Origin of the sequence: Curtobacterium sp. NPDC092190 (genome assembly GCF_044755625.1) — a bacterium.
In the GTDB taxonomy this organism is placed as follows: domain Bacteria; phylum Actinomycetota; class Actinomycetes; order Actinomycetales; family Microbacteriaceae; genus Curtobacterium.
In genome coordinates, this window is sequence record NZ_JBIVRJ010000003.1 from 1 (window position 1) to 114,956 (window position 114,956).

The window sequence follows — 114,956 nt, forward strand, 5'->3', positions numbered from 1 at the left end:
GCGGGGGGCGCCCCCCGGGGGGGGGGGCCCCCCCCCGGGGGGGGGGGGGGGGGGGGGGGGGGGCGGGGGGGCGGGCGCCCGCCCCCCCCCCCCCCCCCCCCGGCCCCCCCCCGGGGGGGGGGGGGCCCCCCCCCGCTTCTCGTTGTGCGGGAGCACGTCGTGCCGCAACGCGACCGGAGCCGGCGCCGACAACCGGCACCGGGCGGCGGCCGCCGTCGCCGACTCCGCGAGCGACCGAGCGCACCCGGCGCTCAGCCCCCGAGCGCCTCCGTCAGCAGCGCCACCATCGCGTCGAGCTGGATGTCGCCCGAATCGGCGATCTCCTCGTCCGACCCGTCGAGCGCGCGGGCGGCCAGGGACGCCTTCGAGTCGATGAGCTCGGCGATCTTGGTGTCGATCGTCTGCGCCGCGATGATCCGCCACGCGGTGACGGGCTCTTCCTGTCCGATGCGGTGCACGCGGTCGATCGCCTGCGTCTGCTCCGCCGAGGTCCACGACAGCTCGGCGAGCACGACGTTCGACGACACCTGCAGGTTCAGGCCGACGCCGGCGGCGGTGAGCGAGCACACGATGACGGCGACGTCGGGGTCGTTCACGAACGCATCGATCTCGGCCGTGCGCTGTGCGGGCGTCTGGTCACCGCGGACGGTGGCGGTCTTCAGGTGCCGACGGGCGAAGACCTCCTCGGCCTGGTCCATCACGTCGAGGTGCTTCGCGAAGAAGACCACCTTGCCGACGTTCGAGGCGAGCTGCGCCGCGTAGTCCGCCGCCAGCTGCGCCTTGGCACGACCGATCCGCCGCACCATCGAGAACACGTTCTCGCCGGTCGACGAGGCGTCCTGGTCCTCGAGCTCCCACCGCGCGACCTGGCGGACGAGCTTGTGGTCGATGCCGACGACCGGGTCCTGCCCCGTGCGGGCGTCGAGCGCCTGGTGGTACCGACGGACCAGCTTCGCGGTGAGCTCGCGCTCGGCGTCGCGGATGGAGCGGCCCTCGTCGCCGTCGAGCTCGACCGGGATGTCGGCGATCCGTCGCGCGGGGATGTCGGCGGCGACGTCGACCTTGCGGCGGCGGACGATGCCCTGGTCGATGACGGCCTTGCGGGCCTCGACGAAGAAGCCGGGATCGGCCGGGGTGAGCCCGATGTCCTCGAGCTCGTTCATGAGCGTCGCGCGGGGCTTCTTGTCGTCGATCCAGCCGAGGAACTCCCAGATGGTGCGGAAGTCCTCGACCGAGTTGATCAGCGGGGTACCGGTCAGCGCCAGGAACAGCGGCGACGACACCCGCGCACGGATCTGCTCGGCGAGCTGCAGCACGAACCGGGAACGCTGCGACTCCTTGTTCTTGATGAAGTGGGCCTCGTCGACGACCATGCCCTTGAAGCCGAAGGCCCCGAGCCAGCCGGCGTGCCGGTCGAGGATCTCGTAGTTCACGATGACGATGTCGGCGAAGCCGTCCAGGTCGTCCCCGTCGCCGTGGATGACGGTGGCGGTGCGGTTCGGCACCCAGCGCTCGGCCTCGCGTGCCCAGTTGGTCTTCACGACGTTGGGCACGACCACGAGCAGCGGGAAGGCGTTCGCGGCGTCGGCGGCGAGCAGCGACTGCGCGGTCTTGCCGAGGCCGGGCTCGTCCGCGAGCAGGAACGTGCGGTGTCCCTGCGCCGCGGCGGCGACGAGCTCGGCCTGGTGCTTCATCAGCGTGGTGCCGGACCGCGAGTGCAGCGAGGTCGGCTCCGGCAACGGCATCGACGCCGCGCCACCGCCGGCGCCGTACTCGAACGACTTGAACAGCGGACCGAACAGCTCCCAGTTCGCCAGGCGACGCGGGTGGGCGACGGGCTGGTCGGCGAGGGCGAAGTCGGGCGCCAAGAAGGGGTTGGCCAGCTGGCGCTGCACGACCGCCTGCGGCACGACCGAGCGCACCGGGGCGTCGACCACCGGGGACGGCTCGGCCGCGATGACGAGGTCCTCGGGCTGCAGCTCCATGCCGCCGGCGATCATCATGTCGCGCTTGACCGTGCGGGTCGCCTCGCTCACCGAGGCCTCCTCGGTCAGCAGCTGGATCACGCTGGTGTCCCGCGCGGCGGTCTTCGCCAGGATCGTGGCGACACCGTCGAGACGCTTGAGCTGCTCGGCGCGCTGCGCGTCGGTGAGCTCCGGGTCGGCCTTGACCCGTGCGCGCTCCTCGCGCATCAGCAGCGCGACCGCCTGGAACTTCGACCGGTTGGACGCCTTCAGCGGTCCGCGCTGCGCCGCCGCCTCCACCTCGCGCACCGCGCGGGCGAGCACCGGGATGACGCCGTCGTTGTCCAGCGGGCGGGTACGGCGCGACGCGGTCCGCGTCCCGCCGGCTGCTCGCCGGGTGCCTGATCGAGCCAACGCTCCTCCTGTTCCGCCCGTTCTCCACGGGCGAGCCGCCGTCGTGGCGGGAAGTCCTCGACCGGCGTCTGGCACGACCCCGGTCCGCGGGCCACCCTGGCCCGCTCGTGCGCCGGTCCCGCCGTGGGACGTCCGGTGGACTCCCGCGGTCCGTGCGGCCGGCACCCCTCGGGTGCTCGACACGACGATCCGCGCCGGGACCCGGCGCCGTCGCACGCACGTGGTGCCCGTCGGACGCCCACGGATCCGGTCCCCACGTCGGTCAAGTGACCGACTGCCACGTCCGGAAACGACGCGGCACGCGACGACACGGTGCGTGCTGGGCTCAGTTTACTCCCGCACCCCCGACGGAGGCGACTCGACGGGACCCGCGCGCGTCGCGCCTCCCGTCCGGCCGCGCGGTGGACGGGACGCCACGACGGCCGGGAGGCGCTGCCCACCACCACCGCGCGGCCGGCGACCGTCCGACGGCCGGGTCAGACCTGCGGTGCCGACCGCGGACGGAGGGTGCCGGCCGACGGCACCGTCGGCGCCGCCTCGGCGAGCGCCGCACGCGTCGCCGCCAGCAGCTGCTGCGCCGTCCGGATGCCGTTCTCGGACCCGGTCGTCGCCTGCCCACCGGCGTGCGCGAGGAGCTGCGCGCCGATCGCCGGACCGATGCGGTCGGCCTCGGCCGGGTTCCGGGCGACCCAGTCGCGGGCGACCGCGTCGGCGAGCCGCTCCGCCGCTGCCCCGCGCTCGGCGTCCCCACGGGACCGGTGCCACAGGCCGGTGACGACCAGGTGCGCGACGACCGCACCCACGTCGCGGACCGGGAACCCCCAGCCCGCCGTGTCGATGTCGAGCAGGCCGGAGATGCGCCACGGCTCGTCCTCGTCGACGAAGACCTGCTCGAGGTGCAGGTCGCCGTGCACCACCTGCTTGGGGGCGGCCCCCCAACCGATGGACCGCCGCCCGATGCCGTCGTAGAGCTCGTCGATCTCGGCCGCGTCCTGCGGCAGGGCGGCGACGAGCGTGCGCCGGTGCCAGTCGGCGTGGTCCATCGCGTCCGCGCGGGCCTGCTGCGTCATCGGCACCGTCGCGATCCGGCCGGTCAGGGCGGCGAGGGAGGCGACGAACCGCGGGTCGTCGGCGATCTCGGTGATGCGGCTGCCCGCGGGCACCCCGCGGATGCGCTCGAGCACGAGCAGGCCGTCGCCCCGGCTCGACAGCACCCGCGGGACCGGCAGCCCGGCGGCGACGAACTGCTCGTGGGTCTCGACGATCGGCGCGACGCGGTGCGGGCGGACGATCTTCAGGAACAGCACGCGCTCCGGGGCGTCCACGCGCACGACCGCGCGCTTGCCCGGACGGTAGGCGGCGACCGACAGCGTCGGGGCGGTGACCGGCAGGCCGAGGCCGGCGAGGAGCTCGGCGACGGCGTCGCGGTACGTCACCTGCGGCAGCACCGGGAGGCCCGGGTCGTTCGGGTAGGCCCAGACCGAGACCGGCTCGCCCGTGGCGGGGTCGGTGACGACGGCGCTGTTCTGGTCGTGGGCGCCACCCGTGTCGACGTAGGTCAGGACGGTGGCGCGCTGACCGGCCCGGTCGACGGTGTCGACCTCGTAGCCGTACAGGTAGCCGTTGCCCGACGGCTCGACCGAGTGGGCGCGCGCGGCGACCACGGAGGTCCCGGAGCCGGCGAAGGCCTGCGGGATGATGCGCTCGTGGTTGGGCCACACGGGACCAGTCAACCGTGCCGCGGCGGTTTCGTCGCCATCGTGCACGGCTCGGCGTGCGGCTGGTGGCTACCGTGGTCGTCGTGAACCCGGTCGCGCGCCTCCGCAGTTCCAGCCGCACACCGTTCCTGCAGGTCGTGAAGACCGCGGTCGCGGTGGTCGCGGCGGTCCTGCTCTGCCGTGCGCTCATCGACGGGCCGTTCCCGACCTTCGCCGCGATCGCCGCGCTGCTCGTCGTGCAGCCGAGCATCAACCAGTCGTTCGTGAAGGGCCTCGAGCGCAGCGCCGGCGTGGTGCTCGGCGTCGTGCTGGCGACCGCCTTCCACCTGGTCTTCGGTGACGGCGTCTGGGTCGTGCTCGTCGTCATCGTGCTGGCGATCCTGCTGAGCTGGGCACTCCGTCTGACCCCAACGTCGGCGACCCAGGTGGGCATCAGCGGCATGCTCGTGCTCACCGCGGGGGTCGTCACGCCGAACTACTCGGCCGACCGGGTCCTCGAGACCGTCGTCGGCGCCGTCGTCGCACTCGCGGTGAACGCCGTGATCGTGCCGCCCGTGCTCCTCGAACCGGCGCACCTCGCGGTCGCCCGACTGGCCCGGGACACCGCCGCCGCGTTCGAGCGGATCGCGATCGGCCTCACCGAGGGCTGGGACGCCGAGCGGTGGGACGAGGCCCTGCGCCAGGCGCGGGCCCTCCGGCAGCAGCATGCCCGCGCCGAGGCCTCGCTCACCGCGGCGGGCGAGTCGCTGACGATGAACCCCCGTGGTGGCCGGCACCGCACGATCCTGCAGCGGGACACGACGGTCGCGGAGCACCTCCGCGTCCTGGTCACCCGGGTCACCGGGATGACCCGGGCGATCCGCGACAACACGGCGCCGGACCTCCGGTCGGACCCGGTGGTGGGGAGCATCGCGACCGAGGTCGCGCGGATCGGGGCGGACGTCCGAGCACTGAGCGCACGGGTCGAGGCGACGCGGCTGCACCACGCGGAGCGCGACGGCTTCACGGGCACCGCCGCCGACGACACGACGGCCGCGGAGCCCGCGCTGACGGCGCCGCTGGAGGTCGTCCGGCCGAACTCGCGGCACTGGGTGCTCATCGGCGCCCTGCTCGAGGACATCCGACGGGTGCGGGAGGAGCTGCTCGGCGAGGACGACTGAGGCCCGCGCGGCGCGCGGCGTCAGGCCGTGGCGCGGTGTGCGGCGTGACCGGACGCCGCCGGGTGTGCGGCGTCCGCGGCGGGAGCGAGCGTGGGCGATCCCCCGCCCACTGCTGCCGGCTCGGACGCGGCGGCCGGTTCGACGGCAGTCGACTCGACGGCAGTCCGTTCGACCTCGGTCGGCTCCACCGCGGCCGCTGCCTCGACGGCCGTGAGGACGAGTCGGTCCCACAGCGCCGTCCCCGACTCGTGCTCGTCGGAGCGGACCCCCTCGAAGCCCTGGATGGTCGCGACCGCGCGATCGGCGCCGGCCTCGTACGCCGCACGGCTCGCGACGTCCGGCACCGCGCTCAGCAGCTCCGCGACGACCCGCTCGCGGCGGGCGTCCTCCAGCTCGCCGAGCACGTCGATGCCGTGCCGTGCCGCCTCGAGCTCCGCGTGCAACCGGACGATGGCCGGGTGGACGCTGTCGTCCGGACGGTACGGACGGTTCTCCTGATCCTGCATGGTGCCCCCTCGGGACACTGCGTCGGGTACGCCGTGTCCGCTGCGGAGCCTAGCAACGCGCTGCTCGCGAGGCCGATACCCCCCTCTGCGGGACGGACCGTTCTGCCCTCGTCCGGGTGGCGTGGCGGGGTCACTGTGACGAGATTCAGCCTCTTCCCACCCGGAACCGCCCACGGACCGCCGTTCCCTGCCACGATGGGGGCCGAGGAGGTCGATCATGCGCCTGTTGGTGGTCGAGGACGACGACGAGATGCGCGCGCTCATGGAGCGTGGGCTCGCGGCAGAGGGGTACCGCGTCACGGCGGTCGAGAACGGTGTCGAGGCGCTCATCGCCCTCGGCGAGCAGGCCTTCGACCTCGCGGTCGTCGACGTCATGATGCCGGGCATGTCCGGCTTCGAGCTCGCCCGCCGGATCCGCGAGCGGGAGGACCCCGTGCGCATCCTGCTCGTCACCGCACGTGACGCCGTCGACGACCGGGTCTTCGGACTCGACGCGGGTGCGGACGACTACCTCACGAAGCCCTTCGCGTTCGCCGAGCTGACCGCCCGCCTCCGCGCGCTCGGTCGCCGCGAGTCGGCTGCCGGGCAGCGGGTCATCGAGGTCGGCGACGTCGCCATCGACTCCGAGGCCCGACGGGTGTCGATCAAGGGGCAGCGCGTCGCCGTCAGCCCGACCGAGTTCGCCCTGCTCCGGCTGCTCGCCCGGTCGGTCGGGACCGTCGTCGACCGCCCGAAGATCCTCGAGGAGGTCTGGGACGGCTCGCAGCACGTGGACCCGAACGTCGTCGAGCAGTACATCTCGTACCTCCGCAAGAAGCTGACCTCGCACGAGGCGACGGTCGCCATCGCGACGGTCCGGGGCCGCGGCTACCGGCTCGACCTGCTCGGGGCGTGACCGGGTCGGCACCCACGACCGGGACGGTCCGCGGCGGACGCGGCCTGCCCCGGCCGCTCCGGGTGCTCTCGCTCCGCGCCCGCATCACGATCGGCTCGACGGCGATCGCGGCGGTCGTGATCCTGCTGCTCGTGCTCGTCATGCGCTTCCAGGTCGTCAGCGTCGTCGCCAGCGCCACCCGCACCCTGCTCGACGCCGACGTCGACCCGTACGTGGCGACGCTGGAGGTCGACAGCGACCCGGACCTGTCCGCACCGGGCAACGCCCAGCTCGTCGCCGTCGTGGCCCCGTCGGGCCAGATCCGGCTGTCGACCATGCCGCCCCGGGTCGAGCGGGCGCTCGGCAGCCTGACGTCGACCGAGTCGGGCACGTCGCTCATCACCGTCTCCGGGTCCGAGTACCGCGTCGTCATCGAGCACCCGGTCAACGCCGCCGGACGCTGGACCGTCGTCGCCGCACGCAACTCGCAGGCCGAGGCGATCGTGGTCGACGACCTCACCACCACGCTGTCGCTCACCGGCCTCGCGATCCTCATCGCCTTCGGCATCGCGTCGTGGGCGCTCGCCACCGCGGCGCTCCGCCCGGTGAACCGGATGCGCCGCGAGGCCGAACGGCTCTCCGTCGCCCCCGAGCGCGCCGAGCTGCCGGTCGGTCCGGCGCAGGACGAACTGGCCTCGCTCGCCACCACGCTGAACGCCTTCCTCGCACGCACCCGCCAGGTGACCGAACGCGAGCGACAGATGGTCTCCGACGCCAGCCACGAGCTGCGCACGCCCCTCGCGATCCTCACCACCCAGCTCGACCTGGCGTCGCTCGACGGCGACGACGCTGCGGCGCTCGCGGCGCACATCGACCGCGCCAAGCGGAGCGTCGCCCGGCTCTCGCGGCTCGCGAACGACCTGCTCACGCTGTCGCGCATCGAGGACGCGGAGGAACGCGAGCAGGACGGCGCGCAGCCGACCACCGCCTGGAGCGACCTGGGCGACGAGGTCATGGCCGCCGTCGACCGGGTGCGCCTCATCGCCTCGGCGAAGGACATCACGGTGGACTTCGACCTCGAACGGACCCCGGACCCGGTCGGAGCGGCGGAACCACGCTTCCGCCTCGACACCGGTGGCATGGCGCAGCTCGTCACCAACACGGCGAGCAACGCGGTCGCCGCACTCCCCCGTGGTGGTGGCGTCTTCGTGTCGTGGCGGGTCGAGGGCGACGAGGGTGTCCTGCAGGTGACCGACGACGGACCCGGTGTCCCGGAGTCGTTCATCCCCGTCGCGTTCGACCGGTTCACCCGGCCGGACGAGGCTCGGACGTCGCGCCGCGACCCGGACCCGGCGACGGGCGGGGTGCCGGTGCCGGGCGGCTCGGGCCTCGGGCTCGCGATCGTGCGCGCGATCGCGGAACGGTCGGGAGGAACGGCTGCCCTCCGCAACGTCCGGTCCGGTGGTCTCGAGGTCACCGTGCGCATCCCCGTGGTGCGCGAGCAGACCGCGTCCTGACGGTCACTGGAAGTCCCGCGACCGGGTCCGCACCGCCAGCGGCAGGTGCTCGATCCGGTCCGCCACCAGGTTCACCACGCCGTCCGGCGACCGCTCGAGGATCCCCCGCACCACCACGGCCGGCGACTCCCGTGCCACCCGCCGGTACCGTCCCCACACGCCGACGCTGCAGATGACGTTCACCAGCCCGGTCTCGTCCTCGACGTTCAGGAACGTGATGCCCGACGCCGTCGCCGGGCGTTGCCGGTGCGTCACGATGCCGCCCACCTCGACCCGTCGTCCGGTCTCCGCCGTCGCGGTGTCCTGCACGCTGAGCACCCCGCGGGCGCGCAGTCGCGGGCGGACGTGGTGGACCGGGTGGTCGTCGGTCGACATGCCCGTCGACCACATGTCCGCGATCAGGACGTCCCCGCTCGTCATCTGCCCGAACAGCGGCGGCTGCACGGTGACCTGGGTGTCGGGCAGCTGGTCGGGTCGTTCCGCAGCCGCCTGCGCCGCCGACCACATGCCGCTGCGCCGGTCGATCCCGAGCCCGGCGAAGGCGTCCGCTGCGGCCAGGGCCTCGAGCTGCGCGGTCGTCAGCCGGACACGACGGGCCAGGTCGGACATGTCCGTGAAGGGCCCGTGCGCCGCCCGCTCCGCGACGATCGCCTCGGCGCTCCGCCGGCCGAGCGAGGCGACCTCGGCCAGGCCCAGGCGGACGGCGAAGGCCCCGTCGCGTCGGTGCTCCGCGGTGTCGTCGGGCAGCGAGCCGTCGAACGGCAGCACGGGCGGCTGCTCCCCGGCCAGGCAGGCGTCGGCCCCGGTCGCACCGCTCTCGGCGTCGGGCAGGGGCTCCAGCGTCGCGTCGACCGCCGAGCGCAGGATGTCCGGCCGCAGCACCCGCACCCCGTGCCGCCGGGCGTCGGCGACCAGGGTCTGCGGTGAGTAGAACCCCATCGGCTGTGCCCGGAGCAACGCCGCCAGGAACGCCCCCGGGTAGTGCAGCCGCATCCAGGCGCTGGCGTAGACGATGAGCGCGAAGCTGATCGAGTGGCTCTCCGCGAACCCGAAGTTCGCGAACGCCTGGATCTTGGCGTAGATCGTGTCGGCGTCCTCGCCGTGGATGTCGTTCGCCGCCATCCCCGCGTAGAGCTTCTCGCGCAGCCGCTCGATCTTCTCGAGGCCACGCTTCGAGCCCATCGCCCGGCGGAGCAGGTCCGCGTCGTCCCCGGAGCACCCGCCGACGGCGATGGCCATCTGCATGAGCTGCTCCTGGAAGAGCGGGACCCCGAGCGTCCGCTCGAGCACGGGTTCGAGCGACGGGTGGATGTACGTGATCGGTTCCTCGCCCGTCCGGCGCCGGATGTACGGGTGCACGGCACCGCCCTGGATCGGACCGGGACGCACGAGCGCGACCTCGATCACCAGGTCGTAGAACCGCCGGGGCAGCAGCCGCGGGAGGGTGCCCATCTGTGCGCGGGACTCCACCTGGAACACCCCGATCGTGTCCGCACGGCAGAGCTGGTCGTAGACGCCCTGCTCCTCCTTCGGGATCGAGTGCATGTCCCAGCGCTCCCCGCAGTGTTCGTCGGCCAGGTCGAACGAGTACTGCAGCGCCGCGAGCATCCCGAGCCCGAGCATGTCGAACTTCACGAGCCCCATGAAGGCGCAGTCGTCCTTGTCCCACTGCAGCACGGTCCGGCCGTCCATGCGGGCGTGCTCGATGGGCACGACCTCGCCGACGGGCCGGTCGGTGAGCACCATGCCCCCGGAGTGGATGCCGAGGTGCCGTGGGAACCCGAGCACCTGCTGGGCCATGTCGACCACGGTGTCCGGGATGTCGTGGTCCTGGCTCTCGGTGACCGACCCCCACCGTTCGACCTGCTTCGACCAGGCGTCCTGCTGCCCGGGGCTGTGCCCGAGCGCCTTCGCCATGTCCCGCACGGCGCCCTTCGGCCGGTAGGTGATGACGTTCGCGACCTGCGCCGCGTTGAACCGTCCGTACTTCTCGTAGACGTACTGGATCACCTCCTCGCGCCGGTCCGAGTCGAAGTCGACGTCGATGTCGGGCTCCTCGTCGCGCATCGCCGACAGGAACCGCTCGAACGGCAGTCCGTACCGGATGGAGTCGACCGCGGTGATCTCGAGCAGGTAGCAGACGGCCGAGTTCGCCGCCGAGCCGCGCCCCTGGCACAGGATGCCCCGCTGCCGGGCGTACTGCACCATGTCCCGCACGATCAGGAAGTACCCCGGGAAGTCCTTGTCCGCGATGACGGACAGCTCCCGCTCGATGCGTTCACGCTTCTGCGGGTCGACACCGTCGGCGCTGCCCGGGTAGAACCGACGGGCGCCCTGCCAGGTGAGCTCGCGCAGCCACGACATCGTCGTGTGCCCCTCGGGGACCTCGACGTCGGGCAGCCCGGGCTTGGCGGTCCGGAGCCGGAACCCGAGCTCGTCGGCCAAGGCGACGCTCGTCTCGACGGCGCCCGGCCAGCGCGCGAAGCGCGCGGCCATCTCGGCACCGGACCGCAGGTGGGCGGTCGGGGCCGCCGGCAACCAGCCGTCGATCTCGTCGAGGCTCCGCCGTGCCCGCACGGCCGCCAGCGCGGTCGCCACGGGGAAGCGGTCGGGGGTCGCGTAGTGCACGTTCCCGGTCGCCACGACGGGGAGTCCGTGCCGTGCCGCGAGCGTCGCGAGGACGTCGTTCCTGGCGGTGTCGAGCGGTTCCCCGTGGTCGGTCAGCTCGACGACCACCCCGGCCGTGCCGAACCGGTCGAGCAGCGCACGCAGGGCCTCGTCCGCCGCCGACTCGCCCCCGCGCTCGAGGGCCTGGCGGACGGTGCCCTTCCGGCAGCCCGTGAGGACCCGCCAGTGTCCGTCGGCCTGCGCCGCGAGCTCGTCGAGGTCGTACTGCGGCCGCCCCTTCTCGGCCCCTGCTGCCAGGTTCGCCCGCGTGACGGCCGCGGCGAGCCGGTGGTAGCCGTCCTGCCCGTCGGCGAGCAGCAGCAGGTGTGTGCCCTCCGGGTCGGGGACGCCGTTCTGCGGTTCGGTCAGCCCGAGGGACAGCTCGGTGCCGTACACGGTCGTCACGGTCGGGTACGCCTCGGCCACCTCGGCCATCCGGGCAGCGCCGTAGAACCCGTCGTGGTCCGTCAGCGCCAGGCCGTGCAGGTGCAGGCGTGCGGCCTCCTCCACCAGGTGCTCCGGACCGCTGGCGCCGTCGAGGAAGCTGAAGGTCGAGTGCGCGTGCAGCTCGGCGTACGGCACGACCGGGGCGTCGTCGTCGGCGGCGGGTGTCGGCGGGACGTACCGGGACCGCTTCCGCGACCAGGCCGGGCTGTCCCCGCCGTCGCCGGCGTGCGTACTGTCCGGCCGCTTGTCCGACAGGGCGCGTTCGAACTGCGACCACGGGATCGGTGGGTTGCTGTAGCCCATCAGGTCTCCTTCACGTCGCGACCGCCTCGGCCCACCACCGGTGGTCGGCGAGCACCAGGTACCAGGCCCGGCCGTCGTCGTCGACGACCTGCAGCCGGTGCAGTCGCCGCCCGCCGGCCTCCCACCAGCGCACGACGAGCGGCCACGGCCCCGCCCACGCGGTCACGGACGCGAACCGGCCGCCCCGCTCACCCTCGGCCCGGAACCGCTCCGGCACCGCGGTGAGTGCGCCGCGGTCGTCGACGTCGACGGTGTCACCCCCCGCAGCGACGACGTCCACCGGACGGGGTCGCTCGAGCACGGTCGCGGGTGGCGGCCCCGGGAGCCTGCCGGGCCACGGCCGGTCGCGGACGGTCGCCAACGCCCGCTCGCCGCCGACCGGGGCGTCGCCCCACGGCACGAGCACGACGCGCTCGGCCAGCGTGCGGCCCCCGCCGATCCGCGGGGTGACCACGCCCTCGTGTCCGACGAGCCCCTGCACCCGGGCGAGGGCGTGGTGCACCCGCTCGTCGGGTCCGGTCCCCCAGAGCCCACGCTCGTGGTTCGACGCGTCGTCGACCGCGACCGGCTCGAGCACCACCTGGACCACGGGCGCCTCGAGCCCGGAGGGGTCCACGCCGCCGGCGAGCTGCCAGCGCACGCGGTCGACGACGTCGGCGGCGTCGAACCAGCGCGGGTGCACCCAGGTCCGTTCGAGCAGGAGGTCGCGCTCGTCGACGATGCCCACCCGGATCGTGGTCGCGACGAGTCCGGCCGCGCGCAGCCGTGCGGCGAAGTCGTCGGCCGAACGGCGGAAGGCGAACGCCACCTGGTCGGCACGGTCGAGCGGTGGCTCGAAGGACGCCTCGACCCGAAGCTCCGGCGGGACCGCCCGCGCTGCGACCTCGCGCGGGTCGCGACCGCCCGCCAGCCGGTGCAGGAACGCCCCGGCGACACCGAACCGGTCGCGCACCTGCTCGTCGCCGAGCGCGGCGAAGTCGCCGAGCGTGGCGATGCCGAGCCGCCCGAGCACCATCGCCAGGTCCGGGTCGCCGAGCACGCCGAGCGGCAGGTCCGCCAGGAACGGGGCCGAACCGCCGACCGGCACGATGCGCACCCGCTCCCCCGGGCGCACGGGACGCGACCGCGCTGCCTGTTCCGCCGCGAACGGGGTGTCCGCCACCCCGGCACGCACACCGGGCGCACCGTGGTCGGCGGCGATCCCGGCCAGCGTCGCCGCGGCCGCCCGCTCGCCACCGTAGTAGCGCGCAGGCCCCCGGGAGCGCAGGGCGATCGTCCCCGGTCGCAGGACCTCGACCCCGGGGACCGCTTCCTCGATCGCACGGATGACGGGTTCGAACGCGCGGTGGTCGAGTGCGTCGTCGTAGGGCTCGACCACGAGTTCCGGGCAGCGCGCCTGGGCCTCGCGCACGCGGAGGCCCCGCACCACCCCCTGCTGCCGGGCACTGGCCGAGCTGGCGAACACCACCCCCTTCGCCACCAGGGCGAACGGGTGCTCGGGCGGCGACCCCGCGGCCCGGGCGGCGGCGATCACCGGCCAGTCCGGGCACCAGAGCACGATCGTGCGCGCAGGCGGTGGTTCCGGCAGGGCGCCGCCACGGGCCAGGGCATCGGCACGCACGGCCCCCGGCCCCGGCACCCCGGCGCCGGCGGTCCCCCTGGTCGTGCCGCGCGGCGAGGCGGCACGGGCCCGTCCCCGCGGGCTCACGACGCCACCGCGACCGGGCGGAGCACCCGGGAGTCCCCGGCACCGTCGGCGGCCGCGATGCCGACGCTGCCCGGAGCGCCCGTGTCCGTCCCACCGGCCCGGGCGACCAGGGGCGCGGCGGGTCGCACCGCACCGTCCGCCGCCGGGAGCAGCAGGTCGGCGCTGACGGGTCGACCTGCTCCCGCGCGGCCGGACGCCGTCACCGTGGCACGCCGCTCCGCCAGGTACCCGTGGCCGTCGCCGATGCCGGTCCACACCGAGCCGCTCACCCGCAGCGTGACGTCGGCGCCCGGCCAGGTGCCGAGGGCGACGAGCGCTCCACCGCGCTGCCGCAGCCGCGCGGACAGCCGCGAGACGTCGCCGGGCACGACCCGGCCGAGCGGTCGCGTCAGGACGATCTGCGCCACGTCGGCGAGGGCTGCGGTCACCGTGAGCCACTGGTCGCCCGGATCGGGCACGAGCACGAGTCGTTCGAGGTCGATGCCCATCGCCGCCGCCGCCTCGACCCCGAAGGACTGCACACCGACCACGGCGCACCAGGCCCCCTCGGCCGAGGCCGCCTGCAGCATGGTCATCGCGAGCAGCACGGACTCCTGCACGGCGTAGGAGCCACCGACCCGGATCGCGCCACCGGGCAGCAGCGACCGCAGGGCGTCGGCGGTGGGGAGCCCCTGGACGTCGACGCGGGGTGCTTCCATCTCGGACACTCGGGAGCGCAGCAACGTGATGCGTTCGAGCGCCGCCCGGGCGTCCCCCAGGTGGTCGACGCGCCGGGTCGGTCGGGACGCCCCGGAGCGGCCCCCGGGGCGAGCGGGACCGTCGGGCCCGGTCGCCCCCTCGGGCCCGGGCGACAGGAGTGCCGCCGCCGTCTGCATGCCCTCATATTCGAACATGTGTTCGATGATGTCAACCGGGTCCGACATCCGGTGGACAACGACTTCGAACACCCGTTCGACATGCCCGACCGGTGCCGGGACGCGGTCCCGACCCGCGCCCGGGCACCCTGCTCACCAGCGGGCCGAGACCCCCAGTGCTCCGAACACCGACCGGGTCTTCGTCTCGACCTCGTCCGCCTCGTCCGACGCGACCGACGACCACGTCACCGCGCCTCCGGCCCCGAACGTCCGGACGCGTTCCGCTCCCCGGTCGTCCAGCACCGTCACCAGTGTGCGGATGGCCACCGACAGGTCGACCGCACCGTCCGCGGAGAAGTAGCCAACGACCCCCGAGTACACGCCCCGCGGTGCCCCCTCGAGCCGGTCCGCGATCGCCATCGCGCTGATCTTCGGCGCCCCGGTCATCGATCCCGGCGGGAACGCAGCGCGCACGAGCGCTGCACGGGACGCCCCGGCCGGCAGCACGGCGGACACCGTCGACACGAGCTGGTGCACGGTCGCGTAGGTCTCGACGTCGCAGAGCCGCTCGACGTGCACCGACCCGGGCACCGCCGAGCGGAGCAGGTCGTTCCGCAGCAGGTCGACGATCATGACGTTCTCGGCGCGGTCCTTCGGGCTCGCCGCGAGCGCCGCGCGCGCCGTGGCGTCACGTCGCGGGTCCGGGTCACGCGGCCGCGTGCCCTTGATCGGCTCGGCGACGACCGTGCCGTCGGCACCGACCCGCAGGAACCGCTCCGGCGAGCGGCTCGCGACCCGCAGCGTGCCGAGTCGCAGGTAGGCACCGAACGGGACGGGGTCCGCCCGCCGCAGTCGCAGGTACTCGACCAGGTGCGGGTCCGTGGCGGGCGCGGGCAGGGCCTCCCGTCCGGATGCACCGACCGCGAAGGCGGTCGTGAGGCACACCTGGAACGCGTTCCCCTCACGGATCTCGGCGCGGCACGCCTCGACCGCTGCCTCGTACGCGTCGCGGGACACGCGCCCGTCCGCACCGGCCTGGAGGCCCGTGGTGCCGTCCGTCGCGTCGACGGACGGCCGCCCCGTGTGCGGCCCCGCGAGCCACGCCCGGTTCGCCGCACTGGCCGTCGGTTCGTCGTCGGTCACCAGGGCGAGCGCCCAGGCACGACCGTCGGCGTGCACGACGAGCGCGCGGTCCACGAAGCGCAGGTCGGCGTCCGCGTGTGCCGCGGCGCGGTCGGGGCCGCCGGACTCGCGACCGAGCTCGTACCCGAGGAACCCGACCCAGCCGAGCGCGAACCCGCAGCCCGGCACGGGGGCCTCGAGCGCCGGGGTCCGGGTCAGCAGGTCGTCGAGCACGGTGAAGGCGGCACGCGCCTCGGTGCGGGACGGCCCGAACCACCGCTGCGCAGCGGACGGGACCTCGAGCACCGCGTGTCGGTCCTCGTGCCGGAACCGCGTCGCGAACGGCCCGTCCGTGTGGGCGAGGACCGACCACCGGGCGCGTCCACGAGCGGCCTCCGGCGCACCCTCGGGCAGCCCGGAGTCGAGCCAGACGACGTCGGAGCCGGTGGCAGCCGCCAGCGCACCGAGGTCCGGGGCGACGTCGAGGCGACGCGCGAGGACCCGCGCTCGGGTCAGACCGCGGCGATCGTCCACGAGGCGGCGTGCGCGGCACCGGGTGCGAGCACGACGAGCCCGGACTCCTCGCCAGCGTTGAAGGCGTCCGGCGCGCAGGTCATCGGTTCGACCGCGAGGCCGACGCGGTGGTACTCCGGCACGACGTGGTCAGCGGTGTGCACCTGCGCCCAGCCGCACTCCGGCCCGAAGGACACCCGGACCCCGTGGCCGTCCGCCGCGGTGAGCACGATCGTCGCCAGCCCGTCGCCGTTCCGGTCGAACCCGGTGAACGCGTGGTCGATGAAACGGTCGCCGATCGCGGTCGCGGTGCGCAGGTCGAACTCGTCGTGCACGGGGGCGGTGCCGGTCGGCACGAGACGGTCCTCGGTGACCTCGAGCACCTCGGCGGCGGGCAGGGTGAGGGTCCAGTCGTCGACGCGACCGGCGCCGGCGACGAGGTACGGGTGCGGCCCGGTCCCCCACGGTGCCGCGTCCCCACCGGTGTTCGTCCCGGTGACGGTCGTGTGCAGCCCGTCGGCGTCGACGCGGTACTCGACGAGCACCTCGACGCGGTACGGGTACCCCTCCTGCGCGGGGACGGTCGTGGCGAGCACGGCACGGTCGGGCTCGTGGGCCACGATGCGGAAGTCGGTCCAGGCGACGAGGCCGTGCAGCGCGTGGTGCCGCTTCGGTTCGGTCAGGGCGAGCTCGTGGTCCTGTCCGCCGAAGGTGTACCGGCCGTCGACGACCCGGTTCGGCCACGGAGCCAGGACGGCGCCGCGGAAGGCCGGACGGACCTCGTCGGCGGCGAACGGGACGACCAGGTCGCGTCCGTCGGCGCGGAGTGTCCGGAGCGACGCCCCGACCGAGGCGATCTCGGCGGTGTACCCGCCGGCGGTGATCGTCAGGGCGGACCCGGACAGCGGGGATCCGGCCAGGTGAGGACCGGTCGGCTGGGAACCGGCCACGGGGGCGACGTTGCTCATGCGCAACAGCGTACTGGGGTGCGGCGGCCCGGAACGACGAAGCCCCGCCGGGGGTCCGGCGGGGCTTCGTCGTGTTCTTCGGTGGATCTGAGGGGACTCGAACCCCTGACCCCCTGCATGCCATGCAGGTGCGCTACCAGCTGCGCCACAGACCCAGATCGTGTTGCTCCGTGCCCCCGTTCCCGGCGGCACCATGAAATCGTACACCACGCGAACGCCGGGTGACGAAATCGTCTCCGCCACCCGGGCGCGTCGCGACTACGCCGTGTGGTCGACGGGCAGTTCGAGCGGGATCGTCGGGCAGTCCGACCAGAGGCGCTCGAGCGAGTAGTACTGACGGTCTTCCTCGTGGAAGACGTGCACGACGATGTCGCCGAAGTCGATGAGGACCCAGCGGCCCTCGGTCCGGCCCTCGCGTCGGAGCGGCTTGGCGCCGGCAGCGATCAGACGGTCCTCGACCTCGTCCGCGATGGCGAGCACGTTGCGCTCGTTCCGGCCGGTCGCGAGCAGGAACACGTCGGTGAGCTGCAGCGGCCCGGTCACGTCGAGGGCGACGAGGTCTTCGGCCTGCTTCGCGTCGGCCGCCTGGGCGGCGATCTGCACGAGTTCCAGTGCGCGTGAGGAGGCGGTCACGGAGTCCTTCCGGTCGTCGGCACCGCGCTCTGCGGGTCCGTGTGGTGGGTCCTGATCATAGGCCACCCCGCCGACAGCGGCCAGGCCGGTGGGCCGGGTCGGGCGACGGGGCGACGTTCGACGAGGGGTCGGCGGGCGGTCAGCCGCCGAGGTGGGTGGTGAGCAGGGCGACGATGATGACCCCGGCGGCCGCCAGACCGACGGCGCCGACGGTGACGCCGAGGATGACCGGGGTCCGGGACTCCTTCGGCTTCGCGGCGGCGAGCACGACCTGACGGGTGGACGTGTGGCTCGACACCGCACGGCTCGCCCGGACGGGGCTCGCGTCCGTCTCCGGCTGCTCGTCGTGCTGCTCGAGCAGACGGTCGACCTCGGACCCGTCGATCGGTCGGTGTGACCCGGTGGAGGACAGCGATGCGGGCAGGTCGATCGAACCGGTCAGGATGACCTCACCCGTGGCGTTCAGGGCCCCGGTCGGGTCGGCCAGCGCCGAGTTCGGCAGCACGATCGAGTTGGTGTCCTGCACCGCGACGCGGCGCGTGCCCGTCACGTCGTGCACCTCGGCGTCACCGGCGTCCCGCGCCTGCTGGGTCCAGTGACCGGCCGGCGGCTCGAAGGCCGTCGTGACCGGCTTCGGCTCGGGGCTCCGACGGAACGCGGCGGGGACGCGGGGGGCGTCACCGACGGCGTCGGCGCCGTCGTCGGGACGGGAATCCGTCGCCGGCGTCGGGCGCTGGATCGGGACCTCGTTCGTGTCGTCGTCGAGCGACAGCGGGAAGACGACGGGCGTCGAGGACGAGGGCATCCGCGCCGACGACGGTGCCACTCGGGCGGCATCGTCGTCCGCGGCACCGTCCGAGCGCCGTGCGTCGTCGGTCTGGCCGTCGTCGGTGGTCTGGCCGTCGTCGGTGGCCCGGGCGTCGCCGGTGGTCGGGGCGTCGTCGGTCTCCGGCGGCGCCCAGGTCGTGCGGTGGCGTCGGGGTTCCTCGGCGTGCGCCGCGGCCTCGCTCAGGGGCTCGATCGCGTCCGGGGAGCCGTCGGCCTCGGTCGCCTGGGCCACCGCAGCGGCGTCGAGCATCTCGGTCTCGGCGGCAGGCTCCTGACCGGGTGCGTCCGTGGCGTCGCCGGTCCGGTCCGTCGCCTCGGAGGCGTCGACGACCGGGGTCGGGGCGAGCGGGACCTGGGCGGACCGGACCGGGTCCTGCGCCGAGGTCGGACGATCCGCGGACGCCGGGACCGGACGCGGCGGGGTCGACGACCCGCGGTCTGCCGAGGCCGGACGCGGACGCTCGGTGTCCTGGTCGAGGTGACCGACCGACCCGATGACGTCCTGGACGGTGCGGTCGGAGGACTGCGGGGTCGGCGCGCGCAGCGGCACGGGCTGCACCGCCTGCCCCTCGGCCTCGCGCATCAGGCGGAGCTGACGACGGGTGAGGCCGCCGGTCCCCGGCACGATCTCCGTCGCCGAGGCCGGAGCCGGGGTGAGCGGGAACACCGCGCCGGCGGGCTGCGGGGCAGGAGCGGAGTCGCCGGAGGCGGGACGGGCTGCCGACTGCGCGGGGCCGCTCGGCGACGGCGCGACGTGCGAGCCCGGTCGCCGACGGGCCTCGGACTGGTCGGACGGTGCTGCGACGGTCGGCGGCGGGGTGACCGGCTGCCCGCCGGCTGCGGCGGCACGCTCCCGCTCGCGCGCCTCACGCCGCGAGAGAGGCGGCTGCGCGTCGGACGAACTCATGCAACGCTCCGATACAGGTGGTGCTTGGAGATGTACTGGACGACCCCGTCCGGGACCAAGTACCACACGGGGTGGCCGCGCCTGACCCGGTCGCGGCAATCCGTCGAGGATATCGCCAGTGCAGGGACTTCGAGCAAGCTCACGTCTCGTTCGGGGAGTCCGGTGATGCTCAGGTCGTGGCCCGGACGGGTGACCGCGACGAAGTGCGCGAGGTCCCAGAGGCCATCATGATCCTTCCAGTCGAGGATCTGCTGAACGGCGTCCGCGCCCGAGATGAAGACGAGCTGCGCATCCGGTCGCTGGTCACGCAGGTCGCGGAGCGTGTCGATCGTGTAGGTGGGCCCCGGACGGTCGATGTCGACCCGGCTGACCGTGAACATCGGGTTCGACGCCGTCGCGATGACCGTCATCAGGTACCGGTGTTCGGCGTCGGTGACGTCCGACTTCATGTACGGCTGACCGGTGGGGACGAAGACGACCTCGTCCAGGTCGAAGGCACGCGCGACCTCGGACGCCGCCACGAGGTGCCCGTGGTGGATCGGGTCGAACGTGCCGCCCATCACGCCGATGCGTGGGCGCCCCGTGCTCTCGAGCATCGAGCGGCGTGTCAGAGCTTGGTGTGACCGAACTCGTCGACACCCGTCTCGTGGTGGCGGGTGGCCTCGAACTTGTGCGAGTGACGGTACGCGACGTCGCGGAAGCTCCAGGTGACGAACCCGAGGAACGTGAAGAACAGCGCGCCGCACATCGGGAAGACGAACGCGGGCACCCCGGAGGCGTGCTCAGCAGCTTCTGCGAGGAAGGTCATCGGTCCGGTGCTCCGTTCGATCGGGTGGGAAGTCGCGGCCCAGTCTAGCCGCGGATCTGTCCGTGCCCGCGCACGATCCACTTGGTGCTGGTGAGCTCGGGCAGTCCCATCGGGCCGCGCGCGTGCAGCTTCTGCGTCGAGATGCCCACCTCGGCGCCGAAACCGAACTCGCCGCCGTCGGTGAAGCGCGTCGACGCGTTCGCCATCACCACCGCGGAGTCGACCTCGGCCAGGAAGCGCTCGGCCGTGTCGACGTCGTCGGTCACGATCGACTCCGTGTGGCGCGTCGACCACCGCGCGATGTGCGCCATCGCCGCGTCGACGTCGGGTACGACCCGGATCGACAGGTCCAGGTCCATCGACTCCGTCGCCCAGTCCGCATCGGTCGCGCGGAGCACGCCGGGGACGATGGTCCGGGTGGCGTCGTCGCCGCGCAGGGTCACGCCGGCGGCTCGGAGGCGGTCGGCCAGCACCGGCAGCAACCGCTCGGCAGCCGCCTCGTGCACGAGCAGCGTCTCGAGGGCGTTGCAGACACTCGGCCGCTGGACCTTGCTGTTCAGCACGATGTCGACCGAGCGCTCCAGCGGTGCCGACACATCGAGGTACACGTGCACCACGCCCGCACCGGTCTCGATCACGGGCACCTGCGACTCGGTCACGACGGTCTGGATGAGCGAGGCACTCCCCCGCGGCACCAGGACGTCCACGAGCCCGCGAGCACGCATCAGGTCGGTCGCCCCCTGGCGCCCGAACTCGTCGATCGTCTGCACGAGGTCCGCCGGCAGCCCCACCGAGGCCACCGCCCCGCGGATGCGCTCGACCAGTTCGGCGTTGGTGCGCTGCGCTGCCGATCCGCCACGGAGGACGACGGCGTTGCCGCTCTTCAGCGCGAGCGCGGCGATGTCGACGGTCACGTTCGGGCGCGCCTCGTAGATGGCCCCGACGACCCCGAACGGCACGCGGACCTGGGTGAGCTGGAGTCCGTTCGGCAACCGAGACCCGCGGACGAGGTCGCCGACCGGGTCCGGCAGTCCCACCACGTGCTCGACCGCCCCGGCGAGGGCGTCGATCCGTGCGGTGTCGAGGCGCAGGCGGTCGAGCAGACCGGAGGAGAGCCCGCCGTCCTCGCCCGCGACGAGGTCTCCGTGGTTCGCCGCGACGATGGCGTCCGTCCCGGCGCGCAGGGCGACCGCGACGGCGCGCAGTGCCTGGTCCTTGACCGCCGTGGTCGCCGTCGCGAGCGCCGTCGAGGCGGCACGCGCCGCGACCAGCTTGTCGGTGAGGGTGGGGGCGGTGACGATCGGCGACATGGTCCGATACTAGGTCGACCGCCGGGCTCGTGACGCTGGTGGGGTCGCAGCTGTGGGGACGGCCGGGAGGCGCCACTCGGGTGCAGGAATCCGCTCACGCCCGCGGGTGCCCGGTACCGCTCGCGATCGTGCCGCCAGGGCGGGGCGTGCCGCGGCGTCTCGACCGAACGCCGACGTCTCGACCGCAGGCCGACGTCGCGGGCCGGCACCGTGCCTCCCGGCCGACCGACCCCCGTCAGCGCCGCGGCGCCGCGTGGAACCAGGTGCCGACGTGCTCCCCGGCCAGTGCCCGGTCGACGAGCGCGGTCCCGGTGACGAGCACCGACGTCCCCGCCTCGGCCGCGAGCCGGGCCGCGGCGACCTTCGTGCCCGCTCCGCCGGTCCCGACGCCGGCCGCCCCGACCGACCCGAAGGTCACGCCGGCGAGCTCGTCACCGAACGGGACCTCGTCGATGGGCTCGGCCCCCGGGTGCTCCGGCGGACGGGTGTAGAGCGACGCGACGTCGGACAGCAGCACGAGCGCGTCGGCCCCGAGGAGCCGCGCGACGAGGGCCGCGAGCCGGTCGTTGTCCCCGAAGCGGATCTCGTGGGTGGCGACCGTGTCGTTCTCGTTGACGATGGGGAGCACCCGCAGCGCGAGCAACCGGTCGACCGCCCGCTGCGCGTTCACCCGGTGCGTCGGGTTCTGCATGTCCCCCGCGGTGAGGAGCACCTGTGCCGCGACGATGCCGTGCCGGTCGAGCTCCTTCTGGTACCGGAACATGAGCACGTTCTGCCCGGTCGCGGCCGCTGCCTGCTGGGTCGCCAGGTCCTCGGGGCGTCCCTCGAGCCCGAGGAACGGGAACCCGGTGGCGATGGCACCGGAGGACACGAGGACGACCTCGGTGCCACGCGCATGTGCCGCCGCCAGGGCGTCCACGAGCGCGGCGATCTGCCCGGTGTTGTCACCGCTGACCGACGACGACCCCACCTTGACGACGAGCCGGCGCGCACGCGGCACGTCCTGCCGCCGGCTGACGGGCCCGAGTTCGGTGCGTGCGCGCGCGTCGGTCATGCGTCGGTCAGTCCTGGTCGTCCCGGTCGTCGTCGGCCCACAGGCCGGACACGCGCTCCTGCTCGAGCTCGGCGCGCGCAGCCGCCTTGGCGTCCATGCGCTCGAAGTACTCCTCGCGGCGCTCGTTGCGCGTCGGGCGCGACGATCCGCCGACGCGGGCGTCCGTGCCGCGGGCGCTCGTGATGAGCTCGGCGGTCGACGTCAGCGTGGGCTCCCAGTCGAACACCATGCCGCCGTCCCCGCCGATGACGACGGTGGACCCGGCGACCGCTCCGGCCTTGAACAGGCCGTCCTCGACGCCGAGCTTCGCGAGCCGGTCGGCCAGGTAGCCGATCGCCTCTTCGTTCGTGAAGTCGGTCTGGGTGACCCAGCGCTCCGGCTTGTCGCCCCGGACGCGGTAGAAGCGGTGCTCCTCGCCGCCCTCGGCGCGCACGGTGAAGGGCTTCTCGTTGACGGCCTTCGGGCGGAGGACGATGCGCTCCTGCTCGGGCGCGGCGGGACGATCGGCACGCGCCTGCTCGACGACCTCGGCCAGGGCGAACGTCAGCTCGCGCAGACCCTTGCGGGACGCGGTCGAGATCGGGAACACGCGGTAGCCGCGCTCCTCGAGCTCGGCGGTGACGAAGTCGGCGAGCTCGGCTGCCTCGGGCACGTCGACCTTGTTGAGCGCGACGAGCTGCGGACGCTCGAGGAGCGGGGTCTGGCCCTCCGGCACCGGGTAGCGCTCCAGCTCGCCGAGGATGACGTCGAGGTCGGAGAGCGGGTCGCGGCCCGGGTCGAGCGTGGCGCAGTCGATGACGTGCAGGAGCGCCTCGCAGCGCTCGACGTGCCGGAGGAACTCGAGGCCGAGGCCCTTGCCCTCCGACGCGCCCTCGATCAGGCCCGGGACGTCGGCGACGGTGAAGCGGACCTCGCCCGACTCGACGACGCCGAGGTTCGGCGTCAGGGTCGTGAACGGGTAGTCGGCGATCTTCGGCTTCGCGGCGGAGATCGCGGCGATGAGCGAGGACTTGCCGGCGCTCGGGAACCCGACCAGGGCGACGTCGGCGATCGTCTTCAGCTCGAGGCTGACGTCGCCGGTCCACCCCGGGGTGCCGAGCAGCGCGAAGCCGGGGGCCTTGCGCTTCGTGGTCGCGAGCGCGGCGTTGCCGAGACCGCCCTGACCGCCGGGGGCCACGACGACGCGCATGCCGGGCTCGGTCATGTCGGCGAGGACCTCGCCGTCCTCGTCGTGCACCACGGTGCCGATCGGGACGGGGAGCTCGAGGGTCTCGCCGCTGACACCGCTGCGCATGTCGCCCATGCCCGGCTGGCCGTTCTTCGACGAGCGGTGCGGCGAGCGGTGGTAGCCGAGCAGGGTCGTCACCTGCGGATCGGCGACGAGGACGATGTCCCCGCCGTCACCGCCGTTGCCGCCGTCCGGGCCGGCGAGGGGCTTGAACTTCTCACGGCGGACCGACACGCAGCCGTTGCCGCCGTTCCCCGCGGTGAGGTGCAGGGTCACGCGGTCGACGAAGGTCGCCATGGGTCCACTCCTGGTTCTGGCTCGAGCGCGCGGACGGTACCGCGGCGCTCGAGGTCGTGCACGAAAGAACGGGAGGGGCGGGCACGTGGCCCGCCCCTCCCGCAGAGTCTGTCGTCGCTGGTGTTACGCGTTGACGATGTTGACGACCTTGCGGCCGCCCTTGGTGCCGAACTCGACCGAACCGGCCGAGAGGGCGAACAGCGTGTCGTCGCCACCGCGGCCGACGTTGGCGCCCGGGTGGAAGTGGGTGCCGCGCTGGCGGAGGATGATCTCGCCGGCGTTGACGACCTCGCCACCGAAGCGCTTCACGCCGAGGCGCTGTGCGTTCGAGTCACGACCGTTGCGAGTGGAGCTCGCACCCTTCTTGTGTGCCATCTTCTACTCCCGCCTTACGCGATCGAGGTGATCTTGACACGGGTGAGCTCAGCGCGGAAGCCCTGGCGCTTCTTGTACCCGGTCTTGTTCTTGAACTTCTGGATGACGACCTTCGGGCCGCGGAGGTCCTCGAGCACCTGGGCGGTGACGGTCACGTTCGCGAGCTCGGAAGCCGCCGACGTGATCTTGTCACCGTCCACGAGGAGCACCGGGGCGAGGTCGATGTTGCCCTTGTCGTCGGCCTTGGCACGGTCGATCGTGAGGATCGTGCCGACCTCGACCTTCTCCTGACGGCCGCCGGCGCGCACTACTGCGTAAACCACGTGGAATTCCTTACGTACTCTGCTTGAGGGAAGTCTCGGGTGCCCACTTCTGCACGAGCGGCTCCCGGAGGCCGGGCCCGATCGGCGACGCAGGCAGAACGGCCCGCTGACACCAGGGATCGAGAATACTCGATCCCCCCGGGTCCGGTCAAACGGCGACACACGTACGATGACTCGCGTGACCGTGCTGATCGACCCGCCGACGTGGCCCGCCCACGACACCGTCTGGTCGCACCTCGTCAGTGATGCATCCTACGACGAACTCCACGCCTTCGCCGAACGGGCCGGGATCCCCCGCCGCGCGTTCGACCACGACCACTACGACGTACCGCGTTCCCGCTACGACGAACTGGTGGCTGCGGGCGCGACGGCGGTGACCGGGCGCGAGCTGGTGCTCCGGCTCATCGCGAGCGGCCTGCGGGTGGCGCAGCGCGACAAGCGCGGTCGGGGCCGGCACGCGCACTGACCGTCCGCGCAGGCCGCGCGGACGGTCGGCGACGCGCTCCCTCCGTGGCGCGTCGCACGGGTCCGCGGCGCGACGGCCGGGAGGCGCGCCCCGCCGCCGCCACGCAGCGTCGCGCCCGGTGGACCACCCGGCAGGACGCGGGGTCGCCGCGGTCCCGTCGGCCCTGGCACGACGATCGATGCGACCCGCCGCAGCGTGCGGTCGGCGGCCGGCTGCCACAGCGGACGGCAGCAGCGGGAGGCCGGGCGCCGGACGCCGGACGCCGGCAGCCGCCGGTCGCCGGCAGCCGGCGGCCGGCGAGCGGCAGTGTGGCGGCGCTGTCGGCGTCCGCACGACGTCGAGCACGTCGAACCACGTGACGGCGTGGCGCGAGGTGCTTCCCGGTGGTCAGCAACAGCTCGCGCCGTGCGGTCGGCACGGTTCGGCGGTTCGGCGGTCCGGCGGTCCGGCGGTCCGGCAGTGCACGGGTGGCTGCGCGGGGTCGAGCGAGCCGACGACGGACGCCCGGAGCCGGGCTCCCGCCGGTGGCTGTGCCAGCGCACCGGCGGTGCCCGGCGACCGAGCGTGTCGGTGTCAGCGCGTCGGCGGCGTTCAACGGTCGTCGGGCCGCTGCACGGGCGGCTGGCCGGCGGCTTGCTGGGACCCGGACGGCTGATCGTACTGCTGCTGCTGCTGCTGCTGCGCACCGTAGGGCTGCACGGCGGGCTGCACGGTCGGCGCGGGCACGGCGTCCGCAGGACGGACCGTCCCCGGTCGTCCGCCCGTCGGCCCCTGCCCCGGGCGTCCTCCCCGTGGACGTCCCAGCCAGAGCCACGCCACGGTCGACGTCGCGAGGAGCATGAGGGTGAAGGGGATGCCGTTCTGCAGGGGCCCGGTGAGGACGTCGATGACGAGCCGGGCACCCGACCCCGTCCGGACCGCGGCGTAGGACCCGGTGAAGACCCCGACGAGCGCCAGGGCGACCGTCCCCACGGCGCCGGCGAGCACCGCACGGAGGAGCACCGTCGGCAGCGGACTCCGCCGCGCGATCGGCGTGAGGAACGCGAGGGCCGTGAACGCTCCCACGTAGAACGGGAACGGCGAGGCGAACACGCCCGACACGAAGCTGCCGAGCAGGCTCGCCCCGGTGCCGTACGTCGAGAAGGGGTGCACGACGAGGGACGCCCCGAGCAGCCCGAGGACGCCGGACACCACCTCGACGAGCACGACGGACACGACGGCGATGAGGGCCCCCGTGACGTTGGCGACCGACGCTCCGGGTGCGAACGCCCGGCGCGGATCCGCGGTCCGGGGCGGCCGTGACCGCACCCGGCCCTGCTGGCCGTACGGCTGTTGGCCGTCCTGCGGCTGGCCGTACGGCTGCTGACCGTACGGCTGCTGACCGTCCTGCGGGCGGCCGTACGGCGGCTGCTGCTGGCCGCCGGGTTGCTGGCCGACGTGCTGCTGGCCGGGCCACGCCGGGCCACCGGGCTGGCCGGCCGCGGGCGGTGCGGGCTGCGACCAGCCCGCACCGTAGTACCCGCGGTCCTGCTGCCGACCGTTCGGGTCGCCCGCGTGGGTCACGTCAGTTCCCCACGATCACGGCGCCGTCGTCCTGCCCGTCGTCGTCCGAGGACGCCGGTGCGCTGATGCTCGGCGACGACACACGGCGCGACCGCGATCGGCCCTGCCCCGGCTGCTTCGGCTCCGGGAGGGCCTGCAGCACGGAGTCGAGGAGCGACTCCGCGTCGTCCCGGACCGGACGCGGCTCACGCTTGGTCACGGCCACCGGGATGTCGAGGATCGCGACGGTGTTCTCGGTCGGGGTGACGGGAGCGCTCGAGCTCACGCGGCGACGGGTCGGCGCAGTCTTCGCCGGAGCGGCATCCTGCGCGGACGGCTCGGGAGCGGACCCCTGCAAAGGGGCCTCCTGTGCGCCAGCGGAACCCGCGCGGCCGGAACGGTGCTGGACGGCCTCGTCAGTGTCGCGCACGGCGGACCCGCGCTGCTCGCCGCCGTGCTGTTCGGCATCCTGCTCGTCGGTACCGCGCTGCTCGGGTGCAGCACTGCCGGCACCACGACCGCCACGACGGCGGCGTCGCTTCGACCCGGACGACTGCTCGCCGTCACGGTTGCCCGCACCACCGGCGTCCTCCGCGCCACGCTCCGGCGCGGACACCGGCGACGGACCGGACGCTGGTGCATCGGCCGAGGCGGAGACCGCGGCCTCGGGGTCCGGGGTCGCCGCGCCGCCGCGCGGCGACGCCACGCCGGTCACCGGTTCGCCGGACGACGCCTCGTCGTGGGGCAGGGTCGAGGCCGCGATGCGGGACAGCGCGTTCTTGACGTCCTCGGTGATCTGGTGCGCCTGCGACGACTGGCCGGTCGACCCGTTGCCGGAGCCCCCGTTGCCCGAGCCGCCGTTGCCACCGTGCCCGTTGCCTCCCTGGCCGTTGCCGTTGCCGTTGCCGTTGCCACCGGTCGAGCCGCCGTTGCCGCGGCCCTTGCGGCGCCCCTTCGAGGGCCCGGGGTCCGCGTTGTTGTCGTTGACCTTGGCGTTGACCTCGTCGAGCGACTCACGCAGCCCGACGCCGATCTTCTTGCGGGTCATCTGCACGAGGCCGAGCGAGGTGACCTCGGCCACCTGGTGCTTCGTGCGATCGCGGCTCAGGCACTCGACGAGACGACGCAGCACCAGGTCGCGGTTCGACTCGAGCACCATGTCGATGAAGTCGATGACGATGATGCCGCCGATGTCGCGCAGGCGGAGCTGTCGGACGATCTCCTCGGCCGCCTCGAGGTTGTTCTTGGTGACGGTCTCCTCGAGGTTGCCGCCGGAGCCGACGAACTTGCCGGTGTTGACGTCGACGACCGTCATGGCCTCGGTGCGGTCGATCACGAGCGAGCCACCCGAGGGCAGCCAGACCTTGCGGTCCAGGGCCTTCTCGATCTGCTCGTTGAGGCGGTACTCCTCGAACGAGTCCGGGCCGTCGTAGATCTCGACGCGGTCCTTGAGGTCGGGCGCCACGGCGTCGAGGTACTCCTCGATGGTGCCGCGCGCGGCCTCGCCGTCGATGATCAGCTTCGTGAAGTCCTCGTTGAAGACGTCACGCACGATCTTGACGAGCAGGTCCGGCTCCGAGTGCAGCATGACCGGGGCGTGCCCGTTCTGCACCTTCTTCTGGATCGCGTCCCACTGGCTGGTCAGGCGCTGCACGTCGCGCGTGAGCTGTTCCTCGGTCGCACCCTCGGCAGCGGTGCGGACGATGACGCCCGCGTGCTCCGGCAGGACCTCCTTGAGGATCTTCTTCAGGCGCGCGCGCTCGGTGTCCGGCAGCTTGCGCGAGATGCCGTTCATGGAGCCGTTCGGCACGTAGACCAGGTAGCGACCCGGCAGCGAGACCTGCGAGGTCAGACGGGCACCCTTGTGCCCGACCGGGTCCTTGGTGACCTGCACGAGGACCTTGTCCCCGGGCTTGAGCGCGGCCTCGATGCGTCGGCCGTGGTTGCCGGTGTCGACCGAGTTCCAGTCCACCTCGCCCGCGTAGAGCACGGCGTTCCGACCGCGGCCGATGTCGACGAAGGCCGCCTCCATCGAGGGCAGCACGTTCTGCACCTTGCCGAGGTAGACGTTCCCGATGAGCGAGACGTTGTGCGACTTGGTGACGTAGTGCTCCGCGAGGACGTTGTCCTCGAGCACGCCGATCTCGATCTTCGACGAGCTCGACCGGACGATCATCTGGCGGTCGACGCTCTCGCGGCGCGCGAGGAACTCGTCCTCGGTGATGACCGTCCGACGACGACCGGCGTCACGGCCGTCGCGGCGACGCTGCTTCTTCGCCTCGAGGCGGGTGGATCCCTTGATGCGCTGCGGCTCGGTGATGAGCTCCGGCTCGCGGCGGCGCGGCTCCTGGTGGTCGCGCGGCTCGCGGACGCCGCGCTCCTGGCGGTCGGCACTGCTCCCGCGACGACGCGAGCGACGGCGGCTGCCGCCCTGCTCGTCGTCCTCGTCGTCGTCCTCGTCACGCGCAGCGCGCGCCGGCAGGGCCGGCAGGTCCGGCAGGACCGGCGCGTGGAAGATCAGGCTGAGGGTGCTGGTCGCCTTCGGCACGAAGGGCTCGTCCGCCTCGGGAGCAGATGCGGGCTCCGGCCGGGAGGCACCGCCCACCTCGACCGCGTCGGTCGCCACCGCGGAGGACGCGTCGTCCGCCGTGGTCGCCCCGTCCGGGTCGGCTGCTGTGGTCGCAGCGGGTGCGTCCGCGACCGTGCTGCGCTCGATGCCGGCTGCACCGCCGTCCGACGACGCCTCGACGACGGGCTGGCTGCCCGTGACCGTCGAGACGTCCTGGGGCTCAGCCGCGGCGGCCGTGACGTGCTCGACCGCGACCTCGACGGCGTCGTCCGCCGTCGCCGTGTCCGTCGACGCAGGGGTCGTCGGCTCGGGGGTCGTCGGCGCGCTGCCCGTCGCTCCGGTGTCCATCGCTTCGGTGTCCGTCGCTTCGGCATCCGTCGCGGCACTGTCCGACGGCACGTTGTCCGGGGTGACCGGACCGTCGACCGCAGCGGTCTCGTCGGTCGGCGCGTCGTCGGTCACGGCGACCGTCTCGATGTCGCTGGTGTCGGTGTCGACGTCACCACGGGCCTCCTGGCCGGTGGACCGGGCGCGACGGCTGCCGAACAGGCGGCCACGGCGCTTCGGTGCGACTTCTTCGTTGTTCGGGTTGTCGGTGTTCTGCTCCACCATGGATCTGGTGCACTCCTCGGCCCCACTCGCGTCCTGACGGACGGCGGGAATTCTGTGGTTGTCACGGGTGGCGTCCACGCCCCCGTGTTCGTTCTCGTGACCGGTGTTCGTCGTCCCGGCGTGCGGTCCGGTGTCGTTCCGTGTCGGACACCCGGCCCGACCGGCTCGGCATCGGATGTGACGCGAGTCCCGGTCACGGCGCGCTCTCACCGCGCCTGATCGTCCGGGCTGCGCCCGGAAAGCTCTCTCGCCGCACGGATCGGCCGCGCGACTGCTGTCATTGTCGCACGAGGTGCCAGGAAAGGTCCGGAACGGACATGCGATGATGACGCCGTGAGCACGAGCGCAACCACGCCCCGCCGCCCGGTCGCGATGGCGGTCTTCCTCATCGTCACCGGAGCAGTCGGCCTCTTCGCCGCGTTCAACCTGGTGCTGGACGAGTTCGCGAAGTACGAGAACCCGTCGAAGGCACTCAGCTGCGACGTCAGCCCGTTCGTGAACTGCTCGCAGGTGATGACGAGCTGGCAGGGCTCCCTGTTCGGGTTCCCGAACCCGCTCCTCGGCGTGATGGGCTTCGTCGCCCCGATCGCCGTCGGGGTGATGCTGCTCGCCGGCATGCGGAACGGTCACCGCTGGTTCTGGGTGCTGTTCAACGCCGGAGTGTTCCTGGCGTGGGTGTTCGTCACCTGGCTCTTCACGCAGACCGTCTGGGTCATCGGCTACCTGTGCCCCTGGTGCCTGCTCGTGTGGACCGTGACGATCCCGATGTTCTGGATCTTCACGACCTGGAACGCGGCGCAGGGACGCTTCGGCGCCGGGCTCCAGCGGGTCGGGCGCTCGCTGCTGCCCTACTCGTGGGCGCTCGTGCTGGCGAACTACGCCGTGATCGTGGTCAGCATCCTCATCGTGTTCCCCCGCGTGCTCTCGACGCTCCCGTTCTGACGCCGCGCTCGTGACGGGCGTCCCGGCCCGCCTGACGCTGCCGCGTCGCTCCGGGTGAGCCCTTCCCGGCTCGCCGAGCGGGCCAGATCCGTCACGCTCGACGTTCTCCGGCGACGAGTCGTGCCCTCGCGCGGATCGCCAGCGGCGTGTCCTGCCCGCTCGGGAGGGCCGTCGGATCGGTCCTGATCGGCACAGCACGCTCGGATCGTCTCAATGGGCCGGGTTCCAAGGCTGCGACGCTCGGATCCGGGTACTGCCTGCGGTGCGACTACCAGGGACTCAGGACTCGCGAGCACTTCGTCCCATCACAGCTGCAATCGGATGACGATCCGCTCGTGGGAGGACGAAACGAACGACCTCCTACGCGCGGAACGACCTCCCACGCGCGGAACGGTCTTCCACGCGCGGAACGGTCCCCGTAGCGCGCCCCGGGCAGCCCGGGGACAGCGCTCGGCCCCGCGCTCCCGGATCGGGAGCGCGGGGCCGAGTGCGGCGGGGCCGACTACTTCGCGGCGGCCTCGATGGTCGGGACGACGTCGGTGAGGGTGCTCACACGCTGCCCGTTCACCAGGATCGTCGGCGTGCCGAAGCCCTGGGGACCGGCGACCGCCGGGTCCGAGGTGACCTGGTTCGTGATCTTCGTGACCCAGCCCTTGTACGTCTCGTTCGACAGGCACTCGGACACATCGGAGCCGGTGGCCCCGCCGGCCTTCACCAGGTCGGCGATCTCGGCGTTGGTCAGGCCCTTCGTGCCCTCCTCCGGCTGCTTCTCGAAGAACTGCGTCTGCACGTCGAGGAACTTGTCCGGCGCGTAGTTCGCGACGCACATCGCGGCGTTCGCGGCACGGCTGGCGTAGCGCGAGCCGAGGTAGCTGCGGTCGAGGATCGACACCGGGTGGATCTCGAGCGTCGCCTGGCCGTTCTCGACGAAGTCGGTGATCTGGTCGGCGTAGGCGCCCTCGAACTGCTTGCAGACCGGGCAGGCCCAGTCGACGTACTCGACGACCTTGACCTTGCCGTCGCTGTCGGCCGTGGCGACCGGGGACGGGGTGCCGTCCGCCGAGACCGCTCCGGTCGTGACGGGCGTGATCTTGCCGTCGCCGCCGGTGAACTGGATGCCACCGGTGACCATGTTCTTCGGGCCGGCGGCGGAGGTGGTGCCCCCGCTGTTCACGTTCACCACGACGATCGCGATGATCGCCGCGACGGCCACGATGCCCAGGCCGATGCCGCCCTGCAGGAACCACTTGTTGCGGCGCTTGCGGCGCTTCTCGGCGTCGGCCCGCTGGCGAGCGACCTCACGGGCGTGCTGGCGACGCTCGTTCTTCGTGGGACGGTCGTTGTTCGTCATCGCGTCTGTGCTCCGCTTCGGTCGATCAGGCGAACCAGAGGGCGAGCTCGCGGGCGGCCGACTCCGGGGAGTCCGAGCCGTGCACGAGGTTCTGCTGCACCTTGAGGCCCCAGTCGCGACCGAGGTCGCCACGGATGGTCCCCGGGGCGGCCGAGGTCGGGTCCGTGGTGCCGGCGAGCGAGCGGAAGCCCGCGACCACACCGTTGCCGGCGACGCGCACGGCGACGACCGGGCCGGACTGCATGAACTCGACGAGCGGCTCGAAGAACGGCTTGCCCTGGTGCTCCTCGTAGTGCTGGTCGAGGAGCTCACGCGACGCCGTGACCATCTTGAGGTCGACGATCTCGTAGCCCTTGGTCTCGATGCGACGGAGGACCTCTCCGGTGAGCTGGCGGGCGACGCCGTCGGGCTTGACGAGGACGAGGGTCTCTTCGAGATCGGACACGCAGTTCTCCTGTGGTTCGGTGGTGGTCAGTCCTCGGCCTGAGCGTCCCGGAACGCGGCGTTCTGCCGGTCGAGCTGACCGCCCTTGACGAAGCAGAACACCCACAGCGCCAGGAACACCGCGCCGACCGCGAACATGAACGGCTCGATGAAGCCGGTGGCGAGGATGGCCGCCTGCAGCAGCCACCCGAACCATACACCGGCGCGCTTGCCCGTCAGGCGTGAGGCAGCTGCGAGGACGATGATCGCCAGGATGCCGCCACCGAACGCCGCGAGCGGCGACAGCGTGCCCTTCCCGTAGACGACGAGCATCGGGAAGAAGAACATCACGGCCTCGAGTCCGAGGGTGATCGCGAGGAGGCTCTCGCGGGCACCGCGCTGCGGGCGCGGCTTCCGCACGCGCGGCTGTCGACCCGGCCGGGAGGCCCGAGGTGCGTCCGTCACTCCGCCTCGCCTCCCCCGGAACGCAGCCCTTCCGCGTGGACCAGGTCCATGACCTTCCCCACCATGACGATGGAGCCGGCGACGAGCACGAGGGCGTCCTCGACGTCCGCCTCCTCCGCCAGGTCGCGCGCTTCCTGCAGTGCCTGCTCGAGCGCGGGTTCGACGACCACCCGGTCCTCGCCCACCTCGGCCACGACGATGCGGGCGAACGCGTCCGCGTCGAGTGCACGGTCCCCCGGCGGCTGCGTGACGACGAAGGTCTGCACCGTGTCCTTGAGCGCCCGGACGAAGCCGCGGGCGTCCTTGTCGCCGAGGATCCCGACGACGCCGACGACGTGCTCGGACGGGAACGCGACCGGCAGCGCCTCGGCCAGGGCGCGCGCCCCGTGCGGGTTGTGCGCGGCGTCGACCACGACGGTGGGCTCCTGCGCGATCGGCTGCAGCCGGCCGGGGCTGGTCGCGTTCGCGAGGCCCTCGGACAGGACGTCCTCGTCGAGCGCCTGCGAGCCCCGCCCGAGGAACGACTCGACCGCGGCGATCGCGACGGCGGCGTTGTGCGCCTGGTGCTGGCCGAAGAGCGGGACGAACAGGTCGTCGTAGCGCCCGGCGATGCCTTGCACGGTGACGAGCTGTCCGCCGACGGCCGGGGTGTCGGACACGACGGAGAACCCGGTGCCCTCGACCGCGAGCGTCGACTCGGTGAGCTCCGCGGCCCGCTCGAGCTCCGCGAGGGCCTCGGGCGTTTGGGCACTGGAGACGACCGACGACGACGGCTTGATGATGCCGGACTTGGTGCGCGCGATCTCGGCGACGGTCGACCCGAGCTGCTTGGCGTGGTCGATCGCCACCGGGGTGATCACCTGCACCTGGCTCTGCACCACGTTGGTGGAGTCCCACTCGCCGCCCATGCCGACCTCGATGACGGCGACGTCCACCGGTGCCTCGGCGAAGCACGCCAAGGCCAGGACGGTCAGCGCCTCGAAGAAGGTCAGCGGCTGCTCGCCCTTGTCGGTGAGCTCCTGGTCCGTCATCGCCAGGATCGGGGTGATGTCGTCCCAGTTCTCCACGAACCGGTCGGCCGCGATCGGCTCGCCGTCGATGACGATGCGCTCCCGGATCGACACCAGGTGCGGACTCGTCATGAGGCCGGTGCGCAGCCCGTGGGCGCGGACGATGCTCTCGGCCATGCGCGCGGTCGATGTCTTGCCGTTCGTACCGGTGACGTGGATGACCGGGTACGCCAGGTGCGGGTCGCCGAGGAGCTCGACGGCCCGTCGGGTGGCGGTCAACCGACGTTCGGGTGCCTGCTCGCCGATCCGGGCGTACAGGGCGGCTTCGACGCGCTGCACCTCGTCGTCGTCGCCGCCGTACGGCAGCGCGTCCGTCGGGGCCTCCTCGCCGGACGGTCCGACCGGGATGCGGACCCCGGCCGTGTCGTCGAGCGGACCGAGGTCCTCGATGCCGTCGTGGTCGTCGTCGTACTGCTCGCTGTCGCTCATGCGCGTGCCACCTCCACGGACACCTTCGCACCGTCGCCGACGTCCGAGCCCTCGCCGGGAGCGAACGTCGTCGTGGTCACCTCGACGCTCGTCGCGAGGGTCTCCCCCGCGATGAGCTGCTCGTGCGTGCGGATCGCGTCCTCGGCGTCCTCGGAGACCCGGAGCGTCAGGACGATGCGGTCGCTGACGTCGAGGTCGGCGTCGCGGCGGGCCTGCTGCACGGCGCGGACGACGTCGCGGGCGAGCCCCTCGGCCTCGAGCTCGGGGGTCGTCACGGTGTCGAGCACCGCGAAGCCGCCGCCGTCGAGGAACGCCACCGCGACGGAGTCGTCCGCGACGGTGAGGTCGAGCGTGTACTCGCCCTCGACGAGGTCGACGCCGCCGACCGTCACGCCGGACTCGGTCGCGACCCAGTCACCCTTCTTTGCGGCCGGGATCACCTGCTGCACCTGCTTGCCGATCCGGGGGCCGGCGGCGCGGGCGTTGACGGTGAGCTTCCGCTCGATGCCGTAGCGGCCGAGCGAGGACTCCTCCTGCTGCTCGAGCACGACGCGCTTCACGTTGAGCTCGTCACGCAGGATGTCCGCGAACGGTTCGATCGCTGCCGGGTCCGGCACGACCAGCGTCAGGGTCGCGAGGGGCAGACGGACACGGCGGCCGGTCGCCTTGCGGAGCGCGAGCCCCTTCGACGCGACGTCGCGCACGCGGTCCATCGCGGCGACCAGGGCGTCGTCGGCCGGGAACTCGGCCGCGTCCGGGAAGTCCTCGAGGTGCACGCTGCGCCCGCCGGTCAGGCCCTTCCAGACCTCCTCCGTGACGAGCGGCGCGAGCGGGGCGGCGACGCGGGTGAGCGTCTCGAGCACGGTGTACAGCGTGTCGAACGCCGCGCGGGCCTCGGGTGAGGAGTCCGCACCGAGCCAGAACTTGTCGCGCGACCGACGGACGTACCAGTTGGTCAGCACGTCGGCGAAGTCCCGGACGGCCTGGGCCGCGAGCGGGGTGTCGAGCGCGTCGAGGTGCGTGGTCACGTCCGCCACGAGCACCCGGGTCTTCGCGAGCAGGTACCGGTCGAGCACGTCGGTGCTCGCCGTGCTGCGCGAGGCCTGGTAGCCGGTGTCGCCGGAGGCGTTCGCGTAGAGGGTGAAGAAGTAGTACGTCGACCAGAGCGGCAGCAGGAACTCGCGGACACCCTGGCGGATGCCCTCCTCGGTCACGACGAGGTTGCCGCCGCGGATGACCGACGACGACATGAGGAACCAGCGCATCGCGTCGGCGCCGTCGCGGTCGAACACCTCGGAGACGTCCGGGTAGTTCCGGAGCGACTTCGACATCTTCTGGCCGTCCGAGCCGAGCACGATGCCGTGGCTGATCACGTTCCGGAAGGCCGGGCGGTCGAACAGCGCTGTGGAGAGCGCGTGCATGACGTAGAACCAGCCGCGGGTCTGCCCGATGTACTCGACGATGAAGTCCGCGGGGCTGTGCTCCTCGAACCACTCGCGGTTCTCGAACGGGTAGTGCACCTGCGCGTACGGCATCGAGCCGGAGTCGAACCAGACGTCGAACACGTCGGAGATGCGGCGCATGGTCGACTGCCCGGTCGGGTCGTCGGGGTTCGGCCGGGTCAGCTCATCGATGAACGGACGGTGCAGGTCGACCTCGCCGTCCGCGTTCAGCGGCAGGCGACCGAAGTCGCGCTCGAGCTCCTCGAGCGAGCCGTAGACGTCCTGGCGCGGGTACGCCGGGTCGTCCGACACCCAGACCGGGATCGGCGTGCCGAAGTACCGGTTGCGGGACACCGACCAGTCGATCGCGTTGCCGACCCACTTGCCGAACTGACCGTCCTTGACGTTGTCCGGCACCCAGTTGATGTCCTGGTTGAGCTCGCCCATGCGGTCGCGGAACTCGGTGACGCGGACGAACCACGACGAGACCGCCTTGTAGATGAGCGGCTTGCGGCAGCGCCAGCAGTGCGGGTAGCTGTGCTCGTACGAGGCCTGGCGGAGCAGTCGCCCCGCCTCGCGCACGGCCTTCGTCAGCGGCTTGTTGGCGTCCGACCAGAGCATGCCGGCGACGTCGCCGAACTGCGCCGTGAAGAGTCCGCCCTCGTCGAGGGACAGCACCACGGGGATGCCGGCGGCCGCGCAGACCTCCTGGTCGTCGGCGCCGTACGCCGGGGCCTGGTGCACGATGCCGGTGCCTTCACCCGTCTCGACGTACTCGGCGACGAGGATGCGCCACGCGTGCTCGTAGCCCTCGGCCTCCGCCAGGAAGTCGAACAGGCGCTCGTACTCGACGCCGTCGAGCTCGGCGCCGACGACCGTGCGGAGCACGGCGGCGAGCGCGTCGTCCGCGCTCTCGTAGCCGAGCTCCTTCGCGTGGGCGGCCACGGTGTCCGAAGCCAGGAGGTACCGAGCCGAGCCGGCGTCGCCACCGTCAGCCGCGCCTCCCGGCCCGGCCGGCACGACCGCGTAGGCGATGTCCGGACCGACCGCGAGCGCCGCGTTCGTCGGCAGGGTCCAGGGGGTCGTCGTCCAGGCGAGTGCACGGACCCCGGTCAGGTCGAGTGCAGCGGCGCGGGCGCCCTGCAGCGGGAACGACACCGTGACCGACTGGTCCTGGCGCATCTTGTAGACGTCGTCGTCCATGCGCAGCTCGTGGTTCGAGAGCGGCGTCTGGTCGTTCCAGCAGTACGGCAGGACGCGGAAGCCCTCGTACGCCAGGCCCTTGTCCCAGAGCTGCTTCCATGCCCACAGGACGCTCTCCATGAAGGTGACGTCGAGGGTCTTGTAGTCGTCCTCGAAGTCGACCCAGCGCGCCTGACGGGTGACGTACGCCTGCCACTCGTCGGTGTACTGCAGCACGGACTGCTTGGCCGCGGCGTTGAAGACGTCGACGCCCATGTCGTCGATCTCGTGCTTCTCGGTGATCCCGAGCTGCCGCATGGCCTCGAGCTCGGCGGGCAGCCCGTGGGTGTCCCACCCGAAGCGGCGGTGCACCTGCTTGCCGCGCATGGTCTGGTAGCGCGGGAAGACGTCCTTCGCGTAGCCGGTCAGCAGGTGACCGTAGTGCGGCAGGCCGTTCGCGAAGGGCGGGCCGTCGTAGAACGTCCACTCCGTGCAGCCCTCGCGCTGGTCGATCGACGCCTGGAACGTGTCGTCGCCCTTCCAGAAGGCGAGGATGCCCTGCTCGACGGCGGGGAAGGACGGGGACGGGACGACACCGTCGGTGGGGACGTTGAGGGGGTAGGCCACGAGCTGCTCCTGTGGGTTCGGTTCGTCTCCACGAGGACGGAGCGTGCTCCGCGGTACCACCTCGCTTGCCGGACGCTGCTCGCGCTGCGACCGACCGCTCGTTCGCCGGATGGGGTGCGGTCCGGTCCGCCCGGGTCTACTGACGGCGGTGGTGCTGCCGCGTTCTTCCGGAGGCTCACCGGTGATGGCCGGTTCGACGCCTGGTGGGACGAGTCTACAAGAGTCGGAGCATGCTGGAGCGATGCCCTCGTCCGAGAAGCAGGACCGTCCGGAGTCCCTGCTCACCGTCGTCATCGCCTTCGCCGCCAACCTGCTCGTCGCCATCGCCAAGACCGTCGCCTCCCTGGTCTCGGGTTCAGCGTCGATGACCGCGGAGGCCGCGCACTCGTGGGCCGACACGGGCAACGAGATCTTCCTGCTCGTCGCCGAACGACGCGGCGCGAAGAAGCGGGACCGGAAGCACCCGCTGGGGTACGGCCGCGAGACCTACATCTGGTCGATGTTCGCCGCGTTCGGCCTCTTCACCGCGGGTGCCGTCGTGTCGATCTGGCACGGCATCACCGAGCTCGGCGAGACCGGTCCGGCCGAGGACGTCGTGCTCAACTACGTCGTGCTCGGCATCGCGTTCGTCCTCGAGGGCACGAGCTTCCTGCAGGCCTACCGCCAGGCACACGGAGCCGCCACGAAGCGCCGCGTCCCGGTGCTCCGCCACGTGCTGCAGTCGTCGAACCCCACGCTCCGGGCGGTCTTCGCCGAGGACGCCGCGGCGCTGGTCGGCCTCGTGATCGCGTTCCTCGGCGTGCTGCTGCACCAGCTCACCGGCCTCGCGGTGTTCGACGCGATCGGCTCCATCGCGGTCGGACTCCTGCTCGGGGTCGTCGCGATCGTCCTCATCGAGCGCAACCGCCGGTTCCTGGTCGGCGAGGCGACGTCGCCCGAGCTCGAGGACGCCGTGCTCACCGAGCTGCTCCGCCGCGACGAGGTGGAGCGCGTCACCTACCTGCACCTGGAGTTCGTCGGACCGTCCCGGGTGTTCCTGGTGGCCGCGGTCGACCTGACCGGCAACGAGCTCGAGGACCACGTCGCGGTCCGGCTCCGTCGGGTCGAGGCGTCGCTCGAGGAGAGCCGGTACATCGAGGAGGCCGTCCTCACCCTGAGCATCCCGGGCGACGCGTCGCTCGCAGCCCGAGGGGACGGCGACGTCCCGGGGATCGTGCGCGACGGCACGGTGGAGGACGTCGCTGCCGGCGGCGCCGGGACGCTCCGCACCGAGTAGCGCCTGTCGGGTCAGCGCGCGTCGAGGCCCGCCGCGACCGGGGTCAGCGCCGCGCCGACGTACTCGACGAGGGACCTGCGGGCGACACCGTCGGCGACCCACACCCCGAACGCCGCCGCGGCGGCCCCGAGCATCGCCCCGGACACGGTCTGCGGCCACAGGGACGTCGGGTGCTCCCCCGTCCGCGAGCCGACGAACGCCGAGACCGCCCCGTGCTGCGCCATCACCCGCGCCGCCACACTGGCGACGAGCTCGGTGCCGATGTCCATCACCTCGGCCTGGGCGATCGCCCACGGCACCCGGTCCGGGTCGTGCGCCCGCGCCGCGGCGAGCACGGCCTGCTCCACGGCGCGCACGGGCGAGGACTCCGTCGAGGCGGTGAGGAACGCGGGCAGGTCGGCCACCGCGGCGTCGAGCTCCAGCCAGAGCACGTCCGACTTCGCCCCGAAGTAGTTGAAGAACGTCGCTCGGCTCACCCCGGCCCGGGCCGCGATCTGGTCGACGGTCGTCCGCGCGTACCCCTGCTCGAGGAACAGCTCGGCAGCCGCGTCGGCGAGGACCTCGGCACTCGAGCGTCGGGGGCGGCCACCGCGGCGCATCGTCTCGTCCATGCCGCCAGTAAACCGCTAGACTCGTGCAGCCATGATCTTGTACCGAGTACAGAAATCACGCACCCGCGCTCTCCTCACCGCCGCGGGAGCCACCGCGGTCCTGCTGGCCCTGACCGCCTGCACCGGCGGCGGCACCGCCACCGACGCCGGCACGCCGGTCAGCGGCGGGACGCTCACGTACGCCTCCGGCGACGCCGAGCCGACCTGCCTCGACCCGCACGTCGGCGGCAACTACCCGCAGGCCCTGCTGTCGACGCAGTACATCGAGATGCTCACCGGGCTCGACCGGGCGGGGAAGCCGACGCCGGCCCTCGCGACCGGGTGGGCGACGAGCGACGACGGGAAGACCCTGACGCTCGACCTGCGCACAGACGTGTCGTTCTCCGACGGCACCCCGTTCGACGCGGCCGCCGTCGTCGCGAACATCGAGCACGTGCAGGACCCGACGACGGCGTCGAGCACGGGCTACCTCGCCCTGCAGTCGATCACGAAGGCCACGGCGACCGACGATCACACCGTCACGCTGACCCTGAGCCGCCCGGACAGCGCACTGCTCGAGTCGTTCTCGCAGCCCTGGGTCGGCATGGAGTCGCCGAAGGCCCTGCAGCGGCCGCAGGCGACGAACTGCGCATCCCCCGTCGGCACGGGCCCGTTCACCGTCACGGAGTGGCAGCGGGGCGATCGCATCACGCTGACGAAGAACGACGGGTACACGCCGCTCACCGGCTCGACGGAGCCCCGCCTCGACGGCATCACGTGGCGCTTCCTGCCCGACTCGACCTCGCGCTACGCCGCACTGCAGGCCGGTCAGGTCGACGTCATCGACAACGCCCAGCCCGACCAGCTCAAGAGTGCCTCGACGAAGGGCGCGATCCGCGACCTCGACGCCCCGCGCCCCGGCGCCTCGAACCGCCTCGAACTGAACTCCGGGCACGGGGTGTTCCGCGACGAGGCGGTCCGGAAGGCCTTCATCGCCGGCGCCGAGATCGACCCGGGTCTGCAGAGCCTGTTCCTCGGCACCGCGAAGCGCTCGTACTCGGTGCTGTCGAGCGTCGAGCCCGACGGGTACTCCGATCCGGCGCTGTTCGAGTACTCCCCGAAGACGGCGGGACGCCTGCTCGACGAGGCCGGTTGGAAGGTCGGCAGCGACGGCGTCCGCGAGAAGGACGGGCAGCGGCTCACCGTCACCTTCCCCGTGTCGACGAACCAGTCGGTGCCCGCGGAGCGCAGCCTGTTCCAGCAGGTCCAGGCCTCCGAGAAGGCAGTCGGGTTCGACGTGCGGCTCGAGGAGCTCGACCTCTCCAGCTGGTACGCCGCCCTCGCCGCGAACGAGTACGACGTCGTCAGCGCTCCGTACACCAAGGTCGGCCCGGACGTCCTCCGCATCCTGTACGACAGCGCGAGCATCGAGCCCGCACCGTCGGGCTACTTCGCGAACCTCGCGCAGCTCGACGACCCGACGGTCGACGACCTGCTGGAGCGGGCGGCACGCACGTCGGACGCCGACGAGCGCGGTGACCTCTACCGCCAGGCGCAGCAGCGGATCCTGGCGAGCGGCACCGTCCTGCCGCTCTACGACCAGCAGAACCACTTCCTGTACCGCTCCGCCGTCCACGGCATCGGGACCACGTCGGTCTCCACCCCGTGGTTCGGCACCGCGTGGATCGCGCGCTGACGGGCGAGCCGGCCGGGAGGCCCGCCCCGCGTCCGCCACGCACCGGCACCCGTCGCGGGTGGTCGGCGTGGGTCCTGTGGGGTCTCCGCCGTGCGGCCGGCGGCATCGGGGTGCTCTGGGCGGTCGCCACGATCGTCTTCGTCGCGATCCGGTTGATCCCGGGTGACCCGGCGCTGGCGATCCTCGGCGGCCCCGGGTCCCAGGCCTCGGCGGAGGCGGTCGAGGCGGTCCGCCGCGAGTACGGCCTCGACCGGCCGGTGCTCGTGCAGTACGCGGTGTTCCTCGGGCGCCTGGCGACCGGGCACCTCGGCGACTCGTACGCGTTCCGCACGCCCGTGTCCGAGCTCCTCGCGCAGCAGGTCCCCGTGACGCTGACGCTCGCCGTCGCCGGACTCGTCGTCGCCTGGGTCCTGGCGATCGGCGCCGCGTGGTGGTCGACGCAGCGCGGGCGGATCGCCGCGGCCCTGACCGGCGCGATCACCGTGACGGCGAGCGTCGTGCCGCACTTCTGGCTCGGCAGCGTGCTCATCGTGGTCTTCGCGAGCGCACTCGGGTGGGTGCCGGCGGTGTCGGACGGCAGCCTGCGCGGTTGGGTCCTGCCCGTGCTCACCGTCGCCGTGCCGGTCGCGGGGTACCTCGCCGAGACGGTCCGCGACGGCGTGGTCGACGCCCAGCGCTCCGCGTTCGCCCTCGCAGCCCGCGGCCGCGGGGAGACCCGCGTCGGACTGTTCGGTCGTCACCTGCTCCGGCACGCGGCGCTCCCCGGGATCGCGCTGTCCGCGTGGGCCTTCGGCTCGCTGGTCTCCGGTGCCGTGGTCGTCGAGTCGGTCTTCGCGCTGCCCGGGATCGGTCGTGCCCTGGTCACCGCGGTCACCCAGCGGGACATGCCCCTGGTGGCCGGGATCGCCCTCGTGTCCGCCGCGGCGTACGTCGTCGTGCTGGCGGTCGCGGACCTGGTCGAGCGGGCGGTGGACCCGCGGACCCGCGACCGACGCCCGGCCGGTCGCGTGGGGCGAGTGCGCGTGCGCACGCAGGGCGGGGTGGACGCACGGTGAGCGGGGTGCTCGACCCGGGCCTCCCGGCCGGTGCGTCCGAGGGGCGGGCCCGACGGTCCGAGCGGTTCCGTGGGGGGACGCTCGGCCCGGCGGGCTCGGTCGCGGCGGTCGTCGTCGCGGTCGCGGTGCTGGCGGCGGTCTGGCCGGCGCTGCTCGGCGGCGGCGACCCGCTCGCGGTGCACCCCGCCGACGCCCTGACGCCACCCGGACCGGCGCACCCCTTCGGCACCGACGAGTCCGGACGCGACGTGCTCGCGCGCGTGGTCGCGGGGACACGGGCGTCACTCGTGGTCGGGGTCGCCGCGACGCTCGTCGGCGGTCTCACCGGGATCCTGCTCGGCACGCTCGCCGGACTCGGTGGTCGGATCGTGGACGCGGTCGTCGGCCGGGTCACCGAGGTGGCGTTCGCGCTGCCGCTGCTGCTCGTCGCGCTCGTCGTCATCGCGGTCACCGGCCCCGGACCGGTGCCCGCGACCCTGGCGGTGGGGTTCGCCACGGCGCCCGGGTACGCCCGGATCGTCCGCGGCCTGGTCCGGAGTGCGCGGTCGTCGCAGGTGGTCGAGACCGCCGTGCTGCAGGGCCGCTCCCCCGGCCGGATCGTGTTCCGGCACGTCCTGCCCGCGGCACTCTGGCCCGTCGTCGCCGTCGCCACGCTCGGGGTCGGCCAGGCGGTCGTGTGGGCGTCGGCGCTCAGCTACCTCGGGGTCGGGACCCCGCCGCCCGCGCCGGAGTGGGGTGCGATGCTCGCGGACGGCCGCACCTACCTGCTGACCGCGCCGTGGATGAGCACCTTCCCGGGCCTCGCCATCGTGGTGCTGGCGACCGCGGTGACGGTGCTCGGCCGTGCGGTGCGGCGGACGGGGGCCGTGCGGTGAGGGGCTCCGAGCGGGGGCCCGACGACGTCGCGGGACGGACCGGTGCAGCACGGCCGGTGGGGACCCGCGTGCTCGACGTCCGCGGGCTCGCGGTGTCGATCGACGGCGCGACGGTGGTGCACGGCGTCGACCTGCACGTCGACGCCGGTGAGTGCGTCGCCCTGGTCGGGGCGTCCGGCTCCGGCAAGACCGTGACCGCCCGGGCGGTGCTCGGGCTCTCCGCAGCGGGTGCCGCGGTCACCGCCGACCGCCTCGACCTCGTCGGCTCCGACGTGCGCGGGCTCGCAGAGCGGCGCTGGCGTCGGCTCCGCGGGAGCACCGTCGGCTACGTCGGCCAGGAGGCCCTCGGCGCACTCGACCCCCTCCGCCCCGTCGGCCGCGAGGTCGCCGACGCCCTGCGCCTGCACACCGACCTGCGCGCAGCAGAACGGGTCGATGCCGTGCGCGCCGCACTGGCGGGCGTGGGGCTCGACCCCGCGATGGCGACCGACGGCCGGCGCTCCGGCACGCTCTCCGGAGGCATGCGACAGCGCGCGCTGATCGCGGCGGCGACCGTGGCCTCCCCCGCGCTCGTGGTGGCGGACGAACCGACGACCGCCCTCGACGCCGCCGTGGCCGTCACCGTGATGGAGCAGCTCCGGGCCGTGCAGGACCGCGGCGCCGGGCTGCTGGTCATCACGCACGACCTCGGGCTCGTCGCCGGGTGGGCGGACCGGGTGCTCGTCGTCGACGAGGGGACGGTGGTCGAGCACGGACCGGTCGCCGAGGTCTTCGCAGCACCGCAGCACCCGGCGACCGCAGCCCTGGTGCGGGCGGCACGGGCGGACACACGCCGGGCCGTGGGACCGGTGCCCGGCCCCGGTGCGCCGTCGGCCCCGCTCGTCGAGGGCTCCGGACTGACCCGTTCCTTCGACGGGGTGCCCGCCGTGCAGGACGTGTCGATCACCGTGCGACCGGGTCGCGTGACGGGTGTGATCGGCGCCTCCGGGTCGGGCAAGACGACGGTGGCGCGGATGCTGCTCGGACTCGAGACGCCGGACGCCGGCACCGTCACGCTCGACGGCGACCCGTGGGTGCCCCTGCCCGAGCGCGAGCGCCGGGCTCGTCGGCACCGGGTGGCGGCCGTCGTGCAGGACCCCGGGGCGACCTTCGACGAGCGGTGGAGCGTCGGACGGGTGCTCGCGGACGCCCTGTCCCGCGGGCAGGAGCGGCGGGCGCGGGGTGGTCTGGCCGACCCGGTCGACGCCGCACTCCGTCAGGTGGGACTCGACCCCGAGCTGCGGTCACGCGCCCCGCGCACGCTCTCCGGCGGCCAGCGGCAACGACTGGCGATCGCCCGGGCGCTGGCGACGTCGCCCGAGGTGGTCGTGCTCGACGAACCGGTGACGGCACTCGACGCGACCGTGCAGGACGCGGTGCTCACGCTGCTCGAACGACTGCGCGACGAGACCGGCGTGGCGATGGTGTTCGTGTCGCACGACCTGCGCGCCGTCCGACGGATGGCGGACGAGGTGCTCGTGGTGCACGACGGCCGCGTCGTCGAGCAGGGCCCCGCGGAGCGCGTGCTCGGCGCGCCGGAGCACCCGGCGACCGCGCGCCTGGTCGACGCTGCCGCCCGGCTCGCCCGCGGCGCCTGAGCGCTGCGCGCCGGCGCCGCGGCGCAGCGGCGCAGCGCCAGCGGGCGAGTCTCGCTCAGGCGGACACGTTCGCGGTACCGAAGTCGCGAACGTGTCCGCCGAGCCGAGACTCGGGGAGCGCCCACGGAGCGGAAATGCCGGGAGGCACGGTGCGCGTCCGTGGCGGACGTGCACCGCGCCTCCCGGCCGACAGCGGCGGCTACGAGTCTGCGGGCTCCTTGTCGGACCCCGGCTTCGGGGTGTCCCCCGAGATGATCGGGATCTCGCTCGTCGAGAAGTCCTTCGCCCAGTCGGACTGCGCGAGCTCCGAGGTCGGGTCGTTGTAGTCCTTGATGACGTCGGCGACCTCGTCCTCGTGGGCGACCGTGGGGCCCGAGCCCATGAGCGGCGTCGCAGCCGTCTCCTTGGTGAAGAACACCGCGACGAGGCCGATCACGGCCGCGAGCATGAGGTAGAAGGCCGGGATGTCCTCGGCCCACGAGAGCCCGGCGTCCTTCGCCCCGGCGATGAGCGCCTGCGTCGCGAGCGGCGTCGTGCCACCGAAGAGCGAGACGGACACGTTGAACGCGATCGCCAGCGCGCCGTAGCGGATGATCGTCGGGAACAGCGCGGGGAGCGTCGACGGCATGGTGGACGTGAACGTGACGAGCACGAGACCGAGGATCAGCAGGCCGAAGAAGACCCCGGCACCGGTCCCGGTCTGGACGAGCTTGAGCGCCGGCCACGACAGCACGATGAAGCCGATGCAGCCTGCGGCGAGGACCGGCCGGCGGCCGAACTTGTCGGACAGGCGACCACCGAAGGTGATGACGACCATCATCAGGATCATCACGATGACGATGAGGATCAGACCGAACGTGGCGTTCTGCCCGAGGTTCGTCTCGAGGTAGGTCGGCATGTACGACAGCAGCATGTAGTCGGTCACGTTGAACACGAGGACCAGGCCGATGCAGATGATGAGCGAGCGCCAGTTCTCGGCGAACAGCTTGAGGAACGGCGTCTTCTGCGACTCGCGCTCGGCGGCCTGCTCCTGCTGCTTCTGGAAGGCCGGGGTCTCCTCGAGCTTCAGGCGGAGGTAGAGCCCGATGAGGCCGAGCGGACCGGCGATCATGAACGGGATGCGCCAGCCCCAGCTGAGCAGGGTGTCCTCGGGCATCGCGTACTGCAGGATCGTGACGATCGACGCGCCGAGCACGTAGCCGGCCAGCGTGCCGAACTCGAGCCACGAGCCCATGAACCCGCGGCGCTTGTCGGGCGAGTACTCGGCGATGAAGGTCGCCGCACCGCCGTACTCACCACCGGTCGAGAAGCCCTGCACGAAGCGGGCGACGAGGAGCAGCACGGGGGCCCAGAAGCCGATCGTCGCGTACGACGGGATGAGGCCGATCATGAGCGTGCCGGCGGCCATCAGGATCATCGTCAGCGCGAGGACCTTCTGCCGGCCGATCTTGTCGCCGATGGGGCCGAAGACGGCGCCGCCGATCGGGCGGACGATGAAGGCGGCCGCGAAGAACCCGAAGGTCGCGACGAGGTTCGACGTCGGGTCGCCCGCCGGCAGGAACACCTTCGAGATCGTGACCGTCAGGTACGCGAAGATGCCGAAGTCGAACCACTCCATCGCGTTGCCGAGGGCCGCGGCGGCGACGGCACGCTTGAGCAGCGACTCCTCGACGACGGTGACGTCGTCCTCGGTCAGCTTGCGGCGTGCACGCTTCGCTGCGCTCTTCGTGCGCAACGGCCGGTCGCCGTGCTGGTGTGCGTCGTTCGGTGCCAAGTTCGTTCCTCCGGTAGTGCTGTGTCTTGCCTTCGGGCATCCGGCGGAGAGCGACTGTGCAGTCCTCGCGAACACCGCGCTCGCCGGACAAACTCCGACAGCCTACCAGATGGAGCGCTCCGACGCGGCGGACCGCTACGATGAGGCCACCGCGTACTGTACGCGCGACACTCAGGCACCTCACCACGGACTCGGTGCCGCACACATCGATCGAAAGGCCCTGCCATGACGAAGCCCATGCCCGACAAGCCCACGGTGGACGGCCTCGAGGACGTCTGGGGTCCGGTCTGGGAGCAGGACGGCACCTACCGCTTCGACCGCGACAGCGCGACGAAGGACGCGGTGTACTCGATCGACACCCCGCCGCCGACCGCGTCGGGTTCGCTGCACATCGGGCACGTGTTCTCCTACACGCACACCGACCTCAAGGCCCGGTACGAGCGCATGCGCGGGAAGCACGTCTTCTACCCGATGGGCTGGGACGACAACGGCCTGCCGACCGAGCGCCGCGTGCAGAACTACTACGGCGTCCGGTGCGACCCGCAGCTCCCCTACGACCCCGCCTTCGTGCCGCCGTTCGAGGGCGGCGACGGCAAGTCGAGCAAGGCGGGCGACCAGCTGCCGATCTCGCGCCGCAACTTCATCGAGCTGTGCGAGCGCCTGACCGTGCAGGACGAGCAGCAGTTCGAGCACCTCTTCCGCACGCTCGGCCTGTCGGTGGACTGGACGCAGTCGTACCGCACGATCGACGACACCTCGCGGGCGAGCGCGCAGCGTGCGTTCCTCCGCAACCTCGAGCGCGGCGAGGCCTACCAGGCCGACGCCCCGACGCTCTGGGACGTCACCTTCCGCACCGCCGTCGCGCAGGCCGAGCTCGAGGACAAGGAGATGCCCGGCGCGTACCACGGCCTGGCGTTCCACCGCACCGACGGCGGCGAGGACGTCGTCATCCAGACCACCCGTCCGGAGCTGCTCCCCGCCTGCGTCGCCCTCGTCGCGCACCCGGACGACGAGCGCTTCCAGGACCTGTTCGGCACGACCGTCCGCTCCCCCCTGTTCGACGTCGAGGTCCCGGTCCTCGCGCACCACCTGGCGCAGCAGGACAAGGGCGCGGGCATCGCGATGGTCTGCACCTTCGGTGACACCACCGACGTGGTGTGGTGGCGCGAACTGCAGCTGCCGAACCGCGCGATCATCGGCTTCGACGGCCGCGTCCGCTCGGACGAGCCCGCGTGGATCGAGTCGACCCGCGGCAGGGAGCTCTACGCCGAGATGGCCGGCAAGACCGTCTTCTCGGCGAAGAAGGTCCTCGTGGACGCGCTCACCGAGTCGGGCGAGCTCGTCGGCGACGTGAAGACGATCAACCACCCGGTGAAGTTCTTCGAGAAGGGCGACAAGCCGCTCGAGATCGTCTCGACCCGCCAGTGGTACATCGTCAACGGCGCGCGCGACGAGCAGCTCAAGGAGACCCTGCGGAAGCGCGGCGAGGAGATCGCCTTCCACCCGGACTTCATGCGCGTCCGCTACGACAACTGGGTCGGTGGCCTCTCCGGCGACTGGCTCATCTCGCGCCAGCGCTTCTTCGGCGTGCCGATCCCGGTCTGGTACCCGCTCGACGCCGACGGCAACCCGGTCTTCGACCAGCCGATCGTCCCGACCGAGGCACAGCTGCCCGTCGACCCGGCGTCCGAGCCGGCGCCCGGGTACGCCGAGGACCAGCGCGGCGTCGCCGGCGGGTTCCAGGGCGAACTCGACGTGATGGACACCTGGGCGACCTCGTCCCTCACCCCGCAGCTCGCGGGCAAGTGGGAGACGGACCCGGCGCTCTACGACCTCGTGTTCCCGTACGACGTCCGCCCGCAGGCGCAGGACATCATCCGGACGTGGCTCTTCACGACGGCGCTCCGCAGCCAGCTCGAGGCCGACGTCGCGCCGTGGAAGCACGCGAGCATCTCCGGCTTCATCGTGGACCCCGACCGCAAGAAGATGTCGAAGTCGAAGGGCAACGTCGTCACGCCGCTCTCGATCCTCGAGCAGCACGGCGCCGACGCGGTCCGCTACTGGGCGGCCTCGTCGAAGCTCGGCACCGACGCGGCCTTCGACCCGCAGAACCCGAAGCAGATCAAGGTCGGTCGCCGGCTGGCGATCAAGGTGCTCAACGCGGCGAAGTTCGTCTACGGCTTCGAACTGCCGAGCGGTGCGACGACCGTCACCGAGCCCCTCGACGTCGACGTGCTGGCGGAGCTCGGCTCCGTGATCGAGCAGGCCACCGCCGCGTTCGACGGCTTCGACCACGCCCGTGCGCTGGAGGTCACCGAGCGGTTCTTCTGGACCTTCTGCGACGACTACCTCGAGCTCGTCAAGGAGCGTGCATACGGCACCGCGCCCGACGCGACGCACGAGACCCAGGCGAGTGCGGTCCTGGCGCTGCGCGCCGCGATCGACGCGCTGCTCCGTCTGCTGGCACCGTTCCTCCCGTTCGCGACGGAGGAGGTGTGGGCCTGGACCCACGACACCAGCGTGCACACGGCCGCGTGGCCCACGGTCGCGGAGCTCCCGACGCAGGCGGAGCCGTCCGGGCTGCTGGCCGCCGTCGGCCAGGCGCTGATCGGGATCCGCGGTGCGAAGACCGCCGCCAAGGCGTCCCAGAAGACGCCGGTCACCCGTGCCGTCGTGGCGGCTCCGGCCGACCAGCGCGCGCTCATCGAGCGCGCGGCGGTCGACCTGGCCGCCGTGGGCCGCATCGAGAACCTGTCGTTCACGGACGGCGAGGAGCTCGCGGTGACCGAGATCGAGCTCGCGGAGCAGCAGGCGTAGCGTCGTCCGTCGACGGGCCGGGTCGCGTGCGGCCCGGCCCGTCGTCACGAGCACGAGTACGAGTCGGCACTGGAGGCACGGATGCAGTTGGGTACACGCTGGAACGTGGGTGGGCAGCCACCCGAGCGACTCCCCGAGGCGATGGTCGTCGCCGCGCGCGGTGTCGAGGAGGAGCTGGCGGCGGCGTCGGTCGACGCATCGACCTGGCGCTGGACGCTGACGTACCTCGAGGGCAAGCCGATCGTCGAGCTCGACGACGGCACGTCGATCCACCTCGACCCCGCCGGGCGTGCGCAGGTGACGAACCCGGACGACGCGCCGGAGGAGGACTAGGCCGTCCCCCCCGATCCCGGGCTCGACCGGGACCGGGGGACGCGGCCTACACTGGAGAACGTCCGTTCCCGAGGCGACGGGGACGAGTGGGACCGCAGCGGAGGAAGGGGATGCCCGTGTCCGGCACCGCCAGCACGACCGACCCGCAGGTGCGCGAGCGCATCGTCGACGCCGCGGACGCGCTCTTCTACGCCCGCGGGTTCCAGTCGGTCGGCATGGACGAGATCCGGACGACCGCCGGCGTCTCGTTGAAGAAGCTCTACTCGGTGTTCCCCGGCAAGGAGCAGCTCGTCGCCGCGGTGCTCGGCGGGCGGCACGACCTCTGGGAGCAGGGCATCGAGCAGGCGGTGGCCGCAGCGGGGACCCCGCGGGACCGGCTGCTCGCGATGTACGACTTCCTGGAGCAGTGGTTCGGCGACGACACCTTCCGCGGCTGCGGCTTCATCAACGCCTTCGGTGAACTGGGTGCGACCTCCCCCGCGGTCGCCGAGATCGCCCGCGAGCACAAGGACTCGTTCCAGCGGTACGTCGCCGGGCTCGCCGCGGCCGCCGTGCCGGACCTCGACGCGGCCGAGGAGCTCGCCGCCCAGCTCGCACTCCTCGCCGAGGGTGCGCAGACGACGGCCGCGATCGCGGGCGACACGACGCCGGCACGGCACGCGCGGCGCGCGGCAGCCACGCTGATCGACGTGGCCATGCGTGCGGGGACCGACCGGACGCGCTGACCCGACGCGCTGACCTGACGCTCCGACCGGACGCTCGACGACACGACGCCCGACACGACCCGACGTCGGCCGGGAGGCGCGGGGCGGGCCCGCCACGTGCCTCCAGACCGGCGTCCGGTCCGGTCCGTAGGGTGGGGCCATGGACACCCCGTTCGACCAGCCGAGCACCCTCCCCTACGCCCTGCCGCCGTTCGACGACGTCCGGCTCGAGCACTTCCGTCCCGCGTTCGACGCCGGCATCGCCGAGCAGCGTGCCGAGGTCGAGGCCATCGCCGCCGATCCCGGTGCAGCGACGTTCGAGAACACGCTGGTGGCGCTCGAACGCTCCGGGCAGCTGCTGACCCGGGTCTCGCACGTCTTCTTCACGCTGTCCTCCGCCGACTCGACGCCCGAGCTGCACGACCTCGAGGCCGAGGAGTCGCCGCTCCTCGCCGCCCACCGCGACGCGATCACCCTCGACGCGCGCCTGTACGCACGGGTCGATGCGGTGCGGTCCTCGCTCGACGAGCGTGCGGACCTGTCCGACGAGGACCGTCGACTCGTCGAGCGGGTGCACACCGAGATGACGCTCGCGGGAGCCGGCCTCGACGACGGTGGGAAGGAGCGTCTCACCGCGATCAACCAGGAACTCTCGACGCTCACCACGACCTTCGAGCGCAACCTGCTCGAGGACACGAACGACCTCGCCGTGCACGTCACCGACGAACAGGAGCTCGCCGGACTCGACGACGGCGCGAAGTCGGCCGCCGCCGCAGCCGCAGCGGACCGCGGCCTCGACGGCTGGCTCGTGACGCTGCCGCTGTACACGGGTCACCCGTGGCTCGCCTCGCTGACCGACCGTGGCCTGCGCGAACGGATCATGCGTGCCTCGCTGTCGCGGGGGCGACGTGGGAACGCGCACGACAACCGCGAGGTCCTGCTGCGCATCGTCCGGCTCCGGGCCGAGCGGGCCGAACTCCTCGGCTTCCCGAACCACGCTGCCGTGGTGACGGCCGACGAGACCGCGGGGACGCCCGAGGCGGTCGACGGCCTGCTCTCCTCGCTCGTCCCGGCCGCCGCCGCGAACGCCGAGGACGAGCGCGCCGTCCGCTCCCGCACGGTCGGCTTCGACGTCGAGGCCTGGGACTGGGCACACGCGACGGAGGTCCTGCGCGGCGAGCAGTTCGCCGCGGACAGTTCGGCGCTGCGGCCCTACTTCGAGGCCGACCGCGTCCTGCACGACGGGGTGTTCCACGCCGCCGGCGCCCTGTACGGACTGACGTTCACCGAACGCTCGGACCTGCACGGCTACAACGACGAGGTCCGGGTCTTCGAGGTGCACGGCGACTCCGGGGAGGAGGTCGGGCTCTACCTGCTCGACCTCTACACACGGGACGGCAAGCGTGGCGGTGCCTGGATGAACCCCGTCGTCGAGCAGTCACACCTGCTCGGCACGCTGCCCGTCGTCGTGAACAACCTCAACGTGGCGAAGCCCGCCGCCGGCTCTCCCACGCTGCTGATCCAGGACGAGGTCGAGACGCTCTTCCACGAGTTCGGGCACGCGCTGCACGGGCTCATCGCCAGGACGACCTACCCGCGGTTCTCGGGCACGAACGTCGAACGGGACTTCGTGGAGTTCCCCTCGCAGGTCAACGAGATGTGGGTGACCTGGCCCTCGGTCCTCGCGAACTACGCGAAGCACCACGAGACCGGCGAGCCGCTGCCGCCCGAGCTCGTGCTCGGACTGAGCGACTCCGCCGGCTTCAACGAGGGCTTCTCGACCACCGAGTACCTCGCCGCGGCGCTGCTCGACCAGGCGTGGCACCGCCTGTCGGCCGCCGAGGCCGCCGAGGTGACCGACGTCGAGGCGTTCGAGCGCCAGGCCCTCGCGTCCGCGGGCATCGACGTGGCCGCGGTGCCGCCGCGGTACTCGTCGACGTACTTCGCGCACACGTTCTCGGGCGGGTACGACGCCGGGTACTACGGGTACATCTGGTCCGAGGTGCTCGACGCGGACACCGTCGAGTGGTTCCGCGAGCACGGCGGACTCTCGCGCGAGGCCGGGCAGCGGTTCGCGTCGCTCGTGCTCGGGGTCGGCGGCGCGCAGGACCCCCTCGAGGCCTACCGTGCGTTCCGCGGCCGCGACGCCGAGGTCGGGCCGCTGCTGCGCCGTCGCGGGCTCGAGTAGCGCGGCGCCGCGCCGCGGCGCGCCGCCGCGCCGCGGAAGTCCGCGGCGCGACGTGCTTCCCGTTGTGCAGCGGCACGTCACACCGCGGACTGCCCCGGTCCGCCTGCGCACCGCTCCCACGAACGCTCCCGCACCCGCGCCCCCTCCCGCTCACGGCGACGGCCCAGCCCCACGCGGGGACCGGGCCGTCGGCCTGCGGGCGTCGGACGCTACGCGGACTTCTCCACGCGCTTCGCCCGGGGACGCGGCACGATCGTCGGCGCGGCGTTCTCGAGCACGGACTCGCGGGTGATGACGACGCGCGCCACGTCGTCGTCCGACGGCACGTCGAACATGACCGGGCCGAGGACCTCTTCGAGGATGGCCCGGAGGCCGCGGGCACCGGTCTGGCGCAGCACCGCGAGGTCCGCGATGGCCTCGAGCGCCCCGCGGTCGAAGTCGAGCTCGACACCGTCGATCGCGAACATCCGCTGGTACTGCTTCACCAGCGCGTTCTTCGGCTCGGTCAGGATCTGCATGAGCGCCGCCTGGTCGAGCTGCGACACCGTCGTGACGACGGGCAGACGACCGATGAACTCAGGGATGAGCCCGAACTTGTGCAGGTCCTCGGGCAGGACGTCGGCGAACAGGTCCTGCTGGTCGAGCGGGCTGTGCAGCGGAGCGCCGAACCCGATCCCGCGCTTGCCGACGCGCGACGACACGATGTCCTCGAGTCCCGCGAACGCCCCCGCCACGATGAACAGCACGTTCGTCGTGTCGATCTGGATGAACTCCTGGTGCGGGTGCTTCCGACCGCCCTGCGGCGGGACCGACGCGGTCGTGCCCTCGAGGATCTTGAGCAGCGCCTGCTGCACGCCCTCGCCGGAGACGTCGCGCGTGATCGACGGGTTCTCCGCCTTGCGTGCGATCTTGTCGACCTCGTCGATGTAGATGATGCCCGTCTCGGCACGCTTGACGTCGTAGTCCGCGGCCTGGATGAGCTTGAGCAGGATGTTCTCGACGTCCTCGCCCACGTACCCGGCCTCGGTCAGGGCGGTGGCGTCGGCGACGGCGAACGGCACGTTGAGCCGCTTCGCCAGGGTCTGCGCGAGGTAGGTCTTGCCGCAGCCGGTCGGCCCGATGAGCAGGATGTTCGACTTCGCGATCTCGACGTCGTCGCGGTCCTCGGCAGCGGTGATCTGCCCTTGTGCGCGGATGCGCTTGTAGTGGTTGTAGACGGCAACGGCCAGCGCGCGCTTCGCCGGGTCCTGGCCGATCACGTACTCCTGCAGGAAGTCGAAGATCTCGCGGGGCTTCGGCAGCTCGAAGTCGCCGTTCGTGGTGTCCTCACCCGCTTCGGCGAGGCGCTCCTCGATGATCTCGTTGCACAGCTCGACGCACTCGTCGCAGATGTACACCCCCGGCCCGGCGATGAGCTGCTGGACCTGCTTCTGGCTCTTGCCGCAGAAGGAGCACTTGAGCAGGTCAGCGCTCTCCCCGATGCGTGCCATGTCGGTGCCCTCCTTGGATGACCGGTGCAGTTCAGCGATGCAGGCTGGTGACCCGCCCGATGTGATCGACTCTAACCGCATCCGGTGACACCCACGGCGACGCCGTCCGGCCTGTCCCCACGCGTTCGCCCAGGGCGTGCACACCTGGTACCGTTGGCACGTTCCTCTACAAGTTGTAGAAAACCGGAAGGACCCCATGACGAAGCGCCTCGCCCTCCTCGGCACCGGAACCCTCGGCGTCACCGCCGCGATCGTCCTCGGCACCGCGGCCGCCGCGAGCGCACACGTCGAGGCGGATGCGACCTCGACGGCGGCGAACTCGTACACGACCGCGACGTTCTCGGTGCCGCACGGCTGCGACGGCTCCCCCACCACGAAGCTCGTCTTCCAGGTGCCCGAGTCCGTCATCGAGGTCACGCCGACCGTCAACCCGAACTGGACGATCACGAAGGCGACCGAGCCCTACACCGCCCCGTCGAGCAGCGCTGCGAGCGACGAGGAGTCCGAGGCCGGCGCCGAGCGCGTCACGAGCGTCACCTACACCGCGAAGACCCCGCTGCCCGCCGACGAGCGCGACACCTTCTCGCTGTCCTTCGCGCTGCCCGACGGCAAGCCGGGCGACCGCGTGGCCTTCCCGGTCGTGCAGACCTGCGAGCAGGGGTCGACCGACTGGGACCAGGTGCAGAAGAGCGGCGAGTCCGAGCCGGAGCACCCCGCGCCGTCGATCGTCCTGACCGCCGCCAGCGCGGCGAGCGGTGACGACGACGACGCGACGACGGCCACCGCGAGCGACACCACGACCACCGCGGCGCAGCCCGACTTGGTCGGTCGCTTCCTCGGCCTCGGCGGCCTGGTGGTCGGGGCCGTCGGCCTGGTCGTCGCCGTCGCCGCCACGCGCCGCCGGGACGCCTCGAAGTGACCCGGACCGCACGGCCGACGCGCGCCCGTCGGCCCCCGGGTGACCGGCGTCCGGTCTGGAGGCCCGTGGCCGCGACCGCCGCGACCCTCGCCGTCGCGGGCGGTGCGATCCTCGGGCTCGCCGCCCCCGCCAGCGCGCACAACTACCTGGTGTCGTCGACGCCGAAGGTGGGCGGGACGCTCACCGAGCTCCCCGACCGCTTCGACATCACGACGAACGACCGGCTCCTGGCGATCGGCGGGTCGGACTCGGGCTTCGCCTTCCGGGTCATCGGCCCGGACGGTCGGTACCACGAGGACGGCTGCGTCTCCGTGGACGGCCCCTCGATGACGACGAAGGCCGCCCTCGGCGACTCCGGGAAGTACGAGGTCGAGTGGCAGATCGTCTCGGCCGACGGCCACACGGTCTCCGACCGGTACGACTTCACCTGGAAGGCCCCGGCCGGCTTCACGCCCGACCGCGGCACCGCGACGCCGGCGACCTGCGCCGACGGCAGCGGAGGCGGCTCGGCATCCAGCGCGCCCGACGCCCCGACCGGTGCCAGCGGTGACTCGAGCGCGACCGACGCCCTGTTCATCGGCGCCGGTGGCATCGTCCTCGCCGGCGTCGTCGTGGCGGTCCTGCTGCTGCTCCGACGCCGCCCGGCCGCCCCGGCGACCGACGACCGCGACGAGGACTGAACCGCCCCGCCGGATCGGCACCGCGCCTCCAGGCCGGATCCGCGCCCCCGACGCCGCACCGGACACGACGAAGGCCCCGCACCGATCGGTGCGGGGCCTTCGCGCGTGCAGCGCTACTTCACGAGCGCCGGCAGGTTCTTGCGGCTCGTGAGGACCTGGTCGATCAGGCCGTACTCGAGTGCCTCTTCGGCGGACATGATCTTGTCGCGCTCGATGTCGTTGTTGACCTGCTCCGGGGTCCGGTTCGAGTGCTTCGACAGCGTCTCCTCGAGCCAGGTGCGCATGCGGAGGATCTCCGCCGCCTGGATCTCGATGTCGGACGCCTGACCGCCACCCTGCTGGACGGCGGGCTGGTGGATGAGCACGCGGGCGTTCGGCAGCGCGAGACGCTTGCCGGGGGTCCCCGCGGCGAGGAGCACCGACGCGGCCGAAGCGGCCTGGCCGAGGCAGACCGTCTGGATCTGCGGACGGATGTACTGCATCGTGTCGTAGATCGCCGTCATCGCGGTGAACGAGCCACCGGGCGAGTTGATGTACATCACGATGTCGCGGTCCGGGTCCATCGACTCGAGCACGAGCAGCTGTGCCATGACGTCGTCGGCGGACGCGTCGTCCACCTGGACGCCGAGGAACACGATGCGGTCCTCGAAGAGCTTCGCGTACGGGTCCTGCCGCTTGAAGCCGTAGGCCGTGCGCTCCTCGAAGCTGGGGAGGATGTAGCGATCGGACGGAGCCGGGACGTTCTGCGCGCCACCGAGCATGGGGAGGTGCATTCTCGTTTCCTTCTCTTCGGTGGTGGTCAGTTGGACTCGGGCTCGGCTGCCGCGGTCGGCGTCTCGCCGTCGCTCACGGTGCCGCCGCCGCCGACGACCTCGACCGACGAGGCGCGGAGGTGGTCGACGAAGCCGTACTCCAGGGCCTCCTGCGCCGTGAACCAGTTGTCACGGTCGTTGTCCTTGAGGACCTGCTCGATCGTCTTGCCGGTCTGCTCCGCCGTGAGCTCCGCCATCCGCTGCTTCATGTCGAGGATGACCTTCGCCTGCGTCTGGATGTCGGCAGCGGTGCCGCCGAAGCCACCGGACGGCTGGTGCAGGAGCACGCGGGCGTTCGGGGTGATGTAGCGCTTGCCCGGGGTACCCGACGAGAGCAGGAACTGCCCCATCGAGGCGGCGAGGCCGATGCCCACGGTGACGATGTCGTTCGGCACGAACTGCATCGTGTCGTAGATCGCCATGCCCGCGGTGATCGAGCCACCGGGCGAGTTGATGTAGAGGTAGATGTCCTTCTCGGGGTCCTCGGCGGCGAGCATCAGCAGCTTCGCTGCGATCTCGTTCGAGTTGTCGTCGCGGACCTCAGAGCCGAGCCACACGATCCGGTCTCTCAGAAGGCGGTCAAAAACACTGGGGTTCAGTGTCGCTTCGGCCATGGAAAAGCTCCCGTTCAGTTGTCGCTTGATGTCGAACTTATCGGGTGCAACGCACCACTTCGCGTCTGTTCGCTCTGGGCGGTCGGATGGTGCCGGGACGACGGACGGGAGGCACGGTGCCAGCTGGCACCGTGCCTCCCGTCCGTCAGCGCGTCGCGTTACTTCGCGTCGGCCTCGGTGACCTCGTCGGCGTCGGCCGACTCGTCGTCAGCCGACTCCTGCGCCACACCGGCGGTGAAGGCGGACAGGTCGACGGCGTCGCCGTTCGTGTCCTTGACGGTGACCTTCGACAGGACGGTCGCGACCGCCTTCGAGCGGGCGACCTCGCCGACCATGCCGGGGATCTGCCCGTTCTGGTCGATCACCTTGATGAACTCGGCCGGCTCCATGCCGTACTGCGACGCCGCCTGGATGAGGTACTGCGTGAGTTCCTCCTGGGAGACCTGGATCTCCTCCTTCTCGGCGATGGCGTCGAGGAGCAGCTGCGAGCGGAAGGCCTTCTCGCTGGACTCGGAGACCTCCTTGCGGTGCTCCTCGTCCTCGAGACGGTTCTCCTGCTCGAGGTGACGGTGCACCTCGTCCTCGATGAGCTGCTCCGAGATCGGGATGTCCACGTCCTCGATGAGCTTCTCGACGAGCTTGTCGCGAGCCGCGGCGCCCTGACCGAAGGTCTTGGACTTCGCGATCTGCTCCTTCAGGTCCGCCTTGAGCTCGTCGATGGTGTCGAACTGGCTGGCGATCTGGGCGAACTCGTCGTCGGCCTCGGGGAGCTCGCGCTCCTTGACGGCGGTGACGGTGACGGCGATCTGCGCGGTCTCGCCCTCGCGGTCGCCACCGACCAGCGTGGACTCGAAGGTGGTCGACTCACCGGCGGTGAGCGACTCGAGCGCCTCGTCGATGCCCTCGAGCAGGTCGCCCGAGCCGATCTCGTAGGAGACGCCGGTGGCCGAGTCGACCTCGTCGTCACCGATGGTGGCGGTCAGGTCGATCTGGGCGAAGTCGCCGGTCTCGGCCGGGCGGTCGACCGTCACGAGCGTGCCGAAGCGGGTGCGCAGGTTCTGCAGCTCCTCCTCGATCTCGTCGTCGGAGACCTCGACGGCGTCGACCGTGAGCTCGTACTGGTCGTACGCGGGGAGGTCGAACTCGGGACGGACGTCGACCTCGAAGGTGAGGACGAGGTCGCCCGAGAAGTCCGCGACGTTCGGGAGCTCGGCGACGTCAGCCTCGGCACGGCCGAGGATGCGCAGCTCCTGCTCCTCCACCGCCTGGCGGTAGAAGGTGTCGATGGCGTCACCGACGGCGTGGTTCAGGACCTCGCCGCGGCCGACGCGCTGGTCGACGATCGCCGGCGGGACCTTGCCCTTGCGGAAGCCGGGGATGTTGATCTGCTCGGCGATGTGCTTGTAGGCGTGGTCGATGCTCGGCTTGAGATCGTCCGGCGTCACGTTCACGGTGAGCTTGACGCGGGTGTCGCTCACCTTGTCGACGGTGCTGGTGGCCAAGGGATGTACTCCTGTTGGTTGACGTTCGAGTGGACCTGGTCGGGGCGACAGGATTCGAACCTGCGACCTCCCGCTCCCAAAGCGGGCGCTCTACCAAGCTGAGCTACGCCCCGTGACTGGGCCAGGTGACCGCGCACGCCCGAGGGCACGCACGACCGCGACGAGTCTAGCGGTCCCCCGCTGCCTGGTTCCCGGGCGGCGTGCCGCGTGTGGACGGTTCCTGCTCGGCGCTGCGCCGCAGGCCCCGTCGCCACCGCACCCCGACGGCGACCTGCACCCCGAGCGCGGCGACCACGAGCGCGACGCCGAGGACGATGCGCCAGACGTGCAGCAGGGCGTGCCAGGGCTGGGCCTGCGGGTCGCCGAAGGCCTCGGGACGGAGCGAGAACACCACGGCGGCGACGGCGAGCAGCACGAACGAGAGCACCCGCGAGCGCTTGATCCGGCGCGTGTCGGAGCCGTCCGGCTGCGGCAGCACGTTCGATGGCATGTCGGGGGCCGTTCGTCCGCTACGATGGTGGCGCTGCGGACTGGTGCCGCAGTGCGGGGATGTAGCTCAATGGTAGAGCCCCAGTCTTCCAAACTGGCCACGCGGGTTCGATTCCCGTCATCCCCTCCACACCGTCGTCCCCGTCGTCGCGATCAGGCGGTCGTCTTCGTCAGGCCGTGCTCGGTCTTCTCCCAGTAGTGCGGCCGGGTGATCAGCTGCCACAGGCCCTTGTACGCGGCGACCGAGTGCAGGATCCAGTACAGCGGGTTGAGGAGCGCCCAGCCCATCAGGTCGAACCGCCCGCGCTTGTACGGTCCCATCATCGTCAGGTAGATCATCGTGGCGTTGCCGAGCAGGAAGTCGAGCACGCAGAGCCACAGCACCGGCGCCGGGAACAGCGGCGCGGTCCAGTCGGCCGGCAGCACGAGCGTCGCGATCGTCACGAGGACGCCGGGCAGCATCCCGAGGAACGTCAGCGGCGTCCCCGCGATGAGCAGGGCGAACGCGGCCGCGCGACGCGGGCCGATCTCGCGGACGAGCGCCCGGGGCCTGCGCGCGTGCACGAGGGCGGTCTGCATGTAGCCCTTGATCCACCGGGAGCGCTGCCGGACGAAGTTCGGGATCGAGGTGTTCGCCTCCTCCATCGTCGTGGAGTTGACGACGGCGACGCGGTACCCGACGGCGGACGCGCGGATGCCGAGGTCGGCGTCCTCGGTCACGTTGTAGGGGTCCCACCCGCCGAGCTCACGGAGCAGCTCGGCGCGGAAGTGGTTCGACGTCCCGCCCAGCGGGATCGGCAGCTGTCGCGCGTCGAGGCCGGCGAGCATGTAGTCGAACCAGTACGAGTACTCGAGCGTGAACATGCGCGTGAGCGCGTTCTCGTCGGCGTTGAAGTAGCTCAGCGCCGCCTGCACGCACACGGTGTCGCCCCCGGCGCGGTCGAAGGTCAGGAACACCTTCTTGAGCTGGTCGGGGTCGGGACGGTCCTCGGCGTCGTAGATGACGACGTACTCCCCCTGCGCGATGGCGAGGCCGACGTTGCACGCGCGGGGCTTCGTCTGGGGTGACCCCGGCGGGACGATGACGATGCGCATCCAGTCCGGCGGGGCTGCGTCGATGACGGCCTCGCGGGTCTCGTGGTCCTCGGCCTCGACGAGCACCAGGACCTCGAGCCGGTCCTTCGGCCAGTCGAGCACCTCGAGGTTCCGGACGAGGTCGTGCACGATGTTCGCCTCGCGGAACACGGGCACGAGCACGGTGTAGGTCGGCAGGGCGTCGTCGTCCAGGGCGGCGACGTCCTCGGCCGAGACCTGCTCGACCAGGTCGAAGCGGGCCCCGACCATCGACACCCAGAACTTGAAGAGGATCCCGGCCAGGAACCCCAGGGAGAGCACCGCCGTCGCGATCGCGACCGTGCTGCCCGGTGCGAGGACGAGGCACACCGCGAACAGGAGCAGGGCGACCGCACCGCCGACCCGTTGTCCTCGTGAGAGGACGGTCCGTGCGGACAGCGCCGGGTTCGTCCGGGCGAGACCGTGGGCGGCGAGGTCGGCGACCTCCTCCTCGAGCTCGTACGCGATGCGCTGCCGGACGTCCGCCTCGGACGCGCCGCGGAGGACGACGGGTTCGCCGAACTCCTCGGTGAGCGCCGCGCGGAGGACGTCCGGGTCCGACCGACCGCTGGTCAGGACGAGGACGCCCTCGCGGATGCGGGCGGACGCGACCCAGCCCTCCTCGACGTGCCGCTGCACGGAGCACCGGTGCCGCGGTCGCCAGTCGACGTCCTCGCCGCGGTGCCGACCGGTCCCCCCGACCACGACGGTCGACTCGGCGTCCACCGGCGGCCGCGCTCCGACGGCGGTCACCGGAGCACCACCGCCACGACGGCGTGCATCCACTCGACGACGACCTGGCGTTCGGAGGCCGCGGCCCACGCGAGCGGGACCTGCAGGACGGCGAGGACGACGACCAGGGTGCTGGTGACCCGGCCGGCGACCGGCGGCAGGATCGCGATCGCGACGCTGAGCATCGTGACGAAGACGTTGCCGGCCGTCGCGACCGGCACGAGCCCGATCGCGTACCCGCCCACGGTCCCGACGAAGAGCGCCGCGACGAGGGCGATCGCGCCGGGCCGGCGGACGAGCAGTGCCAGGGTGGCGCCGGCGACGAGCATCGTCACCAGGAGCAGGCCGTCCGCCGAGGCGAAGAGGTGGCGCAGGCCGTCGAGTCGCTCCTCGGACACGCTGATCGTCCCGCGCAGCGCCGCGAACGGGTCGTGGAGCACCATGAGGTCGAGGACGGCCGTCGAGAGCGCGACGGCGAGGCTCGGGAACACCAGGACGAGCACGTTCGCCCGCCGGATGCCGCGCTGGTCGTGCCGTGCCAGGTCGAGCAACGGGGCGGCGAGCGCCGCGATGCCGACGTAGACGAAGCCCATCGGGTCGACCAGCGTGGACAGCATCAGCGCGAGGCCGGCGCGGAACCCCGCCTGCGTGTCCCCCCACGCGAAGAACCGCACCATGTCGACGACGGCCAGGGCGAAGAGGGCGATGCCGAGGAACGCCTGCAGGTCGTCGAGCGCGAGGAAGGCGTACAGCGGGTTGGCGCCGAGCGCGATCGTGAACGCGACGACCTCGCGCATGCGCAGGCCGCGGCGCAGCATGTCCTGCGCGAGGAGCTGGAGCAGCACGCCGGCGACGATCCCGCCGAGCACCGCGGCACCCTGCACACCGAAGGGCATGAAGCGCAGGAGCACCCCGGAGAGCAGCGGCCAGAGCTGCCCGATGGCCGGCACCACGCCGCCGTCGAGCGCGGCCGTCGCCCGGTCGAGCGTCACCTGGTTGCCTGTCAGCCCGATGAGCGGCGTCGTCGTGATGCGCGACGCCACGAGCGCGAGGGCCACGTAGGGCAGCGCGAAGGCGGCGCGGAGCAGCCACCGGACGGCGACGGACGGCAGGGGCCGCAGCGGTGCGGGTGCCGGCACCGCACCGGGCGGCGCCGAGTGCGGGCGGGAGAGCGTGACGGTCATGCGGCTCCTCCGGGTGAAGCACGCAGGGGTGTCCTGCACCGTCCATTCCACCCCGTGTCCCCGGAGCGCGACAGCCCACGAACGGGGTACAAGCCGGTCCCCCTCGTGGCGGACCGACCAGCACCGGGTGCGCCGGGTCAGTGCACGTCGGTCCCGTCCGTGACCGTGCTGTCGGCCGCGATCAGCTGCAGCTGCGTCAGCACCACGGGTGTGGCAGCCTCGAACGCCAACGTCCCGCCGGTCACCCCGCCCGCGAACCGGAAGACCCGGGTCTGCCCGGCCCAGGTGAACGCCGCGTCCCGCTCCTCGACGGCGTGCACCACCGTGCCGTCCGCACTCCGGAGCACCGCACGCCACGAGGCCGTCACCGGCGCTGCCGCGGTCACGGTGTACAGGGACGTCCCTGCCGCGGTGACCGGCACCGACACCGACTCGCCCGCGGCGAGCGCCACCGGGGTCAGTCCGGTGTCGTCGGTCAGGGGCGACGCCCCCACGGGCAGGACGTCGTCGGGGGTGTCCCGGAAGCCGTGCAGCTCGGACGCCGAGACCGGTCGGGTGTCCGCAGCCCACCCCGTCGGGGCCTCCGACAGCGTGACGACGATCCGCTCCGCGGCGGCGACCACCGTGTGCGGGATGCTGATCGAGCCCCACGGGTCACCGTCGACCGTGACGGACGCGATGAACCGTCCGTCCCCGGCGGTCTCGATGACGGTGGACGCGCCTCCCGGCCGTCGCAGGACCGACCGCCGGACCGACGGCGGGACGAGCACGTAGGTGCCGGTCGCCGGCGCCAGCGGGTACAGGCCGATCGTGGCGAGGACGTACCAGGCGCTCATCTCGCCGTTGTCCTCGTCGCCCGGGTACCCCTGTCCGAGGTCGGAGCCGACGAAGAGCCGGTCGAGGCACTCGCGGACGATGCGGTGTGCGTCGTCGTGCCGTCCGGTGAACATCGGGAAGAACGGGATGTGGTGCGCGGGCTGGTTCGACAGGCCGAGCATCCCCGTGCGGACGTCGCGCGCCTCGGTCATCTCGTGGATGGCGAACCCGTAGGACCCGGACCGGTCGGTGGCGCCGGTCTCGGGCCGCTGCAGGAACCGCTGGAAGGCGTCGTCGAAGCCGGCCGGTCCACCGTGCAGGTCGACGATCCCGGCGCCGTCGTGCGGCGCGGTGAACATCGTGCCCCAGGCGTTGGTCTCGGTGTAGTCGCTCCCCCACACGTCCGGGTCGAAGTCGTCCCCGGACCGCCAGGCGCCGTCCGGCGTGCGGCCGATGAAGAACCCGCGCTCCCGGTCGAAGACGTTCCGGTAGCGGAGCGAGCGGCGCGCGAACCACTCGTGCTCGGCCCGGTACCGTCGCTCGCCGTCCGCGTCACCGGTGGCCGCGGCTCGCGTGGCCATCGCGTCGGCCAGGACGGCGACGCCCCAGTCGTTGATCGCGGCGTCGAGGGTCCACGACATCCCCTCGTCGGTCGCCGTGTCGACGTACCCGCGGAGGTCACCCGGGAGGCTCCCCTTCCGCCCGACGCGTCGGTCCGGTGACGGGACGGTCGCGTTCCGCACCGCGGACCGGTACGCCTGCTCGACGTCGAAGCCGTCGACACCCTTCGCCACGAGGTCGGCGAGGACGGTGTCGCTCGTCGTGCCGGTCATCACGTCCTCGGCCCCGGGCGCACTCCACCGCGGAGTCCACCCGCCGTCAGTGAAGTGGCCGACGACCCCCTCGGCGAGGTCGGCAGCGGTGTCGGGCGTGAGCAGCGCGAGCAGCGGCCAGGCGGTCCGGTAGGTGTCCCAGAACCCGTTCGTGGTGGTGAACGGGCCGTCGACGACCTCGGGCCCGGGCTCGTCGCGGATCGGTACGGTCAGGACGCCGCCGTACGGGGAACGGTGTCGCGGGCTCCCGGTCAGCGCGGTCTCCCCCGCCCGGGTCGGGTGGAGGAACGCCCGGTACAGGCCCGAGTACAGCGAGACGAGCTGGTCCGGGGTGGCGCCCTCGACCTGCAGTGTGTCGAGTTCGGCGGTCCAGCGTTCCTCGGCGTGCTGGTGCATCGTGTCGAAGTCCCCGGCGGCGTCGAGGTTCGCGGCCGCGTCCTCGGCGGACACGGTGGAGATGCCGAGGAGCACGTCCACGTCACCGGCGACCTCGACCCGTCCGCGGAGCTCGCCGTCGACGAACGTCGTCCGGTCGGCGAGGGCGTTCCCGATCCGCACGTGCACGTGGTGCGGCGGCGTCTCGGCCCGGTCGTCGAGCAGGGCGTCGACGACCGCGGTGCCGTCCTCGATGCGGACCGTGCAGGAGCGGAGGACGCCGTGGTGGTCGAGGACGACGCTGCGGACGCCGGTGAACCGCCACGCGAGGGCGAACTCCCCGGCGGTCATCTCGGCGGTGACGCCCGCGTCGAGGGTGACCCGGTAGCGGTGCGGGCCGTCGGCCTCGTCGACGTGGTCGAAGCCGAGCGCGCGGGCGGTCCGGTCGAGGTCGGGGTCGGCGAGCGGGGAGGGCATGACCTGGAACACCCCGCGGTCGGCCATCCACGGCGAGGGCAGGTGACTCGTCGCGAACGCCTGGATCGTGGGCCGGTTGTCGCTCCGCCGGTTGTGCTCTTGGTAGGCGTACGGCCACCGGCTGTCGGCAGCGTCGGTCATCGGCAGGCCGAAGACGCCCCCGTGCGGGAGCCCGACGAGGGGCGCGGTGTTGCCGCGCGAGAACGTGCCGGACGAGTGGGTGCCACGCGTGGTGCGGACGTGGTCGAGCGGTCGGGCACCCTCTGGCAGGTGGCCGGTCGCGCGCCCGGCGGGTCCGATCCGGACGTCGTCGAGCCAGCCGCGGACGGCGGTACCGGGGTCACCGTCGGGCGCGGGCCGGTCTGCCCGGCCGAGCCGGGCCTCCAGACGGTCCACCGTCCGGCCGACGTGCGCCGACAGGTCGACGGTCCGCCGGTTCCACTGGTCGACCCACTGCTTGCGGGCGTCGTCCTGCGCCTCGGGGGTGACGAGGTCGCCGTACTGGTCGCGGGCGCCGCCCGCGCTGAGTCGTGTGCCGTCGGTGAAGACGACGTCGAGTGCGAACGCCGTGGCGGCCCAGAACCGGTCGAGGTCCGTGGTCGTCGGCTCGGTCCGCCCGTCGGGCAGCGACCGCTCCGGGAACCAGACCCAGGTCAGGACGTCGGTCGGCCCGACGTCGTGACCTCGGTGCCCGTCGAGGACCTGCACGGTCCTCGTCGGGTCGGTCTGCTCGATCGGGGTCGCCTGCTGCGAGACGAACCCGACCCCGTTCCGGGCCGCGACCGCGGTCACGGGGCCGGTCGGGCCGCCACGGCGTTCAGCACTCATCGGTCGGTCGTCCTCACTCGTGGGTCGTGCTCTGCCCGTAGAGCACGTTCGTCAGCCCGGACACGTACCCGCTGACGTCGCCGTCCGGCAGGTTGTACGTCATGAAGACGCCGTACTCGTCGGCCTTCGAGCGCTGCGCGAGCGACACCGCCGTCGACTGCGGGGTGTTCTGGATGTCGACCGCCGCCGCCGAGAGCCGGTCCTTGCCGAGCCCCGGGATCGACGGCGCCGAGTACGTGCCGTAGTAGGGGTTCCAGGCGTAGTCGAGCTGGGAGCCGATCGCGCTGCTCGACGACGACAGGGCGTCGGACGCCGGGCCGATGTCGTAGAACGAGATGAGCTTGTCGGGCATGTCGGCGCGCAGGGCGCTGACGAGCCAGCCGATCGACTGCTGGTTCGGCTGCGGGGTGCCGTCCGTGCCGTAGTCGGAGTACTCGTCGTCGAGGTCGACCCCGTCGAGGCCGTACTCCGCGACGGTCGCGGTGACCTGGGCCGCGAAGTCCTCGGCGGCGGCCTGCGTCGGGAAGTTCGCGATGCCGGTGCCCTGGTGGTTGCCGAGGATCGACAGCGACACCTTGATGCCCTTCGCCTGCAGCGGCCGGATCTGCGTGGCGGCGTCGTCGAGGGTGCGCTGTACGTTCTCGTTGGCGTACAGCACCGCGTTGCCGTCCGCGTCGCGGTTGATGTTCGCGGCGAAGATGATCGCCACGTCGAAGGCGTTCGCGCCGTTCGCGAGCCGGTAGCGGCCGACGTTCGCGAGCTGGTCGTTGTTGACCTCGACGTAGGCGATGCTCGTCGGGCCGTCCTTCGTGGGGACGGCGCGCGGCTGCTCCCCGTGGCCGACGCCGTGGTGCGCGCCGACCCCGTGGGAGAGGCCGGTCGGGGACGGCGCCGCCGACGCTGCGGCCGGCACCATCGGTGCTGCGAGCATCGCGGCGAGCGCCGCCACGATGCCGATCTTCACGGACTGCTTCATGTCACTCCTCATCGAGTGGTGGACCGGTCGACCGGTGCCGACCGGGGACCGCCGCCGGGGATCCCGAACCCCCGGCGGCGGGGTCTCAGGCGCGCGGGTAGCGGAAGGTCCGGACCTCGTACGCGTCGACCGGGAAGGCCGCGACACCGTCGGTGAGCGCGGCGACGCCCGGCAGGGCGTCGTCGACCTCCTCGAGCAGCGTCACCTCGATCGGGTCGCCGAAGACGCCGGGCTCGGCCACGGCGATGCCTCCGGTCCCCCGCCGCCCGCTCGGCTCGTACACGCGGACGACCAGGTCGCCCGAGCGGTCGTCGGCGAGCTTGACGCTCGACAGCACGACGTCGCCCGACACCTGCACGAGCGGCTCGAAGCCGTGGGCGCCCGCGATGCGCCGTGCCGGGGCGTTCATCACGATGCCGGCCCCGGTCGCGCCGAGCTGGTCCGTCCCGACGACGATGCCGTACCGGTGGGTCTGCACGCCCTGGTCGGTCTCCGGGTCGGGGAAGCGCGGTGCGCGGAGCAGCGAGAGCCGGACGGTGGTGGTGACGTGGCCGTCGACGGCGTCACGGGTGGTGTCGAAGCCGTGGATCGAGGAGTTCACGAGGGCGACCCCGAACCCGGGCTCCTCCACCAGCACGTAGCGGTGCATCGACGTCTCGAACTTCGCGGCCTCCCACGAGGTGTTCGTGTGCGTGACGCGCTTCTGCGCGCCGAACTGCGTCTCGGCGACCGTGTGCTCGGCGCGGACGTCGAGCGGGAACGCCACCTTGAGGAACTTCTCGGTCTCGTGCCAGTCGGTCGTCTGGTCGAACTCGAGCGTGCGGGAACCGGGCGCGAGCAGGATCTCCTGCGTGACGGTGGAGTCCCCGAACGAGCGCGACACGACGATGCGCGCGATCCCGGCGGCGTCGACCGACGCGTCGAGCGATTCGACGGAGACCAGGTCCTCGACCCGGTTCCGGTAGTACCGGTCGACGTCCCACGCGTCCCACATGTTCGGGAAGTCCTGGTGCAGCTGCAGCAGGTTCGCGGCCTGCCCCGGGGCGATCGCGTCGCGTCCGGTGGCCAGGTCGACGGCGCTCGTGACGAGCCCCTGTGCGGTCACGACGATCCGCACCAGGTCGTTGGTGAGCACGTACCCGCCGTCCTGCTGGGCCAGCGAGACCGGCTCCGCGGTGGGCACGTCGGTCGCCGGGAGCGCACCCTGCGCGGGAGCACCGGCCTGGAGGACCGGGGCCGGGTTGACGACGACGGTCTCCGTCCCGGGGCCGGCGAGTGCCGACAGCGCGTCCTCGATGATCGCGGTCAGGGCTGCAGCCGTCTCCGCGTACTTCGCGACCGCCTCGCGGTGCACCCAGGCGATCGAGGTGCCGGGGAGGATGTCGTGGAACTGCTGCAGGAGGGCCTGCTGCCAGAGCGCGTCGAGCTCGTCGTACGGGTACACGAACCCGGTGCGTGCCGCGGCGGTCGTGGCCCAGAGCTCGGCCTCGATGAGCAGCTGCTCGCACCGGCGGTTGCCCTGCTTCGTCTGGTGCTGGCTGGTGAGCGTGGCGCGGTGCAGCTCGAGGTACAGCTCCCCCACCCACACCGGCGGGTCCGGCAGCTCCGACTTCGCCCGGTCGAAGAACGCGTCCGGGTGCTCCCACCGGACCTTCGCGCTGCCCTCGAGGTCGGCGAGGCGTTCGGCCGTGCCGGTCATCTCGCGCGTCGTGCCACCGCCACCGTCACCCCACCCGACCGGGGCGATCGACCCCGTGGCGAGGCGGTTCTCGCGGAACTGGCGGGAGGCCTTCGCGACCTCCTCCCCGGAGAGCCGGGAGTTGTAGGTGTCCATGGACGGGAAGTGCGAGAAGACCCGCGACCCGTCGATGCCCTCCCAGAGGAAGGTGTGGTGCGGGAACTTGTTCACCTGGTTCCACGAGATCTTCTGGGTGAAGAACCACTCGAAGCCCGCGCGGCGCATGAGCTGCGGCAGCGCCGGCGAGTACCCGAAGCTGTCCGGCAGCCAGACGCCCTTCGGCCGGATGCCGAACTCCCGCTCGAAGAACCGCTGTCCCTGCGAGAACTGCCGCACGATGCTCTCGCCCGTCGGCATCACGGTGTCGGACTCGACCCACATGCCGCCGAGCGGCAGGAAGCGACCCGCCTCGACCGCTGCCTGCACCCTCGCGTAGACCTCGGGCCGGTGCTCCTTGATCCAGGCGTACTGCTGCGCGCTCGACATGCCGTAGAGGAAGTCGTCGGTCTGGTCGATGAGCTCGGTCATCGTCGAGGTCGTCCTGGCGACCTTCCGGATCGTCTCGCGGACGGGCCACAGCCACGCGGAGTCGATGTGTGCGTGCCCGATCGCCGAGATCGTGTGCGCCGAGGCCGCTGCGGGCGCGGCGAGCACGCCGGCGAGTGCGGCGCGGGCGTCCGCTGCCGTCCCGACGATGTGCTGGAGGTCGAGCCGGTCGAGGGCGTCGTCGAGTGCCTGCAGGATCCGCATCCGCCGCGGGCCGTCGGGCAGCTGGGCCTGGAGTTCGAGGAGGACCTCGAGGTCGAGCGACAGGTCGTGCACCTCGGACGCGAACACCGCGAGGTCCATCCGGCGGCTCGTGTACAGCCGCTTCGACGACGAGGTCTGCACGTCGCCCTCCTGCGTCGGCAGGAAGGGGTGGTAGTCGAGCAGCACCGGGTTCGACGCGGCCTCGACGAAGAGCTCGACGGTCTCGCCGCCCTCGGCCCGCTCGGTGACGAGCACCCACTGGTTCCGCGGGTTGATCGACTTCACCGGGGTGCCGTCGGCCAGGTACACGAGCCCCTCGCACTGGAACCCGGGCATGTTCTCGTCGAAGCCGAGGTCGATCACCGCCTCCACGCGCTGCCCGGCGTACTCCTGCGGGATCGTGCCGGACAGCCGGAACCACGTCGTGCCCCAGGCCGCGCCCCACGGCGTTCCCACCTCGTACGGCGTGAAGTCGAGCTGCAGACCGGCGGCGAGCGGGACCGGCTCACCGGGCAGCTCGTGCCAGGCGGCTCCGAGCGGCACCGCGGTCGCGTGCACCGCGGGCAGGATCCGCTCGTCGAGGACCCGTCGGGCGCGTCCGGTGGTGAGGGGGATGTCGTCGTGCATGGGGTCCTTCCGGGTGGTCGGATCGGGGCGTGGTCGGGCGGGGCGGTGGGCCGTGGTGGGCCGGGGTCAGGGCATCGTCGCGGGGTGGGCGATCGACAGCGCGGTGCCGGCGAGGTCGTCCGGCACCTCCACGGTGCTCCTGATGCCCCTGGCCGCGGTGTGCGCGGTGTCGGACAGCCGAGAGCGCAGCACGACCTGGGGTCCGCGGCCGTCCGTGGCGGACTCGGCGCACGCGAGCCACGCGGCCGCGAACCGGCCACCGGGGGCGCAGTCCGCACGCACCCCGTACCGGGGCGAGCCGTCCGGGAGCACGTCGTCCAGCACGACCGCGGTGGTCGGCGGCGCCGCGGGGGCGGGCAGACCGGTCCGGGCCAGGGCGGCGAACGCCTCGCCCGCGGGCTTCAGCCGGCCGTCGTTCGTGAACAGCCCGAGGTCGTACTCGAGCTCCGGGAAGTCGGCGAGCGACCGTGCGACGTCGTGCGAGCACCACCAGGTCACCCCGAGCAGGTCCTGGGCGCCGGCGACGTGCCGGATGGTCCGGTCGGTGAACGCGGCGGCGTCGGCCGGGTCGACGACGTTCGTCGGGGCGCCGACCTCCTGCAGCCAGTTCGGTCGACCGGGCTCACTGTTCCAGGCCGCGGCGAGCTGGAGCAGGTACTCCCCGTGCCGCACCGACCCGGCGCCGAGTGCGCCGTGCAGGGCCGCGGACCCGTTGAACACCCACGAGTGCGTGACCGTCGCGTCGCCGTGGTCCGCCGCGTGGGCCGGACCGAAGGGCTGCGTGTCGTCGTACCAGGCCGCGTCGTACTGCGCGACGGTGACCAGCGGCGAAGGACGCGACCCGGGGGCGGCAGGAGCCGACGAGGCGGACGCGCGTGGTGCCTCCTGGCCGGCCGACGACCCGACCGTGGACCCACCGGACAGCCCGCGCCGCGCCGCCGCGACCATCGCCGCGGCCCACGCGTGTCCTTGTTCCGCGGTGATGTCGTGCGGTGCGGGGTGCGGTGCGTGCGCGAACTGGTTGACCTCGTTGCCGATCGAGATGCCGAGCAGGTTCGGCTTGTCGGCGACCGCCGCGGCGAGTGCCTCGACGTACGCGGCCGTCGACGCGACCACGTCCGGGTCGGTGAACATGTTCCGGCGGTGCCAGCTGTCGAGCCACGACGGCACGAAGTCGAAGCTCGACAGGTGCCCCTGCAGCGCGTCGACGTTCACGTCGAGCCCGAAGGAGCCGGCGATGTCGACGACGGTGGCGACGTCGCGCAACGCCGACTCCCGGATGAGCGTCCGGTTCGGCTGGACGACCGGCCACAGCGGGAAGATCCGCACGTGGTCGGCACCGAGCGAGGCGATCTGCTCCATGTCCCGCGCGGTGTCCGCCGGCGAGAAGTCGAGCCACGAGTGGAACCAGCCGACCGACGGGGTGTGGTTGACACCGAAGCGCATCAGCCCTTCACCCCGCCCTCTTCGACGCCCTTGAAGAAGAAGCGCTGCAGGACGGCGAAGATCACGGCGATCGGGATGAAGGCGATCATGGTGCCGGCGGCGATCATGCGCTGGTCGGTCGCGAACGTGCCCTGCAGGTACTGGAGTCCCACCGTCAGCGTGAGGTTCTCGGGCGACTGCAGCACGATGAGCGGCCAGAGGAAGTCGTCCCACGCACCGATGAACGAGAAGATCGCGATCACCGCGATGGTCCCCTGCACGGCGGGCAGGGAGATGTACCGGAGGCGCTGCATCGCGTTCGCGCCGTCCACCACCGCGGCCTGGTCGATCTCCTCGGGGATCTGCCGGAACGCGTTGAACATGAGCAGCACGTTGAGTGCGGCGATCATGCCCGGCAGCGCGACGCCGACCAGGTTGTCGGCGAGCCCGAGGTCCTTGACCGTGACGAACTGGCTGATGATCGTCGCCTCGCCCGGCAGCACCAGGGTGGCCAGGAAGAGGCCGAGCACGACCTTCCGGAAGCGCCACTGCAGGCGGGCGAGGGCGAACCCGGCGAGGGTGGCGAACACGATGTTGCCGAACACGTCGATCGCGGCGACGAGCAGCGAGTTGCCGATGTACCGGAAGACCGGGATCGCCGCCGCCACCTTGAGGTAGTTGTCGAACGTCGGCTCGCTCGGGATGAACGACGGGTTCGCGGTGTAGATGTCCTCACCCGCACCCTTGAGCGAGGTGGAGAACTGCCAGAGGAACGGGCCGATCGTGATGAAGAGGACCACCACGAGCAGGACGTAGCGGACGACCTTCTCACGGGTGGACATGACGCCCCAGACCTGGCGGCGCTTCCGCGGTGTCGGACCGGAGGCGCGTCCGCGTGCCGTCGCGCCGGTCACGTCCGGTGCGGGTGCGGCGACGCCGGCGGCGCCCCCGATCACGGGTTCCGTGGTGCTGGTCGTGTTCGTCACTTGTCCGCCTTGCTGTTCATGCGCGCCAGGGCGAGCATCGGCACGAGGGTCACCACGAAGAGCAGCAGGCTGAGCGCGGACGCGTAGCCGAGGTTGCCGGTGAAGCCGCGGGCGTACTGCTGGATGAGCATGACGAGCGAGTTGTCCTGCCCGCCGGGTCCGCCGGTGCCGTTGGTGAGGATGTAGAGCTCGCTGAACACGCGGAGCGCGCTGACGCACACCAGGATGCCGACGAGCGTCATGGTGCCGCGGACACCGGGCATGGTCACGGACCAGAAGCGGCGGACCGACCCGGCACCGTCGAGGGCGGCGGCCTCGTGCAGGTCCTTGCCGACGTTCCCGAGCGCCGCGAGGAAGATGATCATGTAGTAGCCGAGGCCCTTCCAGACCGTCAGGCTGATCGCGCTGATGAGCAGCAGCCACCGGTCGGTGAGGAACGGGATGCCCGCGCCACCGAGCGCCTTCACGATCTCGTTCACCACGCCGCGGTCGTCGAGGATCCACGTCCAGATGAGCCCGACCACGACGGCCGAGGCGATCACGGGCGTGTAGTACGCCGTACGGAAGAACGCGATCCCGGGGAGCTTCTGCTGCACGAGCACCGCGATGAGCAGCGGCAGGACGGTGAGCAGCGGCAGGCAGATCGCCATGTAGATGACGCTGTTGAGCAACGCCTCCCACACCTGCGGGTCGGCGAGCAGGGTCTGGAAGTTGCGGACGCCCACCCACTGGCTCACGCCCCCGAGCGGGCTGGCGTTCGTGAACGACAACCGGACGGTGTTGATCGACGGCCAGAGGCTGAACGCGAGGAGCCAGACGAGTGCCGGCAGGACGAGCAGCCAGGGCGTGAACCAGCGGTTGGCGCGCATCAGCCGTTGGCCAGGAGCGAGTTCATCTTGTCCTGCGCGGTCTGCAGGGCCTTCTCCGGCGAGACCTGCCCCTTCATGGCGAGGGCGATCTGCTGGTCGAGGAAGTCCGTCATCGCGGAGTTCGCCTCGACCGGGTTGAGGACCTTCGCCTCCTTGAGCGCCTCGTTCGCGAGCACGCGGGCCTTGCCGTTCACGGTGCCGTCGTCCTTCGAGAAGTACGGGTCGGACTGCGACGAGACGGTCGACGGGAAGATGTTCACCTGGTGGGCGAACGCCTCCTGGTTCTTCGCGTTCGTCATGTACTGCGCGAACGCCTCGGCGGTGGCGAGGTGCTTCGACTTGCTGGACACCGACAGGCCCTGCACGTACAGCGGCGGAGTGTCGAGCGCCGGGCTGACGGTGACGTTGCCCGTGAGCGACGGGTTGCTCTTCTCCATGTCGGCGAGCGCGGTCGCACCACCGGTGGTCCAGGCGACCTTGCCCTGCGTGAAGAGCGTCGAGTTGCCGAGGTAGTCGCTGTTGAGGACGTTCGACGGCATGTAGCCGTCCTGGTACGCCGTCCTGTACCGGTCGATCAGGTCGGCGGCCTTCGACGAGTCCGCGAACGTGAACTTCGTCCCGTCCCCGTTGACCACCTTCACGCCGGCGAGCGTGAAGTCACCGAGCCCGGGCTTCCGGCTCATCAGGTAGTCGTCCGGGCAGTTCTCGTGCATCGTCTTCGCCTGCGTGAACAGCTCGTCGGTGGTCTTCGGCGGGTCGTTCGCGTCGAGCCCGCACTTCGCGAACATCGTCGAGTTCCAGTAGTCGACGTCGGTGTTGAGGTACCAGGGGTAGCCGTAGGTGCCGTCGAGTCCCTTGTACTCGTACGAGTCCAACGCGCCGGCGACGTACGTGCTGCTCAGCGTGCTGTCGTCCTTCGAGACGTCCTGCAGGAACCCGCGCTTCGCGAGCGGCAGCGCGATGTCCGGCGGCAGGTTGATGACGTCCGGCAGCGAGTTCGACGACGCCTGGCTGAGCACCTTGTCCGCGTAGCCGTCGCCCGGCTGGTCCTGCAGCTTCACCTTCGCGTCGGGGTGTTCCTGCTCGAAGCCGTCGATGACGCCCTGCAGGTAGTCCGTGTAGGTCGGCGTGAGCGCCCAGGTCTGCAGGGTGATGGTGCCCTCGACCTTGCCGTTCCCTCCGCCGGTCGCGCCGCTGCTGCCGCTCGAGCAGCCGGTCAGGACGAGGGCGGTGGCCGCCGCGGTCGCGAGCAGCGCTGCCGCGCGGCCTCTCGTCGGTCGTGGTGTGGTCCTCATGGCGTTGTGACTCCTTCGTCATCCTGCTCAAGCGGTTCAGCCATCGTGTGCTGCAACCGGGTTGCGTGCCACTGTGCGGGACTAAAGCGTTATAGTCAACCCCGTGCAACCGAAGCGTCGGACGACGATCGCCGACATCGCCGCCCGAGCCGGCGTGTCCATCAGCGCGGTGTCGTTCGCGCTCAACGACCGACCGGGCGTCTCCCCGGAGACCCGTCGACGGGTGCAGGAGATCGCGCGCGAGCTCGACTGGCAGCCGCACACCGCGGCGCGCGCGCTCGGTGGAGCCCGGGCGGGCTCGATCGGGTTCGTGCTGAACCGGCCCGCACGCACCCTCGGGACGGAGTCGTTCTTCGGCGACCTGATCTCCGGGATCCAGCTCGGTCTCGCGGGCACCCACGTCGGCATGACTCTGCTCGTGGCGCGGGATGCGGACGAGGAGCTCCAGACGTACCGGGACTGGTGGCGAGGCCACCGGGTCGACGGCGTCGTCGTGATCGACCCGAGACAGGACGACGACCGCCTGGCCCTGCTCGCCGAGCTCGGGATGCCGGCCGTCGTCGTCGGGTCCCACCCGTCACCGGCGGGTGCGGCGCCGAGCGTCTGGATCGACGACTCCGACGCCACCGAGACCGTCCTGCGCTACCTGCACGCCCTCGGTCACCGCCGCATCGCCCACGTCGCCGGTCCTCCGGAGTTCGAGCACACGGCGATGCGCACGGCGCGCCTCGAGACGTTCGCCGCGGCCGAGGGGCTCGAGCGGACGGTGTCGATCCCGACGGACTACTCCGCGGAGGCCGGCGCCCGTGCGACGCGGACGCTGCTGTCCGGCACCGACCGGCCGACCGCGATCGTGTACGACAACGACGTGCTCGCCGTCGCCGGCCTCGGCGTCACGAGCGAGATGGGGATCGCGGTCCCCCGCGCGGTGTCGATCGTCTCGTTCGACGACTCCGCGATGATCCGCCTCGTGCGACCCGCGATCACGTCCCTGACCCGCGACACGGTCGAGCTCGGGCAGCGGGCCGCCGTGCTCCTGCGCGAGCAGATCGACTCGGGCGCGGTCCTGCCCTCGCGCCCCGGCCCCTCGCTGACCCTGAGCGTGCGCGACTCCACCGGTCGCACACCGACACGCCCGCACGGCGGCCGATCCCCACGCTGACCGCGCGGCTGACTTGACGCCGGTTCGAACACACGTTCGAATACTCCTGTGGGACGGCGTCGCGAGAACCGGTGGCAGCCCCCGGAACACCCGGAGGTCGAACGCCCGCGCGCCTACTCCCTGTCGGAGGATGCCCGCGGGCCCGACGTCTGCCACGCGGTCACCCCCGCACCCGTGTGGGCGTGGATCCAGTTCCCCACGTTCCACATCCGCGTGAAGGGCTTCGCGACGAGCTGGACCCGTGACGCCGTGCTCGTCGAGTGGGCGCAGTTCGGGCAGCAGGCCCACGCCTGGGTCTGGCGGTCCGCCGTGAAGCACCGCACGCTCCGCGCCGACCCACGGCATCCGGGGAACGCACCGCATTGACTTCCACCCGCATCACGAGGATCGTTCTGCCCGTACCGCTTCGTCGAACTACACGATCATCGAGGAGTTCGACGGCCACGACCCGACGAGAGGAGGCACCGTGAAGAGGAACGAGGTGCCGTCCTGGGTCGCCCACGTGCTCACCCCGCCGGAGGTCATCGCGGCCTACGTCGAGCGCCGGATCAACGATCCGGCCCTGCTGTCGGGTGTGCAGTCGGAACCCACGTACGCGGACTTCCTGCGCGCCGAGTAGGCGGTCGGCCGGGAGGCACGACGGACGTCCCCGACGTCAGGGAACCTGCCCCGCGCCTCCCGTCCGACCCGCGTCCGGTCGCGCGCGACCGCGTCGCGCCGACAGGGTGACCCCGACGCTGGCGACGCTCACGCAGGCCAGGGCGACGACCTCCTGCACCGCGAGCTCCTCCCGCAGCACCACGAGGCCCGCGAGGGCCGCGATCGCCGGACCGAGGCTCTGCAGCACACCGAACACCCGGGTGGGCATCCGGCGGAGCGCGAGCATCTCGAGGGCGTACGGCAGCACGGTCGAGAGCAGCGCGACGCCCGCGAACACGAGCAGCAGCGACGGGTCGCCGACCACGCCGTCGACGGCCGGACGGAGCCCGGTCGGCAGCGACACGAGCATCGCGACGACCATCGACACCGCCAGCCCGTCGACCCCGGGGATGGCGGCACCGACCCGACGGTTCATCACGATGTAGCCCGCCCAGCACGCGGCAGCGGCGATCGCGGCGACGACGCCCCCGACCGCGGTGACCGCGGCCGGACCGACACCGAGCAGCACGACCCCGGCGAGCGCGAGGGCCGCCCACGTGACGTCCCGCCACCGTCGGGTGTGCGCGAGCGACAGGGTGAGCGGTCCGAGGAACTCGATCGTCACGGCGACGCCGATCGGGATGCTCGCGAAGGCCACGTAGATGAAGACGTTCATCCCGCCGAGCGCGAGGCCCAGCAGCACCGCCGCCGCCCACTGCCCGCGGGTCCAGTGCCGGACGCGCGGGCGCACGACGAGCAGGAGTACGAGCGCACCGATGACGAGCCGGAGCGCAGCGGCACCGACCGACCCGACCTCGTCGAAGCGGGTCTTCGCCAGCGCGGCACCGATCTGCACCGAGAGCATCGCGGCGAGGGCGAGCACCGGTGCGGGGACGCGGGTCACGGTGCGGTCGCCATGCGTCGGGTCAGCCGAGGTACGCGAGCACGGCGAGGACGCGGCGGTGGTCCTCACCGGTGTCCTCCAGGGCGAGCTTGCCGAAGATGCTCGACACGTGCTTCTCGACGGCTCCGGTGCCGATCACGAGCGCACGGGCGATGGCGGCGTTCGTGCGCCCCTCGGCCATCAGCCCGAGGACCTCGCGCTCGCGGGGCGTCAGGGCGGCGAGCGGGTCCCGCCGGCGACCCATGAGCTGCGTGACGACCTCGGGGTCGAGCACGGTGCCGCCCGCGGCGATGCGCCGGACGGCGTCGTCGATCTCCTCGAGCCGGGTCACGCGGTCCTTGAGCAGGTACCCGATGCCGGTCGCCCCGGCGGCCAGGACGTCCTCGGCGTAGGTGGCCTCGACGTACTGGGACAGCAGCAGGACCCCGGTGCGGGGTGCGACGCGGCGGGTGGCGACGGCGGCGCGCACACCCTCGTCGGTGAACGTCGGCGGCATCCGCACGTCCATGACGACCACGTCCGGGGCACGGTCGGGCAGCGTGGCGAGGAAGGCGTCCGCGTCGGCGTACTGGCCGACGACGTCGATGCCGGCCTCGTCGAGCACGCGGGCGAGCCCCTCGCGCAGGAGCACCGCGTCGTCGACGACGACGGCCCGGATGCGTGCTGCACCCGGGCCGTCGCTCATGCCGACCAGCCTAGTGGGAGCGGGTGCGCCGACCGTGGCGCCGGGCCGCTCCCGACGCCGTCACCCGCGGACGACGGGGACGCCGTTCAGGGCTCCGAGCGGGATCCGGGCGGTGGCCTCGGTCGGACCGCCCTCGGGGCTGTTCACGACGAGCTCGCCGTCGAGGGCGCGCATCCGACCCATCAGGCCCTCGATGCCGTGGCCCTCCTGCGGTCGTGCGCCACCACGGCCGTCGTCGGTGACGCTGACCGTCAGGTACCAGAGGCCCGAGGCGTCGACGATGAGCCCGAGGTACACGCCGGCCGTCGAGGCACCGGCGTGCTTGGTCGTGTTCGTCAGGAGCTCGCTCACCGTGAAGTAGACGTTGCGCTGGATCTCCGTCGCGAGCTCGAGCCCCTCGGGCAGGCGGACGTCGAGCCCGACGGGGATCGGCGTCCGGGCGACCAGTGCCTCGAGCGCCGCCACGAGTCCGCGGTCGAGCAGGATCGGCGGTGCGAAGCCGCGGGACAGGGCGCGGAGCTCGTCGAGGGCGTCCTGCGCGTGCTCGGTCGCCTCGCCGATGAGCCGCTTCGCCTTCTCCGGGTCGCGGTCGAAGGCGCGCTCGGCAGCGGCGAGGTCCATGCGGAGCCGGACGAGCCGCTGCTGCGGACCGTCGTGCAGGTCGCGCTCGATCTGGCGCAGTGCCTGGCCCTCGGCCGTCACGGCACCGGCGCGGGAGGCCTGCAGCCCGGCGACGCGCTGCTCGAGCTGCTCGGCACGGAAGCCACCGAGCAGACCGAGGTCGATCCAGGAGTGGGCGAGCACGGAGCCACGTGCCCAGAGGGGCAGGAGCGCCACCGACGCGGCCATCGACAGCAGGCCGAGGAGTCCGATCGCGAGCAGCGCACCACTGTCCGAGCTGGGCAGGTACATGCCGCCCACGCCGAGGAAGCCCCAGGCGACGGCGACCACGAACGGCCAGGCGAACCCGGCGAGGAGCACGACACCGGCTCCCACGGTCACGAGTGCCGCGAGCGGGTAGACCACGGCCGCGTGCAGCAGGTAGAGCCAGTAGTGCGGGTTCGCCACCGCGGACCCGGTGCGCGTCCACCAGTTCTGCTGCCACCGCGGCGTCCAGTCCACCGGACGGATCGGCCGGGGGTCTGCCCACCCGATGCGGAGCTTCTCGAACTGGCCGAGCCACCGCGCCACGAACAGCGCGATGAAGAACATCAGGAGCACGAACGGGTTGAACAGGTCGCGCAGGCCCCGTCCGAACAGCGCCGCGGGGAACGCTGCGTACAGCGTGCAGAGCAGTACGGCCGTCAGCGCCATGTAGCCGAAGTCGCGCGGCAGGCGACGCCAGGCCTCGCGGTAGAAGCGACCGGCGGTCATGCCGGAGCCGGCACCACCCCCGTTGCCCGACGCGCCCGCGGCGGCGAGGGGCGGCTGCCCCGGCACACCCGCGGCGGCGAAGGGCGGCTGCCCCGGCACACCCGCGGCGGCGAAGGGCTGCTCCCCCGGAGCGGACGCCCGCCCCGTGGTCGGTGTCGCACCCCATCCCGAGGGCGCCGAGGACGGGCCGCCGTCGGGCGTGCGGGGCTGTTCGGGCATCGGCTTCGTGGCTCCCTGGGGCACGGCTCCGTCGAGCGGGACGGTCTGTGCACGATCGGCGGCGTGGTCGTCCAGCGGGACGGTCTCGGCCTGGTCGAGGCGGTCGGTGTCGGTCATGGGTCCAGCCTCACGGAGCCCGTCCCCGCGTCCCATCCTGCCGTCTCCCGGATCGGGGGTGGGGTTGTCCCCACCCCCTGTGCCCGTCGCGCCGTCAGACGAGGGCGGCGGCGACCTCCGGGGACTCCTCGGGGACCGACCACGGGCGGTGCGTCATGCCGCTGTCCCCGCGGAACGACACGACGGTGCCGTCCTCGTCGCGTGCGTAGGTGATGCGCTCGTCCACCGAGCCGAAGCGGTTCCCCGCCGCCATCACGAGCGTGTCCTCGTCGACGACCCGGAGCCGCACCGGGGACTCGGTCGGGACCGGCTGCGTCGGGTCGATCGCGAGCAGCCGGTCCCCCACCCGTGCGACGTCGGTGATGCCCTCGAACGTCGTGAACCGTCCCGTGTACCGGTCGGTGTCGACGCCCTCGGGCAGCTCGGGACCGGGGGCGTGCTCGTCGGCCGCGGCGTCGAGCAGGTGCACGATGCCCGTCGCGAGCATCCCCGCCGGGCCGGTCGCGCTGCTCGTCAGGACGGAGACGACGAGCGACGACGCCGGGTCGAACACCGTCTGGGTGATCTGTCCGGGGAAGCCGCCGGAGTGCCCGCGGACCTCGCGCCCGCCGATCCGGTCGACGATGAAGCCCGCGCCGTAGCCGCGCGCCGCCGGATCAGTGTCGAGCGCGCTCCAGGCCTTCCGCTGCGCCAGGCGCTTCGCGTGGTCGGACAGCAGCGAACCCCGGCCGGGCACGTGCGCCGAGAAGTACCGGACGAGGTCGGACGCGGTGCCGTGGAAGCCCGTCGCCGCGGCGAGCGCCCCGGTCGTGACGTGCGGGACACGCTGGCGGGTGCGGGCGGTGTGCAGGCCCGTGTAGCCGACGACGAACTCGTCCTCGCGCGCCGGGTCGTACTCCGGCCCGGTGCCGGTCAGTCCGAGCGGCTCGACGATCGCACGCCGGACGTGCTCGGCGTAGGTCGTGCCGGTGACGGCCTCGATGACGAGTCCGAGCAGGCCGTAGCCGAGGTTCGAGTAGTTGAAGGCCGAGCCGACGGGGACCTTCGCGCCGCCCTCGACCACGAGCGCGACGAGCTGGTCGGCGTCCGGGAACGGGTGGTCGAGCGCCCAGTGGTCGCCGTCGGCACCGTCACGCACGACACCGCCGCCCATCTCCATGAGCTCGCGCACCGTCGCGTCGGCGATCGGCGACCCGGCGTCGACGAGGGCGGGCACGAACGACCCGACGGTGTCGTCGAGCCGCAGCGCGCCGGCGTCGGCGAGCTGCAGCAGCGCGGTCGCGGTGAAGGTCTTCGAGTGCGACGCGATCCGGAACAGGTCCGTGGTCGTCAGGCGCCGTCCGGCCTCGACGTCCGCGTGACCCCAGGCCTCGGAGAACAGCACCTCGTCCTCGAATCCGATCGCGACCTGCACGCCCGGGAGGCGGAGCTGCCACACCTTGTAGTCGATCCACTCACGGACGTAGGGCAGGACGGACTCGTACGCGGCGCGCTTCTCCATGCCGACCAGCCTCGCATGTGCCACGCTCGTCGCATGCGGCACACACCCCACTTCCTCATGACCGACGTCGACGAGGTGCGACGCCTGATCGACGGGCACCCGTGGGCGACGATCGTGTCGCACACCGCCGCCGGGCTCGTCGCCTCGCACTACCCGTTCCTGCTCGAGGCGCCGGGACCGGACGACGATCCCGACGCGCTCGTCCTCGTGTCGCACGTCGGCCGACCGGACGAGGTCGCGCACGAGCTCGGCCAGCACGAGGTCCTCGTCGTGTTCCAGGGCCCGCACGGCTACGTCTCCCCCGCCTGGTACCCACCGGAGCAGTTCGTCCCGACCTGGGACCACGTGACGGCGCACTGCTGGGGCACGCCGGAGATCCTGTCCGACGAGGAGAACTTCCGGGTGCTCGGCGAGCTGGTCGACCACTTCGAGCGCGTGATGCCCGAGCCGGTGTCCCTCGACGTCGACCCCGCGACCGCCCGCCGCGCGGCGAAGGGCACCGTCGGCATCCGCATCCGGGTCACCCGGTTCGACGCCCGCGCGAAGCTCTCTCAGAACAAGGCTCCCGAGGTCGTCGAGCGGATCGTCGCCGGGCTCCGCGGCGACGGCCCGTACGCCTCGCCAGCGCTCGCCGACGCCGTCGAGCGCGCCCAGGTGGCGCGCCGGGACGACCGGGAGGCATCGTGACCGACGTCCTGCTCCGCACCGTCCGCCGGGTGGGCACCTCCGGCGCGCCGTGCGACGTGCGCATCGTCGGCGGCCGCGTCGACGCGGTCGCCCCCGCCGGCACGCTCGACCCGCCCACGGGCGCCGACACCGACGTCGTCGAGACCGACGGCGCGTGGCTCGGTCCCGGGCTCGTCGACCACCACGTGCACTTCGACCAGTGGGCCCTGGTCCGCCGGCGCGTCGACGTGTCCGCCTGCACGTCGGCGGAGGCGACCGCCGAGGCGCTCGCCGCGGTCGCGCGCACCGGCGTGTCGGACCTGGTGCTCGTCGGCCACGGCTACCGCGACGGGACCTGGCCGCGCCCCGCACGACGCGAGCTGCTCGACGGAGCCGCACCGGGCCTCCCGGTCGTCGTCATCAGCGCCGACCTGCACGCCGTGTGGTGCAACGCGCTCGCGCTCGCCCACTGCTCGGCGCTCGTCGGACGGCCGCTCACCGCCGGGGACGACGGGGTCCTGCGCGAGCAGGACGCCTTCGACGTGACCGCGGTGCTGTCCCGGGTGTCGGACGACGTCCTCGACGACTGGGCGGCGGAGGCGGTCGACGCAGCGGCCGCCCGCGGCGTGACGCGTGTCGTCGACCTCGAGATGGTGTCCGGACTCGACCGCTGGACGCGACGGGTCCGCGCCGGCACCGACGGCCTGCGGGTGGACTGCGGGGTGTACCCGGGCGGCCTCGACGCGGCGATCGCCCGTGGCCTCCGGACCGGCGACGTCGTGGACGGTACCCGTGGCCTGGTCCGGACGGGTCCGTTCAAGGTGATCACCGACGGCTCGCTCGGCACCCGGACCGCCGCGTTGACGTCGGGCGAGGGGGTGCTCGCGTACCCGTTCGAGGACCTCGTCGCGATGGTCCGGCGCGCGGTCGACGCCGGACTCGTCCCCGCCGTGCACGCGATCGGCGACCGGGCGAACACCCTGGCGCTCGACGTGTTCGAGGCCGTGGGCGCGCGAGGCAGCATCGAGCACGCACAGCTGCTCGTCGACACCGACGTCGACCGGTTCGCCCGGCTCGGGGTCGCTGCGTCCGTGCAGCCCGAGCACGCGATGGACGACCGGGACATCGCGGACCGGTACTGGGCGGGCATGACCGACCGGGCCTTCCCGTTCGCGTCGCTGCACCGGGCCGGTGCGGAGCTCCGGCTCGGGTCGGATGCTCCCGTGGCGCCGCTCGACCCGTGGGTGTCGATGGCGGCCGCGGTCGGGCGGGACCGCGACGGACGCACACCGTGGCACCCGTCCGAGCGGCTGGCGGCGCTGACCGCGTGGCGCGGCTCGACCGAGGGCGGTCGGGTCGGCGTGTCCGTCGGCGACGTCGCCGACCTGGTGCTGCTCGCCGCGGACCCGCTGGCGGTCGCCGACTCGGCGTCGCTGCGGCACGCCGAGGTGCTCGGGACCGCGATCGCGGGACGGTTCACGCACCGCGACCTGTAGCGGCGCCGGCGCCTCCTCGTCCCCTGGCTCCTCCTGGTCCCCGGCGTTACTCCTGGTCCTTCGGGCACCAGTAGAGCTTGCGTCCGGCCATGTCCGCCATCCGGATCTCGGTGCCGCACACCCGGCAGGGCTCCCCCTCGCGGTGGTACACCCAGTGACGGTCCTTCCGCGAGCGCACGGCCTTGGCGTGGTCGGCCTCGGACAGGTCGTCCATGGTCAGCATGAGGCCGTCACGGACCCCCGCGTGCAGGAGCTTCGACCAGTCCTGCCACAGCGCCTTCGCCTGCTCGACGGTGATCTTCCTGCCGGGCTTGTACGGGTCGATGCGCTGCCGGAAGAGCAGCTCGGCGCGGTAGATGTTGCCGATGCCCGCGACGACGGCCTGGTCCATGAGCAGCTGCCCGATCGCGACGTTCCGCTTCCGGACGTTGTCGACGAAGGTCTGCTCGGCCTCCGGGCCGTCGTCGTTGATCGGGTCCGGCCCGAGCTTGTCGAGCGCGCGCTGCACCCCGGCCGGGTCCTCGACGACGCAGGCCGTCGGACCGCGGAGGTCGGCGACGGTGTCCTCGGTCAGGATGCGGACGCGCACCTGCCCGACCGGGTCCGGTGGGAAGGACTCGATCGGGTCCTCCGGCTTCTCCTGCTCGGCCATCCGGTACCGGGCGAGTCGCGGGGCGCCGATCGACGACAGCGACTCCTCGCCGTCGCCGTCCTCGGACAGGGCCTCGGCCGACGAGATCACGCCCGCGAAGTCCCACGCCCCGTAGAGCCCGAGGTGGACGCGGAGGAACAGGTCGTCCTCGAACTCCAGGAACATCTGCTTCGCCACGGCCCGGGCGGCGACCATGCGCTTGCCGTCGAGCTGGGCGGCACCGGCGGCGAACCGCCCCTGCGGGCTGGAGACCTCGCAGCGCTTGCCGACGAAGTGCCGGGAGAACTGGTTCGCGATGCGGTGGACGGAGTGACCCTCTGGCATCGGTCCTGTCTACCCGGACTACTCGTCGATCTGCCGACCGGCGATGTGCCCCGTCGTCTCGTACTCGGCCAGCTGCGCGATGCGGCGAGCGTGACGCTCCTCGCCCGAGAAGGGCTCGGCGACGAAGAGGTCGACGAAGCGCATCGCTTCCTCCTCGGTGTGCTGGCGCGCGCCGATCGAGATGACGTTCGCGTCGTTGTGCTGGCGGGCGAGGAGCGCGGTCGACTCGTTCCAGACCAGCGCAGCGCGGACGCCCTCCACCTTGTTCGCGGCGATCTGCTCGCCGTTGCCCGACCCGCCGAAGACGACGCCGAGCGCCTCGACGCCCGCGCGCTGGTCCTGCACGACCGCGTGCGCGGCGTTGATGCAGAACGAGGGGTAGTCGTCCAGCGCGTCGTACTCGGTCGGCCCGTGGTCGACGACCTCGTGCCCCGCCTCGGTGAGGTGCTGGGCGAGGGTCTTGGTGAACTCGAGGCCGGCGTGGTCCGTTCCGAGGTGGATGCGCATGGCTCCGATCCTATTCCCGGCCCCGAGGGGCCCGGACCACCACGACGACGTACCGCACGTGCTCCGCGCCGGGGTTCCGGTAGACCACGTCGGCGGGCTCACCGAGCTCGATGCGGTCGCCGGCACCGAGCCGGGTGGGCTCGTCGCCGACGACGACCTCGAGCACGCCGTCGACCACCCAGATGCAGTGCTGCAGGAACGCGTAGGCGGACGCCGGGTACGCCACCTGTTCACCGGCCGGGAGGCGCACCTCCGTGACGTCCGCGGGGAAGTCGGCGCTCGAGACCGGACGACGGCGGTACCCGGTCTCGGGATCGGTCCAGGAGTCGGCGGTCACCCCGCGCTGGACGCCACGCGCCTCGTCCGGGTCGGTCGCCCTGGGCACCTCGTGGTCGAGTGCCTCGTCGAGGAGCTGCGAGATCGTGAGTCCGAACGCCCCGGACAGTCGCCCGAGGATCGTCGCCGTCGGGCTGGACACCCCGCGCTCGACGCGGTTGATCATCGCGCGGGAGACACCGGACTCCTCGGCGAGTTCGGTCAGGCTCCACTTCCGCTCGGTGCGGAGGCGCTGCAGTCGCTCCCCCAGGCGACGCTGGTCGGCGTCGTCCGGGTGCTCGGTGACCGGTTCCGCCGTCGCCGAGAAGTCGTCTACGATCTGAGACATGGCGACAGCATATGCGACGGAGTCGGCGTCCTCGGTCACGGTCCGCGACTGCGAGCCGCGTGACCTCGACGTCGTCCACGCCCTGCACGTCGACGCCGTGCTGCACTCGACCGCGATCTGGCAGGAGGAGCCGCACCCGCGGGAGTACTTCGACGGCTGGCTCGCGGAGCGCCGGGCTGCCGGGCTGCCCGTCCTGGTCGCCGAGGTCGACGGCACCGTCGCCGGGTACGTCACCTACAGCGCCTTCCGGCCGCACCAGGGGTACCGGCACACCGCGGAGCACAGCGTCTACGTCGTCCCGGCGTTCCGCGGCCGGCGCATCGCCACCGTGCTCATGGACGCGCTCGTCGCACACGCCCGCTCGGCCGGCGTGCACGTCCTGATGGCGGGCATCTGCTCGACGAACACCGGCTCGATCGCCCTCCACGAGCGACTCGGCTTCACCACCGTCGGCGTGCTGCCCGAGGTCGGGCGGAAGTTCGACCGGTGGCTCGACCTGACCCTGATGCGGTTGCCCCTGGCCTGATGGGGTGCCGGCCGGACGGCAGGCGCGGGGCGGAGCCGCACCGCGCCTCCCGTCCGTCCGTCCACCGGTCGCGTCGTGGACGCCGGTCGGGCTACTCGACGGTGTCGAAGATCGGACCGACCGTCCGCGAACGCTTGAGCTCGAAGAACCCGGGGACCTTCGCGACGGCGACGACGCCGTCCCACAGGTCGAGCGCCTCCTGGCCCTTCGGCACCGGGGAGATCACGGGGCCGAAGAACGCGGTGCCCTCGACGGCGATGACCGGGGTGCCGACGTCCTGACCGACCCGGTCGATGCCGTCCTGGTGGCTCGCGCGGACGGCCTGGTCGACCTCGTCGGTCCACGCGTACTCGAGCAGGTCCTCGTCGAGGTCGAGCTCGCGGAGCACGGCGGGCACGACCTGGTCGGGGTCGGACTCCTGGCGGTGGTGGACGTGCTCGCCGAGCGCGTCGTACAGCGGCTTGACGACGTCCTGGCCGTGGCGGAGCAGCGCGGCGGTGACGATGCGCGGGTAGAGCTGTCCCTTGTGGATCCGCTCCCGGTACTCGTCCGGGATGTCCTGGTCCTCGTTGAGGACGAAGAGGCTCATCACCTTCCAGGTCACGTCGATCGGGCGCTGGCGCTCGACCTCGCCGACCCAGCGGCTCGTCATCCAGGCCCACGGGCAGTTCGGGTCGAACCAGAACTCCACGGCGGTGCGGGCGGTCTCGGTGTTGTCCACAGTCGTCTCGGTCACGCTGCGAGCGTACGCGCGCTCGCTAGGCTGATCCCATCGTCCCGACGGCGCACGACGCCTGCCGGGATCCCCTCACCGCGGACATCGATCGTCCGCGCCGCAAGCGAAGTTGGAGCGTCCGTGCCCGGAGAGAACCTCACCAGAACCGAAGCCCAGGAACGCGCCGCGATCGTCGACGTGCAGACGTACGACGTCGAGCTGGACCTGACCCGCGGGGCCGAGACCTTCGGCAGCACCACGCGCGTCCGGTTCACCGCGACGCCCGGCGCCTCGACCTTCATCGACGCGATCACGAAGACCGTGCACTCGATCACCCTGAACGGCTCGGCGCTCGACGTCGCCGCGGTGAACGACGGCGTGCGCATCCAGCTCGACGACCTGCAGGAGCAGAACGAGCTCGTGGTCGTCGCCGACGCGATGTACACGAACACGGGCGAGGGCCTGCACCGCTTCGTCGACCCGGTCGACGACGAGGTCTACCTGTACTCCCAGTTCGAGGTCCCGGACTCGCGCCGGATGTTCGCGGTGTTCGAGCAGCCCGACCTCAAGGCCGAGTTCTCCTTCACCGTCACGGCACCGTCGCGCTGGCAGGTCGTCTCGAACTCCCCGACGCCCGAGCCCCACGTCGACGGCGAGATCGCCACGTGGGCGTTCAGCCCGACCGCGACGATCTCGAGCTACATCACCGCGCTCGTCGCCGGCCCGTACGAGGTCGTCCGCGACGAGCTCACGAGCCGCGACGGTCGGACCATCCCGCTCGGCGTCTTCGCGCGGCGCTCGCTCGCCGAGTACCTCGACCCCGAGTACGTGTTCGAGACGACCAAGAAGGGCTTCGCCTACTACGAGGAGAAGTTCGACGTCCCGTACCCGTTCGAGAAGTACGACCAGCTCTTCGTGCCGGAGTTCAACGCCGGCGCGATGGAGAACGCGGGCTGCGTGACCTTCACCGAGACCTACGTCTTCCGCTCGAAGGTCACCGACGCCATCAAGGAGCGCCGGGTCGTCACGATCCTGCACGAGCTCGCGCACATGTGGTTCGGCGACCTCGTCACCATGAAGTGGTGGAACGACCTGTGGCTGAACGAGTCGTTCGCCGAGTGGGCGTCGACCATCGCCACGGCCGAGGCCACCGAGTGGACCGAGGCGTGGACCACCTTCCAGGCGATGGAGAAGTCCTGGGCCTACCGCCAGGACCAGCTCCCCTCGACGCACCCGATCGTCGCGACGATCAACGACCTCGAGGACGTCCAGGTCAACTTCGACGGCATCACGTACGCCAAGGGCGGTTCCGTCCTCAAGCAGCTCGTGGCGTGGGTCGGCATCGACGCGTTCTTCGCAGGCGTCTCGGCCTACTTCACGAAGCACCACCACGGCAACACCGAGCTCCGCGACCTGCTCGTCGAGCTCGAGGCGACCAGCGGCCGCGACCTGTCCGAGTGGTCGCAGCTGTGGCTCGAGACCGCCGGCGTGAACACGCTGCGCCCCGAGATCGAGGTCGACGAGTCCGGCGTGATCACGTCCTTCGCCGTGCTGCAGGAGGCTCCGGCCGACCACCCGACGCTCCGCCCGCACCGCCTGGCGATCGGCGTCTACGGCTTCACGACGGACGAGTCGGCGCCCTTCGGTGCCGACACCGCGTCGGCCGGCGGCAAGCTCGAGCGCACGCACCGCGTCGAGATCGACGTCGACGGTGCCCGCACCGAGGTCCCCGAGCTCGTCGGCGTGCACCGCGGCGACCTCGTGCTCCTCAACGACGACGACCTGGCCTACGCCAAGATCCGTCTCGACGAGCAGTCCCGCCGCACCGCGATCGAGCACCTCGCCGCGATCGCGAACCCGCTCGCCCGCTCCATCGTCTGGGGCGCGATGTGGGACGCCACGCGCGACGCCGAGTCGCCCGCGAGCGACTACGTCCGCCTGGTGCTCGGCAACATCGCGACCGAGACCGAGTCGACGACGATCCGCACCACGCTCTCGCAGCTGCTGCTGACCGCCCGGAGCTACGTGGCACCGGCGAAGGTCGACGCCACCGTCCGCACCGTGGGCGACACCCTCTGGCAGCTGGCCTCCTCGGCCGAGGCCGGGTCCGACGCCCAGTTCCAGTTCGTGAAGTTCTTCGCGCAGATGGCCTCGACGCCGGAGCACGTCACGACCCTGCAGGGCCTGCGCGACGGGTCCGTCACCCTGCAGGGCCTGGAGATCGACACCGACCTGCGCTGGGAGCTGCTCGAGGGCCTCGTCCTCGCCGGTGCTGCCGGTGACGACGAGGTCGACGCCGAGCTCGCCGCCGACAAGACGGCCTCGGGTGAGCAGGCCGCCGCTCGGGCGCGTGCGACGATCCCGACCGCCGAGGGCAAGCTCGCGGCGTTCTCGTCGCTCGTCGACTCGTCCGAGGCGCCGAACGCCATCGTCCGCCAGACGACCGTCGGCTTCCAGCACACCAACAGCCCGGTCGTCCTCGAGGGGCTCGTGTCGCGGTACTTCGACGTGCTGACCCGCATCTGGGCCGAGCGGAGCTACCACATCGCCGACACGATCGTCAGCGGCCTCTACCCGGCGCCGCTCGCGTCGGTCGAGCTCCGCGACGCCGCGAACGCGTGGCTCGAGGCGCACCCGGAGACCCCGGCGCTCCGCCGCATCGTGTCCGAGAACCTCGCGGGCACCGAGCGTGCGCTGCGGGTCCAGGGGGCCGACGCCTGATCCGCGTCCGACGGTAGTGCAGGGGCGGGGCCTCGGTGATCCTCAAGGGTCGCCGAGGCCCCGCCCTCTAGCATCGTCCGGATGATGAACTCGGCAGCGAACACGACCGACGACGTCTCGAAGTGGGCGTCGAACGCATTCACCCAGTTCGTCGACACCTGGCAAGCACCGATCACGATCGTCATCACGGTCATCGCGGCGATCATCCTGCGGTTGATCCTCCGGCGCGTGATCAAGGGCGTCGTCGACCAGGTGGTCAACGGGGCGAAGCGCCGCCAGAACGTCGACGACACCCAGGCACTCATCGCCTCGCCGGTGCAGACCGCCCGCGTCGTGCAACGGACCCGGACCCTCGGCAGTGTGCTCGAGAACCTGGCGACCGTCGTCGTCGTGGTCATCGCGCTGATCGTCATCGTCACCGCCGTGTGGCAGGGCGCGGCCGTCGGGATCGTCGGTGGCGCCTCGCTGATCGCCGCGGGCCTCGCCGTCGGTGCGCAGAGCATCGTGAAGGACCTGCTCTCCGGCGTCTTCATGATCCTCGAGGACCAGGCCGGCGTCGGGGACGTCGTCGACACCGGGCAGGCCACCGGCGTGGTCGAGAACGTGGGACTCCGCGTCATGCAGATCCGCGACGTGAACGGCATCCTGTGGTTCGTCCCGAACGGGCAGATCCTGCGCGTCGGCAACCTGTCCCAGGGCTGGTCGCGCGTGCTGGTCGACATCACCGTCCCGTACGAGACCGACATCGACGCCGTGCAGGACGCCCTGCTGCGTGCCGCGGTGACGATGTCCCAGGAGCCGCGCTGGCGTCAGCGGATCGTCGAGAAGCCGGAGATCTGGGGCCTCCAGTCGATCTCCGACGCCGGGATGGTGTTCCGTCTCGTCGTCAAGACCCGTGCGTCCGAGCTCGACGTCGTCGGGCGCGAGATGCGCGTGCGGCTGAAGCGCGCCGTCGACGAGCTCGGCGTCACGCTGCCCGCCATGGCGATGATCATGCCCGAGGGGTGGGAGAACGCCACCTCGATCAACGGCCTCCGGTCGGTCCGGACGCAGCCGACGCCCGCACCGACGAAGTCGCGCGGCGGGAAGCGTGGGAACCTGTTCGGACGGGCGATCCGCACCGACGACACCGACCGCGGCCAGGACCCCGGGAAGGACCACCAGTGAGCGACCTCACCCCTCGGGACCGGGGCGGCGTACCGGCGCAGCCGATCACGCTCCGCGTCGGCGAGCACGGCGCCAGCGCGACCGGCTCCCTGTACGAACGCATCGGCGGTGCTCCCACCTTCGACCGGCTGGTCCGACGCTTCTACGAGGGGGTGCAGCAGGACGAGGTCATCTGGCCGATGTACCCGGCTGACGATCTCGACGGTGCGATCTGGCGGCTGTCGGCGTTCCTGCAGCAGTACTGGGGCGGCCCCGGCACGTACAGCGAGGAGCGCGGGCACCCCCGGCTCCGGATGCGCCACAACCCGTTCCGCATCACCTCCGAAGCCAGGGAGCGCTGGCTCCACCACATGCACGAGGCCGTCGAGTCGCTGGGGTTGGCGCCCCTCGACGGGGCCGAACTGTGGGCGTACCTCGACCGGGCGGCACACGCGATGACGAACACGTTCGACTGAGCGTCCTCTCCGCTCGACGCCGGGCCGGTCCGCTCGCACCCGGGCCGGTCCGCTCGCACCCGGGCCGGTCCGCTCGGTAGCCGGCCGGTGCGCTCGGTACCCGGCCGGTCCGCTCGGTAGCCGGCCGGTCCGCTCGATGCCGAGCCGGACAGCGGGTCCGTCCTGTGTCGGTCGCTGCCGGGCGGGACGCGGACGGGAGGCCCGTGGCGGGGCCGCCACGGGTCTCCCGTCCGCCCCGCACCTGGGTTCAGCGGGCGGAGGACCCGCTGGCGAGGTCCTCGACCAGTGTCGGTCGGGTCGGGTTCCAGCCGAAGGCGGCACGCGCGTGCGCGCCCGAGGCCTCCTGGTGCAGCAGCAGGGCGTCCGCGTACGTGCGCCCGAGCCGCTCCCGACTGTCGTCGGCACTCTCGGCGACGACCGGCGACCCGTGCGCGCCCGCTTCGGCGATCTCGCGCACGGTCGGGTTGTCACCGGTCGCGGCGACGACGTAGCCGTCCTGCTCGCCGCGCTGCACGGCGAGGACGTACAGTTCGCCGAGGTCGTCGACGTGCACCGTCGTCCACCGCTGTGACCCGTCGCCCACCAGCCGGACCTCGTGCTCCCCGTCGCCGACGAACATCGCCGGGATGCCCGCGCCACGGCCGTACACGATGCCCGGTGCGACGATCGTCGTCCGTGCGTCGCTCGCGCGGACCCGCGCCTCGATCGGAGCGCGCCACGCCGTGAGCTCCGGCGGGTCGACTGGCGACTGCTCCGAGATGTCGGTCGAGTCGCCGAACGTGAAGATGCCGCCCGTGTGCATGAACGGCTTCGACGTCCCCGAGAACGCTTCGGTCACCGTCGCCGTGAAGTCCGGGTCCACCGACTCGGCCGACGCGGTGTGGACGAAGGCATCGCTCTCGTGCGCGAGTCGGCGCACGAGCTCGGTGTCGGACAGGTCGCCGACGACCGCCTGGCCGCCGGCGTCACGGACCGCCTGCGCCTTCTGGTCGGAACGGACGACCGCGGTGACCTGGTGCCCGTGGGCGAGGAGTGCGCGGAGGACGGATGACCCGATGTACCCGGATGCGCCGGTGAGGAAGACGTGCATGACGCAACCCAACCATGCCGGTCACGGCGTTGACCGGGTGCCCGTCGGAGGTGTGGACGGACGAGGGCTCAGGCGCGACCGTGCAGGGATCGGCAGTGCCGCGGCGGCACTAGTGGTCGAGGCTCCAGGCGCGTCGCTTCACCAGGATGTGCCCGCGCGACGTCGTCAGGCGGCTCCAGGGGCCGGTCTCGAACAGCCGGACCGGATCGTGCCCGAGGAAGCCGAGGCTCTCCCCCGCGAACCCGGCTGCTGCGGGGACGTGCTCGATCCCGGGGACGGGACGGCCCCAGACCTCGGCGCGGATGCGGCGGACGATGGCGTCACCGGCGTTCGACGGGACGGCGTCCGCGACCTCGGCGATCCCGTCGCGGGCAGCGCGGCGGAGCAGCTCCGGCGAGACGTCGGGCAGCGGCACCCATCCCCCGCGGGGCGGCGAGATCGCGGCCCACGTCACGGTGTGCACCTCGTGCGGCAGCCCGACCTCGATCGGGGTCGGTCGCGTCGGATCGGCACCGTCGGCACCGGCGGCGTCCTGTTCCTCGGCCAGCACACGGAGCCGCTCCCGCAGGGAGGCGAGCGGGACGACCGCGTCGATCGTCGCTGGCTCGGTCAGGGAGAAGGTGCGGAGGCCGAGCACGGTCGGCAGCTCGTCGAGGAGCCCGACCGGGTAGAGGATCGCGGCGTAGACGGCGAGGACGCCGGAGTCGGCGATGAGCCGCACGGAGCCGTCCTCGATCCGGGCAGCGCGTCCGAGGTAGGTGCGGAGGTCGCCGAGCGAAGCGGCGTCGGGAAGCGTGAACGAGGTGCCCATGTCGACACCGATCCTACCGGCGACGGGTTCGTAGACTGCGGGGGTGAACGGCGAACCCGACTTCCTCAGCACCCTCCGCTTGCAGGACACCGGCGCGAGCACGGGCGAGACGATCCTCACCGGTGCCAGCCACTGGTCGCCCGGCGGCCGGGTCTTCGGCGGACAGGTGCTCGCGCAGTGCATCGTCGCCGCGCAGCACACGATCGAGGACCGCGACATCCACTCGATGCACGGGTACTTCCTGCGTCCCGGTGACATCGACGTGCCCATCACCTTCGCCGTCGAGCGCATCCACGACGGCCGCTCGTTCGCCACGCGCCGTGTCCAGGCCTACCAACGCGGTGTGCCGATCTTCTCGATGATCGCCTCCTTCCAGCGACCGGACGACGGACTCGAGCACCAGGACCCGTTCCCCGTCGGCACCCCCGATCCCGAGTCGTTGCCCTCGGCTGCGTCGATCCTGTCCGCGATAGACCACCCCGTGGCGCAGGCCTGGGCGGAACGCTCGATCGACCTGCGGCACGTCGAAGGCCCGGTGTTCGTCGACGTGCAGGGCGAGCGCGTCCCGCACCAGGCGGTGTGGTTCCGCGTCGACGGTGACCTGCCGGAGGACCCGTCGCTGCACCGGGCCGTGCTCGGCTACGCGAGCGACATGTCGATCCTGGAGCCGATCATGCGGCGGCACGGCGTCGCCTGGGGCACGCCGGGAGTGAAGAGCGCGAGCCTCGACCACGCGATGTGGTGGCACCGCGACGGCCGTGCCGACGACTGGGTCCTGTACGCGCAGGAGTCCCCGAGCGCCCAGGGCGGCCGGGGACTGGCGTTCGGGCGGATGTTCGCGCGCGACGGTCGGCTGCTGGCATCGGTGGCGCAGGAGGGGATGCTGCGCGTCCCGCGTTGACGGCTGCCCTGCCCGCTCCTGGCGGACACACGGTGCCGCCCGTCCTGGCCGCTACGGGCTCGAGAACTGCGCCGGCGGTCCAGCCGCTACGGACCGGGAGGACCACACCGGTGGTCCCGCCGCTACGGGCGGGAGAACTGTACGGGCGCTTCGACGAACGGCGCACAGGCGGCGCGCTCAGCCTCGGACAGGCGCCGAGGCCGGTTCGAGGCCGCGTCGACCATCACCAGGGCCGTCGTGGCGCGCGTGTACAGCACCTGCGGCTCGACTCCGACGGGTGACCAGATCTCGTACGACACGTCGATGCTCGCGCCACCGACTCGTCCGATCCACATCTGCACGTCGAGAGGTCGGCGCAGGTACGGGATCGATGCGAGGTACTCGAGACGTTGGGCAGCGATCACCGTCATCGTCCCGGAGCCGGGCCGACCGTCGATGATCGGGTCCGGCAGGTCGTCCTCCGGCGCGACGTCAGCGGGGTCGTGGCCCCAGAACCCCGCGATGCGCGCCTCCTCGAGGAGGCGCAGCATCGCGGAGTTGTTGACGTGGCCGTACGCGTCGATGTCGCTCCACCGGATGCGGACGGGAGCGTGCAGCCTCGCCACGGGTCAGTCGCGGGTGAGCTTGCGGTACGTCGAGCGACCGGGCTTGTTCGCGTCCGGGCCGAGGCGCACGAGCTTGTTCTCCTCGTAGGCCTCGAAGTTGCCCTCGAACCAGTACCAGTTCGGGGTGCCGTCCTCGTTCACGCCCTCCCACGCGAGGATGTGCGTCGCGATGCGGTCGAGGAACCACCGGTCGTGGGTGATGACCACGGCACAGCCGGGGAACTCGAGCAGGGCGTTCTCGAGGCTGCCGAGGGTCTCGACGTCGAGGTCGTTGGTCGGCTCGTCGAGGAGCAGGAGGTTGCCGCCCTGCTTGAGCGTGAGCGCCAGGTTCAGGCGGTTCCGCTCACCACCGGAGAGCACACCGGCCTTCTTCTGCTGGTCCGGGCCCTTGAACCCGAACTGCGAGACGTAGGCGCGGGACGGGATCTCGGTCTTGCCGACCTGGATGAAGTCCAGGCCGTCGGAGACGACCTCCCACAGGTTCTTGTTCGGGTCGATGCCGCCGCGGCTCTGGTCGACGTACGAGATGTCGACCGTGTCGCCGATCCGCAGCTGGCCGCCGTCGAGCGGCTCGAGGCCGACGATGGTCTTGAACAGCGTGGTCTTGCCGACGCCGTTCGGGCCGATGACCCCGACGATGCCGTTGCGGGGCAGCGTGAAGGACAGGCCGTCGATGATGACGCGCTCACCGAACTGCTTCTGGAGCTTCTCGGCGTCGATCACCTGCGAGCCCAGACGCGGGCCCACGGGGATGACGATCTCCTCGAAGTCGAGCTTCCGCGTGCGCTCGGCCTCGGCAGCCATCTCCTCGTACCGGGCGAGACGGGCCTTCGACTTCGCCTGGCGGCCCTTCGAGTTGCTCCGGACCCACTCGAGTTCGCTGGACAGACGCTTGGCGAGCTTGGCGTCCTTCTTGCCCTGGACCTCGAGACGCTCGCGCTTCTTCTCGAGGTAGGTCGAGTAGTTGCCCTCGTACGGGTACAGGCGACCGCGGTCGACCTCGGCGATCCACTGTGCGACGTGGTCGAGGAAGTACCGGTCGTGCGTGACGGCGAGCACGGCGCCGGGGTACTTCGACAGGTGCTGCTCGAGCCACAGCACGGACTCGGCGTCGAGGTGGTTGGTGGGCTCGTCGAGGAGGAGCAGGTCGGGCTTCTCGAGGAGCAGCTTGCAGAGCGCCACGCGGCGCTTCTCGCCACCCGAGAGGTTGGCGATCTGCGCGTCAGCCGGCGGGCACTGCAGCGCGTCCATGGCCTGCTCGAGCTGGGAGTCGAGGTCCCACGCGTCGGCCGCGTCGATCTCCTCCTGCAGGGTGCCCATCTCGGCCAGGAGGGCGTCGAAGTCGGCGTCCGGCTCCGCCATCAGCGCGGAGATCTCGTTGAAGCGGTCGAGCTTGCCCTTGATCGCACCGACGCCCATCTGGACGTTCTCGAGCACGGTCTTGGACTCGTCGAGCTCGGGCTCCTGCATGAGGATGCCGACGGAGAAGCCCGGCGTGAGCTTCGCCTCGCCGTTGGACGGCTGGTCGAGACCCGCCATGATCTTCAGGATCGTCGACTTGCCCGCGCCGTTCGGCCCCACGACGCCGATCTTGGCGCCGGGGATGAACGACATCGTGACGTCGTCGAGGATCAGCTTGTCGCCGACCGTCTTGCGGGCGCGGACCATCTGGTAGATGTACTCAGCCATATCGGCGCAAGTCTACTGACCCGGGCACGTCACCGCTCCCCCCTGCGCCGCAGCGCACGGCTCGTGGATCGGCGGCGCCGACAGGACCACGGCGGGGCGCGCGCCGAGGCGCCGGCACCGGTAGGACGCGAGTGCCTCGCGCCGAGGCGGCCAGCACCGGCAGGACGCGGGTGCCGCGCGCGGCCGACGGTCCGGCGATGACTCGTCCGACGACTCATGCGACGGCACGGGCGTCGGGTCCCGGCTCGGGCTCCCGGGATCCGGGCAGGACCGGGGCGACCCCTCCGGCTGCCCGCGCGCCGCTGTCCTCCGGGTCGCCGCCGTCCGCGACGCCGTCGCCCGGGACGCCGTCGTTCAGGACGCCGCCGTCCCGGGCGCCGTGGCGCGGCAGCGCGGGCCCGTCTGCTGCCCCGGGCAGGGCATCGTCGCCGTCTCCGCCGAGCACGGGCGTCGCGTGGTCGTCCTCGGGCACCGTGCCCGTCACCTCGCCGGTGTCCGGATCCACCGTCGGCACCCCCGGCGGCACCCCGGGACCCGCGTTCGAGTCGCCGACGTGCCGCGGGACGCGGATCCAGTTGCTGATGCCCCAGGCGAGGTCGTGCCCGATGCCGTCGGCGTCGATCTCGACCGCGGTCCCGTTCCGCCCGTCACGCTCCCAGGTGCGGATCCGGACGCGTCCGGTCACGAGGATGCGATCGCCCTTCTTCAGCGACTTGTGGACGTTCGCCGCGAGGGACCGGAAGGCGGTGACCGTGTACCAGTTCGTCGGACCGTTCGTCCATGACGACGTGCTGCGGTCCCAACGACGGGAGGGGGACGCCAGACGCATGCTCGAGATGGCGATGCCGGTGTCGGTGACGAGGTGCCGGGGTTCGGTCGCGACGATGCCGCAGACGGTGATCGTGTCGTTCATGACTCGATCGTCTGCGAGCCCCGGGCCGCGCTGGCGGCCCGGGGCTCGATCTGTGAGCAGCCGACTCATCAAGGTGGGCTGTGGAGGAAGACTCCCCCGAACCTCCAGGCCGGCGGGTCAGTGCGCGCGGAGCTCGGGTCGGTCGGCGAGAGGCCCGAGCGCCGCGTGGACCGCACCCTTCGCGGTCTCCAGCGACGGGTAGGTCCTGCCTCGGCCCCGTCGACCGTAGAGCTCGACGTGGAAGCCGTCCGACGCGCGGCGGATGCTCCCGACCGCGCCCGCCGGACCGACGGCCACCCAGGTCCCGGTGTTGTCCATCATCGTTCGACCACCTCCTCGTGGCCCCGACGTCCGCGTCTCAGGACGCCAGGATGTACTGACTGTAGGCCTTGCGGACCTTGTTCACCTTGGGCAGCGCGACCGCGAGGCAGTAGCCCTGACCAGGGTTCTTCGCGAAGAAGTCCTGGTGGTGCTCCTCCGCACGGAAGAAGCTACCGAGCGGCTCGATCGTCGTCACGATCCCGCCGTCCCAGATGTCCGCAGCGCGCTGCACCGCCCGCTCGAACAGCGCTCGCTGCTCGTCGTCCGCAGGGAACATCGCCGAGCGGTACTGGGTGCCGACGTCCGCACCCTGGCGGTTCAGCTGCCGCGGGTCGTGGAGCGTGAAGAAGACGTCGAGGACGACGTCGGCGGGGATGACCGACTCGTCGAAGGTCACCGCGACCGCCTCGGCGTGACCGGTCGCACCGGTGCAGACCGCTTCGTACGTCGGCTCCTCGACCACGCCGCCGGTGTAGCCCGACACCACGTCCTGCACGCCCTGCAACGTGCGGTACACCGCGTCGAGGCACCAGAAGCATCCACCTGCGAGCACGAACGTCGTCATGCGCGCCACCGTACCCTCCTGTGCTCACGGAGTACGGGGCGGGGTACTTCTCCTGCACAGCATCGTCCTCGCCGTGAGCGCTCCCCTGACGCCACTGCACGGCCGTGGAGTGTCGGTGGTCAGCCGTACCGTCGAGGCAACGAAGACCACGACGAACCAGCAGGAGGCACCCGTGCAGACCAGCACCGAACCAGCGTTCCGGATCCGTTCCACGCCGGTCGCACGCAGCCGTGGCGACCTGCGCGTGCTCGACGTGCGAGACGACCTCAGCCGGGTCACCCGCACCAACGGCGAGATCGTCGGGTACGTCGACCGCGTGGACGTCGCGGGCGGCACGGCCTACCGCGCCCGTCGCTACGTGGCGGTCGAGCGACGGTTCGTCGAGCTGCCGAACGTGTGGTCGGCGGACGACGCCGTCGACTGCCTGCGCTGGGGCTGACCAGCCGGCCGCGCCCGTCGACCGCGCCGCCCGACGGGCGACCGCCCCGCGTGAGCGAACGCCGCCCCGCTCGACGGAGCGCAGCCCGGCTCGACGGAACGCGGTCCGGCTCGACGGAACGCCGTCCGGCCTCCGCGGTTCTGCGTCGCACGCTGCGTAGTGTTCGCCCATGGACTGGTGGAACGACCTGACCGACTGGACAGCATCCGACGAGGGATGGCGCGTGCTGTCCGGCGCGATCATCCCCTTCGTCGCGATCGTCGTCGCCGGAGTGATCGCCGCGCTCATCGGACGCGCGGCAACGAAGCGCGTCGTCGCGCTCCACGACCGCGAGAGCCGGAACGCAGCAGTCGCGGGCGTGGTCACCGCGGCGCGCAAGGCCTCGCGTTGGGGAGCACTCGGACACGAGGAACGTGCCTACGCCGACCACCTCGCCGAGGATGCCGACGTGCGGCTGCGCCTCCTGCCGGTGAGCGGTGCTCCGCTGGCCGCCGACTGGGTGCAGCACGAGATCGCCGACATCAAGCGGAACTCCTCGACCTTCACCTCGCAGGCGGACCAGTCGCTCGGTGAACTCCGCGACCGTCTGCTCGAGTGGAACGGCAAGCCAGGTCGCGCGAAGAAGCTGTTCAAGGCCGATCTCGAACGCTGGAAGTTCGACTCCCCGGACCCCGACGCCGACCTCATCGCCCGCCAGCAGGACTGGAACGCCGGTCAGCAGCAGCAGCGGTCGGCCGAGGCAGACGCCGGCACGGCCCCGTCGCGCCCGACGCCGACCACCACCTCGCTCCGTCCTGCGCCGCAGCAGTCTCCCGTCGGTTCCCCTGCGGCCGCGACGTCGGCGGGCCGCACCTCGGGTCCGACCGTTGCGCCGGCGGTCGACCAGGACGCCACCACCCCCATCGACGACGTCCGAGGTGCTGCCGACAACCGGACGCGCCCCTACGGCGACCGCGAGACGGTCCAGCTCGACGGCACGCCGGTCCGCCCTCCGCTCGGGTCGCCGATCGCGTCGGCGCGTCCGGGGAACGGCACGACTCCGAGCGCTCGGAACGACCTCGGCTCTCGCAGCGACGACTCCTCGGACTCCGGCGAGGTCGACGTGACCGATCGTGGCGGTGATGCCCGCTCCGACGACCGGCCGACCTCCGCGCCCCGGGTCGCGAGCCCGACGTCGGCTGACGCTCACGTGAATCGTGCCGCAGCGTCCGCGACCGGGCTCGACCGGCCCGGGGCGGCGAACGCGACGCTGGGTGCTCGAGAGGACGACGACGACGCCTCGCCGTACACCCAGCCCATCAGCGCGAGCGAACTGCGACGCCGAGGAGCCGAGGACGACTGAGACTTCCCCCGTTCGACGAGAGGCCGCCATCCCGACGGATGGCGGCCTCTCGTCGCGTGTGCCCCCGGCAGGAATCGAACCCGCGACACGGAGGGTAGAAACCACCTGCTCTATCCACTGAGCTACGGAGGCGAGCGGCGACGATTCTACCGCCGTCGGTCGTCGGGGCGCTGCACTGCCACGCACGAGGCCGGCCCTCGGCGATCGCGCCCAACTGCTCCGTCCGTCCCGAGCGGGCGGAAGGGGTGCGGCGCGTGCCGCCGGTGAGCACGAAGGGCCCGCCCGCCGGGGTCGCACTGGTCAGCCCGGACGACCGGCGCACCGAGCGGGCGGAACCGGTCCGCGCGGCACCGCCAGTCAGCAGGGAACGCCCGCCCGCGCGGAAACGCCCGGCAGCCCGGACGACCGGCGCACCGAGCGGGCGGAACCGGTCCGCGCGGCACCGCCGGACAGCAGGGAACGCCCGCCCGCGCGGAAACGCCCGGCAGCCCGGACGACCGACGCACCGAGCGGGCGGAACCGGTCCGCGCGGCACCGCCGGACAGCAGGGAACGCCCGCTCGCGCGAGGGCGCGCGCTGCCGGCGCGACCGACGTGGCGGACATGCACCGCGCCTCCTGGCCGAGCACGGCTCCACGGTGACCGGACGAGGCGGACGTGACCCGTGCCTCCCGACCGGGTCCGCTCAGAGCGCCTTCGCGACCGCCACCAGCAGCTGGTCCCGCGAGGGGACGCCCGGCGAACGGAAGACCTCGGCACCGTCGTCCCGACGCACGATGATCGTGGGGGTCGAACGGATGCCGAGGTCCTCTGCAGTGTCAGGGTGTGCCGCGACGTCGCGTTCGGTGACCCGGAGCCCGGGGACGAGCGCCGCTGCCTCACCGCTCACACGGCGGGCGGCTGCGCACGGGGCGCAGAAGGCGGAGGTCCAGAGGTCGAGCTGCACGGGACGGTGCAACGTGCGCGGCGCGCGATCTACTCCCGGTCGAACTCGCCGCTGCGGTCGCCGCGGTCCTGCAGGTCGTCGACCGGGTCGGAGTCAGCGGCGTCGTACTCGTACTCGACCGAGGTCTGGTCGAGCACCTGACGGGTCTTGGTGGCCTTGTAGGCGAAGGCCGTCTGCAGGCCCTCGACGTCCGCGTACACCGTGACCTCGTCGTCGACCGCGTCGCTCGTGGCGGTGCGGGTGTCGGTCGTGCCGTCGAAGGGACCGCCGTGGAAGATCGCGGTGTACTCGTCGCCCTCGTGGATGGTGATGTCGCTCATGCGTCCCTTCTACCAGGGGCGCCCTGTTGACGGATGTATAGCACCGCTATATAGTTCAGACATGGAAGCATCACGGGCGCAGGCACTGGAGACGCTGATCATCTCGGTCAACCGCTTGGTCCGTGCTGCGGCGCAGGCCTCCGGCGACGCCACCTCGGCCGCGGTCTGGCGCACGCTCGGCATCCTCGAGACCGAGCAGCCGCTGCGCCTCGGTGAGCTCGCCGCCGCGTCCCGTGTGGCACAGCCCACGATGACCCGGATCGTCGCCGGCATGCTCACCGACGGTCTGCTCTCGCGCACCGTCGACCCCGACGACTCACGCGGACAGCTCATCGAGCTCACCGATGCGGGGCGCGAGCGGCTCGCCACCTGGCGCGCGACCATCGCCGACTCCGTCGGACCGGTCTTCGCCGACCTCGACGACGACGACTGGGACGTCCTGCGCGACGCCGCCGCCATCATCGCCTCGCGCACCACCACGAACCCCACCAGAACGGAGATCCACGCGTGAACGCCCACGCACCCGCTGCGTCCGGCAGCATCCTCAAGCAGTCGTCCGCCGTCTGGGCGATCGCGTTCGCCTGCGTCGTCGCCTTCATGGGCATCGGCCTGGTCGACCCGATCCTCCCCGCGATCGCGACGTCGCTGCACGCCACCGCCGCGCAGACCGAACTGCTCTTCACGAGCTACCTCGCGGTCACCGGCGTCGCCATGTTCTTCACCAGCTGGGTGTCGAGCCGCATCGGTGCGAAGAACACCCTGCTCATCGGGCTCGCGCTCATCGTGGTCTTCTCGGTGCTCGCAGCGACCTCGGGCAGCGTCTGGAACATCATCGGCTTCCGCGCCGGTTGGGGTCTGGGCAACGCGCTCTTCATCTCCACCGCACTCGCGACCATCGTCGGTGCAGCGTCCGGTGGTACGGCGTCGGCGATCATCCTCTACGAGGCAGCGCTCGGCCTCGGCATCGCCGTCGGGCCCCTGGTCGGCGGACTGCTCGGGTCGGTGAGCTGGCGCGGTCCCTTCTTCGGCGTCACCACCCTGATGGCGATCGCGTTCATCGCCGTCGTCGCGCTGCTCAAGACCTCCGGACTCGAGAAGCCCACTCCGACCAAGCTCTCGGCACCGTTCCGCGCCCTCGGACAGCCGGCGCTCGCGGCCCTCGCGGTGACCGCGCTCTTCTACAACATCGGCTTCTTCGTGCTGCTCGCGTACACGCCGTTCCCGCTCGGCTTCGGCGCACTCGGCATCGGTTTCACCTTCTTCGGGTGGGGTGTCGGGCTCGCGATCACCTCCGTGTGGGTCGCCCCGATGCTGACCGCGCGCATGCGCCGCACGACCGTGCTGAAGATCGCGCTGCCGCTCCTCGCCCTCGACCTGTTCGCCGCGGCGGTCGTCGTGACCTCGCAGGCCGGGCTCATCATCTGCGTGGTCATCGGCGGCCTCGTGCTCGGTGTCCTCAACACGGTGCTCACCGAGTGCGTGATGGAGGCGACGGACCTCCCCCGCTCGGTGGCATCGAGCGCGTACTCCGCGGTGCGCTTCATCGGCGGTGCGATCGCCCCGCCCGTGGCGACGCTGCTCGCCGACTCGTTCTCGCCGTCGGCGGCCTACGTGTTCGCCGGGGTCTCGGTGGCGGTCGCGTTCGTGGTCGTGGTGCTGACCACCAAGGTGCTGCGGCGGGTCGACGACGGGGCCGAGCCGGAGCGTGTCGAGGCCGAGGCGATCTCGGCTGGCGAGATGGTCTGAGTCGACACGAGCGCGGGTGGGCGGTGAGCCCGCTCGCGCTCGGTGCGAGCGCGGGTGGGCGATGAGCCCGCTCGCGCTCGGTGCGAGCGCGGGTGGGCGATGAGCCTGCTCGCGCTCGGTGCGCTTCGCTGCGGGCGAGGGCTGCGGTCGGGACTCCGGTCCGGTCGCGGGTCTCGCCCGTTCGTCATGTGCGGACGCGCGTGGGCGAGTGGATGGAGATCCAGGGGTGGACCCCTCGGGCGCACGGGGGGGGTCCTCGGGGCCGAGTGCGCTCGGCAGGCCGCGCGAGCCGCGCGAGCGGGCAGGATGCGCCGGGCCGGCGCCGTCCGCCCGACCGCTTCCGCCCACTGGGCAACCGGAGGACGGGCCGAGCGGTCCGCCCGACCGGTTCCGCCCGCTGGCCAACCGGATGACGGGCCGGAGCGGACCGGCGGACGCGGGACGAGCCTCCAGACCGGTGGTGAGGGCACCGCGCGAGTGCGAGCGGGCGGAAGGCGCGCCGTGGTGGTCGCCCGATCGACGATTCCGCCCGCCCGCCTGGAACGGCCGACCGGGAGGCACGACGCGACACTGCAGGGACAGCCCGGTCGCCAGCGGGCGGATCCTGCCGTCGTTCCGGATCGCGAGTGCGGGTTCCGCCCGCTCACGGACCGACCGGGAGGCACGGTCCACGTCGATCCGGACCGCTCGCGCCGCGAGCGGGCGGATCCTGCCGCCGTTCCGGATCGCGAGTGCGGGTTCCGCCCGCTCACGGACCGACCGGGAGGCACGGCCCACCTGGATCCGGACCGCGCGCGGCGCGAGCGGGCGGATCCTGCCGCCGTTCCGGATCGCGGCTGCCGGTTCCGCCCGCTCGGCCAGGGGCAGCCGTGTGTCCACGGCGTCCCGGTGTCGCCTCGAGCGGAGCCGGCACGGTGCCGACCTGGATCGCTCCACAGCCTCGGGTCCGGGCGCGGGAGCGTCACCCGTGCGGAATAGGATCGAGGACATGGCAACTGCGAACGACCGCCTCGTCTGGATCGACTGCGAGATGACCGGCCTCGACGTCGAGGTCGACCAACTCGTCGAGGTGGCCGTCGTCGTCACGGACTTCGACCTCGTCCCCGTGCACCCCGGGTTCGACATCGTGATCAAGCCCGACCAGTCGGCGCTCGACAACATGAACGAGTTCGTCACGAACATGCACGCGACTTCGGGCCTCGCCGAGGCGATCCCGGACGGTGTCTCGCTGGCGGACGCCGAGTACCAGGTGCTCGAGTACATCCTCCAGCACGTCCCGGCCGAGGGCAGCGCGCCGCTGGCCGGCAACACGATCGGCACGGACCGCGCCTTCCTGTCGAAGTACATGCCCCGCGTCGACGGGCACCTGCACTACCGCAGCGTCGACGTGTCGAGCATCAAGGAACTCTGCCGCCGCTGGTTCCCGCGCGTGTACTTCAACGCGCCGGAGAAGCACGGCGGCCACCGTGCCCTCGCGGACATCCTCGAGTCGATCCGCGAGCTCGAGTACTACCGTCGCGCCGGCTTCATCCCGGAGCCCGGCCCGACGACCGAGGACGTCCGCGCCGTCGCGGCCGAGGTGGTCGAGAAGTGGGAGCCGCGGCTCGGGCAGCCCCCGGCGGAGTAGCGACACGCGTGGTCGTCGCGGCCTCCGGCATGTACTACTATTGAGTGGTCGCGCCGGTCAGCCGGTTCGGACATGGTGGATATAGCTCAGTTGGTAGAGCGCCTGGTTGTGGTCTAGGAGGTCGCGGGTTCGAGACCCGTTATTCACCCCAGAAGTCGAAGGCCCCGTCCCGAAGGACGGGGCCTTCGCAGTTCTCGGATGGTCGTGTGCCACCATCGAGTCCGTGATGGAGATGTCCGCCGACGAGTTCGAGCAGCTCGTGACCGACGAGCTCGACCGGCTGCCCGACGAGATGGTCGACGGGCTGGACAACGTGGTGTTCGTCGTCGAGGACGAGCCGGAGGACGGCTCCGACCTGTTCGGGTACTACGACGGGGTCGCTGCGACCGAGCGCGGGCAGTACGGGTTCGGTGAGCTCCCCGACCGGATCGTGGTGTTCCGGAAGCAGCACCTCGAGGAGTGCGACACCGTCGAGGATCTCCGGGACGAGGTGCACACCACGCTCGTCCACGAGATCGGGCACTTCTACGGCATCGACGACGCTCGGTTGCACGAGCTCGGCTGGGCGTAGAGGCTGCCGGATCCCGCTCGCGGCTCCCGCTGAGCCGAGACTCGCGCTGGCGGACGGTTTCGCGGCTCCGAAGACGCGAACGTGTCCGCGGGGCCGAGACTCGCGCTGGCGGCACGCGCCGCGCGCGGCGCGCGCGCTGCCCTCAGAACCGCGTCGGCCCCACCTCGTGGTACCGCTCCCACGCGTCCACCGGCCCCCGCCCGTGCAGCACGTACTCCCCCACGAGTCGCTCCTTGTAGACGGCAGGGTTGTGCGACGCCACCACCCGGGCGTTCCGCCAGTGCCGGTCGAGCGCCCGCGTCCGGTCGGCCGCCGAGGCCCCACCGACCTCGAACAACCCCGTGGCCGCCTGCAGCACCCGCGGCCCGACCTCGACCTGCGCCTGGTAGACGGCGTTCTCGGCGGCGTCGAGCAGTGCGTGGTCGACGCCCACCCCGGGCTCGTTCGTCGCCACGACCCCGTCGAGCAGCCCGGCCGCCGCGACGACGAGCGACCGCGCGGTGAACGCCCCCGCCGACAGCCGTCCGAGCACGGCCAGCACCTGCGGGTCCTCCCCCGGTACGGCGGCGTTCGCGTGGATGTACGTGCGGGTCCGCGGCCGGACGAACGCCACGGCGTCGTCGACGACGGCCTGTCCGATCCCGGCGAGGACCGCCAGCAGGTACAGCTGGTAGAAGGCCTGGATGTGCGAGAGCGGCGCGTCCCGGTAGGCCGAGACCTCCGCCGGGTCGACCGCGACGCCGTCGAAGACGGTCGTCCCCGAAGCGGTGAGGCGCTGCCCGAAGCCGTCCCAGTCGTCGACGCCGGTCACACCCGGTGCACCGGTCGGCACGGCGAAGGTCACCCGCTCGCCGTCGCGGTCGGCCGCCAGGTAGATCCAGTCGGCGTAGAGCGTGCCGGTCGAGTAGAACTTCCGCCCGTCGAGCCGCCACGTGCCGGAGTCGTCGGGAGCGACGGTCGTCGAGATGTCCGCCAGTGTCGTGCCGGTCCGCTCCGAGGTCGCGTTCCCCACGATCGTCCCGTCGACGATGCGCTGGAGCCACTCGTCCCGAGCGGGCGAGTCCGGACGCAGGAGCACGAGCTCCGTGTACCCGAAGTGTCCCCGCCACAGGTGCGCGATGTTCGAGTCCGCCGCCGCGAGGTCCGCCACCAGGTGCGCGAGCTCGACGAGCGTCACGCCGAAGCCACCGCGTTCCTCGGGCACGCGCAGCCGCCCGAAGCCCGCGTCCGCCAGCGCGCGCACCTCGGCGTGCGGGAGGTCGCGGTCGCCAGGGGTGCCGGACGCCAGCTCGCGCGCGACCGCGCCCTCGCGGATCGCCTCGACGACCGGCGCGAAGCGCGCACGCAGGACTGCGAGACGGTCGGCCGGGAGGCACGGCGCACCCCCGGCGCTCACTGTCACGTCCTCCGGACGGTCGCTCGGGAGGCCCGGCGCACCCCCGGCGCTCGTCGTCGCGTCCGTCATGCGGTCACCTCCACGGCGTCGCGCGCCTCGTCCGCGCCGGTCCCGGCCGCGCCGCCGGAGAACGCGCCGCGCCACCGCCTCGCCGGGTGTGAGTCGGGCAGCTGCGCGTGGCCGAAGAGCTTCTCGCGGAGGGTGCCCTCCCGGTACTCCGACTGCATGAGCCCGCGCTCCTGCAGGGTCGGCGCGATGTGGTCGACGAACTCCTCGTACGAGCCGGGCAGCGTCCAGTTGATGACGTTCACGCCGTCGACCCCGACCCGCTGCCAGGCGGCGAGCTCGTCCGCGATCTGCTCGGGCGTCCCGACGACCCGGGCGCGGAGCTTGGCGGAGAGCCGGGCGAGGTCGGCGATGGTCGGCTCGCGGTCGCCGGCGGCCTCGCGGAGCCACTGCAGGTGCGACTGCCCGGCCTGGGTCCGGACCTCGGACAGCGGCGTCGCCGGGTCGAGCGGCTCGCCGGTGTCCGGGTCGAAGCTGAGGTTCGAGTGCACGAGGAAGCCGTCGGCGGCCAGGTACTCGTCGATCTCCGCTTCCTTCGCCTTCGCCTCGGCCTCGGTGGATGCCGTGACGAAGGTCAGGCCGAGGAAGAACGCGATGTCCTCGCGGCGTCGGCCGACGGCGGCGGCGAGGTCTCGGGTCTCGCGGATGAGCTGCTCGGTGGCGTCCCGGTTCGAGGTGAGGATGAACTGTGCCTCGGCGTTCCGCGCGGCGAAGGCCCGGCCGGCCGGCGAGGACCCGGCCTGGAACAACACGGGCGTCCGCTGGGGCGAGGGCGCGCTGAGGTGCGGCCCCTGCACGTCGTACCGCTTGCCGTGGTGGTCGATGCGGTGCACCAGCTCCGGGTCCGCGTAGCCGCGCACCGGGTCCTTGAGCACGGCGCCGTCCTCCCACGACCCCTCCCACAGCTTGGCGCAGACCTCGAGGTACTCCTCGGCCCAGGCGTAGCGCTCGTCGTGCTCCTCGAGCCGGTCGGCGCCGAAGTTCCGGGCGGCGCTGTCGAGGGCGCTCGTCACGACGTTCCACCCGATGCGGCCGCGGGTGATGTGGTCGAGCGTCGACACCTTGCGGGCGAAGTCGAACGGGTGCGCCTGGATGACGCTCGAGGTGAACGCCAGGCCGAGGTGCTCGGTCGACACGGCGAGCGCGGAGAGCAGCACGGACGGGTCGTTCGAGGGGATCTGCAGCCCCTCGCGGAGGTTCGTCGCGTAGTCGCCGCGGGCGGGGCCGTACGTGCCGACGACGTCCGCGAAGAACATCGCGTCGAACTTCCCGCGCTCGAGCGTCCGGGCGAGGTCGGTCCACAGTGTGACGTCGTCGAAGTCCGTCTGCCGGGCGTCCGGGTGCCGCCAGAGGCCGTGCTGGATGTGCGACGTCGTGTTCATGACGAAGGCCGCGAAGCGCAGCGGACGGGTCGGTGCATCGCTCATGCCCCCCATGGTGTCCGGGGAGCCAGCGCCGACGGTCATGACGTGACCTCGCGTTACGGGCGCGGTTCCGCGGCGGCCGGGCGGCGACCATGCTCCTGAGGCATGCCGACCCAGACGACCGCAGCCGCGCCTCCCGTCCGTCCCCCGTCTCCGTCCACGAACGCGACCCGACGTCGGGTCGCGCTCGCGTCGTTCGTCGGGACGACCGTCGAGTACTACGACTTCTACCTGTACGCGACGGCCTCGGCGCTCGTGTTCGCCCCGACGTTCTTCCCGTCCGTCACGCCGGCCGTCGGTGTGATCGCGTCCTTCGCGACCTACGGTGTCGGCTTCGTCGCACGGCCGCTCGGCGGCATCGTGGCCGGGCACCTGGGCGACCGGATCGGGCGGAAGAAGCTGCTCGTGGCGTCCCTGGTGCTGATGGGCATCGCGTCGACGCTCATCGGGGTGATCCCCTCGGCGGCGACGATCGGGGTCGGCGCGGTGGTCGCACTCGTGGTGCTGCGACTGCTCCAGGGCGTCGCAGCCGGAGCGGAGTGGGGCGGGTCGGCGCTGCTGTCGGTCGAGCACGCGCCGGCGCGGCACCGGGGACTGTTCGGGGCGTTCACGCAGATGGGGTCCGCCGGCGGCATGCTGCTGGCGACCGGGGTCTTCACGCTCGTACGGACCCTGCTCGGCAACGAGGCGTTCCTGGCCTGGGGGTGGCGCCTGCCGTTCCTGTTCTCCGCGGTCATCGTCGCGGTCGGACTCGTCATCCGGCTCGGCGTGCAGGACGCCCCGGTGTTCCAGGCGCTGCGCGCGTCCGGCGGTGTCGAGCGGTTCCCGGTGTGGCAGGCGGTCCGTCGGCACCCGCGGTCGATCCTCGTCACCGCAGGGCTGCGGCTCGTCCAGCCGGCGCTCTACTCGATCCTGACGACGTACTCGCTGACCTACCTCGGGGCGAAGCGCGGCGAGGAGGGCTCGGCCGCCGGGCTCCAGGCGGTGCTCGTGATCTCGGCGGTGTCGCTCGTGTCGACGCCGTTCTGGGGGTGGCTGTCCGACCGGGTCGGGCGCCGGCCGCTCGCGATCGGGTCGGCGATCGGGATCGGCGTGCTGATCTGGCCGTTCTTCGCGTTCCTCGACGCCGGGCCCCTGGTGCTGCTGCCGTTCGTGGCGTTGATCGGCATGAGCGTGTTCCACGACAGCATCTACGGTCCGCAGGCGGCGTGGTTCGCGGAGCAGTTCCCGACCGGGCGGCGCTACTCGGGCATGAGCCTCGGGTACCAGATCGGGTCGATCTTCTCGGTGGGACTGACGCCGTTGCTCGCGGCGGTGTTCGTCGAGGTGGGCGGGGGCTCGCCGTGGATCCTGTGCGCGTACCTCGGCGTGTACGCGGTGCTGTCGGTCGTGGCCGCGGTGTTCGCGGTCGACCCGGTGCGCGACGCGCGGCGGGCGGACGCCCGGGCGGCCGGTGCCGGTGCCGGTGCCGGTGCCGGTGCCGGTGCCGGTGCCGGTGCCGGTGCCGGTGCCGGTGGGCCAGTATCGGGCTGAGCGACGGGGCTCGGGCTCCGGGCCGCGAGGGACGTCGGTCAGCCCGGGTCTCGCCGTCGACCCCGCCGACTACGTCCTGAGCACCAGGTCCGCGAACTCGGCGGGCGCCTCGGCGGCGATGAAGGCGCGCTCCTGGGCAGCCCAGCGCTCCCACTCGCGGGCGAACACCTCGCCGTCGCGGCCGATCGCCCGGTCGCGTCGGACGTCGTCGTCCGCCTCGAGCCACACCCGGAGGGTCGCGTTCGGGGCGGACCGCCGGGAGAGCGCCCCGCACCCCTCGACCACCAGCGGCTCGTGCGACTCGATCGACACCCACTCCGCCGGCTCGGACCGCTCCCAGTCCCAGCGCCGGTACCCCGACGGCGTCCCGAGCACGTCGGACACGACCGCGTCGGCGGCCGCGCGCAGGCCGTCCCACCCGGGGTAGACATCGTCGAGGTGCACGACCCGTGCGCCGAGCCGTGCCGCCACGGCGTCGCCCAGCGTGGTCTTCCCGGTGCCCGAGCGCCCGTCGACCAGCACGACGAGCCGTCGACCGGTGGCGGCAGCAGCGCCGACCGCGGCCGCGGCGATCCCCTCGACGAGCGCCGCATCCGGTGCCGCTCCCCCGGCGGTCGCGTCCGGCCGCGCACCCCGGGCCGTCACATCCGGCACCGCTCCCCCGGCGACCGCACCCGAGGCGGTCGCGTCCGGCCGCGCGCGCTCAGGCACGCCACGTCCCCGCAGCCACGGCCACCCCGATCGACGCGACACCGATCCCCACCAGCACGGCGACCATCGCCCACTCCGGTCCCGCGAACCGCGCCTGCCGCGCCCACGTCCGGGGACCGGGAGCGCCGAAGCCGCGCGACTCCATCGCCACCGCCAGCGTGGTCGCCCGGCGGAGTGCGAGCACGAGCAGCGCGAAGGCCATCGACGCTCCGCGCCGCAGTCGCCCGTGGTCGGCGAGCCCCCGTGCGCGGCGTGCCCTGGCGAGCTGGCGCCAGTCCTCGCCGAGCAGGGTCGTCATCCGCACCGCGGCCAGGGCCCCGAGCACGAAGCGGGCCGGCAGCCGCAGCAGCTGTGCGAGCCCGTCGGCCAGGTCGGTCGGGTCGACCCCGACGAAGAGCACGACGGCCGGCAGCCCGACCGCGAGGACCCGCAGCGCGGTCGCCAGCGCGAGCGTCAGCGACCCGTCGGTGACGTGGACGAAGCCGAGGTCGAACCACTCCCGCCCGGAGGGCCGCCCGTACAGCGCGATGCTCAGCGCCGTCAGGGGCACGGCGACGAGCACCGGTGACGCCCGCAGCAACAGGGTCCGCGGCGGGATCCGGAGCACCGGGAGGAGCAGCAGCTCCAGCGCGAGCGCGACGGCCGCGGAGACGACGTCGAGACTCGTCACGAGGCACAGGCCGAGTGCGAGCACGCCGAGCATCGCGGCGACGGGTTGGACGCCGGCGACACCGCGACGCGTCCGGCCGGGAGGCTCGGCTCGACCGCCCGCACCGGCGCGGGTCGTCGGGGTGGTCACCGGTGCACCTCCGTGGTCGGTCGGGGTCCGCCGGGTCCGGTCGACGGGGCGTCCGGTCCGGCCGACGGGGCGCCGGGTCCGGCCGAGGGGCCACTGCGTCCGTCCGGCGGGACGGCGGTTCCGGCCGGCGGGACGGCGGTTCCGGCCGGCGGCACGGTCCTCGCACCGTCGGCGGCGAGCACGACCTCGTCGGCGTCGAGCGCACGGACGAGGTCACGGTCGTGCGTCACCACGACGAGCGCCGTCCCCGCGTCCGCCAGCGCCCCGAGCAGGTCGACCACGGCCTGCCAGGTCGCACGGTCCTGGCCCGAGGTGGGTTCGTCCAGCACGACCACGGGCGGCCGCGAGGCGACGACGGCACCGATCGCGAGCCGCCGCTGCTCACCGCCGGACAGCGTGAAGGGGTTGGCGTCGGCGAGGTGCCGGAGCCCGAACGCGTCGAGGAGTTCCTCCACCCGCGCGTCGGCGTCCGACATCCCGAGCGCGCGCGGTCCGGCACCGAGCTCCTCGCGGACACTGCGCGCCACGAACTGGTGTCCGGGGTCCTGGAACACCGACCCGATCCGGGCCGCGAGCTGCCGGCTCGTCCACCGGATCGGCGCGTCACCGGCCTCCCCGGCCAGGTCGGGCGTCGCGAGGAGTGTCCCTCCGGACGGCCGCAGGAGCCCGGCGAGGGTGAGGCCGAGCGTCGACTTGCCGACGCCGTTCGGACCGGTGACCGCGAGGACCCGACCGCGACGGATCCCGAGGTCGATGCCGCTGCCGACACGGGTCCCGCCGGCACGTCCGAGGATGCCCCCGCGCGCGGTCGCGAGTCCCCGCGCCTCGAGCAGCGCCGTGTCCTCGTCGAGCGGGCGGAAGGCGCCCCCGGCCACCGGCGCTCCCGGTGCTGATCCGCCCGCTCGCTCGGTCGACGGCGCGACCGGACGGCCGGCACCGGTCGACGGCGCGACCGGACGTCCGCCGCCGGCCCGGGACGATCCCCGCGCCGGCTCGGCACCGGGCACCCACACGCCGGCCGCCGTCAGCGCCGGACCGTGCTCGGCGAGCACCGACGCGGGGGTCCCGTCCGCGACGACCCCGCCCCCGGGTTCGAGGAGCACGAGTCGATCGACCAGGTCGAGCCAGGTGCCGATCCGGTGCTCGACCACGAGCATCGTCGCACCGCTGGTGTGCAGCAGCGCCCGCACGGCGTCGTGGACCTGCGCCACGCCCTCGGGGTCGAGGTTCGCGCACGGTTCGTCGAGCACGAGCACGCCGGGGCGCATCGCGAGCACGCCCGCGAGCGCCAGACGCTGCCGCTGCCCGCCGGAGAGCCGGCTCGTCGACCGGTCGAGCGGCAGGTCGAGGCCGACGACCCCGAGCGCGTGCCGGACGCGTTCCCACGTCTCGGCCCGCGGGACGCCGGTGTTCTCGCATCCGAAGGCCACGTCGTCGCCGATGCGCGACATCACCGTGTGGGCCTCGGGATCCTGCATGACGAGGCCGACGCGCCCGCGGACCGCGCGGGGGTCGGCGCCGTCGACCAGGACCGAGCCCTGCACGGCTGCGGCGGTGTCGTCGTCGGGGTCCGGCTCGTCCGCCAGCACCGCTGCGACCGCGCGGAGCACCGTCGACTTGCCGGCGCCCGAGGGGCCGACGACCGCGACGCGCTCACCCGGCTCGACGACGAGGTCGAGACCGCGCAAGGCCCACGCGTCGCGCCCGGCGTACCGCCAGCCCCAGTCGTGGAAGGCGATCCGCGCCGCCCCCGAGGACGACACGGCCGTCACCGGGCGGCGCGGGACCCGCGCTCGGCCTGCTCGGCAGCGGGCGTCGCGGTGCCGGACTGCGCGCCGTCGAGCGGAACGGTCGCGCCGGTCGGGGCGGACGACTCCTGCGGGGTGGTCGCGTGCGTCCGTCGGGCGTGCTCACGCCCTGCGGCGAACGAGGACAGCACGCCGGTCGCGGCGAGCGCCCGCACGAGCAGCCACGAACCGAGCCCGGCGATCACGGCTCCGGACACCACGGCGGACACGACGTAGACGGTCTTGAAGGCCGCGTCGAGCCCCGGGTACCAGAGCACGGTGTCGTTGATGCCGAGGGCGAGCCCCGCGGCGGCACCGGCGAGCACGACGACCGGCAGTCGGTAGGCCCGGTAGAGGAACAGTGCGAGCACGACCTCGGCCCCGAGGCCCTGCACGAGACCGGCCTCGAGCGTCAGCCACCCCCACTGGGTACCGAGCAGTGCCTCGACGCTGGCGGCGACCATCTCGGCGTAGAGCGCGGCCCCGGGCTTCCGGACGACGATGGCGACGAGCGGCCCGGCGAGCAGCCAGACCCCGCCGAAGAGTGCCTGGGTACCGGGGAGGACCAGGGCGGCGACGGCGCTGATCGGCTCGTAGCCGAACTCCCAGAGCTTGAAGACGACACCGATCGCGACGGCGAGGACGCTCGCGACGACGATGTCGACGACCCGCCAGCGCAACGAGCGCCTGACGGTGGTGGACGGTGCTGCGGACTGCGTGGTTGCAGGCATGGTTGCTGACTCCTCCCTGCGCCGGCATGACCCGGATCAGGTTCGACGGTCGGAGCGCCGTTCGCTCCCTCTCAGCCCGGCGGTCCCGGACTCCCGTGTGTGTGGCAGCAGTCTAGACGCGGTCGCGACCGCGTGACGGACGGGAGGCCCGTGGCGGCGTCGCCACGGGCCTCCCGTCCGGTGGGTCACTTCTTGAGGGCGCGGATCACCTTGCTCAGGGCCTTGCCGGTCACCCAGATGGTGGGGATGCTCACCGCGAGCAGCGAGATCAGGTTCGGCTCGAACTGCAGGTCCTGCCCCGGGCGACGCACGTAGGCACCGACGGGGATCGACGCCCCGCCGCCACCGCCGCCGCCGTTCTCGTCGTCCCCGCCGGCGCCGAAGCCGAACCAGCCGATGGACACCGGGATGAGGGTCTGGTCCCCGACCTCGACCGGTTCGCCGTAGTTGGTCGAGACGCCCACGGGGCGCACCTTGTCTGCGATCTGACTCACGATGTTGGCCATGCGCGCGAGGCTACTCGGCGGTTCCTCCACAGGCCGGCGAGCACCTGCGGCCGTCCACCCCTGGGGCTTGTCTGCGGACGCGGACGGCCCGCGCCGATACCGTGGCGGAACCCACACCTGGAGGACTGTTTGCACACCTGGCCCGGCAACCCGTACCCCCTCGGGGCGACCTACGACGGCAGCGGCACGAACTTCGCCCTGTTCAGCGAGGTCGCCGACCGCGTGGAACTGTGCCTCTTCGACGACGCGGGGAACGAGGAGTGCGTCGACCTGGTCGAGGTGGACGCACACGTCTGGCACGCCTACCTGCCGAACGTCGCCCCGGGGCAGGAGTACGGCTTCCGCGTGCACGCCCCGTACGACCCGGCGAACGGACTGCGCGGCAACCCGCACAAGCTGCTCCTCGACCCGTACGCCAAGGCGACCAGCGGGGACATCGACTGGGACCAGGCGCTGTTCTCGTACACGTTCGGCGACCCGGACTCGACCGACGACCAGGACTCGGCGTCCCACATGATGAAGGGCGTCGTCATCAACCCGTTCTTCGACTGGCAGGGTGACCGGGCTCCCCGGGTCCCCTACGGCGAGACGGTGATCTACGAGGCGCACGTCAAGGGCCTCACCGAGACGCACCCCGACGTGCCCGAGGAGCAACGGGGCACCTACGCCGGTGTCGCGCACCCGGCGGTCATCGAGCACCTCAAGCGCCTGGGGATCACGACGCTCGAGCTCATGCCGGTGCACCAGTTCGTCAACGACTCCACGCTGCAGGAGAAGGGGCTGTCGAACTACTGGGGCTACAACACGATCGGCTTCTTCGCGCCGCACTCGCACTACTCGTCGTCCGGCGACCGCGGGCAGCAGGTGCAGGAGTTCAAGGCGATGGTGCGCGAGCTCCACCGTGCCGGCATCGAGGTCGTCCTCGACGTCGTCTACAACCACACGGCAGAGGGCAACCACCTCGGGCCGACGCTGTCCTTCCGCGGCATCGACAACGCGGCGTACTACCGCCTGGTCGAGGACGACAAGCGGTACTACATGGACACCACGGGCACCGGGAACTCGCTCAACGTCGGGCACCCGCACTCGCTGCAGCTCATCATGGACTCGCTGCGGTACTGGGTCACCGAGATGCACGTCGACGGTTTCCGCTTCGACCTCGCCGCGGCCCTGGCCCGCGAGTTCTACGAGGTCGACCGGCTCGCGGCCTTCTTCGAACTGGTCCAGCAGGACCCGATCGTGTCCCAGGTCAAGCTCATCGCCGAGCCGTGGGACGTCGGGCCCGGCGGGTACCAGGTCGGCAACTTCCCGCCGCAGTGGTCCGAGTGGAACGGCAAGTACCGCGACACCGTGCGTGACTTCTGGCGGGGCGAGCCCTCGACGCTCGGCGAGTTCGCCTCGCGCATCTCCGGGTCGGCCGACCTGTACGAGCACGACGGCCGGACGCCCAAGGCGAGCATCAACTTCATCACCGCTCACGACGGCTTCACGCTGTACGACCTGGTCGCGTACAACGAGAAGCACAACGACG

The 114,956-nt window shown here is 72.2% G+C and carries 98 protein-coding genes, 5 tRNA genes and 1 riboswitch (1 of these 104 running past the window's edge); of the genes, 36 read left to right on the top strand and 67 right to left on the bottom strand.

Annotation, left to right across the window (positions count from 1 at the left end; genetic code table 11):
- Positions 1-251: 251 nt before the first annotated feature.
- Positions 252-2,378 carry a DEAD/DEAH box helicase gene (locus ACIQFY_RS07965; protein ID WP_066653205.1) on the bottom strand — a complete coding sequence of 709 codons (2,127 nt, stop codon included), beginning with the start codon at positions 2,376-2,378 and terminating at the stop codon, positions 252-254.
- Positions 2,379-2,854: 476 nt separating this feature from the next.
- On the bottom strand, positions 2,855-4,099 hold the full coding sequence (locus ACIQFY_RS07970) for a phosphotransferase enzyme family protein (RefSeq protein ID WP_066653203.1): 1,245 nt from the start codon (positions 4,097-4,099) through the stop codon (positions 2,855-2,857).
- A gap of 80 nt (positions 4,100-4,179) precedes the next feature.
- Between ACIQFY_RS07970 and ACIQFY_RS07975 the strand changes: the two genes are divergently transcribed.
- Positions 4,180-5,256, top strand: a complete 1,077-nt coding sequence (locus ACIQFY_RS07975; RefSeq protein WP_081985243.1) for an aromatic acid exporter family protein — start codon at positions 4,180-4,182, stop codon at positions 5,254-5,256.
- A 20-nt stretch (positions 5,257-5,276) separates the two neighbouring features.
- Here the strand turns inward: ACIQFY_RS07975 and ACIQFY_RS07980 are convergent, their stop codons facing one another.
- Positions 5,277-5,762: a hypothetical protein gene (locus ACIQFY_RS07980; RefSeq protein ID WP_066653198.1), complete on the bottom strand. Its 486-nt coding sequence runs from the start codon at positions 5,760-5,762 to the stop codon at positions 5,277-5,279.
- A 217-nt stretch (positions 5,763-5,979) separates the two neighbouring features.
- Here ACIQFY_RS07980 and ACIQFY_RS07985 point away from each other — a divergent pair, with 217 nt between their 5' ends.
- The gene (locus ACIQFY_RS07985) at positions 5,980-6,657 is read left to right on the top strand and encodes a response regulator transcription factor (protein WP_066653196.1); all 678 of its coding nucleotides are present in this window, start codon (positions 5,980-5,982) and stop codon (positions 6,655-6,657) included.
- The gene (locus ACIQFY_RS07990) at positions 6,654-8,153 is read left to right on the top strand and encodes a cell wall metabolism sensor histidine kinase WalK (protein ID WP_066653193.1); all 1,500 of its coding nucleotides are present in this window, start codon (positions 6,654-6,656) and stop codon (positions 8,151-8,153) included. The genes ACIQFY_RS07985 and ACIQFY_RS07990 overlap by 4 nt, the downstream gene beginning before the upstream one ends.
- Before the next feature lie 3 nt (positions 8,154-8,156).
- Here the strand turns inward: ACIQFY_RS07990 and ACIQFY_RS07995 are convergent, their stop codons facing one another.
- The 15 genes from ACIQFY_RS07995 to rplU all read right to left on the bottom strand — a co-directional run bounded on the left by ACIQFY_RS07995 (position 8,157) and on the right by rplU (position 24,498).
- Complete coding sequence (locus ACIQFY_RS07995) at positions 8,157-11,570, bottom strand: error-prone DNA polymerase (RefSeq protein ID WP_251154800.1); 3,414 nt, start codon at positions 11,568-11,570, stop codon at positions 8,157-8,159.
- A 10-nt stretch (positions 11,571-11,580) separates the two neighbouring features.
- Complete coding sequence (locus ACIQFY_RS08000; RefSeq protein ID WP_251154858.1) at positions 11,581-13,191, bottom strand: DNA polymerase Y family protein; 1,611 nt, start codon at positions 13,189-13,191, stop codon at positions 11,581-11,583.
- A gap of 83 nt (positions 13,192-13,274) precedes the next feature.
- Positions 13,275-14,171: a hypothetical protein gene (locus tag ACIQFY_RS08005; protein ID WP_400339266.1), complete on the bottom strand. Its 897-nt coding sequence runs from the start codon at positions 14,169-14,171 to the stop codon at positions 13,275-13,277.
- Between the two features lie 114 nt (positions 14,172-14,285).
- Positions 14,286-15,788, bottom strand: a complete 1,503-nt coding sequence (locus ACIQFY_RS08010) for an anthranilate synthase component I family protein (protein ID WP_066653186.1) — start codon at positions 15,786-15,788, stop codon at positions 14,286-14,288.
- The gene (locus tag ACIQFY_RS08015; RefSeq protein WP_209683421.1) at positions 15,767-16,735 is read right to left on the bottom strand and encodes an aldose 1-epimerase family protein; all 969 of its coding nucleotides are present in this window, start codon (positions 16,733-16,735) and stop codon (positions 15,767-15,769) included. Before ACIQFY_RS08015 ends, ACIQFY_RS08010 begins: the two co-directional genes overlap by 22 nt.
- An 82-nt stretch (positions 16,736-16,817) precedes the next feature.
- Positions 16,818-16,890 (bottom strand) — tRNA-Ala (locus ACIQFY_RS08020).
- A gap of 103 nt (positions 16,891-16,993) precedes the next feature.
- Positions 16,994-17,368: a ribosome silencing factor gene (rsfS, locus tag ACIQFY_RS08025; protein ID WP_066653181.1), complete on the bottom strand. Its 375-nt coding sequence runs from the start codon at positions 17,366-17,368 to the stop codon at positions 16,994-16,996.
- Positions 17,369-17,507: 139 nt separating this feature from the next.
- Positions 17,508-19,103 carry a hypothetical protein gene (locus tag ACIQFY_RS08030; protein ID WP_400339269.1) on the bottom strand — a complete coding sequence of 532 codons (1,596 nt, stop codon included), beginning with the start codon at positions 19,101-19,103 and terminating at the stop codon, positions 17,508-17,510.
- The gene (gene nadD / locus ACIQFY_RS08035) at positions 19,100-19,699 is read right to left on the bottom strand and encodes a nicotinate-nucleotide adenylyltransferase (RefSeq protein WP_081984738.1); all 600 of its coding nucleotides are present in this window, start codon (positions 19,697-19,699) and stop codon (positions 19,100-19,102) included. Before nadD ends, ACIQFY_RS08030 begins: the two co-directional genes overlap by 4 nt.
- A gap of 11 nt (positions 19,700-19,710) precedes the next feature.
- Complete coding sequence (locus ACIQFY_RS08040; RefSeq protein ID WP_058728434.1) at positions 19,711-19,911, bottom strand: hypothetical protein; 201 nt, start codon at positions 19,909-19,911, stop codon at positions 19,711-19,713.
- Positions 19,912-19,955: 44 nt separating this feature from the next.
- Positions 19,956-21,221, bottom strand: coding sequence for a glutamate-5-semialdehyde dehydrogenase (locus tag ACIQFY_RS08045; protein ID WP_400339272.1), 1,266 nt, complete (start codon positions 21,219-21,221; stop codon positions 19,956-19,958).
- A 235-nt stretch (positions 21,222-21,456) separates the two neighbouring features.
- Positions 21,457-22,275 carry a glutamate 5-kinase gene (proB, locus tag ACIQFY_RS08050; RefSeq protein ID WP_326495819.1) on the bottom strand — a complete coding sequence of 273 codons (819 nt, stop codon included), beginning with the start codon at positions 22,273-22,275 and terminating at the stop codon, positions 21,457-21,459.
- 7 nt (positions 22,276-22,282) lie between these two features.
- Positions 22,283-23,800 carry a GTPase ObgE gene (obgE, locus tag ACIQFY_RS08055; RefSeq protein WP_066653172.1) on the bottom strand — a complete coding sequence of 506 codons (1,518 nt, stop codon included), beginning with the start codon at positions 23,798-23,800 and terminating at the stop codon, positions 22,283-22,285.
- 123 nt (positions 23,801-23,923) lie between these two features.
- The gene (rpmA, locus tag ACIQFY_RS08060) at positions 23,924-24,175 is read right to left on the bottom strand and encodes a 50S ribosomal protein L27 (RefSeq protein ID WP_022905368.1); all 252 of its coding nucleotides are present in this window, start codon (positions 24,173-24,175) and stop codon (positions 23,924-23,926) included.
- A 14-nt stretch (positions 24,176-24,189) separates the two neighbouring features.
- On the bottom strand, positions 24,190-24,498 hold the full coding sequence (gene rplU / locus ACIQFY_RS08065) for a 50S ribosomal protein L21 (RefSeq protein ID WP_066653169.1): 309 nt from the start codon (positions 24,496-24,498) through the stop codon (positions 24,190-24,192).
- 178 nt (positions 24,499-24,676) lie between these two features.
- Between rplU and ACIQFY_RS08070 the strand changes: the two genes are divergently transcribed.
- Entirely contained in the window at positions 24,677-24,964 is a 288-nt protein-coding gene (locus tag ACIQFY_RS08070; RefSeq protein WP_400339278.1) for a DUF4031 domain-containing protein, read from the top strand.
- A 591-nt stretch (positions 24,965-25,555) separates the two neighbouring features.
- On the opposite strand, the gene ACIQFY_RS08075 is transcribed toward ACIQFY_RS08070, so the two are convergent.
- Both ACIQFY_RS08075 and ACIQFY_RS08080 read right to left on the bottom strand, forming a co-directional pair.
- Entirely contained in the window at positions 25,556-26,527 is a 972-nt protein-coding gene (locus tag ACIQFY_RS08075) for a hypothetical protein (protein WP_400339281.1), read from the bottom strand.
- A gap of 1 nt (position 26,528) precedes the next feature.
- A complete protein-coding gene (locus tag ACIQFY_RS08080; protein ID WP_326495816.1) occupies positions 26,529-29,687 on the bottom strand; it encodes an Rne/Rng family ribonuclease in 3,159 nt (1,052 codons plus the stop codon).
- Between the two features lie 333 nt (positions 29,688-30,020).
- Here ACIQFY_RS08080 and ACIQFY_RS08085 point away from each other — a divergent pair, with 333 nt between their 5' ends.
- Positions 30,021-30,629: a vitamin K epoxide reductase family protein gene (locus ACIQFY_RS08085; protein ID WP_311205892.1), complete on the top strand. Its 609-nt coding sequence runs from the start codon at positions 30,021-30,023 to the stop codon at positions 30,627-30,629.
- A gap of 502 nt (positions 30,630-31,131) precedes the next feature.
- Here the strand turns inward: ACIQFY_RS08085 and ACIQFY_RS08090 are convergent.
- From ACIQFY_RS08090 to ileS, 5 genes are read right to left on the bottom strand one after another with little or no spacing between them, the layout of a single operon-like run.
- Complete coding sequence (locus ACIQFY_RS08090; RefSeq protein WP_400339283.1) at positions 31,132-31,980, bottom strand: DsbA family protein; 849 nt, start codon at positions 31,978-31,980, stop codon at positions 31,132-31,134.
- Between the two features lie 25 nt (positions 31,981-32,005).
- Positions 32,006-32,425, bottom strand: coding sequence for a nucleoside-diphosphate kinase (gene ndk / locus ACIQFY_RS08095; RefSeq protein WP_326495815.1), 420 nt, complete (start codon positions 32,423-32,425; stop codon positions 32,006-32,008).
- A 26-nt stretch (positions 32,426-32,451) separates the two neighbouring features.
- Positions 32,452-32,823, bottom strand: a complete 372-nt coding sequence (locus tag ACIQFY_RS08100) for a DUF4233 domain-containing protein (RefSeq protein ID WP_326495814.1) — start codon at positions 32,821-32,823, stop codon at positions 32,452-32,454.
- 41 nt (positions 32,824-32,864) lie between these two features.
- Positions 32,865-34,367, bottom strand: a complete 1,503-nt coding sequence (locus ACIQFY_RS08105) for a bifunctional folylpolyglutamate synthase/dihydrofolate synthase (RefSeq protein ID WP_400339287.1) — start codon at positions 34,365-34,367, stop codon at positions 32,865-32,867.
- On the bottom strand, positions 34,364-37,618 hold the full coding sequence (gene ileS, locus ACIQFY_RS08110) for an isoleucine--tRNA ligase (RefSeq protein WP_326495812.1): 3,255 nt from the start codon (positions 37,616-37,618) through the stop codon (positions 34,364-34,366). The genes ACIQFY_RS08105 and ileS overlap by 4 nt, the downstream gene beginning before the upstream one ends.
- A 241-nt stretch (positions 37,619-37,859) precedes the next feature.
- Between ileS and ACIQFY_RS08115 the strand changes: the two genes are divergently transcribed.
- A complete protein-coding gene (locus tag ACIQFY_RS08115; RefSeq protein ID WP_326495811.1) occupies positions 37,860-38,894 on the top strand; it encodes a cation diffusion facilitator family transporter in 1,035 nt (344 codons plus the stop codon).
- Positions 38,895-38,905: 11 nt separating this feature from the next.
- Here ACIQFY_RS08115 and ACIQFY_RS08120 read toward each other — a convergent pair whose 3' ends face one another.
- Positions 38,906-39,505, bottom strand: a complete 600-nt coding sequence (locus ACIQFY_RS08120) for a TetR/AcrR family transcriptional regulator (protein ID WP_066653145.1) — start codon at positions 39,503-39,505, stop codon at positions 38,906-38,908.
- A 31-nt stretch (positions 39,506-39,536) separates the two neighbouring features.
- On the opposite strand from ACIQFY_RS08120, the gene ACIQFY_RS08125 reads away from it, so the two are divergent.
- From ACIQFY_RS08125 to ACIQFY_RS08140, 4 genes are all read left to right on the top strand, one after another.
- The gene (locus tag ACIQFY_RS08125) at positions 39,537-41,180 is read left to right on the top strand and encodes an ABC transporter substrate-binding protein (protein WP_400339291.1); all 1,644 of its coding nucleotides are present in this window, start codon (positions 39,537-39,539) and stop codon (positions 41,178-41,180) included.
- The gene (locus ACIQFY_RS08130) at positions 41,165-42,235 is read left to right on the top strand and encodes an ABC transporter permease (protein WP_400339294.1); all 1,071 of its coding nucleotides are present in this window, start codon (positions 41,165-41,167) and stop codon (positions 42,233-42,235) included. Before ACIQFY_RS08125 ends, ACIQFY_RS08130 begins: the two co-directional genes overlap by 16 nt.
- 5 nt (positions 42,236-42,240) lie before the next feature.
- A complete protein-coding gene (locus ACIQFY_RS08135) occupies positions 42,241-43,110 on the top strand; it encodes an ABC transporter permease (RefSeq protein WP_271827096.1) in 870 nt (289 codons plus the stop codon).
- A 68-nt stretch (positions 43,111-43,178) separates the two neighbouring features.
- Positions 43,179-44,747, top strand: a complete 1,569-nt coding sequence (locus ACIQFY_RS08140) for an ABC transporter ATP-binding protein (RefSeq protein ID WP_066657929.1) — start codon at positions 43,179-43,181, stop codon at positions 44,745-44,747.
- A 199-nt stretch (positions 44,748-44,946) separates the two neighbouring features.
- Here ACIQFY_RS08140 and proP read toward each other — a convergent pair whose 3' ends face one another.
- On the bottom strand, positions 44,947-46,521 hold the full coding sequence (proP, locus tag ACIQFY_RS08145; protein WP_326495807.1) for a glycine betaine/L-proline transporter ProP: 1,575 nt from the start codon (positions 46,519-46,521) through the stop codon (positions 44,947-44,949).
- A 225-nt stretch (positions 46,522-46,746) separates the two neighbouring features.
- On the opposite strand from proP, the gene valS reads away from it, so the two are divergent.
- The 4 genes from valS to ACIQFY_RS08165 all read left to right on the top strand — a co-directional run bounded on the left by valS (position 46,747) and on the right by ACIQFY_RS08165 (position 52,563).
- Positions 46,747-49,338, top strand: coding sequence for a valine--tRNA ligase (gene valS, locus ACIQFY_RS08150; RefSeq protein ID WP_066653142.1), 2,592 nt, complete (start codon positions 46,747-46,749; stop codon positions 49,336-49,338).
- A gap of 81 nt (positions 49,339-49,419) precedes the next feature.
- Positions 49,420-49,671: a hypothetical protein gene (locus ACIQFY_RS08155; protein WP_066653141.1), complete on the top strand. Its 252-nt coding sequence runs from the start codon at positions 49,420-49,422 to the stop codon at positions 49,669-49,671.
- Positions 49,672-49,787: 116 nt separating this feature from the next.
- A complete protein-coding gene (locus ACIQFY_RS08160; RefSeq protein WP_271827119.1) occupies positions 49,788-50,396 on the top strand; it encodes a TetR/AcrR family transcriptional regulator in 609 nt (202 codons plus the stop codon).
- Positions 50,397-50,535: 139 nt separating this feature from the next.
- The gene (locus ACIQFY_RS08165) at positions 50,536-52,563 is read left to right on the top strand and encodes a M3 family metallopeptidase (protein WP_400339299.1); all 2,028 of its coding nucleotides are present in this window, start codon (positions 50,536-50,538) and stop codon (positions 52,561-52,563) included.
- A 209-nt stretch (positions 52,564-52,772) separates the two neighbouring features.
- On the opposite strand, the gene clpX is transcribed toward ACIQFY_RS08165, so the two are convergent.
- Positions 52,773-54,053, bottom strand: a complete 1,281-nt coding sequence (clpX, locus tag ACIQFY_RS08170) for an ATP-dependent Clp protease ATP-binding subunit ClpX (protein WP_326495803.1) — start codon at positions 54,051-54,053, stop codon at positions 52,773-52,775.
- A gap of 196 nt (positions 54,054-54,249) precedes the next feature.
- On the opposite strand from clpX, the gene ACIQFY_RS08175 reads away from it, so the two are divergent.
- Both ACIQFY_RS08175 and ACIQFY_RS08180 read left to right on the top strand, forming a co-directional pair.
- Positions 54,250-54,972 carry a YcnI family protein gene (locus ACIQFY_RS08175; protein WP_251154786.1) on the top strand — a complete coding sequence of 241 codons (723 nt, stop codon included), beginning with the start codon at positions 54,250-54,252 and terminating at the stop codon, positions 54,970-54,972.
- A 65-nt stretch (positions 54,973-55,037) separates the two neighbouring features.
- Complete coding sequence (locus ACIQFY_RS08180) at positions 55,038-55,652, top strand: copper resistance CopC family protein (protein WP_326495802.1); 615 nt, start codon at positions 55,038-55,040, stop codon at positions 55,650-55,652.
- Positions 55,653-55,765: 113 nt separating this feature from the next.
- Here the strand turns inward: ACIQFY_RS08180 and ACIQFY_RS08185 are convergent, their stop codons facing one another.
- From ACIQFY_RS08185 to ACIQFY_RS08205, 5 genes are all read right to left on the bottom strand, one after another.
- Positions 55,766-56,425, bottom strand: a complete 660-nt coding sequence (locus tag ACIQFY_RS08185; RefSeq protein ID WP_066653125.1) for an ATP-dependent Clp protease proteolytic subunit — start codon at positions 56,423-56,425, stop codon at positions 55,766-55,768.
- Between the two features lie 26 nt (positions 56,426-56,451).
- A complete protein-coding gene (locus tag ACIQFY_RS08190; protein ID WP_066653123.1) occupies positions 56,452-57,078 on the bottom strand; it encodes an ATP-dependent Clp protease proteolytic subunit in 627 nt (208 codons plus the stop codon).
- Positions 57,079-57,236: 158 nt separating this feature from the next.
- Entirely contained in the window at positions 57,237-58,580 is a 1,344-nt protein-coding gene (tig, locus tag ACIQFY_RS08195) for a trigger factor (RefSeq protein ID WP_066653120.1), read from the bottom strand.
- Positions 58,581-58,616: 36 nt separating this feature from the next.
- Positions 58,617-58,693, bottom strand: a tRNA-Pro gene (locus ACIQFY_RS08200).
- A gap of 53 nt (positions 58,694-58,746) precedes the next feature.
- Entirely contained in the window at positions 58,747-59,070 is a 324-nt protein-coding gene (locus ACIQFY_RS08205; protein WP_326495801.1) for a hypothetical protein, read from the bottom strand.
- A 55-nt stretch (positions 59,071-59,125) separates the two neighbouring features.
- Here ACIQFY_RS08205 and ACIQFY_RS08210 point away from each other — a divergent pair.
- Positions 59,126-59,199, top strand: a tRNA-Gly gene (locus ACIQFY_RS08210).
- Between the two features lie 23 nt (positions 59,200-59,222).
- Here the strand turns inward: ACIQFY_RS08210 and ACIQFY_RS08215 are convergent.
- From ACIQFY_RS08215 to ACIQFY_RS08255, 9 genes are all read right to left on the bottom strand, one after another.
- Positions 59,223-60,935, bottom strand: coding sequence for a glycosyltransferase (locus tag ACIQFY_RS08215; RefSeq protein WP_400339304.1), 1,713 nt, complete (start codon positions 60,933-60,935; stop codon positions 59,223-59,225).
- Entirely contained in the window at positions 60,932-62,098 is a 1,167-nt protein-coding gene (locus ACIQFY_RS08220) for a hypothetical protein (RefSeq protein WP_326495799.1), read from the bottom strand. The genes ACIQFY_RS08215 and ACIQFY_RS08220 overlap by 4 nt, the downstream gene beginning before the upstream one ends.
- Before the next feature lie 137 nt (positions 62,099-62,235).
- Entirely contained in the window at positions 62,236-65,427 is a 3,192-nt protein-coding gene (locus tag ACIQFY_RS08225; RefSeq protein ID WP_400339307.1) for a GH92 family glycosyl hydrolase, read from the bottom strand.
- 13 nt (positions 65,428-65,440) lie between these two features.
- The gene (locus tag ACIQFY_RS08230) at positions 65,441-66,403 is read right to left on the bottom strand and encodes an endo-beta-N-acetylglucosaminidase H (RefSeq protein ID WP_326495797.1); all 963 of its coding nucleotides are present in this window, start codon (positions 66,401-66,403) and stop codon (positions 65,441-65,443) included.
- A gap of 85 nt (positions 66,404-66,488) precedes the next feature.
- Positions 66,489-69,518: an alpha-mannosidase gene (locus ACIQFY_RS08235; protein ID WP_400339310.1), complete on the bottom strand. Its 3,030-nt coding sequence runs from the start codon at positions 69,516-69,518 to the stop codon at positions 66,489-66,491.
- Between the two features lie 66 nt (positions 69,519-69,584).
- Entirely contained in the window at positions 69,585-70,964 is a 1,380-nt protein-coding gene (locus ACIQFY_RS08240) for a glycosyl hydrolase (RefSeq protein ID WP_326495795.1), read from the bottom strand.
- On the bottom strand, positions 70,964-71,929 hold the full coding sequence (locus ACIQFY_RS08245; protein ID WP_400339313.1) for a carbohydrate ABC transporter permease: 966 nt from the start codon (positions 71,927-71,929) through the stop codon (positions 70,964-70,966). Before ACIQFY_RS08245 ends, ACIQFY_RS08240 begins: the two co-directional genes overlap by 1 nt.
- Positions 71,926-72,798, bottom strand: a complete 873-nt coding sequence (locus ACIQFY_RS08250) for a carbohydrate ABC transporter permease (protein WP_058727596.1) — start codon at positions 72,796-72,798, stop codon at positions 71,926-71,928. The genes ACIQFY_RS08245 and ACIQFY_RS08250 overlap by 4 nt, the downstream gene beginning before the upstream one ends.
- Positions 72,798-74,093, bottom strand: a complete 1,296-nt coding sequence (locus ACIQFY_RS08255; protein WP_251154777.1) for a sugar ABC transporter substrate-binding protein — start codon at positions 74,091-74,093, stop codon at positions 72,798-72,800. The genes ACIQFY_RS08250 and ACIQFY_RS08255 overlap by 1 nt, the downstream gene beginning before the upstream one ends.
- Positions 74,094-74,196: 103 nt before the next feature.
- Here ACIQFY_RS08255 and ACIQFY_RS08260 point away from each other — a divergent pair, with 103 nt between their 5' ends.
- The 3 genes from ACIQFY_RS08260 to ACIQFY_RS08270 all read left to right on the top strand — a co-directional run bounded on the left by ACIQFY_RS08260 (position 74,197) and on the right by ACIQFY_RS08270 (position 75,874).
- On the top strand, positions 74,197-75,255 hold the full coding sequence (locus tag ACIQFY_RS08260) for a LacI family DNA-binding transcriptional regulator (RefSeq protein ID WP_400339316.1): 1,059 nt from the start codon (positions 74,197-74,199) through the stop codon (positions 75,253-75,255).
- A 48-nt stretch (positions 75,256-75,303) separates the two neighbouring features.
- Positions 75,304-75,621 (top strand): hypothetical protein, encoded by a 318-nt coding sequence (locus ACIQFY_RS08265; RefSeq protein WP_326495791.1) that lies wholly within the window; start codon positions 75,304-75,306, stop codon positions 75,619-75,621.
- Positions 75,622-75,721: 100 nt separating this feature from the next.
- Positions 75,722-75,874 carry a hypothetical protein gene (locus ACIQFY_RS08270; protein ID WP_158407736.1) on the top strand — a complete coding sequence of 51 codons (153 nt, stop codon included), beginning with the start codon at positions 75,722-75,724 and terminating at the stop codon, positions 75,872-75,874.
- Positions 75,875-75,910: 36 nt separating this feature from the next.
- Here ACIQFY_RS08270 and ACIQFY_RS08275 read toward each other — a convergent pair whose 3' ends face one another.
- From ACIQFY_RS08275 to ACIQFY_RS08290, 4 genes are all read right to left on the bottom strand, one after another.
- Positions 75,911-76,798 (bottom strand): EamA family transporter, encoded by an 888-nt coding sequence (locus ACIQFY_RS08275; protein ID WP_326495790.1) that lies wholly within the window; start codon positions 76,796-76,798, stop codon positions 75,911-75,913.
- Between the two features lie 22 nt (positions 76,799-76,820).
- Positions 76,821-77,483, bottom strand: coding sequence for a response regulator transcription factor (locus ACIQFY_RS08280; RefSeq protein WP_326495789.1), 663 nt, complete (start codon positions 77,481-77,483; stop codon positions 76,821-76,823).
- 60 nt (positions 77,484-77,543) lie between these two features.
- The gene (locus tag ACIQFY_RS08285) at positions 77,544-79,193 is read right to left on the bottom strand and encodes a sensor histidine kinase (protein WP_400339321.1); all 1,650 of its coding nucleotides are present in this window, start codon (positions 79,191-79,193) and stop codon (positions 77,544-77,546) included.
- Between the two features lie 94 nt (positions 79,194-79,287).
- Positions 79,288-80,694 carry a serine hydrolase domain-containing protein gene (locus tag ACIQFY_RS08290; RefSeq protein ID WP_326495787.1) on the bottom strand — a complete coding sequence of 469 codons (1,407 nt, stop codon included), beginning with the start codon at positions 80,692-80,694 and terminating at the stop codon, positions 79,288-79,290.
- 33 nt (positions 80,695-80,727) lie between these two features.
- Between ACIQFY_RS08290 and ACIQFY_RS08295 the strand changes: the two genes are divergently transcribed.
- Both ACIQFY_RS08295 and ACIQFY_RS08300 read left to right on the top strand, forming a co-directional pair.
- Complete coding sequence (locus ACIQFY_RS08295) at positions 80,728-81,381, top strand: FMN-binding negative transcriptional regulator (protein WP_271825949.1); 654 nt, start codon at positions 80,728-80,730, stop codon at positions 81,379-81,381.
- Entirely contained in the window at positions 81,378-82,856 is a 1,479-nt protein-coding gene (locus ACIQFY_RS08300; protein ID WP_400339324.1) for an amidohydrolase, read from the top strand. The genes ACIQFY_RS08295 and ACIQFY_RS08300 overlap by 4 nt, the downstream gene beginning before the upstream one ends.
- A 46-nt stretch (positions 82,857-82,902) precedes the next feature.
- Here the strand turns inward: ACIQFY_RS08300 and ACIQFY_RS08305 are convergent, their stop codons facing one another.
- From ACIQFY_RS08305 to ACIQFY_RS08315, 3 genes are read right to left on the bottom strand one after another with little or no spacing between them, the layout of a single operon-like run.
- Positions 82,903-83,832 carry an Fpg/Nei family DNA glycosylase gene (locus ACIQFY_RS08305; RefSeq protein ID WP_400339326.1) on the bottom strand — a complete coding sequence of 310 codons (930 nt, stop codon included), beginning with the start codon at positions 83,830-83,832 and terminating at the stop codon, positions 82,903-82,905.
- An 18-nt stretch (positions 83,833-83,850) separates the two neighbouring features.
- Complete coding sequence (locus ACIQFY_RS08310; protein ID WP_271825951.1) at positions 83,851-84,339, bottom strand: ribose-5-phosphate isomerase; 489 nt, start codon at positions 84,337-84,339, stop codon at positions 83,851-83,853.
- 10 nt (positions 84,340-84,349) lie between these two features.
- The gene (locus ACIQFY_RS08315) at positions 84,350-85,003 is read right to left on the bottom strand and encodes a helix-turn-helix transcriptional regulator (RefSeq protein WP_326495784.1); all 654 of its coding nucleotides are present in this window, start codon (positions 85,001-85,003) and stop codon (positions 84,350-84,352) included.
- Between ACIQFY_RS08315 and ACIQFY_RS08320 the strand changes: the two genes are divergently transcribed.
- The gene (locus ACIQFY_RS08320) at positions 85,002-85,529 is read left to right on the top strand and encodes a GNAT family N-acetyltransferase (protein WP_400339330.1); all 528 of its coding nucleotides are present in this window, start codon (positions 85,002-85,004) and stop codon (positions 85,527-85,529) included. The genes ACIQFY_RS08315 and ACIQFY_RS08320 overlap by 2 nt on opposite strands.
- A gap of 91 nt (positions 85,530-85,620) precedes the next feature.
- Here the strand turns inward: ACIQFY_RS08320 and ACIQFY_RS08325 are convergent, their stop codons facing one another.
- Entirely contained in the window at positions 85,621-86,265 is a 645-nt protein-coding gene (locus ACIQFY_RS08325; RefSeq protein ID WP_400339333.1) for a DsbA family protein, read from the bottom strand.
- A gap of 120 nt (positions 86,266-86,385) precedes the next feature.
- Here ACIQFY_RS08325 and pepN point away from each other — a divergent pair, with 120 nt between their 5' ends.
- From pepN to ACIQFY_RS08340, 3 genes are all read left to right on the top strand, one after another.
- Positions 86,386-88,965: an aminopeptidase N gene (gene pepN / locus ACIQFY_RS08330; protein ID WP_326495781.1), complete on the top strand. Its 2,580-nt coding sequence runs from the start codon at positions 86,386-86,388 to the stop codon at positions 88,963-88,965.
- An 81-nt stretch (positions 88,966-89,046) separates the two neighbouring features.
- Entirely contained in the window at positions 89,047-90,132 is a 1,086-nt protein-coding gene (locus ACIQFY_RS08335) for a mechanosensitive ion channel domain-containing protein (RefSeq protein WP_326495780.1), read from the top strand.
- A gap of 44 nt (positions 90,133-90,176) precedes the next feature.
- The gene (locus tag ACIQFY_RS08340; protein ID WP_400339905.1) at positions 90,177-90,587 is read left to right on the top strand and encodes a globin; all 411 of its coding nucleotides are present in this window, start codon (positions 90,177-90,179) and stop codon (positions 90,585-90,587) included.
- 247 nt (positions 90,588-90,834) lie between these two features.
- On the opposite strand, the gene ACIQFY_RS08345 is transcribed toward ACIQFY_RS08340, so the two are convergent.
- Together ACIQFY_RS08345 and ACIQFY_RS08350 are read right to left on the bottom strand one after the other, a co-directional pair.
- Positions 90,835-91,677 (bottom strand): NAD-dependent epimerase/dehydratase family protein, encoded by an 843-nt coding sequence (locus ACIQFY_RS08345; RefSeq protein ID WP_400339336.1) that lies wholly within the window; start codon positions 91,675-91,677, stop codon positions 90,835-90,837.
- A 109-nt stretch (positions 91,678-91,786) separates the two neighbouring features.
- The gene (locus ACIQFY_RS08350; protein WP_209683494.1) at positions 91,787-92,488 is read right to left on the bottom strand and encodes a hypothetical protein; all 702 of its coding nucleotides are present in this window, start codon (positions 92,486-92,488) and stop codon (positions 91,787-91,789) included.
- A gap of 43 nt (positions 92,489-92,531) precedes the next feature.
- Here ACIQFY_RS08350 and ACIQFY_RS08355 point away from each other — a divergent pair, with 43 nt between their 5' ends.
- On the top strand, positions 92,532-93,389 hold the full coding sequence (locus ACIQFY_RS08355) for an acyl-CoA thioesterase II (protein ID WP_209683497.1): 858 nt from the start codon (positions 92,532-92,534) through the stop codon (positions 93,387-93,389).
- A 122-nt stretch (positions 93,390-93,511) separates the two neighbouring features.
- Here the strand turns inward: ACIQFY_RS08355 and ACIQFY_RS08360 are convergent, their stop codons facing one another.
- The 5 genes from ACIQFY_RS08360 to msrA all read right to left on the bottom strand — a co-directional run bounded on the left by ACIQFY_RS08360 (position 93,512) and on the right by msrA (position 97,482).
- Entirely contained in the window at positions 93,512-93,994 is a 483-nt protein-coding gene (locus ACIQFY_RS08360; RefSeq protein WP_400339340.1) for an acyl-CoA thioesterase, read from the bottom strand.
- Positions 93,995-93,997: 3 nt separating this feature from the next.
- Complete coding sequence (gene ettA / locus ACIQFY_RS08365; protein ID WP_209683500.1) at positions 93,998-95,683, bottom strand: energy-dependent translational throttle protein EttA; 1,686 nt, start codon at positions 95,681-95,683, stop codon at positions 93,998-94,000.
- Positions 95,684-95,897: 214 nt separating this feature from the next.
- Positions 95,898-96,596, bottom strand: a complete 699-nt coding sequence (locus ACIQFY_RS08370; RefSeq protein ID WP_326495776.1) for a single-stranded DNA-binding protein — start codon at positions 96,594-96,596, stop codon at positions 95,898-95,900.
- 117 nt (positions 96,597-96,713) lie between these two features.
- On the bottom strand, positions 96,714-96,917 hold the full coding sequence (locus ACIQFY_RS08375; protein WP_400339343.1) for a methyltransferase: 204 nt from the start codon (positions 96,915-96,917) through the stop codon (positions 96,714-96,716).
- A 37-nt stretch (positions 96,918-96,954) separates the two neighbouring features.
- Positions 96,955-97,482, bottom strand: coding sequence for a peptide-methionine (S)-S-oxide reductase MsrA (gene msrA / locus ACIQFY_RS08380; protein WP_326495774.1), 528 nt, complete (start codon positions 97,480-97,482; stop codon positions 96,955-96,957).
- A gap of 73 nt (positions 97,483-97,555) precedes the next feature.
- On the opposite strand from msrA, the gene ACIQFY_RS08385 reads away from it, so the two are divergent.
- Positions 97,556-97,921, top strand: coding sequence for a hypothetical protein (locus ACIQFY_RS08385; protein ID WP_209683505.1), 366 nt, complete (start codon positions 97,556-97,558; stop codon positions 97,919-97,921).
- 169 nt (positions 97,922-98,090) lie between these two features.
- Positions 98,091-99,263, top strand: a complete 1,173-nt coding sequence (locus ACIQFY_RS08390) for a hypothetical protein (RefSeq protein ID WP_400339347.1) — start codon at positions 98,091-98,093, stop codon at positions 99,261-99,263.
- A gap of 59 nt (positions 99,264-99,322) precedes the next feature.
- On the opposite strand, the gene ACIQFY_RS08395 is transcribed toward ACIQFY_RS08390, so the two are convergent.
- The 3 genes from ACIQFY_RS08395 to ACIQFY_RS08405 form a co-directional block, all read right to left on the bottom strand.
- Positions 99,323-99,395: transfer RNA gene (locus ACIQFY_RS08395), tRNA-Arg, on the bottom strand.
- Positions 99,396-99,947: 552 nt separating this feature from the next.
- Entirely contained in the window at positions 99,948-100,208 is a 261-nt protein-coding gene (locus ACIQFY_RS08400; RefSeq protein WP_066653047.1) for a co-chaperone YbbN, read from the bottom strand.
- A 29-nt stretch (positions 100,209-100,237) separates the two neighbouring features.
- A complete protein-coding gene (locus ACIQFY_RS08405; RefSeq protein ID WP_066653044.1) occupies positions 100,238-100,528 on the bottom strand; it encodes a hypothetical protein in 291 nt (96 codons plus the stop codon).
- A 61-nt stretch (positions 100,529-100,589) separates the two neighbouring features.
- Here ACIQFY_RS08405 and ACIQFY_RS08410 point away from each other — a divergent pair, with 61 nt between their 5' ends.
- The 5 genes from ACIQFY_RS08410 (at position 100,590) to ACIQFY_RS08430 (ending at position 104,472) form a co-directional block, all read left to right on the top strand.
- Positions 100,590-101,039, top strand: a complete 450-nt coding sequence (locus tag ACIQFY_RS08410; protein WP_400339350.1) for a MarR family winged helix-turn-helix transcriptional regulator — start codon at positions 100,590-100,592, stop codon at positions 101,037-101,039.
- Positions 101,036-102,274 (top strand): MFS transporter, encoded by a 1,239-nt coding sequence (locus tag ACIQFY_RS08415; RefSeq protein WP_066653039.1) that lies wholly within the window; start codon positions 101,036-101,038, stop codon positions 102,272-102,274. The genes ACIQFY_RS08410 and ACIQFY_RS08415 overlap by 4 nt, the downstream gene beginning before the upstream one ends.
- Positions 102,275-103,262: 988 nt before the next feature.
- Positions 103,263-103,901 carry an oligoribonuclease gene (gene orn / locus ACIQFY_RS08420; protein WP_400339352.1) on the top strand — a complete coding sequence of 213 codons (639 nt, stop codon included), beginning with the start codon at positions 103,263-103,265 and terminating at the stop codon, positions 103,899-103,901.
- A 75-nt stretch (positions 103,902-103,976) separates the two neighbouring features.
- Positions 103,977-104,052 (top strand) — tRNA-His (locus ACIQFY_RS08425).
- Between the two features lie 75 nt (positions 104,053-104,127).
- Positions 104,128-104,472: a metallopeptidase family protein gene (locus ACIQFY_RS08430; RefSeq protein WP_251154855.1), complete on the top strand. Its 345-nt coding sequence runs from the start codon at positions 104,128-104,130 to the stop codon at positions 104,470-104,472.
- A 142-nt stretch (positions 104,473-104,614) separates the two neighbouring features.
- On the opposite strand, the gene ACIQFY_RS08435 is transcribed toward ACIQFY_RS08430, so the two are convergent.
- Both ACIQFY_RS08435 and ACIQFY_RS08440 read right to left on the bottom strand, forming a co-directional pair.
- Positions 104,615-105,937 carry an acyl-CoA dehydrogenase family protein gene (locus ACIQFY_RS08435; protein ID WP_400339355.1) on the bottom strand — a complete coding sequence of 441 codons (1,323 nt, stop codon included), beginning with the start codon at positions 105,935-105,937 and terminating at the stop codon, positions 104,615-104,617.
- Complete coding sequence (locus ACIQFY_RS08440) at positions 105,934-107,361, bottom strand: LLM class flavin-dependent oxidoreductase (RefSeq protein ID WP_400339358.1); 1,428 nt, start codon at positions 107,359-107,361, stop codon at positions 105,934-105,936. The genes ACIQFY_RS08435 and ACIQFY_RS08440 overlap by 4 nt, the downstream gene beginning before the upstream one ends.
- A gap of 102 nt (positions 107,362-107,463) precedes the next feature.
- Here ACIQFY_RS08440 and ACIQFY_RS08445 point away from each other — a divergent pair, with 102 nt between their 5' ends.
- On the top strand, positions 107,464-108,891 hold the full coding sequence (locus ACIQFY_RS08445; RefSeq protein ID WP_400339359.1) for an MFS transporter: 1,428 nt from the start codon (positions 107,464-107,466) through the stop codon (positions 108,889-108,891).
- Between the two features lie 69 nt (positions 108,892-108,960).
- Here ACIQFY_RS08445 and ACIQFY_RS08450 read toward each other — a convergent pair whose 3' ends face one another.
- From ACIQFY_RS08450 to ACIQFY_RS08470, 5 genes are all read right to left on the bottom strand, one after another.
- Entirely contained in the window at positions 108,961-109,602 is a 642-nt protein-coding gene (locus ACIQFY_RS08450) for an ATP-binding protein (RefSeq protein WP_307810371.1), read from the bottom strand.
- Positions 109,595-110,401 carry an energy-coupling factor transporter transmembrane protein EcfT gene (locus tag ACIQFY_RS08455; RefSeq protein WP_066653024.1) on the bottom strand — a complete coding sequence of 269 codons (807 nt, stop codon included), beginning with the start codon at positions 110,399-110,401 and terminating at the stop codon, positions 109,595-109,597. The genes ACIQFY_RS08450 and ACIQFY_RS08455 overlap by 8 nt, the downstream gene beginning before the upstream one ends.
- The gene (locus tag ACIQFY_RS08460; protein ID WP_400339361.1) at positions 110,398-112,164 is read right to left on the bottom strand and encodes an ABC transporter ATP-binding protein; all 1,767 of its coding nucleotides are present in this window, start codon (positions 112,162-112,164) and stop codon (positions 110,398-110,400) included. The genes ACIQFY_RS08455 and ACIQFY_RS08460 overlap by 4 nt, the downstream gene beginning before the upstream one ends.
- A 5-nt stretch (positions 112,165-112,169) precedes the next feature.
- A complete protein-coding gene (locus ACIQFY_RS08465; protein ID WP_308301832.1) occupies positions 112,170-112,919 on the bottom strand; it encodes an ECF transporter S component in 750 nt (249 codons plus the stop codon).
- Positions 112,915-113,026, bottom strand: a riboswitch (TPP riboswitch). (Overlaps the previous gene by 5 nt.)
- Positions 113,027-113,104: 78 nt before the next feature.
- On the bottom strand, positions 113,105-113,425 hold the full coding sequence (locus ACIQFY_RS08470; RefSeq protein ID WP_058727630.1) for a hypothetical protein: 321 nt from the start codon (positions 113,423-113,425) through the stop codon (positions 113,105-113,107).
- A 129-nt stretch (positions 113,426-113,554) separates the two neighbouring features.
- Here ACIQFY_RS08470 and glgX point away from each other — a divergent pair, with 129 nt between their 5' ends.
- Positions 113,555-114,956 carry the 5' portion of a glycogen debranching protein GlgX gene (glgX, locus tag ACIQFY_RS08475; RefSeq protein WP_400339363.1) on the top strand. 968 nt of this gene lie beyond the right edge of the window, so only the first 1,402 of its 2,370 coding nucleotides appear in the window; its start codon is at positions 113,555-113,557; its stop codon lies off the right edge, out of view.

What these genes read in the sequence shown, in the direction of transcription:
- ACIQFY_RS07980 (WP_066653198.1), bottom strand. Translation starts at nt 5,762, where the DNA reads ATGCAGGATCAGGAGAACCGTCCGTACCGTCCGGACGACAGCGTCCAC.
- ACIQFY_RS07985 (WP_066653196.1), top strand. Translation starts at nt 5,980, where the DNA reads ATGCGCCTGTTGGTGGTCGAGGACGACGACGAGATGCGCGCGCTCATG.
- ACIQFY_RS07995 (WP_251154800.1), bottom strand. Translation starts at nt 11,570, where the DNA reads ATGGGCTACAGCAACCCACCGATCCCGTGGTCGCAGTTCGAACGCGCC.
- ACIQFY_RS08005 (WP_400339266.1), bottom strand. Translation starts at nt 14,171, where the DNA reads ATGTTCGAATATGAGGGCATGCAGACGGCGGCGGCACTCCTGTCGCCC.
- ACIQFY_RS08015 (WP_209683421.1), bottom strand. Translation starts at nt 16,735, where the DNA reads ATGAGCAACGTCGCCCCCGTGGCCGGTTCCCAGCCGACCGGTCCTCAC.
- ACIQFY_RS08030 (WP_400339269.1), bottom strand. Translation starts at nt 19,103, where the DNA reads ATGAGTTCGTCCGACGCGCAGCCGCCTCTCTCGCGGCGTGAGGCGCGC.
- nadD (WP_081984738.1), bottom strand. Translation starts at nt 19,699, where the DNA reads ATGCTCGAGAGCACGGGGCGCCCACGCATCGGCGTGATGGGCGGCACG.
- ACIQFY_RS08040 (WP_058728434.1), bottom strand. Translation starts at nt 19,911, where the DNA reads ATGACCTTCCTCGCAGAAGCTGCTGAGCACGCCTCCGGGGTGCCCGCG.
- ACIQFY_RS08045 (WP_400339272.1), bottom strand. Translation starts at nt 21,221, where the DNA reads ATGTCGCCGATCGTCACCGCCCCCACCCTCACCGACAAGCTGGTCGCG.
- proB (WP_326495819.1), bottom strand. Translation starts at nt 22,275, where the DNA reads ATGACCGACGCGCGCGCACGCACCGAACTCGGGCCCGTCAGCCGGCGG.
- obgE (WP_066653172.1), bottom strand. Translation starts at nt 23,800, where the DNA reads ATGGCGACCTTCGTCGACCGCGTGACCCTGCACCTCACCGCGGGGAAC.
- rpmA (WP_022905368.1), bottom strand. Translation starts at nt 24,175, where the DNA reads ATGGCACACAAGAAGGGTGCGAGCTCCACTCGCAACGGTCGTGACTCG.
- ACIQFY_RS08080 (WP_326495816.1), bottom strand. Translation starts at nt 29,687, where the DNA reads ATGGTGGAGCAGAACACCGACAACCCGAACAACGAAGAAGTCGCACCG.
- ACIQFY_RS08090 (WP_400339283.1), bottom strand. Translation starts at nt 31,980, where the DNA reads ATGACGAACAACGACCGTCCCACGAAGAACGAGCGTCGCCAGCACGCC.
- ACIQFY_RS08105 (WP_400339287.1), bottom strand. Translation starts at nt 34,367, where the DNA reads ATGAGCGACAGCGAGCAGTACGACGACGACCACGACGGCATCGAGGAC.
- ACIQFY_RS08115 (WP_326495811.1), top strand. Translation starts at nt 37,860, where the DNA reads ATGCCCTCGTCCGAGAAGCAGGACCGTCCGGAGTCCCTGCTCACCGTC.
- ACIQFY_RS08120 (WP_066653145.1), bottom strand. Translation starts at nt 39,505, where the DNA reads ATGGACGAGACGATGCGCCGCGGTGGCCGCCCCCGACGCTCGAGTGCC.
- ACIQFY_RS08125 (WP_400339291.1), top strand. Translation starts at nt 39,537, where the DNA reads ATGATCTTGTACCGAGTACAGAAATCACGCACCCGCGCTCTCCTCACC.
- valS (WP_066653142.1), top strand. Translation starts at nt 46,747, where the DNA reads ATGACGAAGCCCATGCCCGACAAGCCCACGGTGGACGGCCTCGAGGAC.
- ACIQFY_RS08155 (WP_066653141.1), top strand. Translation starts at nt 49,420, where the DNA reads ATGCAGTTGGGTACACGCTGGAACGTGGGTGGGCAGCCACCCGAGCGA.
- ACIQFY_RS08165 (WP_400339299.1), top strand. Translation starts at nt 50,536, where the DNA reads ATGGACACCCCGTTCGACCAGCCGAGCACCCTCCCCTACGCCCTGCCG.
- clpX (WP_326495803.1), bottom strand. Translation starts at nt 54,053, where the DNA reads ATGGCACGCATCGGGGAGAGCGCTGACCTGCTCAAGTGCTCCTTCTGC.
- ACIQFY_RS08175 (WP_251154786.1), top strand. Translation starts at nt 54,250, where the DNA reads ATGACGAAGCGCCTCGCCCTCCTCGGCACCGGAACCCTCGGCGTCACC.
- ACIQFY_RS08185 (WP_066653125.1), bottom strand. Translation starts at nt 56,425, where the DNA reads ATGCACCTCCCCATGCTCGGTGGCGCGCAGAACGTCCCGGCTCCGTCC.
- ACIQFY_RS08190 (WP_066653123.1), bottom strand. Translation starts at nt 57,078, where the DNA reads ATGGCCGAAGCGACACTGAACCCCAGTGTTTTTGACCGCCTTCTGAGA.
- ACIQFY_RS08205 (WP_326495801.1), bottom strand. Translation starts at nt 59,070, where the DNA reads ATGCCATCGAACGTGCTGCCGCAGCCGGACGGCTCCGACACGCGCCGG.
- ACIQFY_RS08220 (WP_326495799.1), bottom strand. Translation starts at nt 62,098, where the DNA reads ATGACCGTCACGCTCTCCCGCCCGCACTCGGCGCCGCCCGGTGCGGTG.
- ACIQFY_RS08225 (WP_400339307.1), bottom strand. Translation starts at nt 65,427, where the DNA reads ATGAGTGCTGAACGCCGTGGCGGCCCGACCGGCCCCGTGACCGCGGTC.
- ACIQFY_RS08230 (WP_326495797.1), bottom strand. Translation starts at nt 66,403, where the DNA reads ATGAAGCAGTCCGTGAAGATCGGCATCGTGGCGGCGCTCGCCGCGATG.
- ACIQFY_RS08235 (WP_400339310.1), bottom strand. Translation starts at nt 69,518, where the DNA reads ATGCACGACGACATCCCCCTCACCACCGGACGCGCCCGACGGGTCCTC.
- ACIQFY_RS08240 (WP_326495795.1), bottom strand. Translation starts at nt 70,964, where the DNA reads ATGCGCTTCGGTGTCAACCACACCCCGTCGGTCGGCTGGTTCCACTCG.
- ACIQFY_RS08250 (WP_058727596.1), bottom strand. Translation starts at nt 72,798, where the DNA reads ATGCGCGCCAACCGCTGGTTCACGCCCTGGCTGCTCGTCCTGCCGGCA.
- ACIQFY_RS08255 (WP_251154777.1), bottom strand. Translation starts at nt 74,093, where the DNA reads ATGAGGACCACACCACGACCGACGAGAGGCCGCGCGGCAGCGCTGCTC.
- ACIQFY_RS08280 (WP_326495789.1), bottom strand. Translation starts at nt 77,483, where the DNA reads ATGAGCGACGGCCCGGGTGCAGCACGCATCCGGGCCGTCGTCGTCGAC.
- ACIQFY_RS08285 (WP_400339321.1), bottom strand. Translation starts at nt 79,193, where the DNA reads ATGACCGACACCGACCGCCTCGACCAGGCCGAGACCGTCCCGCTGGAC.
- ACIQFY_RS08290 (WP_326495787.1), bottom strand. Translation starts at nt 80,694, where the DNA reads ATGGAGAAGCGCGCCGCGTACGAGTCCGTCCTGCCCTACGTCCGTGAG.
- ACIQFY_RS08295 (WP_271825949.1), top strand. Translation starts at nt 80,728, where the DNA reads ATGCGGCACACACCCCACTTCCTCATGACCGACGTCGACGAGGTGCGA.
- ACIQFY_RS08305 (WP_400339326.1), bottom strand. Translation starts at nt 83,832, where the DNA reads ATGCCAGAGGGTCACTCCGTCCACCGCATCGCGAACCAGTTCTCCCGG.
- ACIQFY_RS08310 (WP_271825951.1), bottom strand. Translation starts at nt 84,339, where the DNA reads ATGCGCATCCACCTCGGAACGGACCACGCCGGCCTCGAGTTCACCAAG.
- ACIQFY_RS08320 (WP_400339330.1), top strand. Translation starts at nt 85,002, where the DNA reads ATGGCGACAGCATATGCGACGGAGTCGGCGTCCTCGGTCACGGTCCGC.
- ACIQFY_RS08315 (WP_326495784.1), bottom strand. Translation starts at nt 85,003, where the DNA reads ATGTCTCAGATCGTAGACGACTTCTCGGCGACGGCGGAACCGGTCACC.
- ACIQFY_RS08335 (WP_326495780.1), top strand. Translation starts at nt 89,047, where the DNA reads ATGATGAACTCGGCAGCGAACACGACCGACGACGTCTCGAAGTGGGCG.
- ACIQFY_RS08345 (WP_400339336.1), bottom strand. Translation starts at nt 91,677, where the DNA reads ATGCACGTCTTCCTCACCGGCGCATCCGGGTACATCGGGTCATCCGTC.
- ACIQFY_RS08350 (WP_209683494.1), bottom strand. Translation starts at nt 92,488, where the DNA reads ATGGGCACCTCGTTCACGCTTCCCGACGCCGCTTCGCTCGGCGACCTC.
- ettA (WP_209683500.1), bottom strand. Translation starts at nt 95,683, where the DNA reads ATGGCTGAGTACATCTACCAGATGGTCCGCGCCCGCAAGACGGTCGGC.
- ACIQFY_RS08370 (WP_326495776.1), bottom strand. Translation starts at nt 96,596, where the DNA reads ATGAACGACACGATCACCGTCTGCGGCATCGTCGCGACCGAACCCCGG.
- ACIQFY_RS08375 (WP_400339343.1), bottom strand. Translation starts at nt 96,917, where the DNA reads ATGATGGACAACACCGGGACCTGGGTGGCCGTCGGTCCGGCGGGCGCG.
- msrA (WP_326495774.1), bottom strand. Translation starts at nt 97,482, where the DNA reads ATGACGACGTTCGTGCTCGCAGGTGGATGCTTCTGGTGCCTCGACGCG.
- ACIQFY_RS08390 (WP_400339347.1), top strand. Translation starts at nt 98,091, where the DNA reads ATGGACTGGTGGAACGACCTGACCGACTGGACAGCATCCGACGAGGGA.
- ACIQFY_RS08405 (WP_066653044.1), bottom strand. Translation starts at nt 100,528, where the DNA reads ATGAGCGACATCACCATCCACGAGGGCGACGAGTACACCGCGATCTTC.
- ACIQFY_RS08410 (WP_400339350.1), top strand. Translation starts at nt 100,590, where the DNA reads ATGGAAGCATCACGGGCGCAGGCACTGGAGACGCTGATCATCTCGGTC.
- orn (WP_400339352.1), top strand. Translation starts at nt 103,263, where the DNA reads ATGGCAACTGCGAACGACCGCCTCGTCTGGATCGACTGCGAGATGACC.
- ACIQFY_RS08430 (WP_251154855.1), top strand. Translation starts at nt 104,128, where the DNA reads ATGGAGATGTCCGCCGACGAGTTCGAGCAGCTCGTGACCGACGAGCTC.
- ACIQFY_RS08435 (WP_400339355.1), bottom strand. Translation starts at nt 105,937, where the DNA reads ATGACGGACGCGACGACGAGCGCCGGGGGTGCGCCGGGCCTCCCGAGC.
- ACIQFY_RS08440 (WP_400339358.1), bottom strand. Translation starts at nt 107,361, where the DNA reads ATGAGCGATGCACCGACCCGTCCGCTGCGCTTCGCGGCCTTCGTCATG.
- ACIQFY_RS08445 (WP_400339359.1), top strand. Translation starts at nt 107,464, where the DNA reads ATGCCGACCCAGACGACCGCAGCCGCGCCTCCCGTCCGTCCCCCGTCT.
- ACIQFY_RS08465 (WP_308301832.1), bottom strand. Translation starts at nt 112,919, where the DNA reads ATGCCTGCAACCACGCAGTCCGCAGCACCGTCCACCACCGTCAGGCGC.
- ACIQFY_RS08470 (WP_058727630.1), bottom strand. Translation starts at nt 113,425, where the DNA reads ATGGCCAACATCGTGAGTCAGATCGCAGACAAGGTGCGCCCCGTGGGC.